General features: G+C 41.3%; 106 protein-coding genes (1 of these 106 running past the window's edge). 92 read left to right on the plus strand and 14 right to left on the minus strand.

From position 1 onward, the window contains the following. Positions 1-287: 287 nt before the first annotated feature. The 6 genes from rpmH to mnmE all read left to right on the plus strand — a co-directional run bounded on the left by rpmH (position 288) and on the right by mnmE (position 4,817). Entirely contained in the window at positions 288-422 is a 135-nt protein-coding gene (rpmH, locus tag AB1401_06000) for a 50S ribosomal protein L34 (GenBank protein ID MEW6615002.1), read from the plus strand. 55 nt (positions 423-477) lie between these two features. After that, entirely contained in the window at positions 478-810 is a 333-nt protein-coding gene (gene rnpA, locus AB1401_06005) for a ribonuclease P protein component (protein ID MEW6615003.1), read from the plus strand. A gap of 84 nt (positions 811-894) precedes the next feature. Then, positions 895-1,122, plus strand: a complete 228-nt coding sequence (gene yidD, locus AB1401_06010) for a membrane protein insertion efficiency factor YidD (GenBank protein MEW6615004.1) — start codon at positions 895-897, stop codon at positions 1,120-1,122. A gap of 21 nt (positions 1,123-1,143) precedes the next feature. Continuing rightward, positions 1,144-2,769, plus strand: a complete 1,626-nt coding sequence (gene yidC / locus AB1401_06015) for a membrane protein insertase YidC (protein MEW6615005.1) — start codon at positions 1,144-1,146, stop codon at positions 2,767-2,769. A gap of 16 nt (positions 2,770-2,785) precedes the next feature. Continuing rightward, positions 2,786-3,424: an RNA-binding cell elongation regulator Jag/EloR gene (gene jag, locus AB1401_06020; GenBank protein ID MEW6615006.1), complete on the plus strand. Its 639-nt coding sequence runs from the start codon at positions 2,786-2,788 to the stop codon at positions 3,422-3,424. Between the two features lie 13 nt (positions 3,425-3,437). After that, entirely contained in the window at positions 3,438-4,817 is a 1,380-nt protein-coding gene (mnmE, locus tag AB1401_06025) for a tRNA uridine-5-carboxymethylaminomethyl(34) synthesis GTPase MnmE (GenBank protein MEW6615007.1), read from the plus strand. A 62-nt stretch (positions 4,818-4,879) separates the two neighbouring features. Here the strand turns inward: mnmE and radC are convergent, their stop codons facing one another. Further along, positions 4,880-5,626, minus strand: a complete 747-nt coding sequence (gene radC, locus AB1401_06030; GenBank protein ID MEW6615008.1) for a DNA repair protein RadC — start codon at positions 5,624-5,626, stop codon at positions 4,880-4,882. 220 nt (positions 5,627-5,846) lie between these two features. Between radC and AB1401_06035 the strand changes: the two genes are divergently transcribed. The 21 genes from AB1401_06035 to hemL all read left to right on the plus strand — a co-directional run bounded on the left by AB1401_06035 (position 5,847) and on the right by hemL (position 30,362). Beyond that, positions 5,847-6,539: a HEPN domain-containing protein gene (locus AB1401_06035; protein ID MEW6615009.1), complete on the plus strand. Its 693-nt coding sequence runs from the start codon at positions 5,847-5,849 to the stop codon at positions 6,537-6,539. Between the two features lie 188 nt (positions 6,540-6,727). Continuing rightward, on the plus strand, positions 6,728-8,041 hold the full coding sequence (locus AB1401_06040; GenBank protein MEW6615010.1) for a PIN domain-containing protein: 1,314 nt from the start codon (positions 6,728-6,730) through the stop codon (positions 8,039-8,041). Positions 8,042-8,107: 66 nt separating this feature from the next. Continuing rightward, on the plus strand, positions 8,108-8,632 hold the full coding sequence (locus AB1401_06045) for a DUF2939 domain-containing protein (GenBank protein MEW6615011.1): 525 nt from the start codon (positions 8,108-8,110) through the stop codon (positions 8,630-8,632). A gap of 22 nt (positions 8,633-8,654) precedes the next feature. Next, positions 8,655-9,089 carry a hypothetical protein gene (locus AB1401_06050; GenBank protein ID MEW6615012.1) on the plus strand — a complete coding sequence of 145 codons (435 nt, stop codon included), beginning with the start codon at positions 8,655-8,657 and terminating at the stop codon, positions 9,087-9,089. Between the two features lie 387 nt (positions 9,090-9,476). Beyond that, entirely contained in the window at positions 9,477-10,403 is a 927-nt protein-coding gene (locus tag AB1401_06055) for a GIY-YIG nuclease family protein (GenBank protein ID MEW6615013.1), read from the plus strand. Positions 10,404-10,688: 285 nt separating this feature from the next. Continuing rightward, positions 10,689-11,327 carry a hypothetical protein gene (locus AB1401_06060; protein MEW6615014.1) on the plus strand — a complete coding sequence of 213 codons (639 nt, stop codon included), beginning with the start codon at positions 10,689-10,691 and terminating at the stop codon, positions 11,325-11,327. A 286-nt stretch (positions 11,328-11,613) separates the two neighbouring features. Further along, positions 11,614-12,297 (plus strand): hypothetical protein, encoded by a 684-nt coding sequence (locus tag AB1401_06065; protein ID MEW6615015.1) that lies wholly within the window; start codon positions 11,614-11,616, stop codon positions 12,295-12,297. A 210-nt stretch (positions 12,298-12,507) separates the two neighbouring features. After that, positions 12,508-12,759: an AbrB/MazE/SpoVT family DNA-binding domain-containing protein gene (locus tag AB1401_06070; GenBank protein MEW6615016.1), complete on the plus strand. Its 252-nt coding sequence runs from the start codon at positions 12,508-12,510 to the stop codon at positions 12,757-12,759. Then, the gene (locus AB1401_06075; protein MEW6615017.1) at positions 12,753-13,088 is read left to right on the plus strand and encodes a type II toxin-antitoxin system PemK/MazF family toxin; all 336 of its coding nucleotides are present in this window, start codon (positions 12,753-12,755) and stop codon (positions 13,086-13,088) included. The genes AB1401_06070 and AB1401_06075 overlap by 7 nt, the downstream gene beginning before the upstream one ends. A 46-nt stretch (positions 13,089-13,134) precedes the next feature. Next, positions 13,135-13,683, plus strand: a complete 549-nt coding sequence (gene sigZ, locus AB1401_06080) for an RNA polymerase sigma factor SigZ (protein MEW6615018.1) — start codon at positions 13,135-13,137, stop codon at positions 13,681-13,683. Between the two features lie 88 nt (positions 13,684-13,771). Further along, entirely contained in the window at positions 13,772-14,578 is an 807-nt protein-coding gene (locus AB1401_06085) for an arsenite methyltransferase (GenBank protein MEW6615019.1), read from the plus strand. Positions 14,579-14,879: 301 nt separating this feature from the next. Further along, a complete protein-coding gene (gene rsmG, locus AB1401_06090; GenBank protein ID MEW6615020.1) occupies positions 14,880-15,536 on the plus strand; it encodes a 16S rRNA (guanine(527)-N(7))-methyltransferase RsmG in 657 nt (218 codons plus the stop codon). A gap of 435 nt (positions 15,537-15,971) precedes the next feature. Continuing rightward, the gene (locus AB1401_06095; protein ID MEW6615021.1) at positions 15,972-16,733 is read left to right on the plus strand and encodes an AAA family ATPase; all 762 of its coding nucleotides are present in this window, start codon (positions 15,972-15,974) and stop codon (positions 16,731-16,733) included. Between the two features lie 184 nt (positions 16,734-16,917). Next, positions 16,918-17,769, plus strand: a complete 852-nt coding sequence (locus AB1401_06100; protein ID MEW6615022.1) for a ParB/RepB/Spo0J family partition protein — start codon at positions 16,918-16,920, stop codon at positions 17,767-17,769. Between the two features lie 226 nt (positions 17,770-17,995). After that, on the plus strand, positions 17,996-20,407 hold the full coding sequence (gyrB, locus tag AB1401_06105; GenBank protein ID MEW6615023.1) for a DNA topoisomerase (ATP-hydrolyzing) subunit B: 2,412 nt from the start codon (positions 17,996-17,998) through the stop codon (positions 20,405-20,407). Positions 20,408-20,490: 83 nt separating this feature from the next. After that, positions 20,491-22,923: a DNA gyrase subunit A gene (gyrA, locus tag AB1401_06110; protein MEW6615024.1), complete on the plus strand. Its 2,433-nt coding sequence runs from the start codon at positions 20,491-20,493 to the stop codon at positions 22,921-22,923. A 21-nt stretch (positions 22,924-22,944) separates the two neighbouring features. Next, entirely contained in the window at positions 22,945-23,964 is a 1,020-nt protein-coding gene (locus AB1401_06115; protein ID MEW6615025.1) for an NAD(P)H-dependent glycerol-3-phosphate dehydrogenase, read from the plus strand. A 42-nt stretch (positions 23,965-24,006) separates the two neighbouring features. Beyond that, positions 24,007-28,227 (plus strand): acyl-CoA dehydratase activase, encoded by a 4,221-nt coding sequence (locus AB1401_06120; protein MEW6615026.1) that lies wholly within the window; start codon positions 24,007-24,009, stop codon positions 28,225-28,227. Between the two features lie 19 nt (positions 28,228-28,246). After that, positions 28,247-28,714, plus strand: coding sequence for a siroheme decarboxylase subunit beta (ahbB, locus tag AB1401_06125; GenBank protein MEW6615027.1), 468 nt, complete (start codon positions 28,247-28,249; stop codon positions 28,712-28,714). Between the two features lie 7 nt (positions 28,715-28,721). Further along, the gene (locus tag AB1401_06130; GenBank protein MEW6615028.1) at positions 28,722-29,006 is read left to right on the plus strand and encodes a hypothetical protein; all 285 of its coding nucleotides are present in this window, start codon (positions 28,722-28,724) and stop codon (positions 29,004-29,006) included. Between the two features lie 66 nt (positions 29,007-29,072). Continuing rightward, the gene (gene hemL / locus AB1401_06135) at positions 29,073-30,362 is read left to right on the plus strand and encodes a glutamate-1-semialdehyde 2,1-aminomutase (GenBank protein ID MEW6615029.1); all 1,290 of its coding nucleotides are present in this window, start codon (positions 29,073-29,075) and stop codon (positions 30,360-30,362) included. On the opposite strand, the gene AB1401_06140 is transcribed toward hemL, so the two are convergent. Continuing rightward, complete coding sequence (locus tag AB1401_06140) at positions 30,349-31,149, minus strand: enoyl-CoA hydratase/isomerase family protein (GenBank protein MEW6615030.1); 801 nt, start codon at positions 31,147-31,149, stop codon at positions 30,349-30,351. The genes hemL and AB1401_06140 overlap by 14 nt on opposite strands. A 285-nt stretch (positions 31,150-31,434) precedes the next feature. Continuing rightward, the gene (locus AB1401_06145; protein MEW6615031.1) at positions 31,435-31,650 is read right to left on the minus strand and encodes a hypothetical protein; all 216 of its coding nucleotides are present in this window, start codon (positions 31,648-31,650) and stop codon (positions 31,435-31,437) included. A 406-nt stretch (positions 31,651-32,056) separates the two neighbouring features. On the opposite strand from AB1401_06145, the gene AB1401_06150 reads away from it, so the two are divergent. From AB1401_06150 to purE, 27 genes are all read left to right on the plus strand, one after another. Further along, positions 32,057-32,875 carry an HAD-IIB family hydrolase gene (locus AB1401_06150; protein ID MEW6615032.1) on the plus strand — a complete coding sequence of 273 codons (819 nt, stop codon included), beginning with the start codon at positions 32,057-32,059 and terminating at the stop codon, positions 32,873-32,875. Between the two features lie 17 nt (positions 32,876-32,892). Further along, entirely contained in the window at positions 32,893-34,176 is a 1,284-nt protein-coding gene (eno, locus tag AB1401_06155) for a phosphopyruvate hydratase (GenBank protein MEW6615033.1), read from the plus strand. A gap of 40 nt (positions 34,177-34,216) precedes the next feature. Further along, positions 34,217-35,062, plus strand: a complete 846-nt coding sequence (gene rsmI / locus AB1401_06160) for a 16S rRNA (cytidine(1402)-2'-O)-methyltransferase (GenBank protein MEW6615034.1) — start codon at positions 34,217-34,219, stop codon at positions 35,060-35,062. A gap of 43 nt (positions 35,063-35,105) precedes the next feature. After that, positions 35,106-36,188: a type IV pilus twitching motility protein PilT gene (locus AB1401_06165; GenBank protein ID MEW6615035.1), complete on the plus strand. Its 1,083-nt coding sequence runs from the start codon at positions 35,106-35,108 to the stop codon at positions 36,186-36,188. A 62-nt stretch (positions 36,189-36,250) separates the two neighbouring features. Then, positions 36,251-37,435: a PilT/PilU family type 4a pilus ATPase gene (locus tag AB1401_06170; protein ID MEW6615036.1), complete on the plus strand. Its 1,185-nt coding sequence runs from the start codon at positions 36,251-36,253 to the stop codon at positions 37,433-37,435. An 11-nt stretch (positions 37,436-37,446) separates the two neighbouring features. Further along, a complete protein-coding gene (locus AB1401_06175; protein MEW6615037.1) occupies positions 37,447-38,052 on the plus strand; it encodes a response regulator in 606 nt (201 codons plus the stop codon). A 28-nt stretch (positions 38,053-38,080) separates the two neighbouring features. Beyond that, the gene (locus AB1401_06180; GenBank protein ID MEW6615038.1) at positions 38,081-39,511 is read left to right on the plus strand and encodes an aminopeptidase; all 1,431 of its coding nucleotides are present in this window, start codon (positions 38,081-38,083) and stop codon (positions 39,509-39,511) included. A gap of 4 nt (positions 39,512-39,515) precedes the next feature. After that, positions 39,516-39,719: a DUF6485 family protein gene (locus AB1401_06185; GenBank protein MEW6615039.1), complete on the plus strand. Its 204-nt coding sequence runs from the start codon at positions 39,516-39,518 to the stop codon at positions 39,717-39,719. Between the two features lie 127 nt (positions 39,720-39,846). Continuing rightward, positions 39,847-39,996 (plus strand): DUF1778 domain-containing protein, encoded by a 150-nt coding sequence (locus AB1401_06190; GenBank protein MEW6615040.1) that lies wholly within the window; start codon positions 39,847-39,849, stop codon positions 39,994-39,996. After that, positions 39,950-40,114, plus strand: a complete 165-nt coding sequence (locus AB1401_06195; protein MEW6615041.1) for a PIN domain-containing protein — start codon at positions 39,950-39,952, stop codon at positions 40,112-40,114. The genes AB1401_06190 and AB1401_06195 overlap by 47 nt, the downstream gene beginning before the upstream one ends. Before the next feature lie 109 nt (positions 40,115-40,223). Next, on the plus strand, positions 40,224-40,421 hold the full coding sequence (locus AB1401_06200) for a hypothetical protein (protein MEW6615042.1): 198 nt from the start codon (positions 40,224-40,226) through the stop codon (positions 40,419-40,421). A 72-nt stretch (positions 40,422-40,493) separates the two neighbouring features. Then, entirely contained in the window at positions 40,494-41,222 is a 729-nt protein-coding gene (locus AB1401_06205; GenBank protein ID MEW6615043.1) for an HNH endonuclease signature motif containing protein, read from the plus strand. Positions 41,223-41,384: 162 nt separating this feature from the next. Then, on the plus strand, positions 41,385-43,226 hold the full coding sequence (locus tag AB1401_06210) for an AAA family ATPase (protein ID MEW6615044.1): 1,842 nt from the start codon (positions 41,385-41,387) through the stop codon (positions 43,224-43,226). Position 43,227: 1 nt separating this feature from the next. Further along, the gene (locus tag AB1401_06215) at positions 43,228-44,895 is read left to right on the plus strand and encodes a DUF2357 domain-containing protein (GenBank protein MEW6615045.1); all 1,668 of its coding nucleotides are present in this window, start codon (positions 43,228-43,230) and stop codon (positions 44,893-44,895) included. 154 nt (positions 44,896-45,049) lie between these two features. Next, positions 45,050-45,568 (plus strand): DUF1016 N-terminal domain-containing protein, encoded by a 519-nt coding sequence (locus AB1401_06220; protein MEW6615046.1) that lies wholly within the window; start codon positions 45,050-45,052, stop codon positions 45,566-45,568. 25 nt (positions 45,569-45,593) lie between these two features. Continuing rightward, the gene (locus tag AB1401_06225) at positions 45,594-45,893 is read left to right on the plus strand and encodes an MTH1187 family thiamine-binding protein (GenBank protein ID MEW6615047.1); all 300 of its coding nucleotides are present in this window, start codon (positions 45,594-45,596) and stop codon (positions 45,891-45,893) included. A gap of 15 nt (positions 45,894-45,908) precedes the next feature. Next, positions 45,909-46,046 (plus strand): hypothetical protein, encoded by a 138-nt coding sequence (locus AB1401_06230; protein ID MEW6615048.1) that lies wholly within the window; start codon positions 45,909-45,911, stop codon positions 46,044-46,046. Continuing rightward, entirely contained in the window at positions 46,024-47,037 is a 1,014-nt protein-coding gene (amrS, locus tag AB1401_06235) for an AmmeMemoRadiSam system radical SAM enzyme (protein ID MEW6615049.1), read from the plus strand. The genes AB1401_06230 and amrS overlap by 23 nt, the downstream gene beginning before the upstream one ends. A gap of 107 nt (positions 47,038-47,144) precedes the next feature. Next, the gene (locus AB1401_06240) at positions 47,145-47,849 is read left to right on the plus strand and encodes a metal-dependent hydrolase (protein ID MEW6615050.1); all 705 of its coding nucleotides are present in this window, start codon (positions 47,145-47,147) and stop codon (positions 47,847-47,849) included. A gap of 149 nt (positions 47,850-47,998) precedes the next feature. After that, entirely contained in the window at positions 47,999-49,159 is a 1,161-nt protein-coding gene (alr, locus tag AB1401_06245) for an alanine racemase (GenBank protein MEW6615051.1), read from the plus strand. After that, complete coding sequence (locus AB1401_06250) at positions 49,152-49,922, plus strand: ABC transporter permease (GenBank protein ID MEW6615052.1); 771 nt, start codon at positions 49,152-49,154, stop codon at positions 49,920-49,922. Before alr ends, AB1401_06250 begins: the two co-directional genes overlap by 8 nt. A gap of 204 nt (positions 49,923-50,126) precedes the next feature. After that, positions 50,127-50,876, plus strand: a complete 750-nt coding sequence (locus AB1401_06255) for an ABC transporter ATP-binding protein (protein ID MEW6615053.1) — start codon at positions 50,127-50,129, stop codon at positions 50,874-50,876. A gap of 18 nt (positions 50,877-50,894) precedes the next feature. After that, positions 50,895-51,944, plus strand: coding sequence for an MlaD family protein (locus tag AB1401_06260; GenBank protein MEW6615054.1), 1,050 nt, complete (start codon positions 50,895-50,897; stop codon positions 51,942-51,944). 23 nt (positions 51,945-51,967) lie between these two features. Further along, complete coding sequence (locus tag AB1401_06265) at positions 51,968-53,467, plus strand: hypothetical protein (GenBank protein MEW6615055.1); 1,500 nt, start codon at positions 51,968-51,970, stop codon at positions 53,465-53,467. Positions 53,468-53,704: 237 nt separating this feature from the next. Next, positions 53,705-55,267 carry a bifunctional phosphoribosylaminoimidazolecarboxamide formyltransferase/IMP cyclohydrolase gene (gene purH / locus AB1401_06270; protein ID MEW6615056.1) on the plus strand — a complete coding sequence of 521 codons (1,563 nt, stop codon included), beginning with the start codon at positions 53,705-53,707 and terminating at the stop codon, positions 55,265-55,267. A 19-nt stretch (positions 55,268-55,286) separates the two neighbouring features. After that, the gene (gene purD, locus AB1401_06275) at positions 55,287-56,561 is read left to right on the plus strand and encodes a phosphoribosylamine--glycine ligase (GenBank protein ID MEW6615057.1); all 1,275 of its coding nucleotides are present in this window, start codon (positions 55,287-55,289) and stop codon (positions 56,559-56,561) included. A gap of 31 nt (positions 56,562-56,592) precedes the next feature. Continuing rightward, positions 56,593-57,114: a 5-(carboxyamino)imidazole ribonucleotide mutase gene (gene purE / locus AB1401_06280; protein MEW6615058.1), complete on the plus strand. Its 522-nt coding sequence runs from the start codon at positions 56,593-56,595 to the stop codon at positions 57,112-57,114. Between the two features lie 35 nt (positions 57,115-57,149). Here purE and AB1401_06285 read toward each other — a convergent pair whose 3' ends face one another. After that, the gene (locus AB1401_06285; GenBank protein MEW6615059.1) at positions 57,150-57,980 is read right to left on the minus strand and encodes a RodZ domain-containing protein; all 831 of its coding nucleotides are present in this window, start codon (positions 57,978-57,980) and stop codon (positions 57,150-57,152) included. Between the two features lie 367 nt (positions 57,981-58,347). On the opposite strand from AB1401_06285, the gene AB1401_06290 reads away from it, so the two are divergent. The 18 genes from AB1401_06290 to gatA all read left to right on the plus strand — a co-directional run bounded on the left by AB1401_06290 (position 58,348) and on the right by gatA (position 77,622). Continuing rightward, positions 58,348-59,388 carry a rod shape-determining protein gene (locus AB1401_06290; protein MEW6615060.1) on the plus strand — a complete coding sequence of 347 codons (1,041 nt, stop codon included), beginning with the start codon at positions 58,348-58,350 and terminating at the stop codon, positions 59,386-59,388. A gap of 25 nt (positions 59,389-59,413) precedes the next feature. After that, on the plus strand, positions 59,414-60,247 hold the full coding sequence (gene mreC / locus AB1401_06295) for a rod shape-determining protein MreC (GenBank protein MEW6615061.1): 834 nt from the start codon (positions 59,414-59,416) through the stop codon (positions 60,245-60,247). Between the two features lie 140 nt (positions 60,248-60,387). Beyond that, on the plus strand, positions 60,388-60,879 hold the full coding sequence (gene mreD, locus AB1401_06300; GenBank protein MEW6615062.1) for a rod shape-determining protein MreD: 492 nt from the start codon (positions 60,388-60,390) through the stop codon (positions 60,877-60,879). Positions 60,880-60,968: 89 nt separating this feature from the next. Next, complete coding sequence (mrdA, locus tag AB1401_06305; GenBank protein ID MEW6615063.1) at positions 60,969-62,807, plus strand: penicillin-binding protein 2; 1,839 nt, start codon at positions 60,969-60,971, stop codon at positions 62,805-62,807. 15 nt (positions 62,808-62,822) lie between these two features. After that, entirely contained in the window at positions 62,823-63,926 is a 1,104-nt protein-coding gene (gene rodA, locus AB1401_06310; protein ID MEW6615064.1) for a rod shape-determining protein RodA, read from the plus strand. Between the two features lie 144 nt (positions 63,927-64,070). Continuing rightward, positions 64,071-65,396 (plus strand): chromosomal replication initiator protein DnaA, encoded by a 1,326-nt coding sequence (gene dnaA / locus AB1401_06315; protein MEW6615065.1) that lies wholly within the window; start codon positions 64,071-64,073, stop codon positions 65,394-65,396. Between the two features lie 152 nt (positions 65,397-65,548). Further along, positions 65,549-66,670 carry a DNA polymerase III subunit beta gene (gene dnaN / locus AB1401_06320; GenBank protein MEW6615066.1) on the plus strand — a complete coding sequence of 374 codons (1,122 nt, stop codon included), beginning with the start codon at positions 65,549-65,551 and terminating at the stop codon, positions 66,668-66,670. 62 nt (positions 66,671-66,732) lie between these two features. Continuing rightward, positions 66,733-67,212: an ATP synthase F0 subunit B gene (locus AB1401_06325; protein ID MEW6615067.1), complete on the plus strand. Its 480-nt coding sequence runs from the start codon at positions 66,733-66,735 to the stop codon at positions 67,210-67,212. Then, entirely contained in the window at positions 67,212-67,706 is a 495-nt protein-coding gene (locus tag AB1401_06330; GenBank protein ID MEW6615068.1) for an ATP synthase F0 subunit B, read from the plus strand. The genes AB1401_06325 and AB1401_06330 overlap by 1 nt, the downstream gene beginning before the upstream one ends. Then, on the plus strand, positions 67,703-68,254 hold the full coding sequence (atpH, locus tag AB1401_06335) for an ATP synthase F1 subunit delta (protein MEW6615069.1): 552 nt from the start codon (positions 67,703-67,705) through the stop codon (positions 68,252-68,254). The genes AB1401_06330 and atpH overlap by 4 nt, the downstream gene beginning before the upstream one ends. Then, a complete protein-coding gene (gene atpA, locus AB1401_06340; GenBank protein ID MEW6615070.1) occupies positions 68,255-69,763 on the plus strand; it encodes a F0F1 ATP synthase subunit alpha in 1,509 nt (502 codons plus the stop codon). Positions 69,764-69,777: 14 nt separating this feature from the next. Continuing rightward, positions 69,778-70,641, plus strand: coding sequence for an ATP synthase F1 subunit gamma (gene atpG / locus AB1401_06345; GenBank protein ID MEW6615071.1), 864 nt, complete (start codon positions 69,778-69,780; stop codon positions 70,639-70,641). A gap of 32 nt (positions 70,642-70,673) precedes the next feature. Continuing rightward, the gene (gene atpD / locus AB1401_06350; protein ID MEW6615072.1) at positions 70,674-72,086 is read left to right on the plus strand and encodes a F0F1 ATP synthase subunit beta; all 1,413 of its coding nucleotides are present in this window, start codon (positions 70,674-70,676) and stop codon (positions 72,084-72,086) included. Positions 72,087-72,107: 21 nt separating this feature from the next. After that, entirely contained in the window at positions 72,108-72,518 is a 411-nt protein-coding gene (locus AB1401_06355; GenBank protein MEW6615073.1) for a F0F1 ATP synthase subunit epsilon, read from the plus strand. A gap of 100 nt (positions 72,519-72,618) precedes the next feature. Continuing rightward, complete coding sequence (gene glmU / locus AB1401_06360; protein MEW6615074.1) at positions 72,619-73,974, plus strand: bifunctional UDP-N-acetylglucosamine diphosphorylase/glucosamine-1-phosphate N-acetyltransferase GlmU; 1,356 nt, start codon at positions 72,619-72,621, stop codon at positions 73,972-73,974. 15 nt (positions 73,975-73,989) lie between these two features. Continuing rightward, a complete protein-coding gene (gene glmS / locus AB1401_06365) occupies positions 73,990-75,819 on the plus strand; it encodes a glutamine--fructose-6-phosphate transaminase (isomerizing) (protein ID MEW6615075.1) in 1,830 nt (609 codons plus the stop codon). A 22-nt stretch (positions 75,820-75,841) separates the two neighbouring features. Continuing rightward, entirely contained in the window at positions 75,842-76,129 is a 288-nt protein-coding gene (gatC, locus tag AB1401_06370; protein MEW6615076.1) for an Asp-tRNA(Asn)/Glu-tRNA(Gln) amidotransferase subunit GatC, read from the plus strand. A 17-nt stretch (positions 76,130-76,146) separates the two neighbouring features. Next, on the plus strand, positions 76,147-77,622 hold the full coding sequence (gene gatA / locus AB1401_06375) for an Asp-tRNA(Asn)/Glu-tRNA(Gln) amidotransferase subunit GatA (protein ID MEW6615077.1): 1,476 nt from the start codon (positions 76,147-76,149) through the stop codon (positions 77,620-77,622). Positions 77,623-77,769: 147 nt separating this feature from the next. On the opposite strand, the gene AB1401_06380 is transcribed toward gatA, so the two are convergent. After that, complete coding sequence (locus tag AB1401_06380; GenBank protein MEW6615078.1) at positions 77,770-79,086, minus strand: M23 family metallopeptidase; 1,317 nt, start codon at positions 79,084-79,086, stop codon at positions 77,770-77,772. Between the two features lie 23 nt (positions 79,087-79,109). After that, positions 79,110-80,150: a mechanosensitive ion channel family protein gene (locus AB1401_06385; protein ID MEW6615079.1), complete on the minus strand. Its 1,041-nt coding sequence runs from the start codon at positions 80,148-80,150 to the stop codon at positions 79,110-79,112. 223 nt (positions 80,151-80,373) lie between these two features. On the opposite strand from AB1401_06385, the gene AB1401_06390 reads away from it, so the two are divergent. The 13 genes from AB1401_06390 to AB1401_06450 all read left to right on the plus strand — a co-directional run bounded on the left by AB1401_06390 (position 80,374) and on the right by AB1401_06450 (position 95,948). Beyond that, on the plus strand, positions 80,374-80,712 hold the full coding sequence (locus tag AB1401_06390; GenBank protein ID MEW6615080.1) for a zinc ribbon domain-containing protein: 339 nt from the start codon (positions 80,374-80,376) through the stop codon (positions 80,710-80,712). Between the two features lie 124 nt (positions 80,713-80,836). After that, complete coding sequence (gene murJ / locus AB1401_06395; protein MEW6615081.1) at positions 80,837-82,420, plus strand: murein biosynthesis integral membrane protein MurJ; 1,584 nt, start codon at positions 80,837-80,839, stop codon at positions 82,418-82,420. After that, positions 82,417-82,956 (plus strand): methylated-DNA--[protein]-cysteine S-methyltransferase, encoded by a 540-nt coding sequence (locus AB1401_06400; protein MEW6615082.1) that lies wholly within the window; start codon positions 82,417-82,419, stop codon positions 82,954-82,956. The genes murJ and AB1401_06400 overlap by 4 nt, the downstream gene beginning before the upstream one ends. A 39-nt stretch (positions 82,957-82,995) precedes the next feature. Next, positions 82,996-83,931 carry a tyrosine recombinase XerC gene (gene xerC, locus AB1401_06405; protein ID MEW6615083.1) on the plus strand — a complete coding sequence of 312 codons (936 nt, stop codon included), beginning with the start codon at positions 82,996-82,998 and terminating at the stop codon, positions 83,929-83,931. A gap of 128 nt (positions 83,932-84,059) precedes the next feature. After that, positions 84,060-84,587 (plus strand): ATP-dependent protease subunit HslV, encoded by a 528-nt coding sequence (gene hslV, locus AB1401_06410; GenBank protein MEW6615084.1) that lies wholly within the window; start codon positions 84,060-84,062, stop codon positions 84,585-84,587. A 214-nt stretch (positions 84,588-84,801) separates the two neighbouring features. Further along, positions 84,802-86,163 carry an ATP-dependent protease ATPase subunit HslU gene (hslU, locus tag AB1401_06415; protein ID MEW6615085.1) on the plus strand — a complete coding sequence of 454 codons (1,362 nt, stop codon included), beginning with the start codon at positions 84,802-84,804 and terminating at the stop codon, positions 86,161-86,163. 26 nt (positions 86,164-86,189) lie between these two features. Continuing rightward, positions 86,190-87,071, plus strand: coding sequence for an acetylglutamate kinase (gene argB, locus AB1401_06420; GenBank protein ID MEW6615086.1), 882 nt, complete (start codon positions 86,190-86,192; stop codon positions 87,069-87,071). A gap of 18 nt (positions 87,072-87,089) precedes the next feature. Continuing rightward, positions 87,090-87,755 (plus strand): nitroreductase family protein, encoded by a 666-nt coding sequence (locus AB1401_06425; protein MEW6615087.1) that lies wholly within the window; start codon positions 87,090-87,092, stop codon positions 87,753-87,755. Between the two features lie 173 nt (positions 87,756-87,928). After that, on the plus strand, positions 87,929-91,312 hold the full coding sequence (locus AB1401_06430; protein MEW6615088.1) for a helicase-related protein: 3,384 nt from the start codon (positions 87,929-87,931) through the stop codon (positions 91,310-91,312). A 270-nt stretch (positions 91,313-91,582) separates the two neighbouring features. Further along, positions 91,583-94,954 carry a DNA methyltransferase gene (locus tag AB1401_06435; GenBank protein MEW6615089.1) on the plus strand — a complete coding sequence of 1,124 codons (3,372 nt, stop codon included), beginning with the start codon at positions 91,583-91,585 and terminating at the stop codon, positions 94,952-94,954. An 81-nt stretch (positions 94,955-95,035) separates the two neighbouring features. Then, on the plus strand, positions 95,036-95,317 hold the full coding sequence (locus AB1401_06440; protein MEW6615090.1) for a hypothetical protein: 282 nt from the start codon (positions 95,036-95,038) through the stop codon (positions 95,315-95,317). Further along, positions 95,317-95,526, plus strand: a complete 210-nt coding sequence (locus AB1401_06445; protein MEW6615091.1) for a DUF2283 domain-containing protein — start codon at positions 95,317-95,319, stop codon at positions 95,524-95,526. The genes AB1401_06440 and AB1401_06445 overlap by 1 nt, the downstream gene beginning before the upstream one ends. A gap of 257 nt (positions 95,527-95,783) precedes the next feature. Beyond that, complete coding sequence (locus AB1401_06450) at positions 95,784-95,948, plus strand: hypothetical protein (protein MEW6615092.1); 165 nt, start codon at positions 95,784-95,786, stop codon at positions 95,946-95,948. 83 nt (positions 95,949-96,031) lie between these two features. Here AB1401_06450 and thiL read toward each other — a convergent pair whose 3' ends face one another. The 3 genes from thiL to AB1401_06465 all read right to left on the minus strand — a co-directional run bounded on the left by thiL (position 96,032) and on the right by AB1401_06465 (position 101,416). Then, positions 96,032-97,042, minus strand: a complete 1,011-nt coding sequence (gene thiL, locus AB1401_06455) for a thiamine-phosphate kinase (protein ID MEW6615093.1) — start codon at positions 97,040-97,042, stop codon at positions 96,032-96,034. Next, the gene (lon, locus tag AB1401_06460; GenBank protein ID MEW6615094.1) at positions 96,990-99,392 is read right to left on the minus strand and encodes an endopeptidase La; all 2,403 of its coding nucleotides are present in this window, start codon (positions 99,390-99,392) and stop codon (positions 96,990-96,992) included. Before lon ends, thiL begins: the two co-directional genes overlap by 53 nt. A gap of 122 nt (positions 99,393-99,514) precedes the next feature. Continuing rightward, positions 99,515-101,416, minus strand: coding sequence for an ATP-dependent DNA helicase (locus tag AB1401_06465; protein MEW6615095.1), 1,902 nt, complete (start codon positions 101,414-101,416; stop codon positions 99,515-99,517). Between the two features lie 123 nt (positions 101,417-101,539). Between AB1401_06465 and AB1401_06470 the strand changes: the two genes are divergently transcribed. After that, the gene (locus AB1401_06470; protein ID MEW6615096.1) at positions 101,540-101,953 is read left to right on the plus strand and encodes a single-stranded DNA-binding protein; all 414 of its coding nucleotides are present in this window, start codon (positions 101,540-101,542) and stop codon (positions 101,951-101,953) included. 155 nt (positions 101,954-102,108) lie between these two features. Further along, positions 102,109-104,760: an alanine--tRNA ligase gene (gene alaS / locus AB1401_06475; protein MEW6615097.1), complete on the plus strand. Its 2,652-nt coding sequence runs from the start codon at positions 102,109-102,111 to the stop codon at positions 104,758-104,760. On the opposite strand, the gene AB1401_06480 is transcribed toward alaS, so the two are convergent. After that, a complete protein-coding gene (locus AB1401_06480) occupies positions 104,753-105,511 on the minus strand; it encodes an outer membrane protein assembly factor BamD (GenBank protein ID MEW6615098.1) in 759 nt (252 codons plus the stop codon). The two genes, alaS and AB1401_06480, sit on opposite strands and share 8 nt — an antisense overlap. Before the next feature lie 500 nt (positions 105,512-106,011). Here AB1401_06480 and AB1401_06485 point away from each other — a divergent pair, with 500 nt between their 5' ends. The 5 genes from AB1401_06485 (at position 106,012) to AB1401_06505 (ending at position 113,123) form a co-directional block, all read left to right on the plus strand. Beyond that, positions 106,012-106,899 carry an acyltransferase gene (locus AB1401_06485; protein ID MEW6615099.1) on the plus strand — a complete coding sequence of 296 codons (888 nt, stop codon included), beginning with the start codon at positions 106,012-106,014 and terminating at the stop codon, positions 106,897-106,899. A 232-nt stretch (positions 106,900-107,131) separates the two neighbouring features. Next, entirely contained in the window at positions 107,132-107,704 is a 573-nt protein-coding gene (locus AB1401_06490) for a DUF4390 domain-containing protein (protein MEW6615100.1), read from the plus strand. Between the two features lie 84 nt (positions 107,705-107,788). Further along, positions 107,789-110,020: an ATP-binding protein gene (locus AB1401_06495; GenBank protein MEW6615101.1), complete on the plus strand. Its 2,232-nt coding sequence runs from the start codon at positions 107,789-107,791 to the stop codon at positions 110,018-110,020. A gap of 24 nt (positions 110,021-110,044) precedes the next feature. After that, on the plus strand, positions 110,045-111,406 hold the full coding sequence (locus tag AB1401_06500) for a sigma-54 dependent transcriptional regulator (GenBank protein MEW6615102.1): 1,362 nt from the start codon (positions 110,045-110,047) through the stop codon (positions 111,404-111,406). A 55-nt stretch (positions 111,407-111,461) separates the two neighbouring features. After that, entirely contained in the window at positions 111,462-113,123 is a 1,662-nt protein-coding gene (locus AB1401_06505) for a methylmalonyl-CoA mutase family protein (GenBank protein ID MEW6615103.1), read from the plus strand. A gap of 18 nt (positions 113,124-113,141) precedes the next feature. Here AB1401_06505 and AB1401_06510 read toward each other — a convergent pair whose 3' ends face one another. The 4 genes from AB1401_06510 to AB1401_06525 all read right to left on the minus strand — a co-directional run. Continuing rightward, the gene (locus AB1401_06510; GenBank protein MEW6615104.1) at positions 113,142-113,933 is read right to left on the minus strand and encodes an alpha/beta fold hydrolase; all 792 of its coding nucleotides are present in this window, start codon (positions 113,931-113,933) and stop codon (positions 113,142-113,144) included. A gap of 120 nt (positions 113,934-114,053) precedes the next feature. Continuing rightward, positions 114,054-114,452, minus strand: coding sequence for a PA2779 family protein (locus AB1401_06515; GenBank protein MEW6615105.1), 399 nt, complete (start codon positions 114,450-114,452; stop codon positions 114,054-114,056). Then, complete coding sequence (locus AB1401_06520; protein ID MEW6615106.1) at positions 114,449-114,988, minus strand: tetratricopeptide repeat protein; 540 nt, start codon at positions 114,986-114,988, stop codon at positions 114,449-114,451. The genes AB1401_06515 and AB1401_06520 overlap by 4 nt, the downstream gene beginning before the upstream one ends. Before the next feature lie 330 nt (positions 114,989-115,318). Next, positions 115,319-115,343, minus strand: the 3' portion of a protein-coding gene (locus tag AB1401_06525) for an OmpA family protein (protein MEW6615107.1). It continues 1,319 nt past the right edge of the window; only the last 25 of its 1,344 coding nucleotides appear in the window; its start codon lies beyond the right edge, outside the window; its stop codon occupies positions 115,319-115,321.

Below are 115,343 nucleotides of genomic sequence, written 5' to 3' on the forward strand. Positions count from 1 at the left end.
TTCAAATCGCATCTTCCGAACCTCCTGTAATATCTCTGTCCGTCCCATACGTCACCTCCACTGGTGACCATTGTAAACCGGACAGATTATGTGCTACAATACAGGACAGTTTATTTGTTTCTGACATCAACAGACAAAAAACTTGACAAATAACAGAATTATGATTTAGTATCATCTTTAATTTCTCGGCTTTCGAGGAATTTATTTTTTAGATTGCCGAAAAGGGAATTTTTCAATGTGAACTAGTTATATACAATCAGGGAAACATAGAGAAGGAATCGATTCAAATGAAGAGGACATTTCAACCCAGTAATCTAAAGAGAAAAAAAACCCATGGGTTTTTGTGTAGGATGAGAACCAAAGCAGGAAGGGCAGTAATAAAACGCAGAAGGGCAAAGGGAAGACAAAGACTATCCGTTTAACCAGAGGCTTGCCAGATAAGCTATCTTCTTTAAATAAAGAGTGCTCATTGTTAAAATGTCAGGATTTTCCTTACGGAAAGATGAAAGGATTTTAAAGGGGCATCATTTTAAGGAAGTGCTGACAAAGGGAGAAAAAATTCAAACTGGCAATTTTATCGTAATATTTAACCCTAATAATGCGGGCAAAAACCGTCTGGGTATTACAGTTAGCAAAAAGGTAGGGAATGCGGTTAAAAGAAACAGGGTCAAACGCTTAGTCAGGGAATTTTTTAGACTCAATAAAACCCAAATCCCATGTTGTCACGATATAGTATTTATTGCGAAGAAAGGGGCAACTTCCCTGAATTACCTTACACTATATGAGGAATTGAAAGGATTTCTGGAATAACGTCAAGTAGTTGGGGTACTAATTAAGGATTACGATTCACTGAGGTTATGGGTTTTACCCTAAATACTTTTTAAAACCTCTGTAATGATAAAAAAATCTATAATAGCAGTCATCAGGTGTTATCAGAAATTCTTATCTCCCCTAAAATTTCCCTCTTGTCGATTTAGTCCAACCTGCTCTTCTTATGCAATTCAGGCATTAGAGATCCATGGGTTGTTTAAGGGTTTAGGATTGTCTATTCTGAGGACGTTGAAATGCCATCCCTTTCATCCTGGAGGTTACGACCCTGTGGCTAAAAGCGATGGCAAATAGAATCCTGTATGGAGTTTGTTAATGGAAAAGAGAGCCCTCATAGCTGTAGTTTTATCTTTATTGGTCCTTTTTTTATACCAGTACCTTGTAGACAAAGACAAAAAAATGCCGGCAAACAAGGAAGTTCAACAAACAAAGGTTACGGAACCGAAAAAAGAAGGATTAGAAGGTATGGCAAGGGAAGAAAGGATTCTCCCTGAAACAGGGAGTAAAACGCCCCTTGTTAAAGTTCAGAAAAGTACACAAAAAGAGGAAAAAGAGATAACAGTAACAACGGACTTATACACAGCTATCTTTACCACTCGTGGTGCTAAACTGAAGAGCTGGAAACTGGAAAAATATAAAGATAAGATTGGAAAAGACGCTCAAAGTATAGACCTGGTGGCAGGCGGGAAATCGGAGGATTATCCGCTAGGCTTAGAGTTCTCTAAAACCGATTTGTATGACATCAGAGAGGCTTTATTCGAAGTGAATAAGGACTCTCTATCATTGAAAGAAAGAGGGAAACAGGGTTCCGTTTCTTTCTCCTGGACTTCTGCAGAAGGTATAGAACTTATTAAAACGTTTACCTTTTCTGCAGGTAAGTATCTAGTTGGCTTAGACGTAAACATTACGAATCTCTCTGATAAAGACACTAAAGAAGATTCTGTTCTCAGCTGGAAGACCAAACTTGACCCCTCAAAAAAAGTAGATAGTTATAGTTTTTCAGGCCCGGTAGCCCTGGTAGATGGAAACTTAGAAGAAGTAAAGATAAAAAAATTGGATGAAGATAAGGCATACTCTGGAACAATTAAATGGGCTGGTTACGAAGATAAGTACTTTATTTCTTCAATAATTCCTAAAGAACCCCGGAAAACAAAACTGAGGATGTCTAAGCCCTCTGAAGACGTTGTATCCGTTGATATTATTGAACCAATAGAACTCCAGCATGGAGGGAAAATGTCGTACAGCTACTACCTGTATCTAGGTCCTAAAGACCTTGACATACTGAAATCCGTTGGGGCTGATTTACAAAAATCCCTTGACTTTGGATGGTTCGACATTATTGCAAAACCTCTGTTGATCTTCTTAAAATATATAAATAAAGGCACCCATAACTTTGGACTGGCAATTATTGTTTTGACCATAGTTATAAAAATCCTCTTTTTCCCTCTGACTCATACCAGTTATAAGTCTATGAAAGATATGCAGAAGGTTCAACCCTTGATGCTTAAATTAAAGAAGAAGTACAAAGACGATAAAGAAAAATTAAACAAAGAGATAATGGCACTATATCGATCCCATAAGGTCAACCCATTGGGTGGATGTCTCCCTATGATTTTACAGATTCCTGTCTTTTTTGCTTTGTACAAAGCCTTATTGGGATCTATTGAGCTGAGACATGCCCCTTTTATCTTCTGGATTAATGATCTATCTGCAAAGGATCCTTATTACATTACCCCTATTATAATGGGGGCATCAATGTTTATACAGCAAAAGATGACGCCTACAGTTGGAGACCCAACTCAGGCAAAAATAATGTTACTGATGCCTATTATATTCACCATTATGTTCCTTAATTTTCCATCTGGGCTCGTCATTTACTGGCTGGTAAATAATGTGTTATCTATTGGCCAGCAGTTCTATATTAACAAGTATACGGCATAATCCAAGGAGGTACATCATGGTTTTTATTGAAACAGATGGTAAAACAGTTGAAGAGGCGATTGAAAAGGCTTGTCAGGAATTTAATCTCCCTGAAGAGAGATTGAATATAGAAATTATTTCGGGTGGTACCAGTGGTTTATTTGGCCTTGTGGGAATAAAAAAGGCAAAGATTAAGGCCAGTTTAAAAAAGGTTGAATGTATAAACAAACTTGAGAACGCAAAGAAGACACTTGAGGACATCCTCGCCAGATTAAAGGTAGATGCCACTGTTAATGCCGAAGAACTTGGTGATAAAATACTTCTCAATATCAACGGAGATGGCAGTGGTCTGCTCATTGGCAGGAGAGGCCAGACGTTAGATGCTTTACAGCACATTGTTGACAAGATAGTCAACCGCTCCTCAGGAGACAGAAAGTGGATTATCATCGATACTGAAGGTTATAGGGAAAGAAGGGCAGAATCCTTAAAAAACTTAGCCCTAAAATTGGGTGAAAAGGTCAAAAGGCTTGGAAAGCCTGTTTATATAACCCCATTAAATGCTCATGACCGCAGGGTCATCCACCTGACCCTCCAGGGCGATGCCAAACTTATAACAAAGAGCAAGGGTGATGGGCACCTGAGAAAGGTGGTTATCTCCAACAAAAAAGGTCTATAACTTTAAATAGATAATGATTGATGAAGATACAATAGCAGCCATAGCCACCCCATTTGGTACAGGTGGGATTGGAATCATTAAGATTAGCGGGCCTAAATCTTTTGAGATTGCAAAAAAAATTTTCAGGAGAAAGGCACAATCTTCCGAATTAAAACCCTACCATTTACACTATGGCGAGGTAATAGACACTCAAGACGACTCGGTAATAGATGAAGCCTTGCTGTCATTTATGCAAAAACCGACATCCTATACCAGAGAGGATGTGGTTGAGATAAACTGTCATAGTGGCTTTCTTGTTTTACAAAAAATCCTTGAAATCGTGTTAAAAGAAGGGGGCAGACTGGCAGAGCCAGGAGAATTCACAAAAAGAGCCTTTATCAACGGGAGAATTGACTTATCACAGGCTGAAGGAGTAGTTGACATAGTCAATTCCCAAACAAATGCCAGCCTTAGGGTAGCCACCCAACAACTAAAAGGTGTTTTATCAAAGGAGATAATTAAGCTAAAAGAAGACTTGATAAATGTGTTGACTTATATTGAAGCCTCTATCGATTTCCCGGAAGAAGACATCAACATAATCCCTCCTCATGAAGTGCTGAACAAGATCAAAGTATTGATGGACAATATCAGGAGATTAATAGATAGCTATGAAGAAGGAAGGTTTTATAGAGAAGGTATCTCAGCCATTATTATTGGAAAACCTAATGTAGGAAAATCAAGTTTGCTTAATGCCTTGCTCAAAGAAAAGCGGGCTATTGTCACCTCCATACCTGGAACAACCAGGGATATTATCGAAGAGGCAATCAGTGTTGAAGGATTCCCCTTGAAGATTATAGATACAGCAGGGATAGGAGATGCTAAAGATATTATTGAAGAAGAAGGAATCAGATTAGCCAAAGAAAAGTTGACATCCGCTGACCTGGTAATCCTGGTAATAGACATTAGCCAGGAAATGGACCAAGGTAACTTTGGCATGGTTGCAGAACTGATGGGTAAGAAAGTCATAATTGCATTGAATAAGATTGATTTAGTACCGGAGAGCTTCATTAGCAGAGCTAAGAATGAGTTAAAGAATTATTCCGTGACGCCCATCTCTGCTTTATATTCTCAAGGAATAGAAGAATTAAAAGAGGCGGTATTTTCTGCTATTATCCAGCATAAATTAGACACCCCCCCATCGGTATTCATCACTAACATAAGGCATAAAATAGCTCTGGAAAAGGCTCTGGAAAATCTGGCACATGCCGGAGAAAGCCTAATTAAAGAAATGTCCCCGGAATTTACGGCATTAGATATACAGCTTTCACTAAAATGTTTGGGCGAAATCGTTGGTGAGACCACGTCTGAGGATATTCTGGACAGGATTTTTTCAGAATTCTGTATTGGAAAATAGACTATTATACTTACCTGTTTCTGAGACCTTGCATAACCTATCGAGAGATTTCTCTCTTTCTCTTATTTCATAAATAGCCCTTTTTCCTTAAATGAGATGTATCCGGCAGAACCTATTATCAGGTGATCGAGCGGTGTCAGGTCAACAGCATGGCAGGCTTTAACCAGTCTTTCATTCAATGACAAATCGTGCTTGCTAGGCTTTAAACTCCCTGAAGGATGATTGTGAACGAAGATGAGCCCGGAGGCATTCAATTCAAAGGCTTTTTTGATTATCTCCCTGGGATAGACAGCGGATTGATCGACAGTGCCCTTGAACAAATCCTCGGCAGCCAGGACCATATTGGCGCTATTCAGATAAATAACCTTGAAAACCTCTTCTTTTAGATTTGACATCGATAAAGAAAGGTATTCAAGCACATCCTCAGGTCCGTTAATAACAGCCTTACCAATGATCTCTTCTTTCAATTGCCGCTTTGCAATCTCAGTAGCTGCAAGCAACTGCGCAATCTTGGCGGTCCCTAAACCTTTAATTTCTTCCAGTGCCTTTCTATTGGCATGCAGTAACCCCCCAAGGCCACCAAACTGTTCAAGAAGTTCTCTTCCCAGCGAGACCGCATCCTTTCCCTTTATGCCTGTACGGAGTAATATAGCTACCAATCCGGCATCGGATACATATTCAGTGCCTTTCTCCAATAATAGCTCCCGAGGTCTCTCTGACCTTGGCCAATTCTTTATTCCATCAGTTTTCTTAGTTTTATCCAGCTTATTAAGCAAATTACCCTTGACATACTCTCCTTTATTCCCCATAATTTCCTCAACCTGTTAAAAGATTTGGTTCTTCTCCCAGAACCCTTGAACCCTTGATGCCTTGAATCCTTTTCATCGACCAACTCTTTGGGAGATGAAACATAAGTATATTGATATCGCAGAAAACGTCAATACAGAATTTATTTTACAATACCAGTTTATATTAGAAGATGCGGACATTTTCTCGCTTAATAAATTGTTAGCATAACAGAAGGAAAATATGCCAAGCAAAGCATACAAAGCCTTTAATAAGAACGCGAGTGATATCCAGCGGCTCTTAGATGTCCACGAAGAACAAAGTGGAACCTCTCCGGGTCGGCGATATAGACTCGAGGTTTTGAATAAGAGCGCCATCGTTCTCATAACTTCCTTCTGGGAGGCATACTGCGAGGACTTGGCCGCTGAAGGCCTTGAGCACATTGTGACACACTCCACGTCCTCCGCTTCTTTGCCAAAGGAAATAAAGCAGGTTGTCGCCAAAGAGCTCAGGAAAGATGCGAATGAATTGGCTGTTTGGTCTCTTTGCGGGGACGGCTGGAAACAAATCCTCCGTTCTAACCTCCAACGCTTACGAGATCAACGAAACAAGAAATTGAACACACCAAAGACCGAAAATATAGATGAGTTGTTCTATAACGCTTTAGGTATACCTCATGTCTCGTCGTCATGGCGATGGGCAAAGAAAATGACCGCGAACAGAGCCCGCGAGAAACTCGATAAGTATGTAACCTTGCGGGGAGAGATTGCACACAGAGGAAAGGCAGCAAAAGCTGTAACAAAGGCCCAGGTCCAAGATTACTTTGAGTTTATCAAAAAGCTGGCTTCAAAAACAGGTGGCACTGTCAATACGCATGTGGGCAAGATTACCGGCAAACATCTATGGCCAATTCTAAGGCGTAGAATCGTTTCATAGAAATGCTAACAAAATTATCAAGCCTACGCCGGGGAAACCTGTTTTCTCTTCTTCTCGTTCTTTGGCCCGCGCGGCTGATGATAAGTGTTGAGCCTATAGAAAAAGTCTAAACTGATCGGGAAACTAAATTTACGTATAAGGACTTTTTTACAGACTAGTTATAAGGTTCAAGTAATCAAGGGAATGTAATGGATTCAAAATTTAAATATGTTTTCCTTGATGCGATGATTTTTTTGCATTTTAAACCTGTTGAGCAAATTGATTGGCCTAGCTTACTCAACAGCATGCCAGTTCGGTTAACTCTCACCCGTATTACCATTAGAGAGCTAGATAAGCACAAATCAGTACATCCATCTCCTAAAATTAAGGATCGAGCGAGAAGAACTTTGAAAAAGATTGAAGCTTTTTTGAAGTCACCAGATATGCCAATAAGGGAAGGCGTTGAAATAACTTTTTATGACGAAATGCCGTCACTAGATTACCCTTCCTATGGTCTAAATCCTGATTGGTCCGATGACATTCTTATCGCCACAATTCTTTCTTATGCGCAAAAATGGGACAGAAATAGTATCGTTTTAGTAACAGACGACACCGGTATGAGGATTAAAGCCAACTCTCTTGATATTGAAACATTTGAACTGCCAGACGATCTTCGTCTCCCAATTGAACCTGACCCTTTGGTTGAAGAGAACCGGAAGCTTAGAGAGAAGCTTACAATACTGAGCGCAACTTTGCCGGAATTGCATCTCTATTTTGACAATGGAGAATCCTTTAAGAAATTTGAATTCGACACCGAGGGGTATGAAACAGTTGAGAAACGAATATCTCGGATAACTGCTGAAGTAGAAAAAGAGAGAAAGAAAAGGGAATATACCCCAAATGTATTGCTTCATGTTTCTAGCATGCATTCTCCAACTCAGCAAGAGATGGAGCGTTTCAAAAGAGACCTGAACGAATATTTGAAACAGTACGAATCCTACCTAAACGATCTTAGTGATTGGAAGCTTTCCAAGTCTAAGATATTCGCAATAGAATTTAATGTTGTTAATGAAGGTAATGCACCTGCTGAAGATATTGATATTCTAATTTACTTTCCTGACGGCTTCTTGATTCGGAAGGAGGATGATTTGCCAGCAATACCAAAACCACCGAAGGAACCAATTCCGCCGAAATCAACTCTTGAATTAATTCAAAGCCGTTTCGATATTATTAAAAATTTTAGCTTACCTTCATATGATCAATCCATCCTTTCATCACTTTCTAGAAATGTCCCGAGAAACGTCTCTGGTCCCAAGATAAAGCGAACTGAAAGCTATAAGGTTGAATACCACATAAGTCGACTAAAACATGGGTTTTCTATAAAACTTGATGCCGTATATTTAGACTTTTCTGAATCCGTTGGAATTAAATCTTTCGAGGCTAAATATTGGATCAACGCAGGGAACATGCCAGAAAGTGCAGAAGGCAGCCTGCATGTAATATTTGAATCCAAAATCTTATAACCACAGGTTGGAAAAGGGTGCGAGACTTCACTCGTACTCCTCAGCCTAGCCCTTAGGAGGGATGGAATGAAAAAAATTAGCATTATAGGTGGTTTTCTCATCGTTGTCGCTATTGTTGGATTTCTTTACGTAAAAGGGACACCACAGTACTCTCTCTACCAGTTTAGAAATGCTGTAGAAAACCATGATGCCGATACTGCAATTAAGTATTTTGATGTGGATAGCATTGTCGATAATTTAATGACAGATTTTATGAAAGAAGAGGAAGCCAAGAAGCCTAAAAATGGATGGGAAGCAATGGGACAAAATTTTGCAAGAGGACTTATGGTGTTGATGTTGCCACGGATGAAAGAAGCAATGAAAGGACAATTGAAAACTGCGATAACTACACCATCTGATGATAAAACTGCTGTCAAAGACATCAAAAAGGGGAGCATCTCAGATTTTGAGATAAAAACTGAAGGCAAAATGGCGATTGTTTCCCGTAAGGATGATCCCAAAGTGAAGTTTAAAATGGTGAAGACGCCTGAGGGTTACTGGAAAATAGTTCAACTAATGATGCCCGAAACACTGCAACACGTACAGAAATGAAAATAAACATACCGAGGAGAAGATGATAAAACTCTATAATCTGAGCTGCTTCATCGCCATTATTTTTTTGTTCGTCCTGTTCAGTTCCGCTATTGCAAAAGAGCAAAATAAGGGAGTTGCGGTTGAAATTACGCAACAACAAAGCTCAATTAACACAGGCAAAAAATTTATAACTCTTGGATTTAAGGGCATTCATTTGGGAATGAAACGGGATGAAGTTAAAGAAGTTGTTAGTTCCGGCAACGGATGGAGTTTCCGATACGGTTCCGATGTCTCTGACGAGTACGTATTTTTGAACTCAGAAACTCTTGTTGGCTGCAAAGATCAAGGTGAAACTGAAGAATGTTATAGGATCGACACGGTAGCACTCCGGTTTTTTGAGGATCATGTTATTCAAATAAGTCTTGATAGCCCGGAGTATACCGCGACTGACATAGATTATTATGTCAAGGGGTGAGAGCGTTTCAGCTTACAAATACTAAAAAAGAAATTTAGAAACCCTTCGAAGACTAATCTCAGCATAGATAGATTCAATATATTTTCGGTACAGAGCGGTTATTCAGTGCAACGTTATGAATGGAACAGGAAGGACTAGACGATTATACTTGCTATAGATTCAAATTATTTCAAGTATTATGCAAAAATTCGATACATCAATAGGAAAGCAAGGATCTGGAAGATCTGGGGTCAGGTCTTGAATTATGAGTTTTATTCAAATATTCATTGCATTACAGTGAAGACAGTTGTGAAAAATGAACGCTTGTAGGTCGCGCAATCTGATAATTCAAGACTTGACCCCATTTGGACTTAGATTATTATTGTCTGCAATTAAAAGGACGAAAATATGAAAGTACCTCTCAAAAAAGCGATTAATTCTTTATCTTGGTATAACTGTCAAACAGAATGTTGGCCCGTAACATTTAAGGATAATGAAATAATTAATTATCAAATAAAAGTATTGTCGTTTGAGAGAATTAACTTAACAGAAGTAGATGGCTCAGACAAAATCAGTCTGAATTTAGAAAATGGCATCTTATGGATATTACGGGTTGAGGTCGTAAATTTGTGGAAAAAAACAATATCCTCATTTCCAATTTACGACTCTGTAATATTAATTGATAAGGACGGTTCAGAATATAAGCCTATAACTGATGACCATTTGACGAATGAATCTCACTCCAACTATGCCATGTCATCAGGATTAAATCTTCTTAATGGGAGTTCTGGCTATCGCTGTGGAGAATTAATTCCGAAAGTTCCATTGAAAGGTGCGCTTGCGTTTCTTTTACCTATGACTGAAAATGACAGGTTTTATTTATCAGTTGAAGGGGGAAAGATTTGGGAAAGAAAAGAAACCGAAGAAAAGAATTCATTGCAAGGTTGGATTTATGCGTTGACCAATCCATCTTTACCACAAAACTTTCTCAAAATTGGCATGACGACACGTACCCTTGAAGAAAGACTAAAAGAACTTTCATCTAACACTGGTGTCCCAACTCCGTTCCGTGTTGTTTTTGAAGCAGAGGTCTCGGATTGTAAACAGGTGGAAATGATAATTCATCACAACTTAGCGAAATATCGCCATAGTTCTAGTAAAGAATTCTTTGATTTACCACAGAACGAGGCAATCCCAATTTTGGCCAGAATATGTTCACAATTCCCAATAAAACCTTCACCATCGCCTGAAGAAATAGCAAAAGAAAAAAGAGTAAATGAAATAGAGGCTGAAATTGAACGACTAAAAGAAGAACTGGAAATTTTGAAAGGATGAGCGGTCATACTTAGGGACGTTGTTTCTAATTAATAAATTACTTGGCAGGCAGTCGGTTTTTATATAGAACCGTATCATGCTGCGACAAGCTACGGGCAGGTGGGCGTGAATACATCGCGGGTATTACAAAGGCAATCGAGAGGGTTGAACAACGTTATGGCTATAAATATCATGAATAGAAACAACGTCCCCAAAGGTTTCCTTTATATCAAGGCTAATCTGCTTGTCGATCATTGGTTAGATTTATAAAAATCTATTGAAGACCAATATAGGATTTCAACAGCTATGAATACACTTGAAAAACTAAAGAAGAAAAGATTTCTATTTATGAATCGGTTATATGAGATTAGTGGTGGAGATCGTCACAAAGTTTTCGATGAATGGAAAGATATTTGTGAGGTGCGTAATTTTTCAGAAAGTGAATGTGAAACAATTTCACAATATCTAGAGGGGGAGGGTCTTATTAAATGGGTAGCACAGGGCGGTGCCATCTCAATTACACATAGAGGGGTTATGGAGGTAGAAGAAGCTTTAACTGAGCCGGAACAATCTACCAATTATTTTCCACCTGTAATTAACATTATTAATGTTCACCATATGGAAGGTTCACAAATTCAACAAGGTTCTTATCAAAGCACTCAATCTGTAAGTTTTTCTCATGAAACACAAAAAAGTCTTCAGGAATTCATTGAGTTACTAAAAGAGAAGTTACCAAATATCCAAATTGCACAAGATGATCGTTCGGAGATTCAGGCCGATATATCAACAATAGAAGCACAAATAAATTCTATCCGCCCGAAGCCAAGTATAATAAAGGAGAGTCTAAGTTCAATTCAGCGTGTTCTCGAAAGCACAACAGCAGGAATCATTGCAGGAGAATTGTTAAAATACTTACCTGCGTTATTTGCAGCTCTTCAAGTCTAACACTTATAAGACCTCCCCTTGTCAAGAGAAAAAAGGACCCTGATCGGAAAATATAAATAAAAAATAATACGTAGGAACGTCCATTTGTAAATTAGTTTACAATTTTTGGAATAGCAAGAATAGCACAATTTTTAATAGCAAGGGGGTAGATGCTTCGACCGTAAAAGCCGGGGCCGAAAAAGAAACATGGTTGAATTGAGTATTGTGGCCCCATAACCTCCATAACCTTTTCCCCAAAACCTTCAATTACTGAAACTGGCACAAAAACGACAATAGGAGGTAACAGATGCAAGCTACTCGTAACATAGTCATGACGACCGTTCTTATTGCAATGATCTTTCCGACATATGCATTCGGCCAATCCGCGAAAGAGGCAATTCTTGCTCTGAAAAAGCTTCAGGTAAAAGTTCAAACTGGCATAACTTATAAGGAATACTCACCCGCAGTTGCTGAGGCGAAGTTTCCCGTTATTGTTTTTCTTGAAAGCCCGGAGGGAAAGCTAGACACTGCATTGTCTGCATATCTTTCAAAAGCTGTACGGCACTATGATAATGCAATTTCAGTCTGGGGAATCAAATTTTCCAGCAGGAGAGTCGAAAGCCGTATTTACGCTGATAAAAATCGAGAGTTATTCGAAGCAGTAATTAGAATGTACCCAGATTCCCCTGTAAATGTGACTGGGTACACAAAGCAGAGCTATATAGACATCGGGGAAATGTTGTCTTTCATTTGGACGAAAGCCTCTATTGAACTCGAAAAGGCATCAGGGTTATTGGCACAAGTGGAATCTAATGCCAAGGCTTTGAAGCTAGAAGGCCAATTATTACAAAAGGAAAACGAGCAGTTGAAGGCAGAGATTACTGTAATGAGAACTGAAATTGAACGATTGAAGGTCGAAAACAAGAAACTGCAACAAGAAGTTGATACTCTTAAGAGTAAGCCGACTTCTCAAAAGAAGGCAAAACAATGATTTTGACAAGCCAGCTAAACAATACTTGGGGGCGTTGTTTCTAATTAATAAATTACTTTGCTGAAATTCTGGGGAATTCTGGGGACACAATACTTAATTATTAACAAGGGAGATTCGGCCTCTAACGTTATTACAGTAAACCAATTTTCAAATTGACATTCTCCCATTACGGATATACAATGTATATTATACGTGTAAGGAGGCATAAATATGCAAGATAATATGGAGTTACAAATTGGGAAATGGGGGAATTCGCTTGGTATTCGACTTCCAAAGCATGTATTAGAATCACTCCATCTGGGTGTAAAAGATCGGGTCAGTTGCTCATTAGAGGATGGAAAATTGATTTTAAAGCCTTTGTCTCACCAAAAGAAATACACATTAGAAGCGTTGCTCGCCCAAGTGCAAGAACCCGGTGTAGAAGTTTCATGGGGTAAACCTGAAGGAGAGGAAGTTTGGTAGACTATACCCCAAAACGCGGAGATTTTATTCGCCTTAATTTTGATCCACAAGCTGGACATGAACAAAAGGGAAGCAGACCAGCTTTAGTCGTAAGTCATAGCGCTTTTAATGAAAAAATGGGGTTCGTTTTTGTTTGTCCCATCAGCAACACAAAACGTAAAAATCCATTTTATGTAGCCATACCCAAAGGTAAAAAAGTTACAGGGATGATCATGGCAGATCAGTTGCGTTCGCTTGATTACGGAGCTAGAAATGCGGCCTACATTAGCAAATGTCCAGAAGAACTACTACATGAAGTCTTAATGCGTATAGACCCTATAATGTTCTAACTTACATGTATTGTAGTCGCCGCATTAGGGCGCATGAGACCCATTAATGAACACATCAGAAAAAGTCTGGCAAGAATATCATTCAAGGCTGCGTGCGTTTATTAAGAGCAGAATTATAGATGACGCGGCGACCGATGACACTCTTCAGAACGTATTTCTGAAAATGCATGCCGGATTGGATTCCCTGAAGGATGAGACAAAGCTGCAAAGCTGGCTCTACCAAATTGCAAGAAACGCTATCATCGACTATTTCAGGTCGCAGAAGCCCACCGTAGATATTCCTGAGTGGCTCCCGCAACCCGAAACCGATCCCAGCGAAAAGGTCACACAAGAGTTGTCGGAATGCCTGCAACCCATGATACAATTGCTGCCCGAGAACTATCGGGAGGCGGTCATTCTCTCCGAATTAAGAGGATTGACGCAGAAGGAAGTTGCCAAATTGCAGGGCATTTCCCTTTCCGGAGCCAAATCCCGAATACAACGGGGGCGTACCCTTTTGAAAAACATGCTGGCAGAGTGCTGTCGTTTTGAGTTCGATCATAGTGGACGGCTCTGTGATTATAAACGAAAAGGTAAGGCTTGTGATACCTGTTGACCATCGGATACAGATCGTTTGCGTCTTTTTTGATCTTTTTCCGTCTATAGGGTGAGCGTTGCTCATTAACCCCATAGAGGAGGTTTAAATGGACAAGCAAAAGAATGACGAGATTCGCAGTGCGGTTCGGGAGAATTACGGAAAGGTTGCTGCATCAGGGCGGGCTGGTTGCGGCTGCTCTACCTCATCCTGTTGTGTAACACCCAATGATGTGACGTCAGCGGATATTTCGCTTGGCTTGGGTTACTCTTGCGAGGATGTGACCGCTGTGCCGGAAGGAGCAAACTTGGGACTTGGGTGTGGCAATCCGCAGGCCATCGCCTCCTTGCAACCCGGCGAAACGGTGCTCGACCTGGGTAGCGGCGGAGGATTCGACTGTTTCCTGGCGGTGCGGGCCGTTGGGGATAAGGGACTTGTCATCGGTGTTGACATGACGCCGGAGATGATCACCAAATCCCGCCGGAACGCGGAGAAAGCCAGCCTCTGGAACGTCGATTTTCGGCTGGGAGAGCTGGAAAACCTTCCGGTTGCCGATGGAATTATTGATGTCATCATTTCGAATTGCGTAATCAACCTTTCTCCCGAGAAAGAAAGGGTTTTCAGCGAGGCTTTCCGAGTATTGAAACCGGGTGGACGATTGGCGATTTCCGATGTTGTTGCAACCGCTGAACTGCCAGAGGACATTAAAAAAGATATGGCATTCCACACCGGATGTATAGCGGGTGCATCTTCTGTCGAAGAACTCCAATCTATGTTGCAACGAACCGGTTTCGAGAACATTCAGATCAAACCAAAAGAGGAAAGCAGGACATTTATCCGTAACTGGATGCCTGGAAGCAAGATCGAGGACTATGTGCTTTCGGCAACTATTGAGGGAGTGAAACCCCGGGTCTGACAGGCAGGCGTTTAGCTTTTACACAAGAAGATTGCGGTAGCCCGATATAAAGATTCATATACCCAGAGAAAGCTCATCCCCATCTTTCTTGAAAAACAAATCCCACCAAGAGGACAAAATCGCTAAAATGAAACTTACATGCCTCAAAGAGACACAAAGAATAAGTAAAATGTCTTTGCGAGGAGATCGCCATAGGCGAACAGCCCCTACAACAGCACACTTAAGTGTGCTGTTGTTAAGAATGGGATTGCTTAATCCGCCTCTGGCGGATTCGCAATGACAGGAATAGGTACATTTTCAAGTGAAAGAATCTATAGAGGGAATCCTTTATAAAGGGGCAAATGCAATAAATGTCTCTTTGACCCCCAGGGAGATTGAACTATTTAAAACTTACCTGATGGAGCTAAAGAGGTGGAGTTCTAAAATAAATATTACCGCCATACACGATGACATAGAAATTGTGGTCAAACATTTCATTGACTCTCTTTCCCCGTTGAACTATATACCCCAAAACTCCTCCTTGCTGGACATTGGTTCAGGAGGGGGGTTCCCAGGTATACCTTTGAAGATTGCAAATCCGTCTTTATCTGTTACTTTGCTCGATTCTACCCTGAAGAAGGTAAACTTCCAAAAACAAATAATAAGACTACTACAACTGAATAATATTAAAGCAGTGCATGGAAGGGCCGAAGATAAAAGCTCCTACAGAAAAACGGATTCACCTTTTGACGTGGTTATTTCAAGGGCATTTTCAGGTTTAGGGAAATTTTTAGCTATAGGAGAACCCTATTTAAAGAGAGACGGGCTCCTGATAGCTATGCGTGGAAGGGGGGCAAAAAGAGAACTGGCTGTAAATGAAGAGGTGTTGACATGTCTGAGGCTAAAGCTTGTTAACATAGTTGAATTTAACTTGCCGTACTTAAATGAAAAGAGAAAGCTTATCGTACTTACTAAATAGTTCATCCTGAAAAATTCCCTTTTCCGCTCTCTGGTGCAGGTTTTTTGACCCATCTATGACTTGCTCCAGGCATTTTCAGGAACTCTCCGCCTTTAGCGGATCAAACACCTGAAAATGCTTATCTTCCGCTTTATCAAGATGGGTACCCCAAAAATCCTGCTCATGTTTGCTCCAAAAGAAATTTTTCATTTTTCAGGGTGGACTAAATACTCTATTGAAGACTCACCTGTCTGCTAAGAATATAATCTTCCAGTATATAATTTCCCTACATTTTTATAGCGTTTCAGCCACTTTAGAAAAGGCATTCAGGTGATCTCTAAAAAGCAAAAAGTTCCACGTGAAACATCCGATTTCCCCTTTTCAAAGGATACATTCTGTGTTATTATTCAATAAAATCCTTCTTTTCCCCTTAAATAAATAAGAAATATCATCTAAATGAGAAAAATTATCTGTATAGCCAATCAAAAAGGTGGAGTCGGCAAAACCACTACAGCCGTTAACCTGGCTGCTTCTCTTGCTGTGGCTGAAAAGCAGACTCTTTTGGTCGATATAGACCCTCAAGGAAACGCTTCTAGCGGGGTCGGTCTTAACAAAGATGAGATTAAAGAGAATATCTATCATGCCCTTATGGAAGATAAGGATGTTGAGGATGTCATAAAAAAGACAGAATTGACTTTCCTCGATGTATTACCCTCAAATATTGATCTTACAGGAGCTGAGATCGAACTGGTCAACCTCCCTTCAAGGGAGTTAAGACTCTGTAAGATCATTCAAAAAATAGAAAATAGGTACGATTATATTCTCATTGACTGCCCTCCGTCCCTGGGTTTGCTGACTCTCAATTCTCTTGCGGCGGCTGACTCGATACTAATGCCTGTTCAGTGTGAATACTATGCCCTGGAAGGCTTAAGCAGGCTTTTGAGGACGGTGCAGCTGGTTAAAAAACGTTTAAATCCCAGGCTGGAAATCGAAGGATTCCTATTGACTATGTTTGATAACCGGAATAATCTCTCTCAACAGGTTGCCGAAGAAGTAAGAACACACTTCAAGAATAAGGTCTTTAATGTCATTATACCAAGAAATGTAAAGTTGGCTGAATGCCCAAGTTTTGGTAAACCAATTTTAATCTATGATATAAACTGTAAGGGGGCAAGGAGCTATTTACAATTGGCAGAAGAAATTATGATGGCTTTGTAAAAAGTCCATCTGCTGCGTTGTGCTGCATCCTTCGTTATTGCGGCGTACCCCTAAGTAGGGGCACGGTGACCGTGCCCCTACTTCTCAGGATTTGCACACCTTGCATCTGGAGCTTTTTACTTTGCCATCCCAATTTTGACTTTTTACGAGTTCATCAAATTATGAATAACGGAAGGACGAAGTAGTGACAAAGAGAAAGGTACTAGGGAAGGGATTGGGGGCATTGATCCCGGACATTAACCAGTATGATGACAAAAACAACTATGTTTACTGCAATGTGGAAGACATTCAACCCAATAAATTTCAGCCAAGAAAAGGATTTGATGAAGACAGGATAGAAGACCTCGTTGTCTCGATAAAAGAGAAGGGAATTATTCAGCCCTTAATCGTCAGAGATATTGGAGATGGTTATGAGTTGATTGCGGGAGAAAGAAGATGGCGGGCTGCCAAAATCGCTGGTATCACAGAAGTTCCTGTAATTGTAAAGAAGGCTTCCGATACTGAAGTCCTGGAACTTTCTTTGATTGAGAATATCCAAAGGGAAGACCTGAATGCCCTGGAAGAGGCGGAAGCATACAAACGACTCACAGAGGAATTTACCCTGTCTCAAGAAGAGATTGCAAAAAGGGTTGGGAAGAATAGGTCTACAATTACCAACTACCTTCGTTTATTAAAACTTCCCCCGGAGATAAGGGATGGTCTGTCAAGAGATGTTGTCACAATGGGACATGCAAGGGCATTCCTGAGCCTGGGAACCCCGGCTAAGCAGAGAGAGGCTTACAGACAAGTTTTAAAGAGGGGGCTTTCCGTCAGGCAGACAGAGAGCATGGTCAGGGAATTGAAAAAGGAGAAAAAAAATAAACCACTAAAAAGAGACAAGGATATCCATTTAGACTCCATTAAAAATGAGCTTATAAAGCGATTTGGGACGCAGGTAAAGATAGTTGCCAGAAAAGGGGGAAGGGGAAAGATAGAAATCGAGTTTTATTCCCTGGATGACCTGGACAGGATTATAGAAACATTAAAGGGACGGTAACCCCATAATTACCAAACTCTAACTTCAGTGTAGGTTCCTTGACACAAGCCATGAGCAACAATCCGCTCAGGGCTTTCCGGAGTTTAATTCAAGGTTTTTATACCATATGTAGTATTTTAATTTACTTTTACTACATTATGTTGTAAACTAGAAAATGTTAAAAAATAGTTCGTCCTGAAAAATGCCTGCCTGTGGGCAGACAGGAAAAATTTCGATTGGAGCAAAAATGAGCAGTGCTTATAACGCTGATAAAATTAAAGTCTTGCAGGGGCTTGAAGCAGTCAAAAAGAGGCCCGCAATGTATATCGGGTCAACAGGTATCAGAGGACTCCATCATTTGGTCTATGAAGTGATTGATAATAGCATTGACGAAGCATTGGCTGGGCATTGCAACAGAATAGATACTATTATACACATAGATAACAGCTTTACTGTTGAAGATAACGGCAGAGGTATCCCTGTGGACTTGCATAAGACGGAAGGGAAACCGGCGGCAGAGGTCGTAATGACCACACTACACTCAGGGGGCAAATTTGACCACGAAAGTTATAAAGTGTCCGGGGGGTTACACGGAGTCGGGATTTCTGTGGTAAATGCCCTCTCGGAGCATTTAGAGCTGGAAATCAGACGTGACGGTAAAGTTTATCATCAGCTTTATGAAAGGGGTAACCCCCAGACAAATCTAGAAGTCATAGGAAAAACCAAACGAAGGGGAACCAAGATTACCTTCAAACCGGATGATCAGATATTTGAAGACATTGATTTCAATTTTGATACCCTGTCCCAAAGATTTCGTGAACTCTCCTTTCTGAACAAAGGTATCCTTATCACCATTGAGGATGAACGGTCAGAGAAGAAACACGAGTTTCATTACAAGGGAGGCGTTGTATCCTTTGTTGAACACCTGAGTAAGAATAAGACTGTAATACACCCTAAGCCCATATATTTTGAAGGGGAGAAAGAGGACATCTCCATAGAGATTGCCCTTCAGTACAATCAGGGCTATACTGAAAACATATTTTCCTTTGCAAACACAATTAACACTTATGAAGGGGGGACCCATCTCAGTGGATTTAAATCGGCCATTACCCGTACAGTTAATTCTTACGCCATCAATAACCAGTTAATGAAGGACCTCAAGGAGAGCCTTAGCGGTGAGGATATCAGGGAGGGGTTAACCGCAGTTATTAGTATCAAACTCCCGTCTCCCCAGTTTGAAGGCCAAACCAAAACAAAACTGGGTAACAGTGAGATTAAAGGAGTGGTAGAGGGCTTTCTCAACGAGAAGTTAGGGACCTATTTCGAAGAAAATCCTGCTGTTGCCAGAAAAATCGTGTCAAAGGCCATTGATGCAGCCAGGGCTCGAGAGGCAGCCAAAAAAGCCAAAGAGCTGGTCAGGAGAAAAAGTGCCCTTGAGGTCAGTTCATTACCAGGCAAATTGGCTGATTGTCAGGAAAAGGACCCTGGCAGAAGTGAGTTGTATTTAGTTGAGGGCGAATCTGCAGGAGGATCTGCAAAGCAAGGAAGGGACAGAAGAAACCAGGCAATTTTACCCCTGCGGGGAAAGATACTGAACGTGGAAAAAGCCAGGTTCGACAAGATGTTGGAAAGTCAAGAGATAAAAACTCTTATTACCGCCCTGGGGACAGGCGTAGGTAAAGAGGATTTTAACCTGGACAAACTTCGTTACCATAACATCATCATCATGACGGATGCCGATGTAGACGGATCTCATATCCGAACATTGCTCTTGACCTTTTTTTACCGCCAAATGCCCGATCTTATAGAAAAGGGGTACCTCTATATAGCCCAACCCCCTTTATTCAAGGTCAAAAAAGGGAAGCAGCACAGGTACATAAAGGACGAGGTCTCCATGGAGAACTACCTGTTGGAGTCTGGCGTGGAGAATGTAAGACTGGTCACAAATGAAACACCAGGATCCATCTCAGGCAGTCGATTGACAGGTTTAATGAAAAAGGTAATTAGATATAAAAAGATTCTAGAAAAGGTTGAGAAAAAAAGAAAAGATGGAAGTATTATTAATGTCTTGGTTCAGGATCATACTTTTACGAAAGAAACCCTGAACGACCAGAAGAGACTGGCAAGTATAATAGAAGACATTAAGGCTCAAATCAGCGTATTACAGTCAGAGGCTCCACGGATTGAATTTGAATTATCGGAGGATATAGAACATAACTGTTTTAAAGCCAACTGTACCTCCTGGAAAAATGGGGCTCCTAAGGAAACCATTATAGACTTCAGCCTTTTGAATTCCCCGGAATTTGAAGAACTTCGAAAGTTGTCCAAAAGCTTTGGAATTACCAACAAACCACCCCTAATCATTGAAGACAATGGAAGCAGGTTTGAGGCAAATAACTTGGAAGAAGTACTCCGATATATACTCTCAGTTGCAAAAAGGGGCTATGAGATACAGAGATATAAGGGTTTGGGTGAGATGAACCCGGATCAGCTATGGGAAACCACAATGAACCCTGAAACAAGAACTTTACTGCAGGTGAAGACGGAAGATGCTATTGTGGCAGATGACATATTTACTATTTTGATGGGAGACCAGGTTGAACCCAGGAGGGAATTCATCTATAAACATGCCCTGGATGTCAGGAATTTGGATATATAAGTTTTAATTTTATATATAATATCCCCCCTATCTCGCTGAAAGCTGACGGCTGAGCGCTTATCATAAAAACCCTTGAGGAGCATATGCATTTACAACAGCAGAAGATACCTGTAAACATCGAAGATGAAATGAAAAAATCCTATATGGATTATGCAATGAGCGTCATTGTAGGCAGGGCACTGCCCGACGTGAGAGACGGATTAAAACCCGTACATCGAAGAATTCTCTATGCTATGAATGAGATGGGTAATGATTGGAATAAGCCGTATAAGAAATCCGCCAGGATTGTCGGTGATGTTATTGGAAAGTATCATCCCCATGGTGATGCAGCTGTGTATGATACTATAGTCCGTATGGCCCAGGATTTTTCAATGCGATATCCTTTGATTGATGGGCAGGGGAATTTTGGTTCCGTAGATGGAGATCCGCCAGCAGCCATGAGATATACAGAGATAAGGATGACCCGACTGGCATCAGAACTTCTGGCGGATATTGAGAAAGAGACCGTTGATTTTGTCCCAAATTATGACAATTCCCTTACGGAGCCCACAGTCCTTCCAGCAAAACTGCCAGATTTGTTGATTAATGGTTCTTCTGGAATTGCTGTTGGAATGGCCACAAATATACCGCCTCACAACCTGGTAGAAGTGATAGATGGAATTATTGCCATGATAGAGGACCCGGATATTAGCATCTATGACTTAATGAGGCTGGTTTCAGGACCTGATTTCCCTACCGCCGGATTCATTTGTGGCAAAAATGGCATAAAAGAAGCCTATAAAACCGGAAAGGGAATAATACATATAAGGGCCAGGGCAATTATTGAAAGAAATAAGGACAGCGGTAAGGAAAGTATCGTAATTTCAGAGCTTCCTTACCAGGTTAATAAAGCAAGGCTGATTGAAAGCATAGCTGAGCTGTCAAGAAAAAAGAAGATAGAAGGAATCTCCGAACTTAGAGATGAATCAGATAGGGAGGGAATACGGATAGTTATTGAATTAAAGAGGGATGAAATTTCGAAGGTTATCCTTAATCAACTCTATCAATACACCCAAATGCAGATTAGCTTTGGCATAATAATCCTGGCCATAGTTGGAGGACAACCAAGGCTTTTAAATTTAAAAGAGGTCTTATACCATTTTTTAAACCATCGGAAAGAGATCGTCATAAGAAGGACTTCTTTTGAATTAAAGAAAGCAGAGAACAAGGCCCATATCCTTGAGGGGTTAAGGGTTGCACTGGAAAACCTGGACAAAGTCATAGCCCTTATCAAGTCCTCCGCTAACCCAAAGGTCGCCAAGGAATGCCTTATGGATAGATTTTCTTTGTCTGATATTCAGGCTCAGGCAATCCTGGATATGAGGTTACAAAGACTCACTGCACTGGAACAGGAAAAAATCATAGAAGACTATATGGAGGTTCTGAAGCTAATAGAAAAATACAGACAGATCCTGGCAAATGAAAGACTGGTTTTGGATATCATTATAGAAGAGCTAACGGTATTAAAGCAGATGTATGGTGATGAGAGGCAAACAGAGATTATAGAAGAGGATACCGAAATTAGTCTGGAAGACATGATCGTTGAGGAAGACATGGTGGTAACCATTACCCATACTGGCTATATAAAGAGAAACTCCATATCTCTTTATCGAAGTCAAAGGCGTGGTGGAAAAGGTAAGATAGGGATAACCACTAACGATACAGATTTTGTTGAACATCTGTTCGTTGCTTCGACCAGAGAATTTATGCTTTTTTTTACAGATAAAGGTAAGGTCTTTTGGCTAAAGGTCTATGAGATTCCCCAGGCGGGGAGGGTATCCCGTGGTAAGGCTATTGTAAATCTGCTGAACCTGAGTTCTGATGAAAATATCTCTGCAATCCTGCCTGTACGAGAATTTAAAGACAACAAATTTGTTACCATGGTAACAAGGAATGGGATTATAAAGAAGACCCCTCTCGTTGCTTATAGCCACCCCCGTGCCAACGGGATAATCGCTATAAATATTGATGAAGGAGATCGGCTAATCTCTGTAAGGCTGACCGATGGAACACAGGATATCTTCCTCTGTACTAAATCAGGAAAATCTATAAGATTTAAAGAGTCTCAGGTCAGGAGCATGGGAAGGGTAGTCAGAGGCGTCAAGGGCATCAAACTGAACAAGGATGATGTGCTCGTTGGCATGGAAATCATAAACAATGATACTACCATTCTTGCCGTCACTGAAAATGGTTTTGGAAAAAGGACAAAGGGTTCAGAGTACAAAGCTCAAAGGAGAGGTGGTTCAGGTGTAATTACAATAAAAGCTACCCTAAGGAATGGACCTGTCGTTGGTATAAAACAGGTAACCGACCAGGACGATTTAATGCTTATTACTAATGGAGGAAAGATTATCAGAATTAGTGCTAAAGACATTTCGATTATAGGAAGAAACACTCAGGGGGTAACGTTGATTGATGTAGACAAGGAAGAAAAAGTTGTTGGCGTAGCCAGATTAGCTGATAATGAGCAAGGATAAACAGAATAAAAAAAGGAAACAATGAAAAAAGAGATTGGAGTAATAGGGGCTGGGAGCTGGGGAACTGCCCTTGCAAACCTTGTTGCAGAAAAAGGATACAGAGTTACCCTATGGGTTTTTGAACCAGATCTTTGTGAGATATTGAGAAGAGAAAGAGAGAACCCAGTTTACCTCCCAAAGTTCAGATTGTCCAAGAATATTAAACCCACTACCTCTTTTTCTGAGGTCTGTCTGAATAAAGACATACTTGTATCGGTTACCCCCTCCCATGTAGTGCGAGGTGTTATTTCTCAAACCCTTCCATACCTCTCTGATAAATCAATCATAGTTAGTGCATCTAAGGGAATTGAGAATGATTCTTTGATGACCATGTCCCATGTGCTTAAAGAGGTCCTACCTGTCAAGCTACATAAAGCTATGGTCTATCTGTCTGGGCCCAGCTTTGCTAAGGAGGTCATTCAAAAAACCCCGACAGCTGTAGCGGTTGCCTCAGAAAACATGGAAGCAGCTGGAATTGTGCAGAGAGTCTTTGCAACATCTTACTTCAGGGTTTACACAAATTCTGATGTTATTGGAGTAGAATTGGGCGGGGCAGTAAAAAATGTTATTGCCATTGCTGCTGGAGTATCTGATGGACTGGGGTTTGGATATAACACTCGAGCTGCCTTAATTACCCGTGGGTTAGCGGAGATTACCCGCTTGGGTGTTAAAATGGGGGCAAATCCCTCTACCTTTTCAGGACTTACCGGTTTAGGAGACCTTGTCCTGACCTGTACCAGTGATCTAAGCAGGAATAGGTCAGTGGGGCTCAGGTTGGGAAGAGGTGTCAAACTGAAGGAAATATTGAATGAGATGAAGATGGTGGCTGAAGGTGTAAAGACTACCAAGGCTGTCTATCACATTGCCAGAAAGCTGGGCGTAGAGATGCCTATCACAGAGCAAATCTATCGTTTGCTTTACGAAGATAAGCCTGCCAAGGATGTTGTGACTGAACTTATGACCAGGGATCTAAAATGTGAATTGGATTCTTACAATAACTAATTTGGATTTAGCGTTTACTAATTTATAATGAGGGACTGGGGTATGGCTAAATCGAATCATATCTATTTAGGTATTGATATAGGTTCAGTGAGTGTCAATACCGTAGTAATGAATAAAAACAGGGATATTCTGGAGGAGCACTACACCAGAACGATGGGGCAACCTTTAAAAACAGTGGGAAAGGTTCTTACAAAAGTTCTTTCCTGCATCGAAAAGGATCAAATAGTGGCTGCTTCCCTCACAGGCACAGCAGGTAAGCTGGTAGCAGAACTCATAGGGGCAAACTTTGTCAATGAGATTATCGCCCAGAGTAAATCTGTAGAGTACCTTTATCCCCGAGTAAAAACAATTGTTGAGATTGGAGGAGAAGATTCTAAACTCATCTTACTTGACTATGATAAGCACCGGAAGGGGACAAGGATCGCAGATTTCGCCATGAATACAATATGCGCCGCTGGTACCGGATCCTTTCTGGACCAACAAGCCCATAGGTTAGGTTTAAGCATTGAAGAGTTTAGCAAATTGGCGCTAAAATCAGAGAATCCTCCCAGGATTGCCGGAAGGTGTAGTGTATTCGCTAAAACCGACATGATTCACTTACAGCAGGGAGCTGCTCCAGACTTCGATATCGTTGCGGGTCTGTGTTATGCTATGGCAAGGAACTTCAAAAGCAATATTGGAAAAGGCAAAAACTTTACCCGCCCTGTCTCATTTCAGGGGGGAGTGGCAGCCAATGTAGGCATGAGAAAGGCATTCTTTGATGTCTTGGAATTAGAGAAAGCGGAGTTTATCATTCCAAGGCATTTTGCATCAATGGGTGCCATCGGCTCTGTGATTGCTACTATGGAAGGCCCGGCTAAACAAATCCCATTTCTGGGTTTAGAAAGGCTTCAGAATTACCTGGAAACCCATCAGGAAAAAAGTATTGGATTACGTCCTCTTACCCTTTCAGAGGAAAGTAAAAAGGGAATGGCAGAGATTACAACCAAACCTTGCGCCTCGAAAAAAGAGGATAAGGTAGATGCTTTTCTGGGTATAGACGTAGGATCAATTAGCACAAACGTGGTGATTATAGATAGAAACAAGAATCTTCTGTCCAAGAGATACCTGATGACCGCTGGTAGACCTATAGAGGCAATAAGACAGGGACTAATGGAAGTTGGAGAAGAAATAGGTGATTGTGTAACTATACGAGGTGTGGGAACTACAGGTTCAGGAAGGTATTTGACAGGGGATTTCGTTGGGGCTGATATCGTAAGGAATGAGATAACCGCCCAAGCTACAGCATCTATTAATATTGATCCAGATGTTGATACAATATTCGAAATTGGTGGCCAGGATTCAAAGTATATTAGCATAGAAAACAGTACCATAGTTGATTTTGAAATGAATAAAGTCTGCGCAGCGGGCACCGGATCCTTTTTGGAGGAACAGGCAGAAAAATTGGGAATCTCCATCAGGGAGGAGTTTGGAAACATGGCTTTAAGTGCTCCATCTCCTGTTTCCCTTGGTGAGAGGTGTACTGTATTTATGGAGTCCGATCTTGTTCACCACCAACAGAGAGGTGCCAGTAAGGAAAATTTAGTTGCAGGGTTAAGCTATTCAATAGCTATAAATTATCTGAATAAGGTAGTAGGAGATAGAAAGGTAGGAGAAAAAATCTTCTTCCAGGGAGCAACGGCATTTAACCGGGGGATAGTGGCCGCCTTTGAAAATATTCTTGGCAAATCCATTAAGGTCCCTTTGAACAACGAGGTTACAGGAGCCATAGGTGTTGCCATTCTGGCTATGGAAGAGAATAAGAATAAGGAAAGTAAATTCAAGGGTTTTGATCTAAGTGATAAAAGTTATGACCTCTCTTCCTTCGAATGTAAGGGGTGCCCGAACATGTGTGAGATAAGAAAGCTCTCCGTCAAAGGAGAGAGCCCCCTTTTTTACGGGAGCAGGTGTGAAAAATATGAAGTGAATAAAGAAAAGAAAGAGAAATTTGACTTGCCAGATCTCTTTGCCGAGAGAGAAGATCTGCTCCTAAATATCCACAAAAAGAATGATGGATTGGATGATACTTCTCCAGTTATAGGCATACCCAGGATACTATTCTTCCATGAGCTGCTTCCTCTATGGAAGACCTTCTTTAATGAGCTGGGATTCGGGGTAGTATTTACTGAAAAAAGCAATAAAAAAATCATCCATCAAGGGGTTGAAAGCGTTGTAGCCGAAACATGTTTTCCAATCAAGGTCTCCCATGGACATATACTGGAGCTAATAGAAAAGGGCATAAAGAGGATATTCCTGCCAAGCATTATTAATATGAAACGAATACATCCAGATATTGAACAAAGTTACAACTGTCCTTATGTCCAGGCATTTCCCTATACTGTGAAATCCGCTATCAACTTTGAAAAACACGATGTACAGGTTCTCCAACCCATAATAAACCTTGGAATAGGGAGGAGTGGATTAGAGAAACCTTTGGTAAAGATGGCAAAGGAGCTAAAGATACCATCTAAGAAGGTCAAGATGGCTATCTCCAAGGCATTAGATGTTCAGAACAATTTCTATTCTGCCCTGCAGGCCAGAGGAACTGAGATTCTGGCCAATCTCAAAGAAGAACAGAAGGCAATAGTCATTGTAAGTCGGCCATACAACGGATGTGATTCCGGCATCAACATGGACTTACCCAAGAAACTGAGAGATTTGGGCGTTCTTGCAATCCCCCTTGATTTCCTGCCCTTAGAAGATAGTGACCTGGCAAAGGCAGCGGGACATATGTACTGGAAGTATGGACAGAGGTTTTTGACCGCTGCCCATATAATAAGGAATAATCCAAATCTATACGCCCTGTATATCACCAATTTTGCCTGCGGGCCAGACTCCTTTATATTACATTTCTTCAGGGATAAATTAAAAGGAAAACCATACCTTCAGATAGAGGTAGACGAACACAGTGCAGATGTTGGAGCTATTACCCGTTTAGAGGCATTCCTTGATACTCTGAAGAACGTTACCGGGAAAACAAAAGTTGAAAAAAGGGAAAAGACCACCCATACCCAAAGGAAACAAAACAAGAAAAGAAATATTTACATTCCCTATATGTCTGATCATGCCCTTGTCCTCTCTGCCGCCTTTGAAGCATGTGGCGTACCTTCGGTAGTAATACCGGAATCCGATGAAGAAACCCTGGAGTTGGGAAGAAAATTAACCTCTGGCAAAGAATGTTATCCCTGTATACTGACTACAGGCAACATGGTAAGGCTATTAAAAGACCCTGATTTTAATCGTCAAAGCTCTGCTTTCTTTATGCCATCTGCTAACGGGCCGTGCCGTTTTGGACAGTATCATCGTTTTCACCGCTTGATCCTTGATGAGCTGGGATATGAAGATGTGCCCATATATGCCCTCAATCAAGATGAAACCATTTATCAGGAATTGCAAACTATCGGGAAGAAGCTTATTGGGCTGGCATGGCAGGGCATAATAGCTGTTGATATTCTCGAGAAAAGGCTCAGGGTTACAAGACCATACGAGAAAAATCCGGGGGAAACAGAAGGTGTCTATCGTCATTTCATACAAAAAATCTCTGACGTTATAAGAAAAGAAGGGGACATCTTTGAAACCCTGAAGGAAGCGCGGGCAGAGTTTGACTGGATAGAGTTAAATAATCCAGAAAAAAGACCTGTAATTGGGATAGTGGGAGAGATTTATATCCGTTCAAACAATTTCAGTAATGAAAATATCGCCTTAAAGATTGAAAGTCTTGGTGGAGAGGTATGGCTTCCCCCCATCTCCGAATGGGTATTCTATACTAATTTCACATCAAAGAGGAGGAGCCTTGGTAATAAGAATTATAGGGGTTTCCTTAGCACCTGCCTGACAGAACTCTTTCAAAAACGCGTCGAACACAGATTAGAAGCGGCTTTTGACGGCTCGATAAAGAACCTCAGAGAACCGAGCACAAAGCAAATATTAAAATGGGCAGGACCCTATATTGATTCCTCTTTTGAGGGGGAAGCAGTCTTAAGTATAGGAAAGGCAGTGGACTTTTATAAAAAGGGGGTAAGTGGTATTGTAAATGTAATGCCCTTTACCTGTATGCCCGGCACCATCGTTAGCGCTATACTCAAGCGATATCGAGATAACCATAACTATATCCCTGTCCTTACTATGGCATATGATGGGCAAGAAAATACCAGTACCCAGACAAGACTAGAAGCGTTCATGTATCAGGTTCACCAGTATCAGGAACAGATGGGAAAAAAATAGCCGACAAGGTGGACTATTTATGTCCTTGACCGACCTGGATAAAAAGATAATTAGGGAGATTCAAAAGGACTTACCCATAACCCCACGCCCTTACCTGGACATTGCTGAGAAGCTCGGCATACCAGAAGAAAATCTGCTAAAAAAGGTCCAGGAGTTAATAGATAAAGGCTATATAAGACGCTTTGGTGCCACCCTCAGGCACAGAAAAGTAGGCATTAATGCTAATGCCATGGCAGTCTGGGCAGTTCCGGATAAGGATGTGGAAAGAGTAGGAAAGATAATGGCATCCTTTAAGGAGGTAACCCACTGTTATGAAAGACACACTATACCAGAATGGAATGGCAACCTTTTTACCATGATTCATGCAAAAACAAGAGAAGGGTGTCTAAAAATAGTGAAGGGGTTATCAGAGAAAACAGGGGTCAAAGATTACGAACTTCTATTTAGCACTGAGGAGTTCAAGAAAACGAGCATGGAATATTTTTGATAAATTAATGAACATGCAATCTAGAAAGGTGTTGGAATCTCTTGAGGATCTTGCTGAAAGGCTTGGTATTGAAATCGTCTATGAAAAACTGGGAGATGAAGAGGTTTCCGTCAGAGGAGGTATATGTAAAGTCCAAGAAACCTATAAGATATTTATAGACCGTTCTGAACCAATGGAAAGCCGAATAAAAATCCTGTCCCGAGCACTCTCCACTTTCGACACACAGAATATTTATCTCCTTCCTTTTATCAGAGAGGTTCTGGAAAATGCTGAGAAAAAAGAGTATAGCTGATATGGAAGGGGGAAAGTCCCCGTTTTGTAACCTTGTTCTCTAGGATAGTTTGTTAAAGGAGATACTGTGAATACAAAAACCTCTGAATATCTTTTTAAAGAAGCCCAGAGATACATACCAGGCGGGGTAAATAGCCCTGTCAGGGCATACAAGGCTGTAGACGGCAGCCCCCTCTTTATAGAGAAGGCTAAAGGGTCTAAGATCTACGATGCGGATGGCAACGAGTATATAGACTATGTAGGATCCTGGGGGCCAATGATTGTAGGGCACGCCCATCCTAATGTTATCTCTGCTTTAAAAAAGGCTATGGAGAACGGCACCAGCTTTGGTGCACCTACCGGTCTGGAGGTAGAACTAGCAAGAATGATAGTAGATGCCGTACCATCTATCGAATTGGTTCGGATGGTGAGTTCTGGTACCGAAGCTACCATGAGTGCCATTAGACTGGCCAGAGGATACACCAACAGGGATAAAATAATCAAGTTTGAAGGGTGCTATCACGGTCATGTTGACAGTCTTCTGGTTAAAGCAGGATCAGGGGCCACTACCCTAGGCATTCCGGACAGTCCTGGTGTTCCATGGGATTTTGCAAAAAATACCCTGACCCTTACCTTCAATGATTTAGAACCTGTCAAAGAAGTAACAGAAAAAGATGGAGAAAATATAGCAGCCATAATAGTGGAACCTATCCCGGGGAATATGGGGGTTATACAGCCTAAAGCGGGGTTTTTGGAAGGACTCCGAAAACTCTGTGATCAACACGGTATAGTCCTGATATTCGACGAAGTCATTACCGGATTCAGGGTCTCTTTTGGGGGCGCCCAGGAGCTATACAGTGTTTTCCCGGATTTAACCTGTTTGGGAAAGATTGTAGGCGGCGGATTGCCTGTAGGAGCCTTTGGTGGCAAAAAGGAGATTATGGAGAAGATATCCCCCTTGGGGCCAGTCTATCAGGCTGGAACCCTATCTGGCAACCCCCTTGCTATGACAGCAGGGGTTGAGACCTTAAAGATACTCTCTCAGGAGGGGGTATATGAAATCTTAGATGAGAAGGCCAAGATACTGACAGGAGGAATAGAAAATGCCGCAAAAAAAATGGGTATACCTGTCTTCTCCACCAGGATAGGGTCCATGTCCACCCTCTTTTTTTCCGACAGAGAGGTAACAGATTACTCTTCTGCCAAGACAAGTGATACTAAAAGATTCGCACGATATTTCTCAGCAATGCTTGAACAAGGGATTTACCTGGCACCTTCACAGTTCGAAGCGTCCTTCGTGTCCTTGGCACATACTGATGAGGATATAGAGAAGACTATAGAGGTTGCCAGGAAATGCCTATCCTTTATTTCCCCTTAAAGACCGGTTTTCTCTTCTCTAACCATGAGGTAACAGCCTCTTTATGGTCCTCAGTATGACATAACTGATACTGTAGCCTCGATATATAATCCAGGGAAGATTCAAGGGTCATCTTTAAGGACTCGTTGATTGCCTTTTTAATGGTCCCTATGGCCACTGGGCCGTTTGCAAGCTTTTTTGCTAATTCTTCAGCAGCAGGTATCAATTCCTTTGGTGGCACAACTTTCTCAACCAAGCCTATCTTCTCTGCCTGGGCTGCATCTATGATGTCTCCGGTAAGACAAATCAGTTTTGCCCACCCCAATCCAACCAGCCTAGGCAACATATAGATTCCCAGCTCCGGAGTTATACCCATTCTAACGAAAAACTCTGCCATCTTTGCATCCTCTGCAGCAATCCTTATGTCACACGAGAGGGCGAGGTCAAGACCAGCTCCTACTGCATATCCGTTTATGGCAGCTATTACAGGTTTTTCCACATCAATTATCCCCCGGTACATCTCGTCTGCCACACTAAAATACTTATGGTACTCTGTAACACCCATTTCTCTTAATGGGTTTATATCCTTTACCACATCACCGCCAGCACTAAAGGACTGGCCGGCTCCCGTAATAATTAATGCTCTTACTGTATCATCATCCTTTACTTCAGCCCAGGCTGCTATAAAGTCATGTATAAGTTCTGGGCTCAAGGCATTTAGCTTTTCTGGCCGGTTCAAGATTACCTTGGCAAAACCCTCTTTTCTGACTATCTTAACTGTTCCAAATTCTTTTTCCTGAACTTCCATAATGGCATCTCCTTTTCTATTTATTTAGAATCTACCCTTTTTTAGTTATAATTAATAGGCGATATGAAGTCAACACTCTTTTTCTTCCACCTGCTTCAAGAACCCAAAAAAAAAGGGCACCGCCTCTCTTTCTCAAAAGAGATAACCCGATACCCTTCATTCCCCTCCCTGATGAGAGGGAAAGAGGGGGTATTGCCCCCCCCTCTTCACCATTTAAGAATCCTCTGAGGGTTTACCTCAAAGAGCTTCCTGTTCCAGTGATATAACACTTAGAACATATAGCATTTATTTCCCTTTCTCTGCTGGAGCAGGAGCCTGTTCTGCTGGAGCAGGAGCCTGTTCTGCTGGAGCAGGGGCCTGTTCTGCTGGAGCAGGAGCTGGAGTCACTTGTTCCGTTGGTGCCCCCGCTTCCTCGGCCGGTTTTCCCTTGCATCCAATAGTAGATACTGTCAGGCCAAGGACAAAGAAAAAGCAAACCAAAAGATAACCTAATTTCCTCATCGTTTTCACCTCCATTCATAGTTAATTTTTTAGGTCATTCCTTAACCATAGTTTAAAGCATCTAGTTCCCTGACCTTTTGGCTTTATAAGTAGTATAAAGTCAAATATGTTGTAAGCGTTTAAAGTTCTTGTCACGATGTTATATAAATGTTTAATTTGTTAAATTAGAATAAAAATCTTATATTGTCAAGTTTTTTCTATAAATTTTTCATTTAAAAATTAAAACAACTCCTTATCTTTCACGTCACCTGACATTAATATCTCGATAAACTGGGCTCTCACTTACCTTTCAGTTTGACTTATTACAGATTGTTCTGTTAAGATAAAAATATATACAACGGTTAATTACAGAACCCCGTGAACAGCTTTTGATCTGGACAAGATGACGAACCAACCGAAATAAGTTATGAATAAGGCAAATCTTATAATCTTTACGGATCTGGATGGCACGCTGCTGGACCATAATACATATTCCTTCGATGCAGCAAGAGAAGCCCTCGATCTGGTGAGGGAAGCCCATATCCCTCTTATCCTGTGCAGCAGCAAAACGAGGGCAGAGATCGAGATATGGAGGGAAAGGCTGGACAATAATGACCCCTTTATAAGTGAAAATGGTGGTGCTATTTTTATCTCTAATAATTTGGGGCCCGTTAAAAATAAACATATTGAAAGGGACGGGTATCGTGTCATTAAGCTAGGAATACATTACCCGAAATTAATAGTGCAATTTAAAACTTTAAAAAATAGATTTGGAAATAGAATCAGGGGTTTTTCTGAAATGGATCTGGACGAGGTAATAAATTTAACAGGGCTCTCCCAGAGAGAGGCAGTCCTGGCAAAGCAGCGAGAATATACAGAGCCCTTTGTCTTTGATGGTGATGAAAACGAGGAAAGAGAATTAAATAAAAGCATAAAAAATCTGAATTTGAATCTTACGAAAGGTGGACGATTTTTCTATCTATTGGGAGACAACAATAAAGGAAAGGCTGTAAATATTATTGCCGAAATGTATAAAGAAGCTCACACTGAATTAAAAACTGTAGCGCTTGGTGACAGCTTTAATGATCTGCCCATGCTGCAAGCGGCAGATATACCTGTTTTAGTCCAGAAACCAGGGGGCGTATATGACAGGCAAATAGATTTGCCAAACCTTAGCCGTGCCCCCGGAGCAGGACCCATTGGATGGAATAAGGCTTTATTGATTATTTTATCAGAGATGATATAAAGGGGGGGAAACTATTTATGAGTAAAATAGCGGATATTCATGCCAGACAGATCCTTGATTCTAGGGGGAACCCAACCGTAGAGGTAGATGTGATCCTCGAAAGTGGCGTTATGGGAAGGGCATGTGTTCCTTCCGGCGCATCTACAGGAGAAAGGGAAGCTATTGAACTCCGGGATGGAAACAAAAAAGAGTTTCTAGGCAAAGGGGTCAGCAAGGCGGTTAATAATGTGAATAAAACAATTCGTTCTGAGGTTATTGGGTTGGATGCCATAAATCAGAAACTCATAGACCGAAGGCTTATCGAACTGGACGGCACTGAAAATAAGAAGACGCTCGGTGCCAATGCAATTCTGGGCGTCTCCCTGGCGGTAGCCAAGGCAGCCGCTGCACTACTCTGTCTCCCCTTATATCAATATCTTGGGGGAGTAAATGCTAAAGTTTTGCCTGTACCTATGATGAATATCCTAAATGGTGGGGCACACGCCGACAACAATGTAGATATCCAAGAATTTATGATAATGCCTCTTGGGGCAGAGTCATTCAGCCACGCCTTAAAGATGGGAGTAGAGATATTCCACAATCTTAAGACTACCCTCAAGGGCAAAGGGTACAACACTGCGGTGGGAGACGAAGGAGGGTTTGCGCCAAACCTTAACTCTAACGAAGAGGCTATAGAGGTGATTCTGGAAAGTATCGGAAAGGCTGGGTATAAAGCTGGAAAAGATGTATACATAGCTCTGGATTCTGCTGCCAGTTCTTTTTACAAAGATGGTAAATACATACTGGGAGCTGAAAAAGAACCTGAGAAGTCATCAGAGGATATGGTAAGTTTTTACACAGCTTTGGTTGAAAAATACCCGATAATATCCATTGAAGACGGTCTGGCTGAAAACGACTGGGATGGATGGAGGCTTCTTACAGAACGCCTTGGGAACAGAATACAGATTGTAGGCGACGATATATTTGTAACCAACACAAAGATATTTAAAAAAGGCATCGAGAAGGGCATTGCAAATTCAATCCTGATAAAGGTGAATCAGATAGGAACCTTAACAGAAACAATGGATGCTATTGAAATGGCAAAGAGGGCACGGTATACTGCCATTGTCTCTCACAGGTCTGGCGAGACTGAGGATACAACCATTGCAGATCTGGTAGTTGCCTGTAATACCGGGCAGATCAAGACAGGATCGGTCTCAAGAACAGATAGAGTAGCCAAGTACAACCAGTTAATCAGGATAGAGGAGGAACTGGGGCAAGAGGCTGTATTTAGCGGTAAAGAGGTTTTATACAACCTTTAAAATCATGGACGAGAATACCCCTTCCATATCTAAAGGAACATTGTACATCGTTGCTACCCCCATAGGCAATCTGGAGGATATTACCCTTAGGGCTTTGCGTACCCTAAAGGAAGTTGATCTCATTGCCGCTGAAGATACAAGAAGGACAAGGATTCTGCTTAGCCATTACAGTATTAAAACTCCTTTAACCAGCTATTATGAATACAATAAACTCATTAAAGGTAAAAAACTCATAGACAGGCTGGAGATCGGAGAGAATATAGCTCTTGTCTCAGATGCCGGCACTCCTGGTATTTCGGATCCTGGTTATCACCTCATTAAACTCGCCCTCCAAGGCTCAATTCCTGTCATCCCTATTCCAGGAGTATCAGCTCTGATTGCTGCACTTAGCGTCTCAGGGCTCTCTACAGACAGTTTTGTATTCCAGGGCTTTCTGCCGAACAAAATCACGGCAAGAAAGAGGTTTATTGAAAAGATAGTAGGAGAAAAAAGGACTCTTGTCTTCTATGAATCACCTAACAGGTTACGGGCTACCCTCCAGGACTTGCTGGAGATATGCGGCAATAGGGAAATCGTTGTTACCAGGGAACTGACCAAGGTCTTTGAAGAGGTGATAAGAGGGGAAATAACCCATGTCTTAACCGCTTTAAAGGGACGGCAAATTAAGGGAGAAATTACCCTGTTGGTATCGGGAAAGAAGGACACTAGCAGTGTAAACGATATCCCGACATCTAAACTCTTAGAGGATTATCAAAAGAGATATGATTTACCTATGAAGGACTTGATCAAGATGATTTCAGATGAGAAGGGCATCTCAAAAAGGGAAGTCTATCAGGAAAGTCTGAAACTGAAAAAGGAAAAAACTGTTTGCGTAACAGACAACTAACCATTATAATTAACCATTATACTTTTATTTATAGGGGGATAAAATGGCAAAGATAGATGCCTTTTTTAAGCTGATGAATGAACAGGGGGCTTCTGATTTACATATGGTATCCGGCTCCCAGCCCATACTCCGTATCAGAGGCGATATGGAAAGGGTAAAATATAAGTTGCTTGAGAATGATGAGCTAAAGGCTATGCTTTATGAAATAGCTCCTGAAGAGAAGGTAAAGCTCTTCGAAGAAACAGGAGATGTAGACTTCGGGTATGAAATTCCCGGTTTGGCTCGATATAGGGCCAATTTCTTCCAGCAAAAATACGGAATCGGGGCCGTTTTCAGAGAAATCCCTAGTGAGGTATTAACAGCAGAACAACTCGGTCTTCCACCTGTAATTACCAAGCTTGCCTTGCTTCCTAAAGGCCTGGTTTTGGTAACAGGGCCAACAGGAAGCGGTAAATCCACAACGCTGGCTGCCATAATAGACTATGCAAACAAAAACAGAAAAGACCATATTATTACCGTGGAGGATCCCATTGAATTTGTCCATAAAAGCCAGAGTTGCATAGTAAATCACAGGGAAGTAGGATCTCATACAAAATCATTTTCAGCGGCTTTGAGAGGGGCGTTACGAGAAGACCCCGATATAATCCTGGTGGGGGAAATGAGGGATCTGGAAACTATAGCGCTGGCGATAGAGGCTGCCGCTACCGGACATCTGGTATTCGGCACCCTTCATACTACCAGTGCTGCTAAAACAGTTGACAGGGTTATAGAGGTTTTCCCGGCTAATCAGCAAGACCAGATCAGGTCTACTTTAGCAGACGGGATTAAGGCTGTAATAGCTCAGACCTTATTCAAGAGGATAGACAAAAAGGGAAGATGTGCTGCCCTTGAAATACTCATCTGTACCGCAGCCGTTCGTAATCTAATCAGGGAAGGAAAAACTTTTCAGATACCCTCTGCAATTCAAACAGGCAAGAAATATGGTATGCAGACCCTGGACGATGCCATTATGCAATATTTGCAAAAAGGATGGATATCCCCTGACGAGGCATACAACAAATGCATTGACAAGACTAAATTTCTACCCTTATTGAAAACCACCCCTGATGATTTCACAGATGTCTGATATGATAGAGAATCCAGGGACAAAACTTAAACCCTAAAACTTTGGAGATTGGGAGAAACGTTATGAGAAAACCTGAGATTGACCGTATACTGGACACCATGTTACAAACCCATGGCAATGTCTCTGATTTAAATTTTACTCCAGACAAACCCCTTCAGGTGGAATCATCCGGACAACTGGTTCCTGTTCCAATGAATCCACCCATAGATAAACTGACTCCCTTTCAAACAGAGATATTCGCCCTAAATCTCATTAACCAGGACCGACGTCTTCTCCATACCCTATTAAAAGAGGGGTCCTGTGACTCGTCCTATTATTTAGCAGGAAAAGCCAGATTCCGGGTAAATATATTTTCCCAGAGAGCCTCCTACTCAATAGTAATGAGAAAACTGGAGACTAAAATCCCTACTATACAAGGGCTGGGTGTTCCAGAAATCTTTTCCAAGATAGCCCAGGAGAAAAACGGTCTCATCCTCGTGACAGGTGCAACAGGCAGCGGAAAGACTACCTCTCTGGCTGCTATGCTTAACAACATGAATGAATCGAAATCTATCCACATAATTACCCTGGAGGACCCCGTGGAATTTGTACATCCCCACAAACAGGCTACCTTTAACCAGAGGGAGTTGGGCGGCGACTTTGATTCATTTGCCAGTGGCCTGAGGGCAGCCCTTCGTCAGGCGCCCAAAGTCATTCTGGTTGGTGAAATGAGGGACAGAGAAACGGTAGAAATAGGGTTAAGTGCAGCGGAAACAGGACATCTGGTTATGAGTACTCTTCATACGGTAGATGCCGGGCAGACAATCAACAGGATTATCGGTATGTTCGAACAGGAAGAGGAAAAACAGACCAGGATCCGTCTGGCAGATACTATAAGATGGATAGTATGCCAGAGGCTCTTACCCAAAGTTGGTGGCGGTAGAGTAGCCGTATTCGAGATTATGGGCACGAATCTCAGGGTCAAGGAGTCTATTTTGAATGGAGAGTCGGAAGGGAAAACCTTCTATGATATAATTTCAGATGGTGATGCTTATGGTATGCAGACCTTTGACGCAGATATTATCAAAAAATACGAGGCAGGTCTGATCACGGAGGAAACAGCCATGGCATACGCTTCGAAAAAGGCAATAGTCGGGAGAGGAATGGACATGATAAAGAGTGCAAAAGGGGAGAAGACTACCGACATCGAAGGGTTAGATATAGATGAAGACTATGGCAAAGAAGACCCTTATAGGAAAAAACACTAAGGAGGGAATAAATGGAGATTTTCTGTGAAACGTGCAAAACTAAGTTAAAGATTCCGGATGAAAAGTTACCTAAAGATAAGTTAGTAAACATCCCATGTCCTAAATGTAATGGCAATATCTCCGTTGACACCAGAGCACTACCAGAGGAGACTTCCGATGAAACGGCGGTTGAATTCCATGAAGAGGGTGAAAAAATGGCTTTAATCTGTGATGATAATCAATCTAACCAAGAAATACTGATATCTGCATTGAAAGAGCTGGGATACAGGGCGAGTGTGGGAAAAGATCCTAAAGATGTGCTGGAGAAGATGAGGTTTACCCATTATGATGTCATAGTTCTCGATGAAGAGTTCGGTGGAGGGACACCGTCTGAGAACCCTGTCTTAAGTCATATCCAGCCCATGCCTATAGTTACCAGAAGAAATACCTTTTTTGCACTAATTGGGAAACAATACACCACCCTTAATAATATGATGGCATTTTCAAAGAGTGCAAACCTGGTTATCAACCAGAAAGATTTGCCTCAAATAAAGAATATACTCAGAAAATCTATTTCCGATAACGATAAATTTTACAAGGTCTTTAAGGAAACACTGAGGGCTTTAGGAAAAGGATAGAAGTTTAGCATAAGGAGAGGAGAATAGGATGCCAGAGCAGGACGAAAAACCTGAGATTAAAGAGATAAAAGAAAAACTGGTGCTGAAGAGGGACATTGTCTGGGACAGACTGGATAGCAAAGAAAAAGAGGATGTATTTCTCTTCTCAGAAGGATATAAAAAATTTCTTGATAGTGCCAAGACAGAACGGCAGGCGGTTAAGGAGATCGTCAAATTTGCAGAAGAAAAGGGGTTTAAAAGTGTTGGAAAACCTCCAGGAAAGGCAAAAAAGATCTATAGTGTGTTCCAGAACAAAACCGTAGCAATGAGTATTCTGGGAAAAAAACCGATAGAAAAGGGCATAAGGATAATTGCTTCCCACATAGATTCGCCTCGCCTGGATTTAAAGCAAAATCCCCTGTATGAAGATGTTGATCTTGCCCTTCTTAAAACCCATTATTATGGGGGAATAAAAAAATATCAGTGGGTCTCACGCCCATTGTCCTTGCATGGTAAGATAATCAAAAAAGATGGGAGCGAGATGGATTTAAGCCTGGGAGAAAAAGAGACTGAACCGATATTTACCATAGTTGACCTAGCTCCCCACCTTGCCCATAAGGCTCAATACGAAAAGAAACTGGAAGATGCAGTTATTGGTGAAAAACTAAATATACTTGCTGGAAGCATACCCTTCCCTGATAAGGATACCAAGGACAGGATAAAGCTCCAGGTTCTTAAATACCTCAATGATAATTTTGGCTTAATCGAAGAGGATTTCATCAGCGCTGAACTGGAACTGGTACCATCTGAAAAGGCAAGGGACATAGGATGGGATAGGAGCCTTATAGGTTCTTACGGGCAGGATGACAGGTCATGCGCATATACCAGCATGCGGGCAATAGGAGACATAAATAACCCAAAAGAGACTGTTTTAGTCCTGTTCCTTGATAAGGAAGAGATAGGCAGCGAGGGAAATACAGGGGCGAAATCCAGATTTTTAGAGGCTGTAGTTTCCGACCTTTTATCCTCTGGAGGCGTAAAGCCGGATGAGGGGGCAATAAGAAAGACCCTGATGAATTCCAGGGCTATTTCAGCCGACGTTAATGGCGCACTTGATCCGGATTATCAGGATGTTCATGAAAAAAGGAACGCCGCAAAACTGGGGTATGGAATCTGTATTACAAAGTTTACTGGGTCCAGAGGAAAATCCGGTTCCAGTGATGCCAGCGCAGAATATGTAGGATGGCTCAGGCAGGCATTTAACCGTAACAATATTATCTGGCAGACCGGCGAACTGGGTAAGGTGGACGAGGGTGGCGGGGGAACTATAGCCAAATATCTTGCAAGCTACGGAATGGATATAGTGGACTGCGGAGTAGCTTTGCTAGGCATGCATTCGCCCTTTGAGGTATCCAGCAAAGCTGATATTTATATGACCTATAAGGGATACAGAGTATTCCTTAGTGAAAATAGGGGGTAACAGTATGGAATGTCATAATACAGCGGCTAATCTGGAGCGCTGTAATTGTACCTACGAGCCCTGCGATAACAAAGGGAGGTGTTGTGAGTGTTTAGCATACCACTGGAAGATGAAACAATTACCGGCTTGCCTTTTTCCTCCTGAAGTTGAAAAGACATACGATCGTTCTCTCAGGCGGTTTATTAATATCTATAAAGACAAGATATGAAGGGGAAGATTAAAATCCTCGACGACTTCAAAAAAAAACAGCTACCGATTTTTTCTGTTAACCATTGATACCATAACTATTTCGAGATACATATTTATTATAATGCCATAGGAGGAGGGTGGTGTATATGCCTTTAAGCTTAAGAATACCACCGAAAAAAGAAGAGATGATTACAAAAGCTGCCATAAAAGCGGGTAAGACAAAATCGGCATATATCCTAGATGCAGTGGATGAAAAACCCCACACTATTCTTATCATTACAAAAAAAGGGGGCTAAAATACCGATCAATGATGTATGGATTGCGGCATCCTGCATGGAAGTAGGGGGAACGCTCCTTACAAGAGACAGACATTTCGAGGTTGTAGAACAAATAGCGACGGTTATCCTGGGATAGGAGGATGTTCCTCTATCCTGTATAAACAACCATCAGTTAAGGATAGGCCAAGGTATAGGAATTTTATCAGAGAATAAGGGTTTACTGAAAAACAAAGGGAAATACAAAGATGATCAGACTCCTGACGGAAGAAATAATTCTAAATCTGATAGAAGATGTTTATGCTTCATCAGAATCGGAGGAAATGAAGCAGGCTCAACTGGCAGTTTTGCATCATTGTTTAGATTGCCTCGAAAAAGGAGAGATGTTAACCATTGATTCCGAAGAGAGAATAAAACTTCATGAAACAGGGCTGAGACTCCATTGATTGCATCCAAGGAATTTTGGGACAGTGACATGGATTCTCAGAAATAAAGATTATACTGTTATAGGATATTGTATGACAAGCAAAAGGAATAAGGATCAAGATAGGGAAGAGACCCAGAAGTTAATCCTTAATCCAAACCGTTCTGAATACTCTGGAGGTTCGAACTGGCTTGGGCATGGAAAAAACGATGGTGAATGCGCTGTTATTGATTATAGGTTGTTAGATGGTGCCACTATGAATGAATTGAAAAATCTACGTGGTGCAATATATGAGCATTTGTCCCATTTGAAAAGAGAACACGGATTGCCATATGAAAAAGTTGTTGATAAGTACCGATTCAAACGAGATATTCTAATAGGGCCGCAGGATGCTCTTACTGATCTGGAAGAACACAAATCAGAGTATGAGAATGCCACAGAAAAAGAAGCAATAATACAGGCAAGGATAGGACAGGGCAAGTTCAGGGAAAATCTACTAAAGCGGTGGCAGTCCTGTTCAGTCACAGGCTGCCAAGAAGTTAAGGTGCTTCGAGCATCGCATATTAAACCTTGGCGCGACTGCACCAATGAGGAAAGGTTAGATATAGATAACGGGCTTCTACTAGCACCCAATATAGACGCGCTTTTTGATGTTGGATTGATCAGCTTTGACGATAAAGGTTCTATTTTGTTTTCCCCGAGATTAACTGCCGAGGACAAGAAACGTCTCTCTGTTAACCATGGCTTGCGACTCAAGAAGGTATATCCTGGCAGTATCAAGTATCTGGCAGAGCATAGGAAACTGCATCAATATCCCCCTTAAGCCTCTTGAACTAGAAGGTTTGCAGCCTTCAGCCATTGGTAAGAGCCTACATTATGGAATTCGGGAAGTATAAAAGATCAATCGAGAAGAGAATCATTCGCAAAGAATCTCCCTATCTGGTGCAGACATAATGAGGGATGAAAATAATGAGGATGAAAAAAGATGAATGAGAGCAGAAGGAATGCAGCACCCCCTTGGCCGACCGATAATAACTGGGAGAGTATCGTTAAAAATCATAACAAAGTGGTAGATGCCAGCGTATACTCCACCAATGCCGAGACTCGGAATGGGTCAGAGAGCATTACTTTGGTTATGGTCTGTGCAGTGGCTGGGATGCCCATCCCTATCAATTACCGACTGGACACCGAGAGAGCCAAAAAGGTAGCTGATCACCCAAACTGGGTTAAAAAGCGCTTGGCAGCATATCGCACGGGAGTTGACAGCAAGGTAGTAAGAGCCATTAAAGACTTTGCGGATATATTAAATGTAGATTTCCAAACCGTCATTGACGGCTTGGACAAAGCATTGGAGTTAGGAAGAGTTGCAGGTAATATTGATAAACCTACTGAAGAAACTCGAAAAATAAACAACTTTTCAAATAAATACATCCCAAATTTTAACGATTTTAAATTAGCATATAGAACTATTGCAAAACTTGGTCAAGAAGTTTCCCTTGATGCTGTTCTGGATCAAATCGAAATCAGCATCAAAGAAACTACTCACATTTTAAAAGAAAATTGGCGTATTATCACGGAAGAAAATATAAAAAAAATATGGTCTGCAGAATCGAGGAGTGAAAAAAAAATGACAGATATGCAAGTGGATTGGGCAAAACGAACCGTGAAAATGTGGGGTAGCATGGAAAATCTTTATGACTATTACGAAGCCCAAGGCTATTTCTTCTCCAGGGAAATACTAACCCGCTACTTTCTTTCTCTGAAAATCAAACCCTTTGTCATCCTTACTGGCATTTCCGGAACAGGGAAGACGAAGATCGCCCAGATTTTTGCGGAATACCTGTGCCAGGACGAGACGCCGGAGGAACGAGAAAAGCGTATCGCTTTTGTTCCAGTACGACCCGATTGGATGGATAACAAAGGGCTGCTTGGCTATTACAATCTCCTGGCTGAAGAATACCACGACACACCGGTCCTGCGCCTTCTACTCGAGGCGAAAGAGCATCCTGACAAACCTTATTTTATCATCCTCGATGAGATGAACCTGGCAAAGGTGGAACAGTATTTTTCCGATTTTCTAAGTATCATGGAGAGCCGCACTTCCGATAAACCTCAGGGGGAGGCGATTCATCTTCATTCCATAAAGGAGGCTAAGACGCAAGATGGATATCCAATTCCATCGAAGTTTCATATCCCACCTAATGTTTATTTTACGGGAACCGTCAATGTCGATGAATCCACCTATATGTTCAGCCCGAAGGTCCTGGACCGGGCGAATGTGATTGAATTCAACGAAGTTGATCTGGAAAATTATGAAAAAGGAATCATTGCATCGGACCGGTTTGCACTGAAGGAACAAGATGTACGGCAAAGGCTGCTTCCTGTTGCAAGCGAAACGCCATTCTGTTCCAAGACCGATTACATGGGCATCCTGAAAACGGCGCCCGAGACCAAAGATCATCTTTTGAAAATATCGGGTATTCTCCATCCCGACAACCTCCATTTCGGTTACCGTGTCGTCAACGAGATCAGCCGCTATATCCGTACTGCCTCTGAAATGGTGCAGGATTTCAATCTTGAAGAAGCCTTGGATATCCAGATCCTCCAGAAGATCCTTCCAAAATTCCACGGCACCCAGGCAAAGCTGGAAGAGCCGCTATGGAAGTTCCTTGCCATTTGCCAGGGCAAGGGGAGCGTACCCGATGAATTCTATCTGGAGAAAGCGGCAGCGTATGATGAAGGTGCATCTTTTCCCCGATCTGCCAAAAAACTGGCGCGAATGATTCAGAATCTGAAAGTCCAGGGTTACACAAGCTTTATTGAGTGATATGACTGTTCTTCACTATTCACCCAAAATCCTTATGGCTATTGCCGATGCTCTCGAGTTCCCGTCGTCGGAAGAGGAAGCCTCATCTTTTATCTGTGACGAGGCTGCACCCCTGACACTTGAGGAATGGAAGACCTATTTTGTTAAGTTTTATGGAGAGCAAGTCCCTGACTTTTTCCCACAATCCGGCGTCTATACCCAGCGGCCATTTCCCGGGCATCTCTTCGAGATCAATTTTCGCGATTGCGTCGGCCTGACACGCATCGGACCTGTTCCTGTCCGCGTGGAAAGCAGAAAAATCAGCGAAACAGCTTATGAGGCAATGTTAGACTATATCGCTGAAAAATACGCCAACCTTGTCTTCAGTTTTGCCACACCTCTCGGGCAAAGTTACCGGAAAGATAAAGCAGGGCACGATATAGCCTATGTGGAATATCTGTTTCTCAAGAAATATCTGCTGGACGGCTCTCCAAATCTGGATGCCATTGCCGCATTGATCCTGTCAAATCCCCATCACAGACTTTACAGGGAATTCCGGAATAATTCCATAGACGCAGTTACCCATTTCGATCCTGCAATGCTGGTAAATATGTTCTCTTCCCCCGAAAGATTCGCCATCCTGAAACATGGGCATCCCCTTCTTGCTACAAGTTGCGGTCGCACCATATTCCACAGGACAGGTCAACGGTTATACCCTACTGAAGCAATTGAGGAACGAAAACATCACACAGTGGACACCAACGAAAACCGATTCGTAAAGTATTTTCTGGGGTCGGTTCAACATAGACTGGTTAGCTTAAAAAAGGCAATGAAGGGGACAACAGGCGGTTATCTCAATCCTGATATAGAGGATCATTTAGAACAGATGGAAAGGAAGACCGGTCATTTCCTGGCTGACCCCATGTGGCATGATGTGGGCACAATGCATCTCATCCCGGCAAATTCCCAGGTGTTGCAGCGCCGGGAAGGTTATCGTCAGTTGTTTCGTCTGTATTCTCTAATGCAGCTTGTCTCTCGTTGTGATTTTGATACTCACGACTTCAGAAATCTTTTAGAAACAAAGGACACGCCAACCCTGTTTGAGTACTGGTCTTTCTTTATCGTCAAAGACATCCTCGACAACACAAGAAAACCCCTATCCTGCAAAACGGTGGTATCGGATGCACCTCTGGAACAACGGGTCAATCCGGGAATTTGCATCCAGTATGAAGGCGGCGTCTCATTATGGTTTAACAGGACCTGTGCCGGGTCTGCCGGTATGCAGCCAAGTGAGAAACTGGATAGACATTATTTTGCCCATGAGAGTTATTCCCATACATTCCGGCCGGACATTATCGTCTCCAAGGAGGATAGTATCCTCATTCTCGACGCAAAGTATAAAGGCGAGCGGGGCGGATTCTACGGCGAAGCCAGTGACGGAACTATTCAATCATGGAAGGATGAGGACATCGACAAGATGCATACCTACAGGGAAGCAATCCAGAATGTCATAGGCGCTTATATTCTCTATCCAGGAGAAAAAGCGATTGTTTACCCAACTCACGATGCGGTAGAAACATATGAAGGTGTCGGGGCTTTGCCATTAAAGCCTGAAGCAGGAGCACGCCCTGTTGAAAGACATTTAGAGTATATTAAGCGGGTAATTCACGATTTTATAAAAGAAACTTAAACTGTTATATCGGTCATTAGGCATTTACAAATTGAAATAGACACAGGTAGAAGGAGGATCACATGGCAATAGTTGAGGTAAGCATTGTCCCCATTGCTGTCTCTAATACCAGCCTTGGTGAATATGTGGCAAATGCCTTAAAGGATTTTAGGAAATGACCAAAGCAATTAAGAAAGAACCCTATTCAACCCTCATCACCGACCTCGCCTCTCTTATTGAGCAGGGGCGCAAGGTTGCGGTACAGTACGTAAATACCGCTCTGGTTAGTACTTATTGGCTAATGGGCAGAAGGATTGTAGAGTATGAACAGAAGGGGAAAGAACGAGCGGAATATGGTGAGGCTCTCCTAAAGAAATTGTCTATTGATTTGACTCATCGGTTCGGTAAGGGTTGGGGATTAACTAATTTGAAAACCTTCCGCCAGTTTTACCTTACCTATTCGGGTGTTATTCAAAAAAGTCATACAGTGTGTGACCAATCGATTTCTGCATTAACCGATGAAAAAAGCCACACAGTGTGTGGCGAATTGCAGCCAGTTCCCCAGACAGGACATGAAATTTCCGAGACACTGGTTCGGGAATTACCTCTATCTTGGTCTAACTACCGTTTGCTTATTCGTCTTGATGAACCATTCAAACGAGAATTCTATGAGGCGGAGTGCATAAGAATTTAGAAAAGCTGAGGAAAAGGAGAGTCAGATGGCAATAGTTGAGGTAAGTATAGTGCCTATTGGTGTACCGAATACCAGCCTTAGTGAATATGTGGCAAATGCCCTAAAGGTACTTAAAAATTCTGGACTTAAATACGATTTGACCTCCATGGGCACCATCATCGAAGGAGAGCTTGAGAGGATTCTCAGCATAATCAGAGAGATGCACGAAACCCCTTTTAAAAAGGGCGTTATGCGTGTGGTTACAACAGTAAAAATCGACGACAGAAGGGATAAACCCGCTACCTCCGAAACAAAGGTGGAATCTGTAGTTAAGAAGATGGGATGAGCAGGGGAAGAATCAATGAAACCCGCGAGCGACCCCTTCAGCAGCACACTTAAGTGTGCTGTTAAAAAGGATGGGATTGCTTTGCCTGCCTGTGGCGGGCTCGTAATGACAGGAATAGGTGTATTTTCAAATGAAAGAAGCGATGTTGTATGATAAATTAAGAGACGGAAAGGTTAAGTGCAACCTGTGCAATCATAGATGCGCCATTGCTCCCTTAAAGAGGGGGGTATGTGGTGTGCGGGAGAACAGGGAAGGGATTCTCTATTCTCTTGTCTACAATAAGGCTATTTCAAGAAACATAGACCCTATAGAAAAGAAGCCTATCTTTCATCTCTTTCCCGGCTCGAAATCCTTCTCAGTAGCCACCGCAGGATGTAATTTCAAGTGTCTACACTGTCAGAATTCGGATATTTCCCAGATGCCCATAGATCAGGACCGAATTCTTGGCAGAGATTTTTTGCCCAAAGAGATCGTCTCTGAAGCCTTACAACACAAATGTAAAAGCATCTCATATACTTATACAGAACCCACCATATTCTTTGAATACGCTTACGATACTGCTGAGTTGGCTCATAAACAGGGGATAAAAAATGTGTTTGTTACCAATGGTTATATGACCAAAGAGGCGCTTCATACTATAAGACCATATCTGGATGCAGCGAATGTGGACCTTAAGGCATTTTCTGATGATTTCTATAAAGAGATTTGTGGTGCCAAACTGAACTCTGTGCTCGATTCCATAAGGACGTTGAAGGAGATGAGGGTTTGGATCGAGATTACCACCCTGATAATACCCACATTGAACGACGGTGAAGAGGAGCTTAAGGGTATTGCAGAATTTATCAGGGAAGTAGGGGAAGACATACCCTGGCATGTAAGTGCCTTCCATCCTACCTATAGGTTGCTTGACCGACCAAGAACATCTGCAAAAATGCTTCACAGGGCAAGGGAGATAGGCATGGAGGTTGGCTTAAGGTATGTCTATTGTGGTAACATTCCTGGAGATGAAGGGGAAAATACCTATTGTTATAACTGCAAGAAATTGCTGATACAAAGATATGGATACCAGATATTACAGAACAGAGTTAAGGATGGTCTCTGTCCGGATTGTGGGGTAAAGGTCGATGGAATTGGTTTTGGATAAGGATAGCTTACTATGGTTGGAGAGTATAAATTGAAAGGGAGTGTCGCCTAAAAGTATCTGGTTGATATAGAAGGATTATTTAATAAAATTAACAAGGAGGGACAAAAATGGCAAATACTATTATTAAATGGTTGAGTCATGCTTTTTTTTCCATCACAACATCCAGGGGCAAAGTAATCTTAATAGATCCATGGGTAGACGGTAATCCATTGTGCCCTGTCAAGCTCGATGATATAACCAGGGCTGATCTTATTCTGGTTACCCATGACCATTTTGACCACTGTGGAAATGCGGCAGACATCTCTAAAAAAACCGGCGGGGTAGTGATAGGGCAGCCTGAGACGGTTGGAAGGCTAAAAACAGGGCTTTCTTTACCCGAGGGGAATGTAATATTTGGTGGCTTTGGAATGAATATAGGCGGGAGTGCGACTATAGACGGCATCTCCGTTACCATGACCCAAGCATTTCATTCATCTGAAACTGGTTCCCCATGTGGGTACATCATTAAATTGGAAAACGGGCTTACCATTTACCACGCAGGAGATACCGGTATCTTTGCAAGCATGAAGACTCTGGGAGATATCTATACTATTGATATAGCCCTGCTTCCTATAGGCAGCTGCTTCACCATGGATCCTATTCAGGCTGCTGCTGCCTTGAAACTCCTAAGACCCAGAAGAGTGATACCTATGCATTACAAGACCTTTCCTATCCTGGAGCAAGATGCCAGCAGGTTCGTTGATCTCGCAAAGAAGGAAGCACCTGCTGTTGAGTTAATAGTCCTTGAGCCTGGAGAGGAATACGTTATCTGAGAAGACAGGGGGGCTTTAAAGCCCCCCTTTTAAGATCAAGTAAGGGGAAAACACCTTGACACAAACCGATTAATCAGATATTTTTACGCCATTACTTGCTGCTGGCAGGTGGTTAAAGCCAGAATAACAATTAATAAGGAAGAAAGTTGATGTCTCATCGCCCTACAATTGCCGAAATCGATCTTGATGCCATAAAGTTCAACTATGAACAACTACGGAAAAAAGTTGGCAAAGAGACGAAGATGCTGGCTGTGGTTAAGGCAGATGGATATGGACATGGCGCCACATTTATATCGAAAGAGCTCCAGATGCTAGGGGTAGACCTGCTTGGTGTGGCTATATGTGAAGAGGGTATATCCTTGAGAAAGGCAGGGATAAAGAAACCGATTGTTATACTGAACGGCGTCTTCAAAGGGCAGGTTAAGGAAACCGTTAAATACAATCTCACTCCGGTTATCTTCGATTCAAATACTGCCCAAAGATTGTCTGATGAAGGTAAAAGGGTAAATAAACGGGTTAAGGTTCATGTGAAGATTGATACTGGCATGGGAAGGGTTGGGATTTTACCCAAAGACATAACGCCATTTTTTACTAAATTAAAGGACATGCCAAATCTAGAGGTTGAAGGGGTACTATCTCATTTATCGACTGCCGATGGAGATAGCCCGGAAGATCGAGATTTTATCTCTTTACAACTTCAGAGATTTGAAGAATGCATCAGAGAAATAGATATGCTCGGTTTCTATCCTCCTTTAAGGCACATCGCCAACAGTGCCGCGAGTGTCGATTTGCCGCCTTCCTTTTGCAACGTATTGCGACCTGGTTTAATGCTCTACGGGGCACACCCTTCTTCCAGGTTTGCCGAAAAGATCCAATTGAAACCTGTTATGAGCTTAAAGACAGAGATCATGCAAATAAAGAATATCCCTCCGGGATATAGTATCAGCTATAAAAGGACTTTTGTGACTCAACGGGATTCGGTTATAGCTACTTTACCTGTCGGCTATGCAGATGGTTATAGCAGGCTCTTGTCCAACAGAGGGACAGCATTGATTGGAGGGGAAAAGGCGCTGGTGGTTGGAACTGTGTGTATGGATATAACAATGGTCGATGTGACTAATATCCAAAACGTAAACGTGGGGGATGAGGCAGTCTTGATGGGGAGACAGGGAAATCATGAAATTTCTGCTGATGAGATAGCTGAAAAGATGGGGACTATCTCTTATGAGGTCTTTTGTGGGGTAAGCAAGCGTGTCCCCAGGATTTATATAAAAGGCAGAAAGATTATCGGGAAGAAAACTTATGTTTAAGTTCTTTGATTTTTTGGGTTCTATGGTAATACACTTTATTGAAGAGGGCGGAAGAATAATGCTTCTCTTCATAAAGACACTCATGTGGACATTTCGCCCACCTCTAAACCCCAAAAACATTCTGCAACAGATGGAAGAAGTGGGGGTTAATTCCATTCCGGTGGTGCTTATAATGTCAATCTTTACTGGAATGGTCTTGGCTCTGCAGAGTTATACAGGATTTCGAAGGTTCAATGCCGAGGCATTCGTAGGTACAGTAGTTGCTCTGTCAATGGTTAGAGAACTTGGACCTGTGCTTTCTGGCTTAATGGTCTCGGGTAGAGTTGGGGCAGCTATGGCTGCCGAACTTGGTACTATGCAGGTTACAGAACAGATTGATGCCCTTTACACTCTCGCGACCAATCCCATCAAGTTTCTCATAGTCCCCAGATTCTTAGCCGCTCTCTTTGTAATGCCTTTATTGGTTATCTTATCTGATATAATTGGGATTTTAGGGGGTTATCTCGTCAGTGTAGTTATGCTGGGTACCAATTCTACAATCTACATAAAAAGGACATGGGACTATATGGAACTGGATGATATATACACCGGTTTGTTAAAGGCCTGTGTCTTTGGAATAATAATCGCTACTATAAGTTGCTATCAAGGTTTTTATACCCGGGGCGGGGCTGAGGGGGTTGGTAAAGCCACAACCAGGGCGGTGGTGCTTTCCTCCTTAATAATCCTGATATCCAACTACTTCATTACTGCCCTGATGTTCTGAAAATAGGGAGTAAGTCAAACCTGAAATGAGAGCTTTGAAAAACTTCTGCTATGTCATTTCGGCTCCCTCGCTTGTCATTCCGAATCCGCCTCTGGCGGATGAGGAATCTTGTTATTTGAGTAGATTTTCAAAGCTCTTCTGAAAGGAGCTAGTAAGCAGGCTGAAATGTCAAAAGAAGACCAACAGGGCTCTAAGCCAGACAATATGATTGTGGTTAGAAACCTCTACAAATCCTTTGGGAAGAACCACGTGCTTCAGGGATTAAATCTGGAAGTGAAGCGCGGTGAGGATATTGTAGTAATCGGCGGAAGTGGTACGGGAAAGAGTGTGTTGATCAAATGTATAATTGGTCTAATCAAACCCGATAAAGGGACCATAGTTGTGGATGGCGAAGATACATCTTCCTTCAATGAGGCGAAGCTCAATGAAATGAGGAAGAAGTTTGGTATGCTCTTTCAGTTCGGTGCCCTATTTGACTCAATGCCGGTATGGGAGAATGTGGGTTTTGGGTTAAAACAGCATACCAACCTTAAGGATGATGAGATACGGGGTATAGTTGCCGAAAAGCTTAACCTGGTTGGATTAAATGGTATTGAGGAGCTAATGCCCTCTGAGCTCAGTGGCGGAATGAAAAAGAGGGTTAGTTTAGCCAGGGCAATAGCAATGGAGCCCGAAATCCTCCTCTACGACGAACCGACTACCGGGTTAGACCCTATAATGGCCGATGTAATCAATGAACTGATTATCCAGTTGAGGGAGAAGCTGAAGGTTACATCTATAGCCATCACCCATGATATGGTAAGTGCTTACAAAATAGGTGACAGGATCGCAATGCTCTATAAGGGCAAGATCATAGAAATAGGTACCCCTGGTGAAATAAGAAACTCAAAGAACGAGATAGTGCAGCAGTTTATTCAAGGAAAGTCAGAAGGACCAATAACCAGAGGGGAGTAAAGAATAGGAGGGTTTGTTATGAAGAAGATGTCCACTGAAATAAAGGTAGGTGTGTTCGTGGTACTGGGAATACTTGTCCTTGCCTACATGACTGTAAATATAGAGAAGATAAGGATTGGCAGGGCGGTGGGATATAGAGTGTATACAAAGCTGGACTCTGCCTCAGGGTTGGTTAAGAATTCACCTGTCAGGATTGCAGGCGTTGAAGTAGGCAGGGTAGAAAACATTGCCCTCGATGCTGGAAAGGCAAAGGTGACCTTACGTCTCCCCTTTCAGGTAACCCTGCCCGTTGATTCTCTGGTTTATGTGAAATCAGAGGGACTCTTAGGCGAAAAGTATATCGAGATTCAACCAGGTTCGTCTAAAGATGTATTTGCCCGGCAAAATGCTGAAATCAGGCAGGGGGCATCTCAGGTAGACATGGATCAGATATTTGCTCAAGTAAACTCTGTTGCCACAGATATTAAAGGAGTAACTGCCTCATTAAACAGGGTATTAGGGGGGCAAGAAGGCGAACAGACCTTGAGAAAGACCTTTGAAAATATTAAAGAGGTAACCAATGAGTTGAATATAACAGTGAAGCAAAATAGAGAAAAATTTAGTACTATTATGAATAATTTTGAAAAACTCAGCGGTAACCTGGTCGGGGTATCTGCCAAGGCTGGAGATGCCTTTAACACTATAGACAGGGTCGCAAAGAAGATCGACAATGGGGAGGGAACCCTGGGTAAACTGGTGGCGGATAAAACTCTATATGACCAGTCCAAAGGTGCCATGGCAAGCCTTAACAATATAGTCAAAAAGATTGAAAAGGGGGAGGGAACTCTGGGTAAACTGGTGGCGGATAAAACTCTATATGACCAGTCCAAAGGTGCCATGACAAGCCTTAACAATATAGCCAAAAAGGTTGAAAAGGGGGAGGGAACCCTGGGCAAATTGACTACTGACGAGACCCTTTATACTGAGACAAAGAGTGCCCTAAAGAAGGTTAATAAGGCTGCCGGAGGGTTACAGGAGCAAACTCCTATAACTGTGTTGGGGACTGTTTTAGGTACTGTTTTGAAATAGGAGAAGATACTTAAGGAGACAGGATGAAGAGAACTATTGTCTTTATAATTACCCTTTTTCTCTTGATTCTTGCCTCCGGATGTGCCACTTCTCTTACAAACAACCGCAGATTGAATATGGAACCTTTATTCAATTATGACAGGGACACAGAGACAGAAGCATCTGAATTGGATGCTCTTGGTCCCCTTTTTACCTTTCAGTCTAAACCGAAGGAAAAAGAATACGGGTTTAGGCCCTTTTTTTATGTGAGGAAAAACGAAGATGACCATTTTAAGGAGGTAGAGTTCCTATACCCGCTTGGCAGGTACAGAAAAACAGACAAAGAAAGGGTTTCTCAGTTTGTTCCCTTTTTTTCTTCTCACAAGGATCTAACCGAAGACTCCAAGAAGCCCTCTGATTTCGGGTTCTTCCCTGTCTTCTGGGGAAAAGATGAGGAAGATAAGAGCTATTGGGGGGTTTTCCCTATATACGGACGGCTAAACCACAGGTTTGGAAAGGATCAGATCCGCTTCGTTCTCTGGCCTGTGTATTCTGATTCTAAAGAGGACGATTCATGGACATATAACGTCCTTTGGCCAATCTTTTCTTATACCACAGGGGAAGGCAAAAGGGGGTTTAGAGTATGGCCTCTTTACGGACATGAAGAAAAAACGGGTGAATATTCAAAGAATTTCGCATTATGGCCTATATTCTTCTTTCAAAAAACTGACATGGATACTGACAACCCCCAAAGGTTTACGGCAGTTTTCCCGCTGTTTGCAGATACCAGCTCACCACAAAAGGACTCAAGGACATTTCTTTGGCCTTTTTTCAACTATACCAATGACAAAGCGAATAATTATAAACAATGGGATATGCCCTGGCCAATCTTCCATTACAGCAAAGGAAAAGAAATTAAAAGCTTTAGATTGTTTCCCCTTTATGGATACAAGACAAGACCTGATTCAAAGACCCGTTTCTTTCTATGGCCATTATACACATATGACAAAGAAATTCTTGAAGACCACGAGGACACAACTTATAGATTCCTGTTAATCAATAAATATCAAAGAATGGTATGGAAAGGGAATCTTAAGGACGCAAAATCCGTAAGAATATGGCCTATATTCTATTATAATAGAAAACAAGATGGCTCTGTTAAATTCTCCTTCCCGGAGATTATCCCCTTAGAGGATGAGGGATTTGAAAGAAACTGGGCACCACTTTTCAGGCTTTACCAATATAAGGGAGATGCCGAGGGTAATATGGAATCAAAATTCTTCTGGGGGCTTTACAGACACAAAAAGATGGATTCAAAAGAGTTTTTTGAGCTATCTTTTCTATTATCATATGAAAAAGAGAAAAATAGAATGTGCTTTTCTGTGTTAAAGGGGCTTTTTGAATACCAACAGGAAAACGGTGTGAATTCTATCAGGCTCCTTTATCTTCCTCGTTTAATAAAATGGGAATCCGGCGAAGAGACCCAGAATCAGCCGGTCTTGCCAGCCTCAAGAAGATTGGGAGAGAGCTGGGTTTATGACTAAATAGTTCACCCTGAAAAACGAGAAGTTTCCTTTGGAGCGAACATGAGCAGGATTTTTGGGGTACCCATCTTGACGAAGCGGAAGATAAGTCAGCCTTTGGCGGATTTGACCCGCCAGAGGCGGGGAGTTCCTGAAAATGCCTGAAGCAAGTCTAGGATGGGTCAAAAAACCTGCGCGGGAGAGCGGAAAAGGGAATTCTTCAGAGTGGACTAAATACAGATGAAAGGACTGAAAAATATGCCAAAGATTAAAAGGGCGTTGATAAGTGTCTCAGACAAAGAAGGGATTGGACAATTCGCCATGGGGCTAAATGGCATGGGAGTCGAAATACTATCTACAGGGGGGACAGCCTCTCTGCTGAAAGGGAATGGACTGCCCATAATATCTGTGTCTGATTATACCGGATTCCCGGAAATGTTAGATGGAAGGGTTAAAACCCTTCACCCAAAGATACACGGGGGGCTTCTCGGGCAGAGAAGCAATAAAGAACATTTGGACAAGATGAAAGAGCACGGGATTGAACCCATTGACATGGTAATAGTTAACCTCTATCCCTTCGAGGAAACAATAGCTAAAGAGGGATGTACCCTTTCCGAGGCTATTGAGAATATCGACATTGGGGGGCCTACCATGCTACGTTCTGCTGCCAAGAACTACACTGATGTTACTGTTATAGTTGATCCAGCAGACTACGACAGAGTGTTAAAAGAAATGAAAGAGAATGACGGGGTTGTATCGTTGGATACAAATTTCCGGTTGGCCAAAAAGGTTTTTCAGCTAACGGCAAGATACGACGGTGCCATTTCAAACTACCTGGGAAGCCTGGACAACAAAGAAAAAAGACATGGGTTCCCGGAGACTCTTACCTTACAATTCGGGAAGAGCCAGGGATTGCGCTATGGTGAAAACCCCCATCAAGAGGCTGCGTTTTACACAGAAAGAAGCATTAAAGAGCCATGTGTATCCAATGCTTCCCAGCTTCAGGGAAAAGAACTCTCCTTCAATAATATCATTGACCTGGATGCTGCCTTAGAGACAGTGAAAGAATTTCAGGAGATAGCGGCTGTAATCATTAAGCACACCAATCCCTGCGGCGTAGCAACATCTGAAAAATCCTTAGTAAATGCCTATTGCAAGGCAAGGGATTGTGACTTTACATCTGCCTTTGGGGGAATCGTCGGTCTTAACCGAAAGGTTGATATCAAGACAGCAGGCGAGATTACTGCCACATTTATTGAGGCAATCATAGCACCAGGATACGATGAGGATGCACTGGAAATATTAAAAGAGAAAAAAGACCTGAGGGTTCTCCTTGTTCCCAGCCTTGAAGGATACATTCAGGAAGGATACGACCTGAAAAAGGTTGTGGGGGGGCTTCTGGTACAGGATAGAGACCTGGGCATGGTAGACTTCAAATCTTTGAAGGTAGTCACTAAGAGAAACCCCGCAGAAGATGAACTTAAGGCTATGAGTTTTGCATGGAAGGTCTGTAAACATGTCAAATCCAATGCCATCGTATATTCCACCTCGGATCAGGTTGTTGGGATTGGTGCAGGACAGATGAGTAGGGTGGATTCTTCCAAGCTAGCTGTAATGAAGGCAATTTTACCCACAGAGGGAACTGTTTTGGCTTCAGATGCCATGTTCCCTTTTCGAGACGGTGTAGATGCTGCTGCGGAAGCAGGGGTAACAGCCATTATACAGCCCGGAGGCTCTATAAGGGATGAAGAGATAATCCAGGCAGCCAACGAACACAATATCGCCATGGTATTTACCATGATGAGGCATTTCAGGCATTAGTAAATCCTAAGGAAATGAAATGAAAATACTGGTAGTTGGATCCGGAGGCAGGGAACACGCTTTGGTCTGGAAGATCAACCAAAGTCCCAGAGTATCAAAGATATACTGTGCTCCCGGCAACGGAGGGATAAGCAAGCTTGCAGAGTGTGTTGACATTCAGGCTACAGATGTTCATTCTCTTTTAAAATTCGCAAAACAAGAAGAGGTCGGACTTACTGTTGTTGGTCCGGAGTTACCCTTAACCATGGGCATAGTCGATGAATTTGAGAAAGAAGGCCTCCGGATATTTGGCGCCAGTAAAAAATCGGCAGAGATTGAAGAGAGCAAGGCATTTGCCAAGGATCTGATGAAGAAATACGGGATACCCACAGCAGAATACCGCACATTCACCTCTAGAGACGAAGCAGTAGACTATATAAGAGAAAAAGGGGCCCCTCTTGTAATCAAGGCCGATGGACTGGCAGCGGGAAAGGGGGTTATCCCTGCCAAAACCATTGAAGAGGCTGTAGATGCCGTAGATCTTATTATAGTCAAAAAGGCATTCGGTGAGGCAGGCAAAAGGGTAGTAGTTGAGGATTTTTTAAGTGGTGAAGAGGCATCTTTTCTGGTCTTTACCGATGGTAAATATGTGATTCCCCTGCCATCTTCCCAGGATCATAAACCAATATTTGATGAAGATAAGGGACCAAATACAGGTGGCATGGGAGCTTACTCCCCTGTCCCTATCGTAACAGAGAGTTTACATAAACAGATAATGAAAGAAATAATTCAACCGACCATAAGTGGTATGGCTTCAGAAGGAAGGAAATATAAAGGGGTCTTATATGCAGGATTGATGATTACGAATGGCTGGGCAAAGGTTTTGGAGTTCAACGCCAGATTTGGTGACCCTGAAACACAACCCTTGCTTATGAGGATGAAGAGCGATATAATTCCTGTTTTGGAGGCCACCATAGATGGAAATCTCCCTAAGATAAAGGTTGAATGGGATGAGAGGGCTGCTGTTTGTGTGGTTATGACATCTGGGGGGTACCCGGGAAGTTATCAAAAAGGCTTTGACATCACTGGGTTAGAAGAGATATCAAAGATACCAGGTGTCGAAGTGTTTCATGCGGGAACGGTTATAAAAGATGGAAAGATAATTTCAGATGGCGGAAGGGTTCTGGGGGTAACTGCGTTAGAATATGGGATTAAAGATGCCATTGGTTTAGCTTACAGGGCAGTTAAGAATATTCACTGGGAAGGTGTGTATTATCGGCAGGATATTGGCAGGAAGGCTTTAAATTGTAAATAACGCAGCAAAAAGGAGGAAAAAATCTGGTGCGATGAAAGAAGATATGAGGGGGAAAAATCCGTTGGTTTCCATTGTTCTGGGCAGTGATTCCGATTTGCCTATTATGGAGGAAGCCAGAAAGGTTTTGGAAAATCTGGGCATAGAGTATGAGCTGACCATTTCTTCTGCCCATCGTTCTCCAGAGAGGACGGTGAAATACGCTAAATCTGCTATCAAAAAAGGGGTTGAGGTGATTATAGCCGCTGCTGGCGGGGCTGCACACTTAGCAGGGGTAATTGCTGCAGAGACGGTCTTACCGGTAATTGGTGTCCCTATTGATTCATCTTCTCTAAAGGGTTTAGACGCACTGCTCTCGACAGCCCAGATGCCCGGAGGTGTGCCTGTTGCTACCATGGCTATTGGAAAAGCAGGAGCAAAGAATGCAGCAATCCTCGCTGCTCAGATATTGGGTGTGAAGTACTCTAAAATTAGAGACGAGTTGAAGAGGTATAAAAGAGAACTGGCATTTGAAGTGGAAAAGAAGGCACAAAAGCTAGAAAACCAGGTAAGATAAAATCTCCTCTTTGCTAAGGGTTTTTTCAGTGTGAACTACCTAATCTTCTCATTGGGCAGAGTTATAGACACTACTTGCCCTGAATTTCCGAGCTTACCCAGGGCTTTTCCGTTATAGAAAAGATCAATTCCTCCAGCGTTCCCGATGAATAATTTGAGTGTATGAAGGGCATTCCATGTTAATTTTTCCCCTGGCTTCAGGATAACTTCAAAAGGCGGTTTATCATCGATTTGAACCCTTAACCAGGTTGTTTCAGAAGTTTTTGCCAGGAGGGTTTTTTCTCCCTCTTTTTGAGATTCGGCCTTTTTCTTCTCTGATATTAATGGTTCTCTCCCATCGGACAATGAGATAGTTGATCCAGGTTCTTTCGGCGGTTTATCCGCTGTTACCACCCTCTCCGCTGTCTCTTCGGGCAAAGGGAGCTGAACCATCGTTTCTTCAGGTGGCACAGGAGGTACCAGCGATGGTTTAGAAATAACATCTGTACGGGTTTTAATCTCCTCTTTTTTGTCGAGGTAAAGATAAAAAAACAGAAAAACAATTAAGATTATTGCTAATGGAGAAATGATAAGTAATCGTTTGGACAAAGGGGGTTTTTCTGGGGGGGGAGCAATCTCTTTGACCTTTTTCAGGTTATTTAAATAACTCTTATATTGCAGAACGACCTCGTCCTTATCCAATCCCACATAACTTGCATATGCCTTTAAGAATCCTATGACAAAAACTTCCGCAGGCAACTTGTCTGTGTCATCACTCTCTATAGCCTCCAGGAAGACCTTTCTTATCCTCGTAGCTGCTGAAATCTCTTCAAGGGAAACAGACCTTGATTCTCTCTTTTTCCTGAGATATTCTCCAAAAGAGTCCATGTTGCTCCAAATAATATCTGTTTATAAACTGCCCGGAGGCAATCTTTGTTTGACCAACTGTTTTTTAACACATATTAAAAATTCTTGCAATAAAAAGATTTTGATACAAATTTGAACATATCTCTCCTTCGGTGCAGACTTGTAGGGGTTCGATTTATCGAACCCGCAATGACGGGCGTCATAAATGCCGCCCCTACAAATACGTGAAAAGGAAATTCCTATACAACAAATTAATTTATCGCTTGATATAAGACATATTATCTGATATATTCCCACCCCATTATTAACTTACCTTAAATTCGATTTAATTCTTTCTCTTCCTGTGAGAAGAATTGTTGAATTTCCTAAAATTAGAAGGGAGAATTAGATGCTTTTCGACTCTATTTTGGGTTTGTTTTCCAATGATTTGGCTATTGATCTGGGCACAGCAAATACCCTTGTATACGTCAAAGGTAAAGGTATTGTCTTGAGCGAGCCATCAGTGGTTGCTGTCCGCAGTAATTATCCAGAAGGTATTAAAAAGGTTTTAGCAGTAGGGATGGAGGCAAAAAAAATGTTGGGGAGAACCCCCGGAAGCATCGTTGCCATTCGTCCAATGAAAGATGGTGTTATCGCTGACTTTGAGATTACAGAGGCAATGCTTAGATACTTTATAACAAAGATTCATAACCGCCGTGCGCTGGTAAGGCCTAGAATCATTATATGTGTTCCGTCTGGTATTACGCAGGTTGAAAAACGCGCTGTCAGAGAAACCGCTGAGTCTGCTGGTGCCAGAGAGGTCTACCTAATAGAGGAACCAATGGCAGCTGCGATCGGAGCAGGGTTGCCCGTTAGTGAACCTGCAGGAAATATGATTGTTGACATAGGAGGGGGGACCACCGAAGTTGCTGTAATTTCTTTGTCTGGCATTGTTTACAGTCAGTCCGTCCGCGTTGCTGGTGATAAGATGGATGATGCCATAGTTCAATATGTTAAAAGGAAGTACAATCTTTTAATAGGGGAAAGAACTGCCGAGTTAGTGAAGGTTACAATAGGTACGGCTTATCCCGACAAAGAGATAAAGACCATGGAAGTAAAGGGCAGAGATTTAGTAGACGGTATCCCTAAAATTTTGCAGATCGATTCCGAAGAGATTAGAAGCTCACTGGCGGAGCCTATCAATACCATAATCGAGGCTGTCAGAATAGCCCTTGAGAGAACCCCTCCAGAATTAGCCGCCGATATTGTAGACAAGGGGATTGTTTTGATCGGGGGAGGTGCTTTATTAAAAAACTTGGACATGCTTTTAAAAGAAGAAACCGGGCTTCCAATAATACGTGCCGATGATCCTCTGTCTGCTGTAGTTCTGGGCGCTGGAAAGGCTTTAGATGAGCTGCCTCTTTTAAAGGAGATAATGATCCGATCTTAGCATAAAAAATTTAATAAGGGGAACGATGCTTTCTATCTTCAGGAGATACCGAGTAATAGTAATCGCTGTCTCTCTTTGTATAGTTTCCATACTCCTTATCTCCCTAAATATTAAAGAAAGGAAGAAGCCCCATCTTTTTCAAAAGATTATTTTCGAGGTCTCTTCACCTTTTCAAAAGACAATTCAGTCAACTGTAGGGGGTGTAAAAACCCTGTGGGGCAATTATATCTTCCTTGTAAACCTTAAAAAAGAAAATACCGCTTTAAGCAAAACCATTAATGCCTTGAAAGAAGAGAACCTTCGTTTAAGGGAAGCGGCTATTGCCAACATGCGGTTAAGAAAACTCCTCCTCTTTAAAGATGAGTTCAGGAGCCCGATGGTTCCTGCAGAGGTAATTAGTGAGGATCCTTCCAGTTGGTTTAAAACCATCATTCTCGATAAGGGCAGCAAGGATGGTATTGAAAAAAAGATGGCGGTAGTAACCTCGGAGGGAATGGTTGGGCGTGTCATAGGGGTTTACAGGTCTGTCTCCAAGGTTCTGTTGTCAACAGATCACAGCAGCGCTATTGATGTTATGGTACAAAGGACCAGAGCTAAAGGAATCCTTGAAGGAATGGTAAATCAGACATGTCAGTTAAAGTATGTCTCTCGTGCCGATGATGTAAGAATAGGAGATGATATTATATCTTCTGGTTTAGGCGGAATATTCCCAAAAGGGCTGCTTCTAGGAAGGGTGAGCAAAATAAAAAAGGAAGGTTCTGGGTTGTTCCAATATATTGAGGTGACTCCCAGTGTAGACTTTACTAAACTTGAAGAGGTCTTCATAGTAGTCGGAGATAAATCCGCATTGACGAAATAAGTCAAAGTGGTTTTCTTTTCTTTATTACTCTCGAATCCTGGAATCCTCGAACCCTTGCGGCGCAAAAGATTAAAATGAAGTTTTCGCCTAAGGGCTAGGGTCCTTCTTCCATTCCCTAATGGGAATAATAAAGGTTAGGTATGGGGGGGTTTTTTGGCTTCTTATTGTTAGGAATAGTTTTTTTAAGCTTACAAACTACAATTTTGAACTTTTCCCCCCATATTCCCGTTAAGCCGGACCTTATTATAATAATGGTAGCCTATCTCGGGATATTTCAGGGGCCAGTGAGAGGTATATTTCTTGCTGCCATCTTGGGCTATCTTACGGATACTCTTTCTGGGGGAATAACAGGGTTGTTCACCTTTCTAAGGATTCTAACTTTCGTTCTAACAAAACTGGCATGTGAAAATCTTTATCTCAAAAGTGCCCTTTCTCAAACAATACTAATAATAATGCTGAGTATTATTGATGGAATCCTCTTGCTTTTAACCCTGTATGTATTCAGCTCTGTTGAGAATCTATGGATTTTTGTCGCAAGGGTTCTTCCTATTCAAGCTATCTTAACTGGTATATTCGGCCCGCTGATATTCTTAATATTGAACAAAACAGGATTATTGTTTGAGCCTCGATGAATAGCATGTTCTTTGAAGTCTCTATTTTGCCCATCTTTTATCCATCAAAGGGAAGAGAAAAAAGGTTCACCTTATAACTACAATCAGCAATGTTACTGTATGATAAAGACAATAAAAAAGAATTCGAAAAAAGGCTGTTTTTTTCTATTGTGTTCGCAATAGTTGCCTTTGTTATCATCCTCTCTAGACTATGGCACCTACAAATACTCCAAGGAAAAAAATTTAAAAGCCTTTCTGAAAATAACCGAATAAGAATTGTTAAAATACCCGCCCCAAGAGGGATTATATTCGACCGAAAGGGTAGGGTTCTGGTAGAGAACTACCCTTCCTTTGATCTATCCATAATACCCGAGGATGTTAATGGCCTAGAAAGGACAATAAAAGAACTAAGTGGCTTATTAAACGTAAAGGCTGAATTGTTTGAGGCGAAGTTAAAAGAGTCTCAGGGCAACCCTCCATTTAAGCCTATAAAGGTAAAAACGAACCTTGATTATAGAGAGGTGGCTATTGTTGAAACAAACAAACTGGATCTCCCTGGAATAACAATTGAAATAGAGCCCAAGCGTCTTTACATATTTGGCAAATTAGCAGCTCATCTTATTGGATACATGGGGAAAATCAGCGAGTCTCAATTGAAAACAAGGGTTTCGTCTGGATATAACATGGTGGACTTAATAGGAAAATACGGTATAGAGCATGATTATGAACCCGTTTTAAGGGGAAGTAACGGAGGAGCTCAGGTTGAAGTTGACGCTGTTGGGAGAAAAGTAAGGGTTTTACGTGAACTGGAACCAACTCCTGGTGAAAACATATTCTTAACTGTTGAATTAGACATTCAAAAACTTGCAGAAAAAGCTCTCTCTGATATGATAGGTACTGTTATAGTAATGGACCCAAATACTGGGGATATTCTTGCATTGGCTAGCAGTCCTTCCTTCAATCCAAATATGTTCTCTCCAGGAATCTCTTCGAAAGATTGGGAGGCTCTCGTAACTAATCCTTATAATCCGTTAGCAAACAAGGCTATTCAAGGACAATATCCGCCAGGTTCCGTATACAAGATTATTACCGCCATAGCAGGTCTTGAGGAGAAAGTTATTACGCCAGAAACCATCTTTTACTGTGACGGCTCCTACAGATTCGGCAGGCGACCATACAGGTGCTGGCAAAAGAAAGGACACGGGAGGGTTAATCTCCACCGGGCATTGGTGGAGTCTTGTGATGTTTACTTTTACCAGGTGGGACAAAGACTGGGAGTGGACAGAATAGCATATTATTCCTCTTTGTTTGGTCTTGGCAAACCAACTAGTATTTCTCGCACAAACGAAAAACGGGGGCTGATCCCAACACGCTTATGGAAATTAGAAACTCTAAAATCTCCCTGGCGAGAAAGCGAAACCTTGTCTACAGCAATTGGACAGGGTTTTGTTCTGGTTACACCCCTTCAAATCTTAAATTTAATATCCTCCATAGCTAACGGAGGCGTACTGTATCGCCCACAGATAGTAAAAAAAATCGGGTCCCCGGGAGGAAACATTATCAAGGAATTCTTTCCCGAAAAGATGAAAAAAATTCACGTTGCTGACAACAGTATTAATTTAATAAAAGATGCTCTTTGGGGAGTGGTTAATGAACGCCTCGGCACTGGATGGAGGGCCAGAATAGAAGGGGCTAATGTTGCGGGAAAGACAGGAACCGCCCAAGTAGTAGGATTGCCAACGGGGGTGGATGAGTTAAAAAAATTTGTTCCTTTTGAGCACAGAGACCATGCCTGGTTTGCCGCTTTTGCCCCAAAAGACAGACCCAAAATGGCTATTGTGGTGCTACTGGAACATGGAGGGCATGGGGGTAATAAGGCTGCACAAATTGCCGGGGACATTATAAAAGGAGCCCTTAAAATTCTAAATGACGACGATTCCTCTTTTTAAGGTAAAAAATTCTTTATGAAATTTGATCGAAGGTTAGTCTTAAATTTTGACTGGTTTCTTCTTTTTATAACGATACTTATTGCTACTATTGGAGTAGTTAACATCTATAGTGCAACTTTTGCCGTAAAAGAACCTGATGGAATGCCTGTCTATCTAAAACAGATATGCTGGATTCTTGTGGGAATCTTTGCAATGTTTCTCTCTTTCTGTGTAGATTACCGTTTGTTGGAACGCTCTGCCTATCCTTTGTTTGTAGTGGCTGTCTTATTGCTAATCTTGGTAATTCCTTTTGGCAAAAGTGTTGCCGGATCAAGAAGATGGCTTCAACTTGGGGTTTTTTCACTACAACCGTCGGAGTTTCTTAAAATCGCTCTAATATTTATACTATCAAAGTACTTTAATAAATATCATGGTTATAGCCCGGGGGCAATTCGTGGTTTTCTTGTTCCCTTTCTTATTCTGGCATTACCGGTTATCCTTGTTCTTCTTCAACCAGATTTAGGAACAGCTCTTATTATTATATTGATCTTTCTATCTCTCTTATTGTTCAATGGAATAAAGATAAAAAATATTCTAATAATGTCCTCGGTTTTTTTAGCAGGGCTTCCTCTGTTTTGGCACTGTTTAAAAAATTATCAAAAAATGAGAATATTAACCTTTATTAATCCGGATCTCGATCCCCTAGGTTCTGGCTATCATATAATTCAATCAAAGATTGCTATAGGTTCCGGGGCATTTTGGGGAAAGGGATTTTTAAAAGGAACCCAAAGCCAGTTACTTTTCCTTCCTGAACAACATACTGATTTTGTTTTCTCGGTTTTTGCAGAAGAATGGGGGTTTGTCGGGGCTCTTATTGTAGTGTTTCTATATTTACTTGTTGTGCTTTGGGGCTTACGAATAGCTGCTCATTCAAGAGAGGATTTTTGTGCCTTTTTGACCTTTGGCATAGCCTCTATGTTCTTCTGGCAGATATTCATTAATATAGGCATGTCTGTGGGTATTATACCCGTTGTTGGCGTTCCATTACCTCTTATGAGTTATGGAGGGTCATCTACTATATCATTTCTGCTTGGGATTGGTATACTTATCAATATTAGTACAAGAAGATTCTTGTTTTAATTCGTCTATATAAAAAGCCTTTAGTAAAATTTTAAATAATTAATTCTTGATAAATGAATTCCTTTTGTTTATTATACCAATATCGTGTTTTAAAATCTATTAACAGGTGTTGATAAACCTGTGGAAAAATAGGTTTTTATTTTTATGGATATTTGGCAGGGCGTATTAGAAACAATAGAAAAAATTGTTGATCCCCGTACTTTTGAAAATTGGTTTATGCCCATCAAATTAATTTCCATGAATCAGGAAACCATAGAAATAGAAGTACCAAATAAATTCTTTAAGGATTGGTTTTCTGAAAACTACCTGCCCCTTATAAAAAATGCTGTATTCACTTTTACTAATAGAGAATACATCTTCAAGTTTTCTTGCTCTAAGCAAAAAAAGGGGGCTCGTCCCCATAATTATAATAAGTCTATAGCAACAAAGATATCCCCCCTCCTGCGCGGCTCGTCAATAGGAGATCCGCTAAACCAAAACTATTCATTTGAAAACTTTGTGGTTGGGAACAGCAATCAATTTGCTCATGCTGCCTCTCTTGCTGTAGCAACTAATCCAGCAAGGGCGTATAATCCTCTTTTTATTTATGGAGGAGTCGGTCTTGGAAAAACTCATTTGTTAAATGCTATAGGGAATTTTATAACAAATAAATCTATACAAATATGCTATGTAAGTTCAGAAAATTTTATGAATGAGTTGATTAATTCTATCCGATATGATAGGATGGCAACTTTTAGGGAAAAATTTAGGGGCATAGAGGTTTTGCTTATTGACGACATTCAGTTTATAGCAGGGAAAGAAAGAACGCAGGAAGAGTTTTTTCATACCTTTAACTCTCTCTATGAATCTCAAAAACAAATAGTTGTAACAAGCGATAAGTTTCCAAAAGAAATTCCATATTTAGAAGAACGGCTTCGTTCTAGATTCGAGTGGGGGCTTATTGCTGATATACAACCACCAGAAACAGAGACAAAGATTGCAATTTTAAAAAATAAGGCGTACTACAATAATATACCGCTTCCTGATGATGTAGCTTTTTTTCTTGCAGAAAACATAAAGTCTAACATTAGAGAACTAGAGGGGTCCCTTATAAGAATAGGTGCCTTTGCTTCTCTAACTGAAAGTGAAATAAATTTAAACATTGCAAAGGAGGTTTTAAAAGAAATAATTTCAAACAAGAACAAAGAAGTCAGTATTGATGCTATACAAAAAGCAGTTGCTTACTTTTTTAAGATCAGGGTCTCTGATTTAAATTCTAATAAAAAACTAAAGATATTTACACTACCAAGACAAATAGCAATGTATTTATCAAGAAAACTCACCAATCTTTCTTTTCCCGAGATTGGGATCTCTTTTGGAGGAAAAGATCATTCAACAGTAATTTATTCTGTAAATAAAATAGGTAAACAGATCGAGTCTGATAGCTTAATAAAAGAAGCTGTTAATTCTATTAAAGCTAAAATAGAGTAATTGTATTTCTACAACAGCGAATAATTTTTTCCTTTTATTATCAACAAAAAAAATAATGTAATTCCTGGCTGTTAGCTTTCTTATTAACAAACCCACAGTAACTACTACTATTACTGTTATATAGTTAAAGTAGTAATAATAGGGTATTAAAAATGGAACTCATAATCAAAAGAGAAGATTTATTAAAGGTTCTTTTAAAAACTCAAGGCATTATCGAAAAAAGAAATGTAATGTCTATATTAGAAAATGTTCTGATGGATGTGAAAACAGATAGGGTGGATTACTCTGCAACAAATCTGGAAATTGGAATATATGGTAGTTGTGAAATTGAGGGAATAAAAGAAGGAAAGATGGTGCTGTTAGCTAAAAAGACCCTCGAAATAGTTAGGGAACTGCCAGAAGAAAAGGTGTCTTTAAAATTAAAAGAATCTTCTCAAGGAGGAGGGAGTATAGAGATTGTTTGCGGGAAATTTGTATTTAATCTTACTAGTATGGACCCCAAAGAATTTCCTTCTTTGCCGACATACGAAGATGTTAATTTATTTCCTGTAGATATTGAGAAGGTTAGGGAGATGATTAAAAAGACAATATTTGCCGCTTCATTAGATGAAAAAAGGCACAATCTGAATGGGGTGTTCTTTGAAAAGGATGAAAGAATAATTAGGATGGTTGCAACAGATGGACATAGACTTTCTATGATAGAAAAAGAAGAAGAGGAGACAGCAGATTTCAGATTAGACAAAGGAATTATATTTCCGAGAAAGGGACTCAATGAGCTTAAGAGGATATTAGAAGATGATAAGGAAAATAAAAAGGTATATATTGGAATAAAAGAAAATAATTGCGTTTTTAAGATAGGCCGGCTATCTATGATAATGAGATTGCTGGAGGGAGAATTCCCTGATTATAGGATGTTAATACCTAAGGATAACGACAAAAAGTTTGTAGTTAACAAAAGCAGATTTATAAATTCCTTAAGAAGGGTATCGCTGGTTTCTGAAGAAAGATTGAAACCAGTTAAGTTTTATATTTCTACAGGAAAGATAGAATTGAGAGCAAGCAATGCGGATTATGGAGAGGCATATGAGGAAATGGAATTAGACTATGGAGGTCCGGATTTAATGATGGCTTTTAATGCAGGTTATTTTATCGAAGCCCTGAATATTTTAGATGGAGATGACGCATTAATAGAGTTAAAAGATGCTTTAAGCCCGGCCGTATTAAAAACGAATGATAGTAGCCATATAAGCATAATAATGCCAATGAGGGCATAAAAAGATTTGGGGGGTTAAAATATAGGACGTATATATGTAAATATGATAATGGCAAGAAAATAATGATAGAAAAGATAAAAGACACTGAGACATATAGAGGGGAGGCAGTTAAATTGATAAGTTTAAATTATACACTATTTATTCAGATTATAGTTTTTCTTACAGTTTTGTGGATATTAACCAGATTTCTTTTTAAACCGGTTATTAATATTTTAGATGAAAGGTTAGAAAAGACAGAGGGCTTAAATAAAAAGGGAAAGGAAATAGAAGAAGAGGCTAAAAAGAAAAAAGAGGAGTATGAACAGAGACTTAAGGATGTGAGACGCAGGGCGCTGGAAATAAGAGATGGTTTGAAAAAAGATGGAGTAGAGGAAGAAAAAAATATACTAAAGGCCGTTACAAAAGAGGCAAAAGACAGTATAGAAGAGAAGAAGGGGGGGATATATAGAGATATAGACCGGGTAAAAAGCGAGCTGGAGAAACGAATGGAAGAAAATTCCCGAGATATAGCAGAAAAGGTTTTTGGAAGGAGAATAGAGTAATGGATAAAGAGATATGGAGTTTAATATGGAAAATTGCGAACTTTACAATTTTGGTTGTACTTCTTTATAAACTTCTGGCCAATCGGGTAAAGACCTTTTTTGAAAATAGAAGAATGAGTATAGAAAATGCTATAAAAGAAGCAGAGAAAATAAAGAATGAAGCGGAAAAGAAGTATGAAGAATTAAAAGAAAAGCTGCAAAATATAGACAAAGAGGCAGAAAAGATTACGGAGCTTTTTAGAAAGGAAGGGTTGGCCGAAAAAGAGAGGATAATAGAGAATGCAAAAAAAGAGGCAGAGAAGATAAAAAAGCAGGCCGTCCAAACAATAGAGCAGGAAGCAATAAAGGCAAGATTGATGATTAGAAAAGAGTTTGCAGAATTAATGGTTAAAATGGCAGCCGACCTGATAAGTAAAAAGCAAAACGACAACGATAATGAGAGAATTGTAAAAGAATACATAGAAAACATAGAAAAGGTGGTAGAATTAAATTGATAAGCACTAGCATTACAAGACGATATGCGGAAGCCCTAATCAGTATTGGAGTAGAGGAAGACAGTTGTGAAAAATTCGAGTCCGAACTCACAAAAATAAATAATACTCTAGATGAAAATATTGAATTAAGAAATGTTATATATAGCTCCGTATATCCAATTAAAGACAGAAAAGGGATATTGAAGGAAATTATTAAACGACAGGAAGTTTCAAAAAACGTTGAGAACTTTTTGAATCTTCTAATAGACAAGAAAAGAATAGAGTTTCTCCCTCATATCTTAAAGAGGTATAGGGAAATACTTGACCAGATTGTTGGCAGAGTTAGGGCTAAAGTCATTGTAGCAAAAGATATGCCAGAAGATCTGATTTCTAAGCTGAAAGAATCCCTGGAAAGATATTCTGGCAAGGAAGTATTGTTAGAAATACAAGAGGATCCAGCCATTATAGGTGGTGTAATAACGAAATTGGGGAATGTTATCTTTGATGGCAGCATTATGACACAGCTTGAAAAAGTGAAAAAATCAATAGTAAGGGGGGAAGAGGGTTAAATGCAGATTAGAGCGGAGGAGATAAGTGAAATAATCAAAAAACAGATAAAGGAATACGACAGAGAAATAGATGTTAGCGAAACTGGCACTGTGCTCTCGGTAGGGGATGGAATTGCCAGAATATATGGTTTGGAGAATGCTATGGCAGGGGAACTAATAGAGTTTCCGGGAGAAATCTATGGCATGGTTTTAAATCTAGAAGAGGATAATGTTGGAGTAGCCATACTTGGGGAGGACATACATATTAAAGAGGGAGATACAGTAAAAAGGACAAACAGGATAACAGAGGTGCCCGTAGGTGAAGAACTTGTGGGAAGGGTAGTGAGTGCCATTGGTCAGCCTTTGGACGGCAAAGGGTCTATTGAAACCAAAGAATTCCGGTCTGTAGAGGCAAAGGCACCCGGCGTTGTTTCCAGAACCCCGGTTAAGGAACCCTTACAAACAGGCCTTAAGGCTATTGATTCTATGATACCCATTGGCAGGGGGCAAAGAGAGCTCATTATTGGTGATAGACAGACAGGCAAGACAGCCGTGCTAATTGATACTATTATAAACCAGAAAGAGACCGATGTCTTTTGTATCTATGTTGCGATAGGACAAAAAAAGTCAACCATAGCCAGGGTTGTCGACACATTGGATAAGTTTGGAGCCATGGAGTATACAACTGTAGTTTCTGCAGCAGCATCCGATCCTGCCCCATTACAATTTATAGCCCCGTATGCAGGTTGTGCCATGGGAGAGTATTTTAGGGATAACGGGAAACACGCCCTGGTTATATATGATGACCTGTCAAAACACGCAGTTGCCTATAGGCAGATGTCGCTTCTTTTAAGGCGCCCCCCTGGAAGAGAGGCATATCCTGGAGACATATTCTATTTACACTCAAGGTTGCTGGAGAGAGCCGCAAAGATGAATGAAAAATTAGGAAGCGGTTCCCTGACAGCTCTGCCTGTTATTGAAACCCAGGCAGGGGACGTTTCTGCTTACATTCCGACGAATGTTATTTCTATTACAGATGGTCAGATATACCTCGAGCCCGATCTCTTTTATGCAGGGATAAGACCTGCGATTAACGTGGGATTGTCCGTCTCAAGGGTTGGTGGGAATGCCCAGAATAAAGCAATGAAGCAGGTTGCCGGAAGCTTGAGGCTGGATTTAGCTCAATATCGTGAACTGGCAGCATTTGCTCAATTTGGAAGCGATTTGGATAAGGCGACACAAGCCCAGTTGGCGAGAGGAAGCAGGTTGACGGAGCTGCTGAAGCAGGGGCAGTATAAACCAATTCCCGTGGAAAAACAGATACTGATTATTTATGCTGGCACAAAAGGGGTTGTTGATGAATATCCCGAGCATGTTCTGGGAAAATATGAAGAGCAGCTTTTCAAGTTCTTCGATGAAAAGCATGGAGATATTTTGGCAGAGATAAAAGAGAAAAGGGAACTTGATAGTGCGCTTGATGACAGGACAATGAAAGCACTGACCGAATTTAAAGGAATATTTACCCCTTGAGAGGTTGAGTTGATATGGCAACATTAAGAGATATAAGAAGAAGGATAGGCAGTGTTAAGAATACACAGACAATAACTCGGGCTATGCAGATGGTTGCTGCAGCCAAATTGAGACGGGCACAGGATAGCGCGTTAAAAGCCCGACCCTATGCAGAAAAGATGGGGGAGGTATTAAGCAGCTTGGCTCTGAGGACGCGAGGAGAAGCCCACCCACTCCTTGAAAGAAGGGAGTCAAAGAGGGTTAGAATTATAGTAATTACGGCAGAACGGGGGCTTTGCGGGGCATTTAACAATAATGTGCTCTCTAAGGCAGAAGGTATTATAAAAGAGAACAAAGAGAGGTCTTTAGAGACATCGCTGGTAGTGATTGGCATAAAGGGAAGGGATTACTTTAAAAGGAGAAAATATAATAGACATCAAGAGTACACAAATGTCCTCGGTGATTTAAAATACAGCCTTGCTTCTAATATTGGAAGGGACATTGTAGAATCCTACGGGGACAGAGAAGTCGACGAGATCAGTTTGGTCTATACAAAATTTCGCTCCACTATGAGACAAGAGGTAGTCGCAGAAACCCTTTTACCAATTAAGCCTATGGAAATAGAACCAGGGGAATCGGTTATAGATTATATCTATGAACCCGACGAAGAGAGGATACTGAAAGAGATACTTCCACGATACATTGAGGTTCAGATATTCAAGGCATTGTTGGAATCAGTGGCAAGTGAATACGCAGCAAGGATGATGGCTATGGAGGCGGCAACTAAAAATGCCGGCGAATTGATTAACAGCCTTACCTTATCCTACAATAAAGCAAGGCAGGCAACTATTACAAAAGAGATGATGGATATTGTAGGTGGATCGGAAGCATTAAAATAAGTTAGAGTTATAAGGAGGAGGAAAAGAGGAAGATGGAAACGAAGGGAAACGTTGTACAGATTATTGGTCCGGTAGTTGATATAAGGTTTAGAGAGGAAAGTCTTCCCCCTATATACGGTGCAATAGAGCTAACAAACCCGGCCATAAGCGATAAACCAGGTAACCTTATTGTAGAGGTAGCACAACACGTGGGAGACAACACAGTAAGGTGTATCGCCATGGATACAACCGATGGTTTGACTAGAGGAATGGAGGCTGTGTATAGGGGTAATCAGATTACTATGCCTGTGGGAAAGGAGACTTTAGGCAGAGTGATAAATGTAATCGGGGAGCCTGTGGATGAAATGGGGCCTATCGGTGAAAAGAAGAGATATCCTATACATCGTCCTGCCCCTTCTCTTCTTGATCAAGACACCTCTGTTGTGCCATTCGAGACAGGGATTAAAGTAATCGACCTGTTAGAGCCATACCCCCGAGGAGGAAAGGTAGGATTATTTGGAGGTGCAGGGGTTGGGAAAACCGTTATAATCATGGAATTAATTCACAACATTGCCAGAGAACATGGTGGTTTCTCTGTATTTGGTGGGGTTGGAGAGCGGACCAGAGAAGGTAACGATCTATGGTTGGAGATGAAGGAATCGAAGGTTATAGACAAGACCGCGCTTATTTATGGCCAAATGACTGAAACCCCTGGAGCCAGGGCAAGGGTGGGCCTTTCTGCACTAACCGCTGCTGAATACTTCAGAGACGAAGAAGGACTGGACGTCCTGCTATTCATAGACAATATCTTTAGATTTACACAGGCAGGTTCGGAGGTTTCTGCCTTACTGGGACGCATGCCATCGGCTGTGGGCTATCAACCTACTCTGGCAACCGATTTAGGAGAGCTGGAAGAGAGGATTACATCAACGAAGAACGGCTCGATTACCTCAGTTCAGGCAGTATATGTTCCTGCAGACGATCTCACCGATCCGGCGCCGGCAACTACCTTTGCTCACCTGGATGCGACATCTGTTTTGTCTCGGCAGATCGCAGAGCTGGGAATATATCCTGCTGTTGATCCCCTTGATTCCACATCTAGAATCCTTGATCCCCAGATACTGGGAGAGGAGCATTATAGGGTAGCCAGGGAGGTTCAATCAATTCTTCAACGGTATAAAAATCTTCAGGATATTATTGCTATCCTTGGAATGGAAGAGCTTTCAGAAGAAGATAAGCTCATAGTGTCGAGGGCCAGGAAGATTCAGAGGTTTCTATCTCAGCCATTCTTTGTAGCTGCAGAATTTACTGGTACAAAAGGGGTGTATGTAAAATTAGAGGATACTATAAAGGGCTTTAAAGAGATAGTAGAAGGAAAGCATGATGATCTTCCGGAGCAGGCATTCTATATGGTAGGTACCATAGAGGACGTACTTCAAAAAGCAGAGCGGTTGATGGCTGCATAACGAATTGAGGGAGAAATATCTGTGGAAGGGAAAATTCTTTTGGATATAGTTACACCAGAAAGGTCTGTAATAACGGAGGAGGTTAATGAAGTAACCGCCCCTGGGGAAGAGGGCGAATTCGGGGTTCTTCCCGGACACACCCCCTTTATTACAACATTGAAAATTGGAGAAATTAGATACCGGAAAAATGGAAACCCAAGCTATCTTGCAGTGAACTGGGGTTTTGCAGAAGTGACAGCCAATAGAGTTTATATCCTGGTTGAGACTGCTGAAAAAGCTGAGCAGATAGATTTAAAAAGGGCTGAAGCAGCCAGAGCCAGAGCAGAAGAGAGAATTAAAAAGGCAGGCAAGGAAGAAATAGACCATGCAAGAGCCCAGGCGGCTTTGAGCAGGGCACTAGCGAGGATCCAGGTTGCTTCAAGGGCGAGATAAGCCTGAGGCTATATCCCTTAAAGGGGGACGGGTTTAAAAACCCTGTCCCTTTTTTATTTTGGTAAGTAGCAAGGGGAATTTTTTTCAGAGAAGGATTGGTGTGAGAGAAATAGTCACAGTAATTCTGGCTGCTGGTAAGGGCACAAGGATGAAGTCCAATCTTGTGAAGGTACTTCATCCATTGATGGGTGAGCCCATGTTGTCCTTCCCTATAGAGGTGGCCAGAAAGATAAATTCTAAGGATATTATACTGGTAACAGGGTATCAGGCAGAGCTTATAAGGGAGCGGTTTAAAGAGGAAGGTCTGACTTTTGTCGAACAGAAAGAGCAACTAGGTACAGGGCATGCTGTTTTGTGTACAAAGGACACCCTGAAGGATTTTAAAGGAGACATATTAATACTATGTGGCGATGTGCCCCTAATTAAGGAAGGTACCGTCAGAGCATTGATAGCCGTTCACCGGAAAGAAAATTCTAAGATTACCGTTTTAACAACGAATCTCCCGAGTCCTGAGGGTTATGGAAGAATAATAAGAGGTAATGACCGCGAGATTTTAAGGATTGTGGAAGAAAAAGATGCTACTGATGTGGAGAAAGAAATGAAGGAAGTCAACACGGGGATATACTGTGCAAAAGCCAGCTATTTATTTCGTGCTCTGCAAATGGTTGGCAGAGAAAATAGGCAGTATGAGTATTATTTGACCGATGTCGTAGCGATAGCCACAGAGGTTGAAGAGAAGGCAAAGGGCTTTTTAGCAGAGGACTCTTTTGAGGTTATGGGGATAAACAATAGAGAAGAACTGGCAAAGGCGAACGAGGTCATTAGAAAAGGTATTCTCTATAAACTAATGATGGAGGGGGTAAGTATTATAGATCCCCGGACGACATTCATAGAAAGGAACGTCAGGATAGGAAGAGACACGGTGATTTATCCCAATTGCTATATACAAGGCAACTCACAAATAGGGAGAGAATGTACAATCGAACCCGGATCCATGATTACCAATTCTATAATTGGTGATAATGTGACCATAAAGACCTGTTGTGTTATCAGTGATAGTAAGATAGCCAATAGAGTTGTAATTGGCCCTTTTGCCCATTTGAGACCCGATACAGAGTTAGAGGACAGAGTTAAGATAGGAAATTTTGTGGAGGTTAAGAAGTCAAGGATTGGAGAAGGGAGCAAGGCAGCTCACCTCAGCTATTTAGGAGATGCCATACTGGGTAAGGGGGTAAATGTTGGGGCAGGGACCATTACATGTAACTACGATGGATTCAAAAAACATCAGACAATCATAGAAGACAATGTATTTATAGGGAGTGATACCCAATTTATAGCACCCGTTAAGATTGGTGAAGGGGCATACATCGGAGCAGGGTCAACTATCACAGAGGATGTCCCCTCGGGCAACTTGGCATTAGGCCGGGCAAAACAGGTGACCAAGAAGAGGAAGTAAAATAGAGACATAATTATGTGCGGCATAATTGGCTACATAGGAAAGAGGAAGAGCACACCTATCCTGTTAGAGGGACTTAAGAGACTTGAGTACAGGGGATACGACTCGGCAGGAATCGCTGTTTTTGATAATGGTGGCATTGAAGTGCGCCGTTGTAAGGGAAAAATAAAAAATCTGGAGGATTCTATAAGAAACGAGGTTTTTTGTGGAAGCGTTGGCATAGGGCATACACGGTGGGCAACCCATGGTAGACCATCTGAGGAAAATGCCCACCCCCATAAAGCCGGCGGGGTGGCAGTTGTACATAATGGAATAATAGAGAACTATGTTGAGTTGAAAGAGATATTGATCTCCGAAGGATGTAAGTTTCAATCCGAGACAGATACTGAGATTATATCCCATCTCATAGACAGGTTTATTGCTTCAGGGCAAGACATTGAGTCTGCCGTTAGAAAGGCTATGAAAAAGCTGAAGGGGTCATATGCCATAGCGGTTCTCTATGAGAAAGAACCAAGAAAGCTTATTGCTGCTAAAAAGGAAAGCCCACTAGTGATAGGGTTAGGAGAGGATGAATTCTTTGTGGCGTCTGACATCCCTGCAATTCTGAACCACACAAGAAGGGTAATCTTCTTAGATGACAATGAGATGGCAGTTCTATCGGACAATGGGGCAAGGATAATTTCTCTTGAAGGCAAGGAGATTAACAGGGAGCCCAAAAAGATTCTCTGGGACCCTGTTATGGCGGAAAAAGAAGGCTATAAGCACTTTATGCTAAAGGAGATATTTGAACAGCCCCGGTCTATAACCGATACTATAAGAGGGAGGATTTTCAAGGGCAGAGGTGAGGTTTCCCTGGAAGAGATGAATATCTCTCCTGGAGAATTGGGCAAGATAAACCGCATACTCCTGATTGCCTGCGGTACATCTTTCCATGCTGCCCTGGTAGGGGAATTTATGATTGAGGAATTTTGTCGGATTCCTGTTGAAGTAGACCTAGGGTCGGAGTTTCGCTATCGAGATCCAATAATAGATGAGGCAACACTCTCGATCTTTATTTCCCAATCCGGGGAGACAGCAGACACTCTGGCGGCATTAAGAGAGACTAAGAGAAAAGGGGGAAGAACCCTCTCAATCTGTAATGTGTTGGATAGCAGCATCGTTCGTGAATCCCACGGGGTAATATATACCCATGCCGGGCCAGAGATAGGCGTAGCATCTACCAAAGCATTTACTACTCAACTGGCGGCACTTTATCTTCTGACTCTTTATCTGGCCAAAATCAAGAAGAGTACCACTGCGAGAAGAACAAAGAATATTCTGGGAGAGCTAGCCAAGATCCCCCATAATATTGAAGATATTCTGGAACGGGAAGGGGAGATCAAGGAGATAGCCAAGAAGTATTTCCGTTGCCAAAATTTTCTATACTTAGGAAGGGGGATAAATTATCCTCTTGCTTTAGAAGGGGCATTGAAGCTAAAGGAGATTTCGTATATCCATGCAGAAGGTTACCCGGCAGGTGAAATGAAGCACGGCCCCATCGCACTAATCGACAATGATATGCCCGTGGTGGTCCTGGTATCAAACGATATATCTTATGAAAAGATTGTAGGCAACATTGAAGAGGTAAAGGCGAGGCGGGGGAAAATAATAGCAATAGCAAGCATATCCCGCAGGGAGATTGCAAAGAAGGTCGACGATGTGTTTTTTATTCCTCAAACAATACCATCCTTAAGCCCCATTTTGTTTGCTATCCCCCTCCAGCTTTTGGCATATCATATTGCAGTGCTGAGGGGAACAGACGTTGATCAGCCCAGAAACCTGGCAAAAAGCGTGACAGTGGAGTAAGGTTTTAAGATAGGACAAGGGTATGAAGATAACCAAGGAAGAGGTTGATAAGGTAGCAAGATTGGCACGTCTGGGATTCACAGAGGAGGAAAAGGAAAAGTTTGCCAGCCAACTTAACACTATACTCGTTTATTTTGACAAGTTAAGAGAATTGGATACAAGAGGAGTTGAAGCTACCTCCCATGCCAGCACCATAAGCAATGTATTCAGGGATGATAAGGTTGAATCGTCCATCTCGAAAGAAGAGTCCCTGATGAATGCCCCTGATGGTAAGAGAGGCTGCTTCAGGGTTCCCAGGATTATAGAGTGAATGAGGACTGAGCAGATATGGAATTGTATAGGTTGACTATACACGAATTACAAGAGATGTTGGGAAAAGGGGAAGTTACTTCAAAGGAGATAACAGAGTCTGTATTCAGAAGAATAGAGGATGTTGAAGGAAAAACAAGGGCATTTATCACGATAATGAAGGAGCAGGGATTGAGGCAAGCAGAAATTGCCGACATGAGAATCAAAGAAGGTAAGCCGAGCAGACTGACGGGTATTCCTCTGGCGATAAAGGACAACATGTGTATAAAAGGGATAAAGACTACCTGTGGTTCAAAGATACTGGAGAATTACATACCTCCATATAATGGGAGTGTAATTGAGAGATTAAAGGAACACCTGCCGGTTTTTATTGGCAAGACCAATATGGATGAGTTTGCTATGGGGTCGTCTACGGAAACATCGTACTTTGGTGCAACCCGCAATCCCTGGGATCTGGAAAGAATACCGGGGGGGTCCAGCGGCGGTTCTGCAAGCGCGGTTGCTGCAGATGAGAGTATTGCAGCCCTGGGGTCTGATACCGGAGGGTCCATCAGGCAGCCAGCAGCATGCTGTGGCATAGTTGGTCTAAAGCCAACTTACGGGCGGGTGTCCCGTTTTGGACTGGTGGCATTTGCCTCTTCCCTGGACCAGATTGGTCCTATGACAAAGGACGTCAGAGATTGTAGTATCCTGTTGTCCGTTATAAGTGGTCATGATAAATTGGATTCCACCTCTATAAACGTTGAGGTGTCTGATTATGAAAAGAGCCTTGGGAGAGATATAAAGGGGGTAAAGATAGGCATTCCCAAGGAGTATTTTATAGAAAGGATTGCCCCTGATGTAGACAAGTCTTTATGGAGTGCGGTAAAAGAGATGGAGAAGCTGGGGGCAACTTACAAAGAGGTCTCCCTGCCCCATAGTGAGCACGCAGTAGCGGTCTATTATCTGATTGCACCGGCAGAGGCGAGTTCTAATCTTGCCCGTTATGACGGTGTAAAATACGGATATAGAGTTCAGGGGGCTAAAGGATTAATGGAGATGTATACACAGACCAGATCTCAGGGATTTGGTCAAGAGGTTAAACGGAGAATCATGCTCGGCACCTATGCACTTTCTGCAGGGTATTACGATGCCTATTATAAAAAAGCGTCGCAGGTTAGAACCCTTATAAAGAGGGACTTTGATGAAGCATTTAAAGAGTGCGATGTGCTGCTCACTCCTACCGCGCCGACTCCTGCCTTCAAGATTGGAGAAAAGACAGATGATCCCTTGCAGATGTACCTTTCCGATATATTTACAATCCCGGCAAATCTAGCTGGCATTCCTGGCATATCCATCCCCTGTGGTTTTAGCAGAGAGGGATTGCCTATAGGATTACAGCTTTTGGGAAGACATTTTGATGAAGAAAGACTTCTGCAGGTGGCATATGCCTTCGAACAGCATACCGATTATCATTTAAAAAAGCCGGTTATTGGGTCTGTGAACAAAAGATAAAAACCTGAGTCAAAATCAGTCGAATAGAGAATACACTTCCAATAGAGACAAAGAAGAACAGGATGCCAGATAGAAGACAGGTAGGGGTATGCTTTTTTGAAGGAGGGTCTGACAAAGCAACAGAGTGTGTAATTACCAGAGATTCATTTAATTGGATGAAGCAGGCTGAAGTTTAGCAGTTATATTGTCTTTAATCCAATGAGAATCCCACCATTCTTTGGGATTAACAAAAGTACCTTGGACCAGCATACTAAAGTGGAGATGGTCTCCTCCGGCGAGTCCAGTAGTACCTGTATTACCAATAACATCCCCTTTCTGCACTTCTACCCCGGGTTTTACCTTGAAACTACTGAGATGGGAATACAGACTAAAGATGCCCTGGCCGTGGTCTATAATTACGGTATTCCCATAAATCCCTAAATAATCAGCAAATACTATTATCCCATTATTAGCTGCCTTCACCGGGAATTGTTCCAATGCAGCGATGTCTACCCCAAGATGCACCTGTTTATCAATTTCTCTACCCTGATAGTAGTAAGTCCTATTCTCGGCAAATTGTGCTTTAGGCGAACCTTCGGTCCTCAAAAATGGCCCCCCGTCCCATAATCTCTTAGGATTTGATTTGCTGCAGACAGCCTTTATTTTTCTGTCGCATTCTTTACGCAACCAGCCATTTACCTTCAAATATATATCAAGGTTCTCCCCCCGAAGGTTATCATATCTGGCACTGAATTCTGGCATCTTTTGATTTAGAAAACTATCTGAGATATCCATTTTGGCTTCTATAAATTTTTTACTGATAATCAAGTGGGGGAAGGATATTTTAGTTGTGTTCCCGGCGCTATCCTGAGCCATAAGCATAATTGGGAGTGGATTAACGGCATCCCAGGGGAGGGCAAAGTAAGCTACATGCGCCCCGTCAGGGGTAACGGGATAGCCGCCAAAGAAAAGGTCTCCTACCAGGATGCCACTCTTTAGGGCATCTTTGGAAACACTGTAGAGCACTAAACAACTGCCTCCCACGTTTATATTATGATTCAAGCTAGTAAGACCTATTTGTGGTGGAAGGGTATCAACGACAACCTCCTTTTCCAATCGGGACTCATTTTTAAACAGGAAACTATTACGGGCTGAAATTATTAGAGTTGCCTTTCCATCTTTTAATCCCAATACAAGAGGTTTTATAGAGAGTTTTATATCCTGTTTATGTTCTCCCTTCGTGGGAAAGTCAAGGTTTGAAATTTTTTTCTCGCTATCCCCCTGTTTTATTGATACCTGAACATACACTATTTTGCTCTTCTGGTCCTCTACCGAAAACCCAAGTTCCTGGTTTTGGCCAAGGAACCCTATATCTTTCCCGAAGATTATTTTTGGTGGAGTAAGGTCTCCTTTAATTACAACCCATATCCCTATCAACACAAATACCAAAATTAATGCTGTAAGAAAAAAGAATCTTTTAGACATTTACCCTATATCCTCCTGCCGCCTTACGGTTTTGTCTCTTTCATATGAACCGTTCTAATTGGAAATGGAATTTCAATACCCTCTTTCTTATATCGTTTGTGTAATTTCTTCACTAATTCATGTGTCAGGATGTATTGGTCAATAAATTCCCTGCCACGCATTATTACAGTAAAGTTTATGCTGAAGTCGGCAAAGGTATGGTAACGAATAAAAGGCTCAAAAGACAGCTCATTCCCCACAATGTCTTCCATTACCTCTTTTGCCACTTCGATTGTTACTTTTTCCACGTGTTCAAGATCACTATCGTAGCTTACCCCAACCTGAACACGCACTGAAAGTTCTCTCTCTGGAAGATTGTAATTTGTGGTAATAGCGGATGCCAGTTTAGAATTTGGAACAATTATGATGTTGTTGGGAAGGGCCTTTAAGGTTGTATTTCGCCAGTTAATGTCTACTACATAACCTTCGTTTCCTGTATCAAGCTTTATGTAATCCCCTGCCTTTACCTGTCTTGAGGCGATAATATAAAATCCGGAGAACAGATTGGAGAGAGTATCCTGAAGCGCCAAAGCAATGGCAATCCCCCCGACTCCCAGGGCAGTAATTATGGGGGTAATGGAGATGCCGAGGGTCTGTAGAATAATTAAGCCCCCCACAATAAAAATCAGTATCCTTGCCACGTTCGTAAAGATCGATGTCGATATTAATGCCCCCTCTGTTTTATTGGTGTATATCTTTACTACACCGACCGCTATTTTTGCCAATACCCATGTTATAGAGAAAATAACAACAATCAGCAGGACTTTCTGAAACATATTTGAAAGTTTTGCGGACAGCGGGATGCTGGGGAGGGCTGAATATATCCCGGCAATAAGGAACCAAAGCAATATCATACCCTTAAGAGGTTCTATTACAACATTATATCCTTCCCACTTTGTTTTATGGGCTAGTTTGATAATCCTTGAAAAGATTATTTTTTGTAAGATTACCCCTGCAAGCACCCAACCCAAAATAATGCTTATGGGGATAATAAACGATGAAATCTTTGAAAACTCAAAGGACATATAAAACCCCGACCTAGCGCACCTTCGGTGCGAACCTGTAAGGGTTCGATAAATCGAACCCGCAAAGACGGGCATCATAAATGCCGTCCTTACAAGGAGGCTACCAAATATTTAAGAGATGTCAAGAAAAAAGTCCGCCATTAGGCGGATTAAATTTCTTGACAATAAACCTAAATTACTGTAGTTTTACCGTTTATACAACCAAGTTCAGGGGAGGATGTGTATGCCGATATACGAGTACCAGTGTAATCAATGTCAGAGGGTGATGAGTTTTTTGATATTGAAGATTTCAGAGGCATCTACACTGAAATGCAAGGGTTGTGGAAGCAAGGAATTGAACCGACTGTTGTCCCGAGTTGCGTACCACAAATCAGAAAGTGACAGGATGGCAGAGTTCAGCACTAGCAAGCCCCGGGGAGAGGAATTCTATAAGGATTCCCGCAATGTTGGTCTATGGGCAAAGAAGAGGGCCCAAGAATTGGGGGCAGATCTTGGGCCAGAGTTTGATGAAGTGGTAGACAGGGCCCGGACAGGTAAGATACTGGAAGACTACGACCTATAAGGTTAATGAAGAAGCCTTTTTTATTACCGGCAGGTGAAGGTTGGGGAATGTTGATCTCAAAAGCGCCCTTAGCCTTTAGGATGCCGGTTTTTTTGTATAGGAGAGGTATAAAAAATAATAGTGTATGTCTGAAAATAAAGGTATCGCAAAAGCAGCGGGAGTGGTCGGAGCATCTACCTTCTTGAGCAGGATTTTAGGCTTCATCAGGGATATGGTGGTTGCCAGATATTTTGGCGCAGGGTTATCTGCCGATGCCTTTTTTGTGGCTTTTCGAATACCTAACCTGCTCAGGAGGCTGCTTGCCGAAGGAGCATTAACTGTCTCTTTTGTTCCTGTTTTTACCGAATACTTAACCAAAAAGTCCAAAAGGGATGCCCTTGAACTGGCAAATATATCCTTTACTGTTCTTTCAATGATCCTCGTAGTTATATCAATAATGGGCGTAATCCTTTCTCCTCTGATCATAAGAATTATAGCCCCAGGGTTTATTCACACCCCTGAAAAGTTGGAACTAACCATTTTTCTTAATCGCATAATGTTCCCTTACATATTTTTTATCGGTCTTACTGCCCTCTGTATGGGGGTACTAAATTCCCTAAGGCATTTTGCCGCCCCTGCCCTATCCCCGGTTTTACTCAATATCTCTATGATAATTACAGTCCTGTGCTTTTCCCGGTATTTTGATCCGCCGGTATTCAGCCTGGCTGTTGGGGTCATTATTGGAGGGGGCCTACAGCTTATCTTCCAGGTTCCATTTTTAAGAGGCAAGGGGGTGAGGTTAAGGATAAACTTCAACTTTTCTCACCCTGCCGTAAAAAGGATTGGCATTCTCATGCTCCCTGCTGTCTTTGGGGTAGCGGTATATCAGTTTAATATCTTTGTTAGTACCCTTATTGCCTCCTTCCTCCCCGAAGGCAGCATATCATATCTTTATTATGCTGACAGGCTCATTGAATTTCCACTTGGGATATTTGCCGTAGCTGTGGGAACAGCCGTTTTGCCTGCCATGTCCCGGCACGCAGCCATGAAAAACTACGATGAGCTAAAGGGTTCCCTTTCCTTTGCTTTAAGGTTAGTGCTGTTTTTGACTATTCCCGCAATGGTTGGACTGATAGTCCTCAGGGTCCCCATCATTAGCATCCTTTTCCAGAGGGGAGAATTCGACTACCAGACTACTCTTTTGACTGCAAACGCCCTTCTCTATTATTCCCTTGGTCTGTGGGCAATTGCCGGGGGAAGAATTGTTGTCCCAACATTCTATTCTCTCCAGGATACGAGGACGCCTGTAAAGATCGCAATACTCACCCTTTTTGCTGACATCATCCTCAGCATTATTTTAGCCTTTCCTTTAGGGTTGAAACACGGAGGGATAGCCCTTGCCATGTCTATTTCTTCTACCATAAATATAGCGCTGTTGCTGATGGTCCTCAGGAAAAGACTGGGTAGTATAGGGGCAAGGAAAATACTTTTATCGGTATTAAAGGTTTCTGTCTCTTCAACAGCAATGGGGATTGTGGTCTATCTCTTTTGTTTCAGGATACCGTGGGATATGGTTTTGGGTATTAAAGAAAAAATCTTCACCCTAAGTGGTAGCATAATAATAGGGGCTGCCGTCTTTTTCTTATGTTCATATCTTCTTAAGTGTCAGGAATCCTATGCTTTTATTAAGATAATAAAAGAGAGAATAAGGAGGGACAGAAAGATATGAGTAAAACGGTTTATTCTGCATTCGATACAAATTTTGGCTGGTGCGGTATTGTTGGAAAAGAAGGAAGGCTTTTAGAGATACTCCCCTTCTTACCTACAGAAGAAAGCGTCTATTCGCGTATGATTTCAAAATACACAGGTATCGCTCTTTGTTCAGATTGTCTTAAGGAGACTAAAGAGGCTATCGAGAGGTACCTTGCAGGGGAGATGGTGGATTTTGAATTTTCTTTGGATCTTTCTAGTTATACTGAATTCCAGAGAGAGGTTTGGGAGATAACAAAATCCATTCCTTATGGAGAGGTACGAACCTATGGGTGGGTAGGTAAAGAGTTGGGTAATTCCATGTCTTCTAGGGCAGTGGGGGCCGCACTTGCCAAAAATCCATTGCCGATAGTTGTGCCATGTCATCGGGTTATAAGATGCAATGGTGATTTAGGTGGATATTCAGCGGATGGTGGCATAGAGATTAAGGCTAAATTATTAAAGATGGAAGGACATAAATTTGACTCTAAGGGAAGACTATATATTTCTTATTGATTGCTTGACCAAAGGGCTTAGATTAGTTATATTATACGAATGGAAAGTTTAATCAAAAATTTCTCACTGTATCTGCAAATAGAGAAGAACGTATCAGAGAATACCTGCCGGAATTACATGAGCGATCTGAGGCAGTTTTTAAACTTCTTAAAAACCCAAAGGCTCTGTATGGGTAAGGGCAATAAGAAGATAGGTGTAACAAAGATAGACCATATTGTTATAAGAGCCTATTTAATGGAGTTGTATGGCAAAAATAAAAAGACTTCCATTGCAAGAAAACTCGCCTCCCTTCGGACATTCTTCAAATTCTTGATTAAGGAAGAAATACTCTCAATGAATCCAGCTGCTATGGTTACCACCCCTAAACAGGAAAAACATATCCCTGCTTTTTTGTCTGTTGATGAGATGTTCAGACTGGTTGAAAAACCTGTTAAATCATCCATCTTAGAATGTAGAGACAGGGCAATATTGGAGGTTTTGTACTCATGTGGTATTAGAGTAAGCGAGTTGGTGGGGCTGAATATTGATGATCTGGACTTTAGTTTGGGTATTATTAAGGTAAGAGGGAAAGGGAGAAAAGAGAGGATTGTTCCCATCGGGGGAAAGGCAATAGAAGCCCTGAAGAATTACCTTGAACATGTAAGTGAGCTGGAAGGAAAGCTCCCTGAAAGGTACTCTCAGGGAGAATTGGTAAGCCCTGTTTTCCTGAATTTCAGGGGTGAAAGGTTAAGCTCCAGAAGTGTTGCCAGGATAGTTAAAAAGTACGTCTTTCAATGCGGTATAATGAGAGATATCAGTCCGCACTCTATACGCCATAGCTTTGCCACTCATCTTTTAGATGCAGGAGCTGATTTGCGGGCAATTCAGGAGCTTTTAGGGCATAAGAGCCTGGGAACGACCCAAAAATATACCCATATAAGTATTGACAAATTAATGGAGGTCTATGACAAGGCACACCCCAGAAGTAAACTTTAGGAGAGGCGATGTGCCTCTTCCACAGGTTTTGGACATTTGGGAATTTCAACAGCGCGTTCAACAGCGGGCTTAAGCCCGCTGTTATGGTGCGCTGTTGGCAATACCGTGAACAATAGAAGGATGTAGTTATGTTTAAAGGGACTACCATTTTGTGTGTCAGGCATAAAGGGAAGATTGCCCTTGGTGGTGATGGGCAGGTAACCCTTAACGATACCATTATGAAACATGGTGCAAGGAAGGTTAGGCGTTTATACAACGATAATGTCCTTGCCGGCTTTGCCGGAACAACTGCGGATGCCTTTACCCTGTTTGAGAAGTTTGAGGGTAAACTGGAACAGTATCATGGCAATCTGACCAGGGCAGCTGTGGAGCTGGCGAAAGATTGGCGGACAGACAAGATACTCCGCAGATTGGAAGCTCTACTGATTGTGGCTGACAAGGAGCATACCCTGATTATATCGGGTAACGGGGATGTTATTGAGCCCGATGAAGGGGCAATTGCTATAGGTTCAGGGGGAGCATATGCCTTAGCTTCTGCAAAGGCTCTCATAAAGCATTCTGATCTGGATGTAAAGAGTATAGTCGAAGAGTCCATGAGAATTGCAGCAGGCATCTGTGTTTACACCAATGACAGGATATTTATAGAAGAATTGTAACCGGAAGACAACTTATATTGAACGTCTTTAAATAAGTAGACATTCAACCGAAATGTCATTCCGAGCGAAGCGAGGAATCTCATAAAGATTGCCACGTCGTTCGCCTGTGGCGAACTCCTCGCAATGACTACCTTCTGATGTTATTTACTATGGTAGAATGGTTCCAAAATGACATGTTAGACGAAAGATTAATTAGTTGCTTTGAGGAGGATTGATGTCAATTTTCAAGCCTAGAGAGATTGTTGCAGAACTGGATAAATATATAATAGGACAGAAAAATGCAAAGAGGGCGGTAGCTATTGCATTAAGAAACAGATGGAGGAGACAACAGGTCCCGGAGGATCTTAAAGATGAAATTGCCCCCAAAAATATTATTATGATTGGACCTACAGGGGTCGGTAAAACAGAGATAGCCAGAAGGCTTGCTAAGCTTGCCCAGTCACCCTTCCTGAAGATCGAGGCGTCCAAATTTACAGAAGTCGGATATGTTGGGAGAGATGTAGAGTCTATGATTCGCGACCTTACAGAACTGGCAGTTAATATGGTAAAAGGTGAAGAAGCAGAAAAGGTTCGCAGCAAGGCCAGGGAGATTGCGGAGGAGAGGGTTTTAGACCTATTACTGCCTTACCAAACGGGAATGAGAGGCGTTGGTGAGAAATTAACAAACGGGACAGATATTGAAGCTAAAAGTAATCAAATAGGCACCAGGGAAAAGCTAAGGGAGTTACTGCGAAAAGGGAAGCTGGATGAAAGAATTGTAGATCTAGAAGTAACTCACAGGAATATTCCTGTCATAGAGGTCTTCTCTGCATACGGCATGGAAGAGATGGATATAAACCTTAAGGATGTATTCAGCAACCTCTTTCCTGAAAAGACAAAGAAGAGAAAGCTTAAAGTCCCCGATGCGGTAAGCATCCTCTTCCAGGAAGAAGAGCAAAAGTTAATAGATATGGACAATGTCAGTAAGCTTGCTAAAAAGAGGGTGGAGCAATCAGGTATAATCTTCATAGATGAGATTGATAAAATTGCCGGAAGAGAATCAGGCCATGGCCCTGACGTATCCAGAGAAGGGGTTCAGAGAGATATTTTGCCCATTGTTGAGGGAACAACAGTAACGACCAAGTATGGAATGGTAAAAACTGATCACATACTGTTCATTGCTGCGGGGGCGTTCCATATTTCAAAACCTTCCGATCTTATTCCGGAGCTTCAGGGAAGATTCCCGATAAGGGTGGAATTGGATTCTCTTGGCAAAGAGGAGTTTATCAGGATTCTGACAGAGCCTCAAAATGCCCTGATAAAACAGTACACTGCCTTACTGAAGACCGAAGATATAAACATGATTTTTAAAGATGATGCCATTGGTGAGATTGCCGAAATCGCCAGCTTAGTTAACGAGAGAACAGAGAATATTGGTGCCAGAAGACTGTACACGATTATGGAAAAACTATTGGATGATATCTCCTTCGACGCCCCAGATTTAAATGATAAAGACATTGTTATAGATACTGACTATGTTAAAGGAAAATTGTTAGATTTTGTTAAAGATGAAGACCTGAGCAGATATATCCTTTAAGGTTTTCAGTCTGAAGAGAACTGGTTATGGAAAAATTGATAGACAAGGCAGAGGTGTTAATAGAGGCACTCCCGTATATCCGAAGGTTTTATAATAAGACAATAGTTATAAAGTACGGTGGTCATGCAATGGTTGATAACGACCTGAAAGTTAATTTTGCCCTCGACGTCATCCTGATGAAGTATGTTGGTTTTAACCCGGTCATCGTTCACGGGGGAGGCCCACAGATCGGCAAGGTTCTTGAAAAGATGGGCAAACCCTCAACATTTATCGATGGTATGAGGGTTACCGATCTGGAGACAATGGATGTAGTAGAGATGGTGTTGGTAGGAAAGATAAACAAGGAGATAGTAGGACTGATTAATCATCACGGTGGTCAGGCAGTGGGGCTAAGCGGAAAGGATGGTCAGCTGATTAAAGCCAAAAAGCTTGATATAATAAAGCAAAAGGACGGTACAGATGCCCCTGAGATTATAGATATAGGGATGGTCGGGGAGGTGGAATCCATTAACCCCAATGTTATTGAAGCTCTGGACAGGAACAAATTTATCCCCGTTATTGCACCTGTAGGTATAGGCAGCCAGGGAGAAACCTACAATATTAATGCTGACCTTGTAGCAGGGAAAATAGCCTCTGCTTTAAGGGCAGAAAAACTGGTATTGCTTACCGATGTAGAAGGCCTGCTGGATGAAAACAAAAGGTTAATTTCAACTATAGATTCAAAGAAGGTCAGAAAATATATCAAGGACAGTATAATCTCAGAAGGTATGATACCAAAGGTAACCTGCTGTCTGGATGCTCTGACAGAAGGGGTTGTAAAAACCCATATTATAGATGGCAGGGTAAAACATGCACTTCTTCTTGAGGTGTTTACCGACGTAGGTGTAGGGACAGAGATAGTTATGTAGAAAGTGGGGAGGATAAAGATGGAACTTAAAGACGCCATAAGGAAAAGGCAGAGCATTAGAGCATTTAAACCCAATCCCGTCCCAAGAGATATCCTGGTCAAGATAATGGAAGATGCCATTTTGGCCCCATCTTGGGGAAACACTCAGCCATGGGAGTTTACGATAGTTGGGGGTGATACGGCAAAGAGGCTTGCTGAAGAATTATCTAATAACCACGTGAATAAGGTTCCTTACAACCCGGATATTGGGATGCCTGAACAGTGGCCAGATTCTAATATGAATAGATACAGAGAGGTAGGTAAAGGGCTTTTTGAGGCCCTGTCGATAGAGAGAGAAGACAAGATAAAAAGGGATCAACACTACGTAAATATGTTCAGGTTCTTTGGTGCCCCAAACGTGATCTACATATATATCGATAAAGAACTGGGAACCTATTCGGTCCTTGACGTTGGGATAATTACCCAGAACATCTCGTTACTTGCAACTGATTATAGCCTTGGGACCTGTATCGAGGCCGCCGCAGCGAGATATCCTGACATAGTTAGGAAACACCTGAATATCCCCAATTCTAAAAAGATTGTTCTTGGGATAGCCATTGGTTACCCCGACTGGGACTCTCCGTATAACAAGTTCAGAAGCAGCAAAGAAAATCTGGATGCCCTTGTGAAATGGGTTGATGTGTAATGCCAATTCAGACACTGGACTCCAGACGCTAGAGACCAAACTGATCTTCCCTCCTTTTAGTGGTTACATCGAAGAGCTTAAAGATGTTTGCATGCCTATACAACACCATCACCCCCTATCAACGACACCTCAGGGTTTTATACGATTCGAAAAAAGACTCTTGAAGGATATGCATGAAAAACTTTATTACAAACAACAGCGAAACTAATCTAAGAAAACGCTTGATAGAATTGATTAAGAAAAGCGATGAATTAAAATTTTTGGTAGGGTTTTTCTATTTTTCCGGAATAAGAGAGTTATATGAGGGTTTAAAAGAAAAACCAGATATAACCATCAAGGTTTTAGTAGGGTTAAATGTCGATAAAACAAATTTCGGGCTTCTCGAATTTGCTGACCAGGATAAGCAGTTATCAGATGAAGAAAGAAGTTATAAATTTTTACAATCAGTTAAAAAATCGATTAATTCAGAAGATTTTGATACACAGGAATTTTATCAGCAGGTGAGATTTTTTATTAAACTCATAAGCGATGGCAAACTAATCATTCGGAAGACATATAACCCGAATCACGCGAAAATTTATTTGTTTAAATTAGAAGAAGGCCAAGTCAAAAGGAACTTATTTATTACCGGAAGCAGTAATTTGACAAAAGCCGGAATCACAACCCAGGAGGAGTTTAATGTTGAGATAAGCGACTTTGGCTTTGATGATGCAGAAGAATATTTTGATAGATTATGGGATGAGGCAGTAAAGATAACCGAAGATGATGTCACTAAAAGGAAATTAATAGAGACAGTTGAAAAAGAGACCCTTGTTAAAGATATTACGCCCTTTGAGGCTTTTGTTTTAGTCCTTAAAACCTATCTTGACTCATTTGAACAAAAAGAGGTTGGGCAGTCGCTGATTAAAATATTAGAAGAAAACGGCTACACTACTTATCAATATCAGATTGACGCAGTAAAACAGGCGCTTGCAATTATAGAGAAAAACAACGGGGTTATCATTGCTGATGTTGTTGGTTTGGGCAAGACAATCATTGCCTGTGCCGTAGCAAGAGAATTAAAAAAACGTGGTGTTGTCATTTGTCCGCCAGGCATTGTAGGTGATAAGAACAAGAACTCCGGATGGATGAAATACACCGAAGAATTTCGGCTATATGATTGGGAAGTCAGGTCGCTCGGTGATTTAGAGAATATAGCCGATTTTGTGTATAAGGCAAGAGACATTGAAGTAGTGATTATAGACGAGGCGCATCGTTTCAGAAATCAGGACATAAAGAACTATGAATATTTAAAAAACATCTGCCGCAATAAAATTGTTATTTTGCTCACCGCTACACCATTTAATAACAGGCCCGGCGATATCCTGTCTTTACTAAAGCTCTTTATTACCCCAAAGAAATCGTCAATAACTTTAGAAAATAATCTTGTTGATAGATTCAGGGTTTTCAAAGGAACCTTTGATAGACTTGCTTACATAAGAAAGTATCATAGCTCTCCAAACGAATACAAAAGGAGAAAAGCAGAAGATTACTATAAGGGTCTTTTTGAAGAAGCATCTATAAATCTGTATAAAGTAAAACAGAGAGCACATTATCTTGCCAGACAAATCAGAGATGTGATAGAGCCTGTTACTATCCGGCGCAACCGCCTTGACCTGCAAAACAATCCTTTTTACAAAGATGAAGTCAAAAACCTCTCTAAGGTTAAAGACCCAAATGAATGGTTTTTTGAATTAACCAAAAAGCAGTCAGAATTTTACGACCAGATTGTCAGCCATTATTTTGGCGACCCTGATGAAGGCGGGCAATTCAATGGCGCAATCTATCGGCCATTTGAATACGAAGTTGAGCGTGAAAAAGTTATTGGTGAGAAACTAACTGAGAGAGAAAATTTTCAGTTTATCCAACAGCGCAACCTGTATGACTTTATGCGGAGGTTGATAGTCAAACGTTTTGAGAGTTCTTTCGGGTCCTTTGAACAGAGTATTAAGAACTTTAAAGAAATTACTGAGATTGCCCTTCAGTTTATCAATAAAACCCAGAAGTATATCCTTGACCGCTCTCTTTTATACAAAATTTATGATTTGGATCTAGACCAGATTGAAGAATACCTGAAAGATTATTCTGAAAAGATAAGAAATGGAGATTACCCTAAAAACCATAAGATTTATGATTTGAATAAATTGAAATACAAAGACGATTTCCTTGCCCACATAAACGCAGATTTGACTCTTTTTGATAATATTTTGAAAGAACTATCAGCCTTAAATTTGGTTAAAAACGACCCAAAGGCTGAATGCCTGTTGAAAAATATCAAGGATGTATTAAAACAAAAGCCCAAAAAGGGTGAGCCTAAGAGAAAAATTATAATCTTTTCTGAATATCTTGATACAGTCAGATATCTTGAGCCAATTTTGAAAAAACAGTTCTGCGAAAGATTGCTGGTAATAGGCGGAGACCTGTCGTCATCAAAGATAATGAATATAAATAAGAATTTTGATGCCTCATATGGCAGACGGGAAGATGAATATGATATCCTCCTTGCCTCTGACAGAATCTCCGAGGGCTTTAACTTAAACCGTGCCGGCATGGTGATTAATTATGACATCCCATGGAACCCTGTCAGGGTAATCCAGCGCGTGGGCCGCATAAACCGTATCAGCAAAAAGGTCTTTGACGAGCTTTATATAGTGAATTTCTTTCCTACGGAAAAAGGTGCAGAGCTTGTAAAATCACGGGAGATTGCCAGCAATAAGATGTTTTTAATTCATAACACCCTCGGTGAAGACGCAAAGATATTTGATATTGACGAAGAGCCGACCCCTTCAGGATTGTATGAGAGAATACAACAAAACCCGGACAATTTGGAACAGGAAGGCTTTTATACCAAAATGCTGACAAAATATCTGGAAATCAAAAGAGGAAATCCAGCACTTATTAAAGATTTAAAGAATTATCCGTCTCGTATAAAGGTTGCCAAAAAATATGGTGAAAATGAGCTTTTAGTCTTTCTTAAAAAAGGAAAACTATATATTCATAGCGTTAAATATAATGCTGAGAAAGACAACTGCCTGTCTGCAGTGCCTACGGCACAGGCGGGGATATATCAGCCAACCTTTGAGGAAGTCTTTGATAAAATCGTTTGTGATAAAGATGAAGAAAAACTTCCTTTAAGCAATGTGTTCTGGGATTGCTATGAAAAGGTAAAGAAATTCAGGGAACATCGTACCGTGCCTGTGAGTGAGCAAAGTCTGGAACAGAAGGCGTTGAATAATCTCAACACATTCATAAAAAATCCATGGGAAGAATTGTTGCCGTACATGGATTTTTTAAGAACCCTGCGCGAGGACATAATTGATTACGGCACACTCTCTGACTACACCCTGCGTCGCATCGCCAATCTTCTAAATTCAAATGATAACAATCGTAAAAAAGCAATTATCGAAATATCAGCCCTGAAAGATGAGATTGGAGAAGACTATCTCCAAAAAGAGAAGGACAAGCAGAAAGATTTATCTAAAGAAATAATTATTGCAATAGAAAATCAGAAAATATAAATCTGCTAGAATGCTTTGGTATCTGTGGCAGAAAAAATTAAATTTCAAAATCTACAACAAACCCCCTATCATTGCAGACTATTGACATAATTGCCGAAATGGAGCAATATCCAATTTAGTTAAACTAAAATGGAGGTTATTCCAGAATGAAAATATTCGATAGAATCCTTAATATCAAACTCCCACCCAAACAATCTGCTTTCTTATGGGGCGCAAGAAAGACAGGGAAGAATGCCTGATTAAGGTTTATCCTTATCATTGAGGAGTTACATGCCAGAATTGTATAACAATGCAAGAAAAATATTATATGACATAATTGAAGATTTTAGCCCCGATAAATTTATTCGCTTTTTCCGTGAGAAAAGCCGTGCCTTCACTCCAAGAGAAGAAGAGTTGTTCCAATATGACGATGATAATTTCAGGAACGGTGTAAATCTTGGTGAAATTCAGTTTGCACAGGATGAGAAGATGCTTGTCTGTGCATTCGAGGCAAGCCAGCCACTTTCAGAACGAAGCGGCAAGAAGGCGCAGTATGAGAAGGGAAAGAAAATCCTTAAAGAAAGTCAGTCAGAAGCGGGCATTTTTATCTTCTATGACCCCCGGGGTAATTTCCGTTTTTCTCTGATTTATGCCAATTATCTTGGAACCCGCAGAGACTGGAGCGCCTTTCGACGGTTTACTTATTTTGTAAACCCGGAATTTACCAACAAAACCTTTCTACAAAGAATTGGAGGTGAAGATAACGATGATAGTTTTTCGTCTTTAGAAAAAATCAAAGACGTGTTTTCTGTAGAGAAAGTTACTAATAAGTTCTTTGACGATTTTAGAGTAATTTTTGAGCGGACCAAACATGAATTTGAGAAACAAAATAAAAATACAGTTTGCCTTTGGCTAAAGGACAGATATACAGATGAAGAATATAAAGAACAGATAAATAGATTTGTTTATACTTTTCTGGGTAGGATTGTTTTTGTGTATTTCTTACAGCGTAAAGGTTGGATAGAAAATCAAGTTAATTATATTAGAAAAACGCTTGAGAATAATAGCAATACAAGTCTTTACTTAAGTTTTTTCCAGCCTTTATTTTTTGATGTCTTTGCCAAGAAAGAAAGCGAACGGCCAGCAGAAATAAAAAAACAGTATAAAGATACCCCTTATCTTAATGGCGGTCTTTTTGAAAGAAGTGAACTAGAAAACAATTTACAAGAAAAAGGCATTTTTATTTTTTTTGATGATAAGTTTATCCGAGATATTATTCTAAATTTCTTTGAAAATTATAACTTTACCATAGATGAAAATTCACCGGATGACCAAGAAGTTTCAATTGATCCAGAAATGTTGGGCAAGGTTTTTGAGAATACCCTAGCTGAAGAAGAACGAGGCAAAAAAGGGACTTTTTACACGCCAAGAGAAGTTGTTCACTTTATGGTAAAGGATTCTTTGTGGCAGTTTTTGCAAAATGAAACAAAAATTAACAAAGAAAAACTCCATCAGTTAATTTACGATAAAGAAGAAATAGAACCTCTTACCCTAAAAAAAGAAGAAATTAGATTGCTTGATGACAAATTGGAGCATATTAAAGTTCTGGATCCCGCAGTCGGCTCCGCGGCTTTCCCGGTAGAGATGATGCAGGTTTTGGTTAATTTACGGAAACGGCTTAATGTAAATGTCGGCAAAAATATAAATGAAGTGTCGCTCAAAAAACATTTTATAAAAGAAAATCTTTATGGCGTGGATATTGACCCTGGCGCTATTGAAATTGCCAAGCTTCGTTTGTGGCTGGCATTGATAGTAGATTATGAAAAATCCGAAGCCGAACCGCTCCCTAATTTGGATTTTCAATTCCGCGTTGGCAACTCGTTACAAGAAAAAATTGATGATATTGATATTTTCCAAGAAGAAATGGTTGGCCAATATGGTTTATTTAAGAGCGAGTCAGAATATGAAAAAATGAAGGATAGAATGATTGCTATAAAAGATAAATTTTACCTTTCAGATAATGAAAATGAAAAAAAGAGATTAAAAAAACAGTTTGATAATTTGGAACATGAATTAATTCAAGCAGTTTTAAAAAATTATGGCAATCAGTTTAAATCTCAAATTGATAATGTTGATACTTTAGTAAAGGGGCAAAGGAAAGTAAAAGTTCAAAAGGAAATTGAGAAAACATTAAAAATAATCGCGAAATTGGAACAAAAAATTAAAGACGGCACTTATAAATTATTCAAACCTGATTTTCATTTTTCCGAAGTATTTGATCGTAAAGATAACAATAATAATAAAATCGGCGGTTTTGATATTGTTATCGGTAATCCGCCCTATGGTGTTAAAGTAGAAAATGATATTAAAGAATGGCACGGTCTTGGAAGCAAAGACAGTTATGGTATTTTTATTTCAACGGCACTAAAAAGATTTCTCAAGCCGGGTGGGATTTTATCTTTTATCGTTTCTGATACTTGGTTAACGATTAAAACCCATAAACCATTGCGGGAGCAGGTATTGGGAAAGCAATTACATAAAATAATTCGTGTACACCAGGATTGTTTTGAGGCGACTGTCAATGCCTGCATAATGAGCGTGACGAACAGATCAGATAACGACAGCAAATTGATAACAGCTGATTTTACAAATATTTCAACCCGAAAAGAAATAGAAGAATTACGGGAAAAACTTTATCATTTAGATGATTTTATCGGTCAATCCACGTCCAAGCTAGCCGTATATGAATATAATCAAGGATTGATTAAAACCAATTCTAATCTGCCGATTTTTGTCGGCAGCCCAAAATTGTTTCAGTTTATGTCTTACCCTCATGGAGTATCTTCTCTATATCCCAATTTTGCGGATGTAAAAAAGGGTATAGATACAGGGGAAAACGATTATTTTTTGTATCAGAATCCTGTGGCCAGAGGTAACTACAGACCGGTTCCGCAGGAAAGAATCCTTAATGAATATGAGATATCTCTACTTACAATTGATGAACGACTTCACGGAATAGATCCCCAAAAACATAAAGGGAAATACATTATTCCATATGACAAAGGGGGAGAATCTGACACTGATGAGGGTTGGTTGCCGAATTATTTTGTTCCAACAGATTATTTTATAGACTGGTCGCGAGTATCTGTCAAAGAATTAAGAAGCAGAACACAGCGAGATTCAGGAAAAAATAAGGCATCTATCAGAAATGAAGACTCTTGGTTTAAAAAAGGAATTACCTTTTCTTTGACTGGACAATATGCTCCTACTGTTAGATTAAACTCTACTGCGTTATTTGATAACAATGGGTCAACCATCTTTCCAAATGAAGAATTGAAAACACATTTATTATTGGGGTTGCTTGCATCAAAGTTAATGAAATATTTTTTTAAGAATTTTATTGATCATACCGTGCACGCACAAGTTAATGATTTTAAAGGTTTGCCAATAGTAATTAGTTTTAATCCTGCGGTTGATAAACTTGTTCGCCAAATTTTTGTAAAACAAAAACAAAATCCCCGCTATGATTATATGAGCAACGAGCAGAAAGAAATTGATAAATTGGTTTATGAAATGTACGGCTTGAACGCCGAAGATATTCGCGAAGTGGAAACTTGGTATGCCCGCCGATATCCAAAATTGGCGAGATTTTGCGAAGTGTAAAAAACAGATTGACCAGATGGTCTATAACCTCTATGAGCTGACAGAAGATGAGATAAAGATTGTGGAGGGGAAGGGGTAACAATGCAAATTAAATATTCAAAGCACATTGAGGCAAGGATTGTCATGAGAAAGATTGAATACAGCCTGCCAAAAGAAATCTTCAAAAATGCAGAAGAGCGATTCATAGATGCAGAAACAGGGCATACAATAGCTGTTAAGAAGGCAGTATTATATGGAAAAGAAAGAGATATAATGGTAGCATATAGATATGAAGATATAGATGTTAAGCTATTAACTATACATCCCTTAAAAGAAGGACAAAAAGAAAACCGAGTTAAATCAGGAAGATGGAGGAAAATCTAATGGACGATTTCAAGGTTTTTTATGATGAAGAAGAGGATATCCTTTACCTTGCAAAAGAAGGTGAGGAAGCCGAAGTTGTAGAAGTATCTCCGGGTGTGAATATGGAACTTGACAGTAACGGTAATCTTATGGGTATTGAACTCTTCAAAGCCTCTCATATGTTTAAAAATGTTCTTAAACCAATGGAGAAGAAACTTCAATTTGCATAACTGCTGCCCCCAAATCCTCACTGCCCAAAAGAAAGACCCCAATACCTACACATCGGCACTGGAAAGGCAGATTGACTAGATGGTCTATAACCTCTATGGGCTGACAGAAGATGAGATAAAGATTGTGGAGGGGAAAAGATGAAATATAACCCTGATATTCTGACATTCACCACCACCGTTCTATACGATTAAAAGGATATGATTATTCAAAGGCAGGGGCATATTTTGTAACGATATGCACACAAAACAGGGAATGTTTGTTAGGCGATGCAGTAGATGGTGAAATGAGATTGAACGAAATGGGTAAAAGAATAATGGCATGTTGGCAGGGAATACCTGAACATTTTAGAGATGTTGAAATTGAGGAATTTATTGTAATGCCAAATCATGTTCATGGGATTATTGTTATAAATCATATGTAGGGGCGCAATTTATTGCGCCCGATAGAACAGATACGTCATTACAGGGGAATCAGGACGTGATGAATCAGGGAGATGGATGAAGTTTACAAAAAATGATCGAAGCCTTTTTTTTCAACTGTGTATCTCTTCCCACTATCATCTAAAACCGTAATCCCTTCCTCTGGTTCTACAATCTCTCCAATATGGGTAACCTTAGTCTTAAATCTGTTTTTCATCCTGTTAAATAAGTTAATATTACCCTTATCAACGGTGAATAAAAGCTCATAGTCCTCTCCGCCACCGAGGGCTAAATCTATTGGTCTGTCGGTAAATTCACGGGAGACCTTTTGAAAGGCTTCCGAAGCAGGGAGTTTTTCCAACCAGATTTTTGCCCCCACTTTGCTTTGTTCACAGATATGCCCAAGGTCAGAGATAAGACCGTCGCTAATATCAATCATGGCCGAGGCAATGCGGTTCTCTGCAATCAACCTGCCTTCGGCTACCCTGGGAGTGGGGTTACAGTGCCTTTCCACTAAATCCTTAAATCTTTCCTCAATCCTGGATAGTTCTTTTCTATTCATGAGAATTTCAAACCCCAGAGCCGAATCTCCCAGCGTCCCCGTTACAAATACTTGATCTCCAACATGGGCATTATCACGATAGATTACATTGCCAGGAAAGGCTTCTCCCAGTAAAGTAATGTTAATGTTGAGCTTTTCTGGAGAAAAAGAGGTGTCGCCACCAACGACATGAGTTTGGAAGGAATTAGCGGTCTCCTTAATGCCATCTGCAAATTCATCGATAAATTCTACAGATATCTTTGGGGGAATGGCAAGGGAGACCAAGAAGAACTTTGGGGTTCCTCCCATAGCAGCGATATCACTAATATTAACTGCCAGGGACTTCTTTCCTAAATTATATGCAGATATAAACCTCAGGTCAAAATGAACATCTTCAATAAGGGAATCACTGGTGGAGAGCAGTAATCTTCCTTTTTGAATCTCAATAGCACAGGCATCATCGCCTATACCTTTAATGATATCTTGATGGGGGAAAGCGAGCTTAGTTTTTATTCTCTCTATCAGCCCGAATTCTCCCACCTCTTTGATTTCCAACTCTACTTCCCTTTAGAAGCGCTGCCTCTAGCACGTCATCCATCTTTTTAGCGAAAACAAAAGTAATCTTCTTTTTTATGTAGTTAGGGATATCATCCAGGTCTTTCCTGTTTCTCTCAGGAATAATTACAGTCCCAATCTTTGCCCGCAATGCAGCTAAAGTCTTCTCTTTCAACCCTCCAATTGGAAGCACTCTTCCTCTCAGGGTTATTTCACCTGTCATAGCTATATCCTTATTGACAGGGGTTTTTGAAAGGGCAGAGATTAAGGCAGTAGCCATAGTTACCCCTGCTGATGGACCGTCTTTGGGGATAGCCCCTGCCGGAATATGGATATGGGCATCCTGTTTTTTGTAGAAATCTTCGTCTAATTTCAACTCCTTTGCCTTTGAACGGGCATAGCTCAGGGCAGCCTGTGCAGATTCTTTCATTACATCTCCCAGTTGTCCGGTAAGGATTAAGTCCCCTTTCCCTTTCATGGTGGATGCTTCTATGTGCAAGATTTCCCCGCCTGCCTGTGTCCAGGCAAGGCCAGTCGCAACTCCAGCCTCACTTATTGCTTGCTCCTCTTCAGGCAGGTACACAGGTGTGCCCAGGTATTTGTGCAGGTTTCCTCTATTAACCCTGGAAACCCCTTTTTTCCCTTCAGCGATCCTTCGGGCTACTTTTCTACATATACTCGCAATCTCCCGTTCAAGGTTTCTAAGTCCGGCTTCTTGAGTATAGTGGGAAATTATCTGTAATATAGCTTCATTCGACATCTTCATATCTTTTTCTGTAATTCCGTTTTCTTCTAACTGTAGAGGGAGTAAAAACTTTAGCGCTATCTTTAACTTTTCTTCTTCTGTGTATCCTGAGAGAGTAATGACCTCCATTCGGTCTTTCAAGGCAGGGATGATTGGGTCTACGAGATTTGCAGTGGTAATAAACATAACATTTGAAAGATCAAAAGGGACATTCAGATAGTGGTCACTAAAAGCAAAGTTCTGCTCGGGATCCAAAACTTCTAAAAGGGCGGCAGAAGGGTCTCCCCGGAAATCTGCCCCCACTTTATCTATTTCATCCATCATGAAAACCGGATTATTTGATCCTGCTTGTTTGATGCTCTGAATTATCCGCCCTGGCAGTGCTCCTACATAGGTTCTTCTGTGTCCTCTAATCTCTGCTTCGTCTCTAACACCACCAAGGGATATCCTTGTAAACTTACGCCCTAAAGCCCTGGCAATGGATTTGCCCAACGATGTTTTTCCCACTCCTGGTGGGCCAACAAAGCAAAGGATAGGGCCTTTCTTCTTTTTGCTCAGCTTGCGGACACCCAGGTATTCCAGTATCCTTTCTTTAACCTTTTCTAAATTATAATGATCCTCATCCAGTACTTTTTTAGCAGCCTTTATATCGAGGTTGTCTTCGGTAATTATCTTCCAGGGAAGCTCTACCAGCCAATCAAGATAGGTTCTAACTATAGATGCCTCTGCTGCATCAGGGTGCATCTGTTCCAGCCTGTCCATCTGTTTGTTGGCTTCTTTCTCAACCTCTTTAGGCATCTTTGCCTTTTTGATCTTCTTCTTGAAGTCTATTATTTCTTTTGTCCTTTCATCTACATCTCCCAGTTCATTCTTGATTGCCCGAAGCTGTTCCCTCAGGAAGTAATCTCGCTGTGTCTTGGTCATTTCTTCTTTAGCCTGGGACTGTATCTTTGCCTGCATGCTTGAGAGCTCTACTTCTTTGCTTAAAAGCTCATTAACCTTTATGAGGCGATCAATAGGGTTAAAAATCTCCAGGACCTGCTGAGCTTCCTCAATCTTCAAATTCAGGTTTGAAGCCACCAGATCTGCCAGTCTTCCCGGGTCTTCAATATTATTAAGGATCATTACAACATCTGAAGACAACAAGCCTCTTAAAGAAAGTACCTTCTCACTGTGTTCCTTAACACTTCGCATCAGGGCTTCTGCCTCCAGGGGCAGTTCAGGCATAATCGGTTCCTTGATCGTATCGATATTCACCATGTAACAAGGTTTCTGTTGTATGTACTCAATTATACGCCCTCTCATTAAACCCTGAACCAGAATCTTTACCCTTCCGTCAGGGAGTTTTAGCATTCTCATAACCGTAGCCACCGTTCCCACAGAATAGATACTCTCGGGTTTCGGATCTTCAACCGTCGGGTCCTTCTGAGTAGCTAAGAATATCAAACGGTTTTTTGATAATGCCTCATCAACGGCCTTGATGGACCCTTCTCTACCTACAAACAATGGTACAATCATGTATGAAAATATGACGACGTCTCTGACAGGCAATAAGGGCAGGGTATCCGGAATCTCAACATCTTCTCTCTTTATATCATAATCCATGCTTCTCTCCGTTTAATCTCAGGGTATATGGGAATTGTCTGAAAAATCTGACGTACAGCAACTTGTATAGTAACCGGGCGCAACTTTCACCTATATATAATGATACTATCGGCAAAGTCAAGCTAATTGAAAAATTTTTTGATGTCATCTAAATTGTTTGTTATGGGACAATTGGGCAAATTATTGATAAATATTTCTCCGTACTCCCTTGTTAATATACGATTATCCAATATAGAAATAACCCCTCTGTCTTTTTTGTTTCTAATTAACCTGCCTATTCCCTGTTTCAATGTTATAATGGCCGATGGTAATTGATAATCAAGAAAGGGGGACCCTCCACTTCTTATGATATTTTCGATTCTGGCTTCAACTACGGGTTCCGAAGGGGAGGCGAAGGGTAACCTATCAATAATAACACAGCTCAGTGCCTCACCCTGAACATCCACCCCTTCCCAGAAACTATGGGTGGCTAATAATACAGAGTTGACGTCTCTTTTAAATTCCATAAGCAAATGAGACTTTGGCTTTTCCCCCTGGAGTAAAAGCAAAAAGTCCAGTCGTTCCCTTAACCTTTCATAGACCTCTTTCATGTTCTTATAACTTGTAAATAAAACAAATGCCCTTCCGGAGCTGATAGTCAGTATCTTTTCAATCTCCTCAGATATAGCATCAACAAATTTGGATGTATTCGGGTCAGGTATCCCTTTCGGCAGATAGAGAATAGCCTGTCTTTCATAATCGAAGTGGGAACTCAGGGATAATTCGTTGATATCCCCATGAAGCCCCAGGCGATTTTTAAAGTAACTAAAACTCTTATTGGTAGAAATCGTAGCAGAGGTGAAAATGATACATTTGAGGTTGCTGAACAGTCGGGTATTCAGCTCATAGGATACGTCAATGGGTGATGCATGGAGAAATATGCCCTTCCCTCTGTTTTCACACCAATAGACATACAGGGGGCTTTGAAGGGTAACAATAAAGGTTAATTGGTCTTTTATGTCTGATACCCTTTTGCTGCAAGCCCTGATTTCATCGGTTTTGTTCTCCAGACTGTTAAGCCTGGCAGAGATCAGATCCAGGCTATTTAAAATCTCGCCAAACTGCTTTAAGGTATTGTCATTAAGAATATCTTCCTTCAATCGGTATCTCGTTACAGTGCTTCCGAAGCTGTTAAAGAATTTCTCTTGTCTCTGCATTAAAGAATCCAGTCTTTGATTTATCCCTTTATCATTGATTTTACCCAATCCCAGCTTTCTCTGAATATCTCTGATCAGCTCTGCAAATCTAAAATTACTTATCATTATACCAAAGTAATTGGTAACCACATCTTCCAGTTGATGTGCCTCATCGAAGATTACTGCATCGTAGCCGGGTATTATTTCTCCAAAGCCGGACTTCTTTACCGCTAAATCTGCAAAGAAGAGATGGTGGTTTACGATAATAATGTCAGCAGCAGCAGCATGTTGTCGCATACGGGTAATAAAACAGGTGTCGAAAGTTTCACACTTTTGTCCTAAGCAAAGGTCACTCTTTGAACAGATATCATCCCAGAGGGGATAATCATCAGGCAGATTGTCAATTTCTGAGCGGTCTCCCGTCTCCGTGGTTGTTGCCCATTTTTTGATCTCTTCATGATGAGACAAATCTCCATCGAATCTCAGAAAGGGCTGGGCAGTGTATTGCCTGAAACGCCTCAGACAGAGATAGTTATTCCTTCCTTTCATATAGATAGCATTGAAATCAACAGGAAGGATCTCTTTTAAGAGAGGGATGTCTTTGAAATAGATTTGCTCCTGGAGGTTCTTTGTCCCAGAAGAGACAATAATCTTTTTGCCGCTTAAAATAGCAGGGATAAGGTACGCAATAGTCTTGCCAATCCCTGTTTCCGCTTCAACAAGCAGGTATTTATTGTTTTTTAAGGCATCGTTGGTAGCCTCAGACATCCTTATCTGCTCCGGACGGGACTCATAATTCGCTAACTTTTTAGAGAGGATACCCCAGGGCTCTAAGATTGAAACCGTCATTTATTATGCCTGACCTTTAATAAAATCTTTGGAATTTAGAGATAATTATGCTACAAATAATCCTAATTGAATTCTTACCTTTGTCAAGTTTTTTCCATTTTAGGCAGGAGTAGGGAGGGAGCCATGTCAGTAAACAAGGTAATACTAATTGGAAGATTGGGAGCCGACCCGGAAGTAAGATATACCAGCGACGGGACGGCTGTAGCTACTTTCCGCATAGCCACCACTAAGAGATGGTCCAATCAACAGGGGGAAAAGGAAGAGAAAACGGAGTGGCACCGTATCGTAGCATGGAGAAGACTGGGAGAGATATGCGGGGAATACCTGTCAAAAGGCAAGCAGGTTTATATTGAAGGCGAGTTGCAGACCCGTTCATGGGAAGATAAAGACGGCAACAAGAGATGGGCAACCGAAGTTGTTGCTTCCAACATGCAGATGTTAGGAAGCCCTGCTGACCAGGATAGAACCAGGAAGGATTTTGAGGGGAGTCCTAAACAGGATGCGGGTTTTGATACTGAGGATGATATACCTTTTTAAGTTGATCTGTTGACTGTTCACCGACGCAGTATTGTTAATTTTTTGGAATTAAAGCGGTACATTTAGTTAAATTTTGCAATAATTTTAATAATTGCCTGCCTTTGTGTTTTCTATCTGATGGTGTTCGCACATACGAAGGCATTTGTGAATTGGTAATGACTGGCAGTGAAATAAGACAAAGATTTTTGAAGTACTTTGAGAAAAAGGGACATGCGATAGTCGGCAGCTCCTCATTGATCCCCAAACAGGACCCGACCCTGCTCTTTACCAACGCGGGTATGGTTCAGTTTAAAGGGGTGTTTTTGGGGGAAGAGAAGATGGAATACCCCCGGGCAGTAACATCTCAAAAATGTGTTCGTGCAGGAGGCAAACACAATGATCTGGAAAACGTAGGAGTAACCGCCCGCCATCATACCTTCTTTGAAATGTTAGGCAACTTTTCTTTTGGTGATTATTTTAAGGAAGAGGCCATTGATATGAGCTGGGAGTTCCTGACCGGGGAATTGGGTCTTCCTCATGATGAGATGTGGATTACCGTGTTTAAGGATGATGATGAGGCTTCTGATATCTGGAGAGCTAGGGTTGGGGTACCAGATAGTAAGATTGTCAGGATGGGAGAAGAAGATAACTTCTGGGCAATGGGAGAGACGGGCCCCTGTGGTCCTTGTTCAGAGATCCTGATAGACCAGGGAGAGGGTGTGGGATGTGGAAAATCCACCTGTAAGGTGGGGTGTGATTGTGATAGATTCTTGGAGCTATGGAATTTAGTATTCATGCAATTTGACCGCAACTCAGAGGGAATATTGACTCCTCTTCCCAAGCCCAGCATTGATACAGGTATGGGACTGGAGAGGATAAGTGCTGTTGTTCAGGGGGTAAAGACCAACTATGACACCGACCTGTTTAAGGCATTGATTGGCATTGTGGAAGGACTTTCTGGCAGAAAATATGGTGACAACGAGAGGGATGATATTTCCATAAAGGTTATAGTAGATCATAGCCGGGCTATAACCTTCCTCATAGGGGACGGGGTACTACCTTCCAATGAGGGCAGAGGATATGTTCTCAGGCGTATTATGAGGAGGGCTGCCCGTCATGGGAAGCTGCTTGGTCTGGATAAACCCTTCTTGTATAAGGTCTCAGGTACTGTGGTGGATGTTATGAGGGAGGCTTATCCTGAACTTGCAGATGCAAGGAATTACATAGCCAAACTCACCCATAATGAAGAAGAACATTTCTCCCAAACCCTGAATAGCGGTCTTGCTATATTGAATGAAGAAATGGAAAGGTTAAGAGGCAGTGAGGAGAAACAAATTCCAGGCCATTTGCTTTTTAAACTCTACGATACTTACGGATTCCCGGCAGATCTGGCATATGAGGCGGCGAAGGATGCAGGATTTGTCCTAGATGAAAAAGGCTTTCAAAGTGCCATGAATGAACAGAGGCAAAGGGCAAAAGAATCCTGGAAGGGATCGGGAGAAGAAGAGATTTCTGAGATATATAAAAAGCTTGTCAAGAATAAGATTGAATCTTCCTTCTCCGGCTATGAAAGCAAAGGCTTCGACATATCAGGCTCCGTGTTGGCCATTATTAAGGATGGCAGGGAAGTGGAATCCGCCTATGAGGGGGATTATATTGAAGTTGTGACAAAACACACCCCTTTTTATGGGGAATCAGGGGGACAGATTGGGGATACCGGGGCAATCATAAACGATGTCCTTTTTTTTGAAGTAGAGGATACTTTGAGGCCCCTGCCAAATTTAATTGTTCATAGAGGTAAAATCAAAAAGGGTTCCGTTAAGAAGGATGACAGGGTATCTTTTAATCTTAATAAAGATAGGCGACAAAAGATTGCCCTCAATCACACAGCGACCCACCTACTCCACACTGCCTTACGGGAGGTAATGGGAGACCATGTGAAACAGTCAGGATCTCTTGTCGCTCCCGAAAGGCTTCGATTTGACTTTACTCACTTCTCTCAACTAACTAAGAGAGAGCTTCTTAGGATAGAGGAACTTGTCAACCAAAAGATTAGGGAAAACGTAGAGGTTGAAACCCATGTGATGCCAGTAACGAAGGCTTTAGAGAGCGGGGCTATAGCCCTTTTCGGGGAGAAATACAGCGGTGAGGTAAGGGTTGTAAACATACATGGTTATAGCAAAGAGCTCTGCGGGGGTACCCATACAAGGCGCACAGGGGATATTGGTATTTTTAAGATAATCAATGAGTCCGGTGTTGCCGCTGGTGTGAGGAGAATAGAAGCATTAACAGGTGAGGAGGCATTAGGGCATATAAACAAGGAAGAAGATACATTAAAAGAAGTCGGATTAATCCTGAAAGTCAGGAAAGATGAGATAATCGACAAATTAGAGAAGCTGCTCCGGCATAACAAAAATCTGGAGAAGGAAATAGAGTCTCTTCAAGGCAGATTCGCAAGCAGGCAATCAGAAGACCTGTTAGATCTGGTTAAGGATGTTGAAGGGATTAGGGTATTGTCTGCAAAGGTAAATATAGATAACCCAAAAGGCTTAAGGGAGTTGGCTGATAAATTGAAATGTCGGTTGAAATCAGGAATCATCCTCCTTGCCGGGCAAAAGGATAAAGATGTCATGTTAGTTCTTGTGGTTACAAAGGATATTACCAATAGATTTGATGCAGGCAGCATAATGAAAGAGATTGCCAAAATGGTTGGTGGTAGTGGTGGTGGTAGACCAGATATGGCTCAGGCCGGGGGAAACAAACTAAAAGGTCTCGATAAAGCACTGGGGAGTATTTATGAGATAGTTAAGAAAACTGTTTCTACCTGAGCTTTGCCAAAAGCTTCTTGGCTTTACTGTAATGCTCACTATTGGGGTAGTTTTCTACCAGATGAGTAAGCGCAGTTTTTGCTTTTTCTTTCTCCTCTAAGGACAGATAGGACTCTCCAATATAGAAGTATACCTTGTCTTTAATGCTGGATTTAGGAAAATTTTCCAAAATTCCATTGAGCCTGTAGAGGGCTGATTTGTACTTCTTTCTTTTAAAATAGAGATGCCCCACATAAAACTCACGCTGTGCCAACTTCTCTTTACATATTTCCAGTTCCTTCTGAGCTGAGCTTGCATAAGTGGTGGAAGGGTACCTGGAGATAAGATATTCAAATTGTTTGACAGCGTTTTCAGTGAATGTCTGATCCCTGTCTATGGGTAGAGTCTGTTTAAAATAAGACATGCCAGTCTGATATATGACGTAAGGGATAACGGGATTGGTGGGATGAAGTTTTCTGAAATCTTCATAATGAGCTATTGCCTCACCGTATTCCTTTTCGTGATAATAGGAGTCAGCTATCCTCAGCTCTGCTACAATGGAATATTTACTTAAAGGGTAATTGTCTCTCAGTTCCTCAAATGCCTCCCGTGCTTTTCTGTATTTTTCCTCTTGATAGTAAGTAAAAGCTTGATTAAACAACCCCTCAACGGTATTAACTTTCCTTTCTTTTGTCCAAAAACAGCTGGTTATCGATAATGATAGGGATAAGAACACGAACAAAAGGAGCCGTTTTCCAATTAATGCCTTCATGAATCTCCCTTCCTCCACCCAGTCTTTAGTCTGTCAATTAATCCAATGGGGTTTTATTGTATATATAGTTTGTTTGTAATAAAGTCAATACTAATTAAAGTTCATCCTGAAAAGTGAAAAAATTCCATTTGAAGCGAGCATCTGCCTGTGCTTTACCTGCCTGCTGCACCGGCGGGGCAGGCACACTCACAGGTAAACAAAGTTTTTTATTCAAGGCTCAATGGATGGTTATGGGGGTATTAAGTTTGCAACTAATCGAAAATACAGGCAAATTAATTTATTGAAATTTTAACTGCCGCCAGATTCTGATTGACAAAAATATTTATAGGTTTAGAATTTCTACAAAATATAAACGCAGTTTAATTGTCGTTATGCAGAAAATAAATGTCTGCCCTTCTAAAGAGGGAAAAGGACTCTGATCGGAAAACTAATTCTCTGCCAAAGGGCTTTTTCTACGGGCTCGTTAAGTATTAATCAATGTTGAAGGAGAGAAAGAGATAATGCTGAGTTTCTTGCCAGGTTTAGTTCGTGGGGTTTTGTCGATCTTAATGTATTTTATCAATACGGTTTTGGTTCCGATTCAGCTGGTTCCGCTAGCGCTTTTAAAACTGATTGTGCCTATCAATGCCTGGCGTAAGCTCTGTAACAGAATGCTGAACGGCATTGCCGGCAATTGGGTTTCTTTAAACAAGCTCAATCTACGGCTCATGAATAAAATTAACTGGGATGTAAGCGGTGTTGAAGACCTGAAACCCAATGAATGGTATCTTGTTGTAGCCAATCATCAGTCGTGGGTTGATATCCTCATTTTGCAAAATATATTTCACCGCAAGATCCCGTTCCTGAAATTCTTTGCGAAGAAACAAATGATCTGGGTACCGCTTGTCGGACTTGCCTGCTGGGCATTGGATTTCCCATTCATGAGACGTTATTCTGAGGACTACCTTCAAAAGCGCCCACATCTAAGGGGCAAGGATATGGAAATAACCCGGAGAGCCTGCGAAAAGTTCAAAACGATCCCTGTGTCCGTTATGAACTTTCTGGAAGGGACTCGCTTCACGGCAGAAAAACATCGAAAACAACAATCGCCGTATACCAACCTGTTAAAACCCAGGGCTGGAGGCATTGCTTTTGTGCTTGCTGCCATGGGGGAGCAGCTGCATCGCATCTTAGATGTAACCATCGTGTATCCACAAAATACTAAGAGCCTCTGGGCATTTCTCTGCGGCAAAGTCGATGAAATTAAAGTAAGGGTTCAATCATTCCCAATTCGTAAAGAAACAATAGGGGATTATTCCCAAGACATGGAATTCCGCAAACTATTCCAGAACTGGCTAAATACATTTTGGGCTGAAAAAGACAAATGTATAAACGCCTTGCTTCATTAGCCTCTGAATCATGTCCTGAAATTGCCGCCCGTCGAGGCTTTCCACAGAAGAAAGAAAAAGATGCCTCAAATTCTATATGCCGAAATATCTCAAGTATGATTGTAGCTATTCCGCGAGGTTTTTGGAGTACCAAATTTAACCTTGCTTTTTCACTGATTTTAGGCTATAAAAGATGCCAATAAGAAGGCTTGTTTGGTTTCAAAAACCTTAATAATACCAATGAGATATCTTGATGAAACCCTGTCGTTCTGCTCAAGCGTGTGTAGTCATTATACTACTGATCATTCTTTTTCTCCCAGCGAATGCCCTTTGTAAAAAAGCAAGAATTAAAGATGTAATTGTAACTAACACACCTAAGGACCTTCTGATCTATTTCTCTGTGGAAGGCTGTTTTACCAAAAAAATGGAAGAGGCAATCCTCAATGGTATCTCAACTACCTTTACGTTTTTTATTGATTTATATCACCCTCGTAGTTTCTGGTTTGATAAAACCCTTGCAACGATTACTGTTAGACACACTATTGTTTATAATAACCTTAGGAATGAATTCATAGTTACTCTCAATTCAAAAGATAAAAAAGAGTTAATTTTAAAAGACTTTTTAGAAGCCAAAAAGGCAATGGCAGAGGTGGATGGGATTACTGTTATACCTATGAGTTCTTTAAAAAAGAACAATAAATATTATGTGAGGATAAAGGCAAAACTGGACACTATAAGACTTCCATTTTTTCTCGATTATGTGTTATTCTTTGTTTCTCTGTGGGACTTTGAGACCGACTGGTATACTGAGTCGTTTATTTATTGAGAAATAATGTAACTATTCAGGTTCAAAGTTCCAAGATTCACGGCTCAAGGTTAGAGAGTGATGAAATAAACCTAGGGTGAGCAAATGGTAAATAGAGATTCTTCAAGGATTAACATTCAGGAATTGAAAAGGCGAAAACGCGAACGTTATATAATTTTGTTTACAACCGTTCTGGTTATCTTCCTTACATTTCTGGGAATATACTCATCAAAAATAAGCAATCAACTTCCCATTGCCAATAATATATTGGTCTTCGGGTTAATAAATATAAATGTGATTTTGCTGCTCCTTATAGCTTTTCTGGTTGTAAGGAACATTGTAAAACTGGTTTTCGAAAGAAAGAAAAACATACTCGGTTCGAAACTGCGCACCAAATTTGTTGTAGCCTTCGTTAGTCTGTCTATCGTCCCAACTGTTCTATTGTTTTTTGTGGCAGCCGGGTTCATAACCAACAGCATTGAAAACTGGTTTAGTATTCAAGTTGAAAACTCTCTTCAAGAGTCTCTTACAGTCGCGCAGGCATATTATCAGAATTCTGGGAATAACGCCGTATATTATGCAAAACAGATAAGTCAGGGTATAGCAGAAAATAGACTTTTAGCCCGGGGAGAACAGGAGTCTCTGGGGAGGTTTATCAAATCCAAACTGGGTCAATACAACCTGGGAGCAATAGAGGTGTTTTCAGACAAAAAAGAAGGGTTGGCAAAGGCAGTTAATAATGAAATACCTTTTGAAAATTTCCCTATGGAAGACTCAAAACTGGTACAGGAAGGATTGAAAGGAGAGAGTACTACCAAGATTCAATCAGCAGGTAAGGGGGAACTGATCAGAGGGGTAGTCCCTGTCTATCTTGCAGGGAAAGATGAAAAACCTGTCGGAGTGGTAATAGTAAATTATTTTGTGCCTCTGAGCCTGGTTGCTAAAATGGCAGAGATATCTTCAACCTTTGCAGAATATAAACAGCTTAAAATGCTAAAAAATCCTATCAAGACAAGTTACTTTATAACCCTCTCAATAGTTACTCTACTTATAATATTTTCAGCTATATGGTTTGGTTTTTACCTGGCAAAAGAGATTACAGTGCCAGTCCAAAAATTAGCAAATGGGATACACGAGGTTGCGAATGGGAATCTGGACCTGCATATAGAAGCTGGCACCGATGATGAGATTGGAAGTTTAATGAACTCGTTTAACAAGATGACGCTTGATCTCAAGGCCAGTAAATCAATGCTTGAAGAAGCAAATATTGGATTGAAAAACACCAATATAGAACTTGATCAACGTAGAATATACATGGAGATACTATTAAAAAATGTAGGCGCTGGTGTTATTTCTATTGACAAGGAAGACAGGGTTAGTACCATAAACAAATCGGCAGAAAAGATGTTTGGAATAAAGGCTGAACGTGCAATAAACAGACCATATAATGAGGTGTTTGCTTCCGAATATCTGAATGAGGTGAAAAAACTGTTGGAAGAGGTAACTGGCTCTATCGGCGGGACTATTAAGAGACAGATAAGATTGTCTTTGCCAGAGGAAACCTTGACTTTACTGATAAGTGTTGCTGTGCTAAAAGATGAGGATAGAAACTATATGGGGTTGGTGGTGGTCTTTGATGATTTGACCCGACTACAAAAAGCACAAAGAGCAGAAGCATGGCGGGAGGTGGCTCGGCGCATAGCCCATGAGATTAAGAATCCCCTTACCCCTATAAAACTCTCTGCCCAGCGATTAAGGAAAAGGTATTTAAATAAATTTTCTGAGAATGGTAAGGTTTTTGATGAATGCACAAAGACAATAATTGACCAAGTGGAAGACTTAAAAGGCTTGGTAAATGAGTTTTCGAATTTTGCCCGCTTGCCCTCAACCAACCTTTACCCAAATGATATAAATAAGATAATTAAAGATACCCTGGTTCTGTATCAGGAAGCCCATAGTAATATAAAATTTGAATTTAAAGAGGGTAAGCATGTTCCGATCTTTGATATGGACAGAGAACAGATTAGAAGAGTAATAATTAACCTACTGGATAATTCTGTTGATTCTATTGAAAAAAAGGGAACGGTTGTCATAGAGACATTTTATGATGATGCCCTTCAGGTAGCCAGGATAGAAATTGCTGATACCGGTTGTGGAATTCCTCAAGAGGAAAAGTCAAGACTATTTGAACCTTATTTTTCTACAAAGAAGTCAGGAACTGGATTAGGTTTATCGATAGTCAATACGATAGTTTCTGACCATAACGGGTATATAAGGGTAAAAGAAAACTACCCTAAGGGATCAAGGTTTATAGTTGAGTTGCCAATTAGGGTTTAAAAAAAGGATATGGACAAGCTTACCATGAAAAAGAGTATCTTGATAGTTGACGATGAAGAAGGTATAAGGAAATCTTTAAGCGGGATATTAAAAGACGAGGGTTTCAATGTGTCTCTGGCTAGCGATGGAATGGAGGCTATCCAGAAGGTTGATAAGGAGAGGCCTGATTTAGCGCTTCTCGACATCTGGATGCCTGGACTTGATGGTATCGAGGTTTTGAAAAGGATAAAAGCAATGTCTCCGAAGCTGGTGGTTATTATGATTTCAGGACACGGTACGATAGAGACGGCAGTTAAGGCGACAAAACTAGGGGCATATGACTTTATTGAGAAACCACTATCCCTGGAGAAAGTCGTCTTAACAATAAACCATGCCCTCAGTTTCCAGCGATTGGAAAAGGAAAATGAGATTCTGCGCGAGAAGATTCACAAGGGGTATGAAATAATAGGCAACAGTGAAGCGATTACAAAACTAAAACAGCAGATTGCAGTAGCTGCCCCAACCAATGGGTGGATTTTAATATCAGGAGAAAATGGAACAGGAAAGGAATTGGTAGCCCGTTCAATCCACAGGAAGAGTCTCAGGGCCGATAATCCATTTGTTGAAGTAAACTGTGCTGCAATTCCGGAAGAATTGATTGAAAGCGAGTTGTTTGGCCACGAAAAAGGTGCCTTCACAGGGGCGTCTTTTCAAAAGAAGGGTAAGTTCGACCTGGCCAATGGAGGCACTATCTTTCTGGATGAGATAGCTGATATGAGTTTGAAAACTCAGGCAAAGATACTGAGGATTCTCCAGGAACAGAAGTTTGAACGGGTAGGTGGAACTAAGAGCATCAGCATAGATGTTAGGGTAATCGCTGCTACCAATAAGGATTTAAAGAAAGAGATGGATACTGGAACCTTTAGGGAAGACCTCTATTATAGGTTGAATGTTATTCCCCTCGAGGTTCCTCCTCTTAGGGAAAGAAGGGAAGATATACCCCTGTTGGTATCGCAATTTTTCAGGGAGTTTTGTACAGAGAATGGGAAAGAGCCAAAAGAGATTTCAAAGGAAGCTTTAGATATACTGATAGGGTATGACTGGCCCGGTAATGTTCGGGAATTAAAAAATGTTATTGAGAGGCTAGTGATTATGACCCCCGGGATAGTAATCGTGGCAGAAGACATCCCAGCTTCGATAACAGGAGAGTTAAGGACAGAGGGGAAGGATTTGCTTTTTCAGCATAAGTCCTTGAAGGTTGCAAGGGATGAATTTGAAAGACTATTTATTAAAGAAAAGCTGAAGAGCTTTGGTGATAATGTGTCCGAAACAGCCCATGCTATAGGTATTGAAAGAACCCACCTGCACAGAAAAATCAAAAGCCTGGGCATAGAGATGGAAAGATAGCATAAAGTTGTTCTGCAGACCCCGCTAGAAAAAATGAAGGATTGGAGGACCTAAAATGGATTCTGGACATTCAGATTTAAGAAAAGAACTTGGCATATGGAATGCTGAAGTAGAGAAGACTATCAGTAAATCTCCGGAAAGGAAGGGAAAATTTGAGAGTACTTCTGGTATTGAACTTAAAAGAATCTTTACCCCTCTTGACATAGAGGATATAAATTACATTAATGATATAGGGTTCCCTGGCGGATATCCATTCACAAGAGGGGTTCAGCCTACAATGTACCGTGGAAGATTCTGGACCATGAGGCAGTATGCAGGATTTGGCACTGCAGAGGATACAAATAAACGTTATAAGTATTTACTGGAGCAAGGCCAAACCGGGTTAAGTGTTGCCTTTGACTTACCCACCCAAATAGGTTATGACTCAGATCACCCGTTGAGTTTAGGTGAAGTGGGCAAATGTGGCGTTGCGATTGACTCTTTGGCAGATATGGAGACCCTGTTTGATGGGATTCCCCTGGATAAGGTGAGTACCTCCATGACTATCAACTCTACGGCGGCTGTTCTGCTGGCTATGTACATAGGAGTAGCTGAGAAACAGGGTGTAGCTTTAGACAAACTAAACGGTACTATCCAAAATGATATTCTAAAGGAGTACGTAGCCAGAGGGACATATATATATCCACCAAAAGAGTCGATGAGGATAATTACAGACATATTTGCATTTTGTAAAAATACTGTGCCGCGTTGGAACACCATTAGTATCAGCGGTTACCATATCAGGGAAGCCGGGTCTTCAGCGGTTCAAGAAGTTGCCTTTACGTTAGCAAATGGTATAACTTATGTAGAAGCGGCTATTCAGGCTGGCCTCAACGTGGACGATTTTGCTTCTCGCCTGTCCTTCTTCTTCAATTCCCACAACAATATCATTGAAGAAGTAGCTAAGTTCAGGGCAGCAAGGAAGCTATGGGCAAAGATAATGAAGGAGAGGTTTAAGGCTAAGAAAGATAAATCATGCACTCTAAGATTTCACACCCAGACAGCCGGTTGCACCCTTACTGCTCAGCAACCAATCAATAATATAGTCAGGGTTGCATTTCAGGCATTAGCCGCTGTTTTAGGAGGAACCCAATCTCTTCATACCAATTCCTTCGACGAGGCACTGGCATTACCATCTGAAGACGCAGTTCGGACTGCCCTTCGAACCCAGCAGATTATTGCCTATGAGAGCGGTGTAGCTGATATAGTGGATTGTCTGGCTGGTTCTTATGCCGTTGAATCGTTAACAGAAACTATTGAGAAAAAAGCCTCAGAATATATTGAGAAGATAGATTCCATTGGTGGGGCAATAAAGGCGATAGAAGCAGGATATATGCAAAAAGAGATAAGCGATAGCGCCTATCATTATCAGATGGATGTAGAAAAGAAAGAGAGTATAATTGTTGGATTAAATCAATTCGTAATAGAAGATAAAGCGCCAACCAATCTCTTAAGGGTTAATCCAGAGGTGGGAAGGATACAACAGGAGAAATTAGAGAAAGTAAAGACCAGCAGGGACAACACAATAGTTAATAAAACACTCAAAGACTTAGAAGATGCCGCAAAGGGGGAAGAAAATTTAATGCCAATCATACTGGATGCTGTGAGGAACTATGCCACCCTGGGTGAAATTGCGGATATTTTCAGGGGTGTTTTTGGTGAATATCGTGAGGCATAATAATAGACAGGCACTTGCTCAAAGGGATTTCCGTTTGGGCAATAGCCTGTTAACTTTTTTTAACCATTCAAGGGCACCATTGATTGCTCTTTCATCTGTTCTAATTCTGTGAATAGCCCCTTCAATTATTGATATATCTTTGGGGTCTTTGGCTTTTTCATAGAGCCTTTTTGCATGGCTTATATCAAGCAGTTCGTCATCAGTTCCATGGATTATAAGCACATGCCTGGGGGAAATCCTGCCAACCCATTTTAGGGGGCTGATCTCATTAAAACCAGTTAGCCATTCCTTAACAGAGGGGGGATAATCTTTATCACGTATTATCCCAACTTCCCTAGCTTGGTTTAAGAACAATAGGGCATCTTCTGGTTTTGAGATAAATCTGAAGTCTGACGGACATGCGCATGTTACTAAAGAGAAAATCCGCGGATCATGAGCAGTCACATAAACAGCGACTGCTGCACCCCCACTGAACCCCATTAATGATACATGTTTTTTGTTTACCCCAGGATGATCAAAGAATAAATCTATCATAGAAGTTAAGTCTCGGGTCCAGCCAAGGATGTCAAAATTACCATCGCTTTCGCCCGTACCTCTGAAATTAAAGATTAGGGAAGCAAAGCCCTCCATACAGAATCTTTCTGCAAGGAGTTGATAACCTCTGTCTGTTGGATCCTTGATCCGTCCAGGGATGCCATGACACAGGCAAATAGCTGGATAGTGTGTCTTTTGGTTGGCTTTGGGAAGATAAACCTCTCCCCTTATACGCAGGCCGTCCACAATCCGGCAAACTTTCTCTTTGATCATCATGTTGTACCTTCCATTTTCCGTTCGATATGATTTTCGTTTAGCCCAATAATTCTGTCGATTCACGGTAAGCCACTTCCGACGGTCTCATTTTCCCCTCCCGTATTGGCACTTATCGTTCTTCTACTTTATTATAACCTTATGTCCTGTCAAGTGCAATAATATGACAACCAGTATAGCTATCACAAGAATTGCAATCACCACACCGAGACCATCACCACCGACCTTCAGATCATCAAGCTGAAGGGCAAGCTTATGTATCTGATAGTCACTGAGCTGCGAGAGCCTGTTACTAATTTCATCCTGTGTGAAGCCCAATTTTTCAAGTCTTTCCTTTATTATCTTTGTTTCCAAAACCTTCTGTACACCCTCCATATCTGAGGCTCTAGCAGCCTTTGTAATGACCACTGCCTCTGAGGAAGCAAAAGAAGCCTCAACCCTGGGAACAATACCAATAATAAACATGGCAAAAACAAGATACCATACGACCTGCTTCATGAATGGCATTCTCATCATTCTCATTTTTCTATTATCCTTTCATCGTTTAGTTTTTTTAGTTCTTCTATTCTTTTTAACGTATCCCTGTAAATATTATCTCTTGAGGGATTGATATCCATAGCCTTCAAAACAAGTCTTTCAGCCTCCTCGAGATTCTCTTTCTTCGTGTAGTAAAGCCAGGCCAGATTATTATAGGCATCAGCGTTTTGGATGTCTTTTCTGATTGCTTCACGATAATTTTTCTCTGCCTTATAAAGTTCTCCCTTCTGAAAATAGACATTTCCGAGATAGAGATATGCTAGGGGCAGTTTTTTTGCTGCCAGCTTGTATTCCTTTATCGCGGGATCAAGTTCACCTTTCTTCTCATAGGCAACTCCTAGAGTTAGGTGTTCCTCCGGCGCAAGTGGATCATCGAGCACGATGATTCTTGGTAGGCTGCAACCGGGAAAAACTATAAAATAGCAGGCAGCAAACAACAGGGAGACAAATACATAATTTCTGTGGCTTACGGTGCTTGTTTTGGCTTTATCAGTAACGCCCAAAAATCTGTCCTTTCCCATAATTTCAGAAAATCTTCTTCTCGGATAAATTTATGCCAGTTCCTCCCTGAATTGACGATTACACAATTTTCATTATAGCCTACTATTACCATAAAATGGTTCTGTTAGTACACCCAAAATCCGTAATCCACAAGGACTATGACCGGATACCCCAGATCAATATTCTCTTTAATAGATTTGATGTTACCCTTGGACTGGACAACATCCAGCTTGTTTTTCATAAGAAGCTGGGAAAAAGGGGGCACACCCTCCGGTAAGCCCCCCTCCCATTAAGATCGAACAGATTTGCGTGGATCAATTGAGTTCCTACTGATTATCCGGGAATCTCCCTTATTTCTTGATTACTAGTATAGTA

The sequence above is a fragment of the Thermodesulfobacteriota bacterium genome (assembly GCA_040757775.1).
Lineage (GTDB): Bacteria > Desulfobacterota > UBA8473 > UBA8473 > UBA8473 > UBA8473.

Coding starts and splice junctions, on each gene's coding strand:
- rpmH (MEW6615002.1), top strand. CDS start 288: ATGAAGAGGACATTTCAACCCAGTAATCTAAAGAGAAAAAAAACCCAT.
- rnpA (MEW6615003.1), top strand. CDS start 478: ATGTCAGGATTTTCCTTACGGAAAGATGAAAGGATTTTAAAGGGGCAT.
- yidD (MEW6615004.1), top strand. CDS start 895: ATGATAAAAAAATCTATAATAGCAGTCATCAGGTGTTATCAGAAATTC.
- yidC (MEW6615005.1), top strand. CDS start 1,144: ATGGAAAAGAGAGCCCTCATAGCTGTAGTTTTATCTTTATTGGTCCTT.
- jag (MEW6615006.1), top strand. CDS start 2,786: ATGGTTTTTATTGAAACAGATGGTAAAACAGTTGAAGAGGCGATTGAA.
- mnmE (MEW6615007.1), top strand. CDS start 3,438: ATGATTGATGAAGATACAATAGCAGCCATAGCCACCCCATTTGGTACA.
- radC (MEW6615008.1), bottom strand. CDS start 5,626: ATGGGGAATAAAGGAGAGTATGTCAAGGGTAATTTGCTTAATAAGCTG.
- AB1401_06035 (MEW6615009.1), top strand. CDS start 5,847: ATGCCAAGCAAAGCATACAAAGCCTTTAATAAGAACGCGAGTGATATC.
- AB1401_06040 (MEW6615010.1), top strand. CDS start 6,728: ATGGATTCAAAATTTAAATATGTTTTCCTTGATGCGATGATTTTTTTG.
- AB1401_06045 (MEW6615011.1), top strand. CDS start 8,108: ATGAAAAAAATTAGCATTATAGGTGGTTTTCTCATCGTTGTCGCTATT.
- AB1401_06050 (MEW6615012.1), top strand. CDS start 8,655: ATGATAAAACTCTATAATCTGAGCTGCTTCATCGCCATTATTTTTTTG.
- AB1401_06055 (MEW6615013.1), top strand. CDS start 9,477: ATGAAAGTACCTCTCAAAAAAGCGATTAATTCTTTATCTTGGTATAAC.
- AB1401_06060 (MEW6615014.1), top strand. CDS start 10,689: ATGAATACACTTGAAAAACTAAAGAAGAAAAGATTTCTATTTATGAAT.
- AB1401_06065 (MEW6615015.1), top strand. CDS start 11,614: ATGCAAGCTACTCGTAACATAGTCATGACGACCGTTCTTATTGCAATG.
- AB1401_06070 (MEW6615016.1), top strand. CDS start 12,508: ATGCAAGATAATATGGAGTTACAAATTGGGAAATGGGGGAATTCGCTT.
- sigZ (MEW6615018.1), top strand. CDS start 13,135: ATGAACACATCAGAAAAAGTCTGGCAAGAATATCATTCAAGGCTGCGT.
- AB1401_06085 (MEW6615019.1), top strand. CDS start 13,772: ATGGACAAGCAAAAGAATGACGAGATTCGCAGTGCGGTTCGGGAGAAT.
- AB1401_06095 (MEW6615021.1), top strand. CDS start 15,972: ATGAGAAAAATTATCTGTATAGCCAATCAAAAAGGTGGAGTCGGCAAA.
- gyrB (MEW6615023.1), top strand. CDS start 17,996: ATGAGCAGTGCTTATAACGCTGATAAAATTAAAGTCTTGCAGGGGCTT.
- gyrA (MEW6615024.1), top strand. CDS start 20,491: ATGCATTTACAACAGCAGAAGATACCTGTAAACATCGAAGATGAAATG.
- AB1401_06115 (MEW6615025.1), top strand. CDS start 22,945: ATGAAAAAAGAGATTGGAGTAATAGGGGCTGGGAGCTGGGGAACTGCC.
- AB1401_06120 (MEW6615026.1), top strand. CDS start 24,007: ATGGCTAAATCGAATCATATCTATTTAGGTATTGATATAGGTTCAGTG.
- ahbB (MEW6615027.1), top strand. CDS start 28,247: ATGTCCTTGACCGACCTGGATAAAAAGATAATTAGGGAGATTCAAAAG.
- AB1401_06130 (MEW6615028.1), top strand. CDS start 28,722: ATGAACATGCAATCTAGAAAGGTGTTGGAATCTCTTGAGGATCTTGCT.
- AB1401_06140 (MEW6615030.1), bottom strand. CDS start 31,149: ATGGAAGTTCAGGAAAAAGAATTTGGAACAGTTAAGATAGTCAGAAAA.
- AB1401_06145 (MEW6615031.1), bottom strand. CDS start 31,650: ATGAGGAAATTAGGTTATCTTTTGGTTTGCTTTTTCTTTGTCCTTGGC.
- AB1401_06150 (MEW6615032.1), top strand. CDS start 32,057: ATGAATAAGGCAAATCTTATAATCTTTACGGATCTGGATGGCACGCTG.
- eno (MEW6615033.1), top strand. CDS start 32,893: ATGAGTAAAATAGCGGATATTCATGCCAGACAGATCCTTGATTCTAGG.
- AB1401_06165 (MEW6615035.1), top strand. CDS start 35,106: ATGGCAAAGATAGATGCCTTTTTTAAGCTGATGAATGAACAGGGGGCT.
- AB1401_06170 (MEW6615036.1), top strand. CDS start 36,251: ATGAGAAAACCTGAGATTGACCGTATACTGGACACCATGTTACAAACC.
- AB1401_06175 (MEW6615037.1), top strand. CDS start 37,447: ATGGAGATTTTCTGTGAAACGTGCAAAACTAAGTTAAAGATTCCGGAT.
- AB1401_06180 (MEW6615038.1), top strand. CDS start 38,081: ATGCCAGAGCAGGACGAAAAACCTGAGATTAAAGAGATAAAAGAAAAA.
- AB1401_06185 (MEW6615039.1), top strand. CDS start 39,516: ATGGAATGTCATAATACAGCGGCTAATCTGGAGCGCTGTAATTGTACC.
- AB1401_06190 (MEW6615040.1), top strand. CDS start 39,847: ATGCCTTTAAGCTTAAGAATACCACCGAAAAAAGAAGAGATGATTACA.
- AB1401_06195 (MEW6615041.1), top strand. CDS start 39,950: ATGAAAAACCCCACACTATTCTTATCATTACAAAAAAAGGGGGCTAAA.
- AB1401_06200 (MEW6615042.1), top strand. CDS start 40,224: ATGATCAGACTCCTGACGGAAGAAATAATTCTAAATCTGATAGAAGAT.
- AB1401_06205 (MEW6615043.1), top strand. CDS start 40,494: ATGACAAGCAAAAGGAATAAGGATCAAGATAGGGAAGAGACCCAGAAG.
- AB1401_06210 (MEW6615044.1), top strand. CDS start 41,385: ATGAATGAGAGCAGAAGGAATGCAGCACCCCCTTGGCCGACCGATAAT.
- AB1401_06215 (MEW6615045.1), top strand. CDS start 43,228: ATGACTGTTCTTCACTATTCACCCAAAATCCTTATGGCTATTGCCGAT.
- AB1401_06220 (MEW6615046.1), top strand. CDS start 45,050: ATGACCAAAGCAATTAAGAAAGAACCCTATTCAACCCTCATCACCGAC.
- AB1401_06225 (MEW6615047.1), top strand. CDS start 45,594: ATGGCAATAGTTGAGGTAAGTATAGTGCCTATTGGTGTACCGAATACC.
- AB1401_06230 (MEW6615048.1), top strand. CDS start 45,909: ATGAAACCCGCGAGCGACCCCTTCAGCAGCACACTTAAGTGTGCTGTT.
- amrS (MEW6615049.1), top strand. CDS start 46,024: ATGAAAGAAGCGATGTTGTATGATAAATTAAGAGACGGAAAGGTTAAG.
- AB1401_06240 (MEW6615050.1), top strand. CDS start 47,145: ATGGCAAATACTATTATTAAATGGTTGAGTCATGCTTTTTTTTCCATC.
- alr (MEW6615051.1), top strand. CDS start 47,999: ATGTCTCATCGCCCTACAATTGCCGAAATCGATCTTGATGCCATAAAG.
- AB1401_06250 (MEW6615052.1), top strand. CDS start 49,152: ATGTTTAAGTTCTTTGATTTTTTGGGTTCTATGGTAATACACTTTATT.
- AB1401_06255 (MEW6615053.1), top strand. CDS start 50,127: ATGATTGTGGTTAGAAACCTCTACAAATCCTTTGGGAAGAACCACGTG.
- AB1401_06260 (MEW6615054.1), top strand. CDS start 50,895: ATGAAGAAGATGTCCACTGAAATAAAGGTAGGTGTGTTCGTGGTACTG.
- AB1401_06265 (MEW6615055.1), top strand. CDS start 51,968: ATGAAGAGAACTATTGTCTTTATAATTACCCTTTTTCTCTTGATTCTT.
- purH (MEW6615056.1), top strand. CDS start 53,705: ATGCCAAAGATTAAAAGGGCGTTGATAAGTGTCTCAGACAAAGAAGGG.
- purD (MEW6615057.1), top strand. CDS start 55,287: ATGAAAATACTGGTAGTTGGATCCGGAGGCAGGGAACACGCTTTGGTC.
- purE (MEW6615058.1), top strand. CDS start 56,593: ATGAAAGAAGATATGAGGGGGAAAAATCCGTTGGTTTCCATTGTTCTG.
- AB1401_06285 (MEW6615059.1), bottom strand. CDS start 57,980: ATGGACTCTTTTGGAGAATATCTCAGGAAAAAGAGAGAATCAAGGTCT.
- AB1401_06290 (MEW6615060.1), top strand. CDS start 58,348: ATGCTTTTCGACTCTATTTTGGGTTTGTTTTCCAATGATTTGGCTATT.
- mreC (MEW6615061.1), top strand. CDS start 59,414: ATGCTTTCTATCTTCAGGAGATACCGAGTAATAGTAATCGCTGTCTCT.
- mreD (MEW6615062.1), top strand. CDS start 60,388: ATGGGGGGGTTTTTTGGCTTCTTATTGTTAGGAATAGTTTTTTTAAGC.
- mrdA (MEW6615063.1), top strand. CDS start 60,969: ATGTTACTGTATGATAAAGACAATAAAAAAGAATTCGAAAAAAGGCTG.
- rodA (MEW6615064.1), top strand. CDS start 62,823: ATGAAATTTGATCGAAGGTTAGTCTTAAATTTTGACTGGTTTCTTCTT.
- dnaA (MEW6615065.1), top strand. CDS start 64,071: ATGGATATTTGGCAGGGCGTATTAGAAACAATAGAAAAAATTGTTGAT.
- dnaN (MEW6615066.1), top strand. CDS start 65,549: ATGGAACTCATAATCAAAAGAGAAGATTTATTAAAGGTTCTTTTAAAA.
- AB1401_06325 (MEW6615067.1), top strand. CDS start 66,733: ATGATAGAAAAGATAAAAGACACTGAGACATATAGAGGGGAGGCAGTT.
- AB1401_06330 (MEW6615068.1), top strand. CDS start 67,212: ATGGATAAAGAGATATGGAGTTTAATATGGAAAATTGCGAACTTTACA.
- atpA (MEW6615070.1), top strand. CDS start 68,255: ATGCAGATTAGAGCGGAGGAGATAAGTGAAATAATCAAAAAACAGATA.
- atpG (MEW6615071.1), top strand. CDS start 69,778: ATGGCAACATTAAGAGATATAAGAAGAAGGATAGGCAGTGTTAAGAAT.
- atpD (MEW6615072.1), top strand. CDS start 70,674: ATGGAAACGAAGGGAAACGTTGTACAGATTATTGGTCCGGTAGTTGAT.
- glmS (MEW6615075.1), top strand. CDS start 73,990: ATGTGCGGCATAATTGGCTACATAGGAAAGAGGAAGAGCACACCTATC.
- gatC (MEW6615076.1), top strand. CDS start 75,842: ATGAAGATAACCAAGGAAGAGGTTGATAAGGTAGCAAGATTGGCACGT.
- gatA (MEW6615077.1), top strand. CDS start 76,147: ATGGAATTGTATAGGTTGACTATACACGAATTACAAGAGATGTTGGGA.
- AB1401_06380 (MEW6615078.1), bottom strand. CDS start 79,086: ATGTCTAAAAGATTCTTTTTTCTTACAGCATTAATTTTGGTATTTGTG.
- AB1401_06385 (MEW6615079.1), bottom strand. CDS start 80,150: ATGTCCTTTGAGTTTTCAAAGATTTCATCGTTTATTATCCCCATAAGC.
- AB1401_06390 (MEW6615080.1), top strand. CDS start 80,374: ATGCCGATATACGAGTACCAGTGTAATCAATGTCAGAGGGTGATGAGT.
- murJ (MEW6615081.1), top strand. CDS start 80,837: ATGTCTGAAAATAAAGGTATCGCAAAAGCAGCGGGAGTGGTCGGAGCA.
- AB1401_06400 (MEW6615082.1), top strand. CDS start 82,417: ATGAGTAAAACGGTTTATTCTGCATTCGATACAAATTTTGGCTGGTGC.
- xerC (MEW6615083.1), top strand. CDS start 82,996: ATGGAAAGTTTAATCAAAAATTTCTCACTGTATCTGCAAATAGAGAAG.
- hslV (MEW6615084.1), top strand. CDS start 84,060: ATGTTTAAAGGGACTACCATTTTGTGTGTCAGGCATAAAGGGAAGATT.
- hslU (MEW6615085.1), top strand. CDS start 84,802: ATGTCAATTTTCAAGCCTAGAGAGATTGTTGCAGAACTGGATAAATAT.
- argB (MEW6615086.1), top strand. CDS start 86,190: ATGGAAAAATTGATAGACAAGGCAGAGGTGTTAATAGAGGCACTCCCG.
- AB1401_06425 (MEW6615087.1), top strand. CDS start 87,090: ATGGAACTTAAAGACGCCATAAGGAAAAGGCAGAGCATTAGAGCATTT.
- AB1401_06430 (MEW6615088.1), top strand. CDS start 87,929: ATGAAAAACTTTATTACAAACAACAGCGAAACTAATCTAAGAAAACGC.
- AB1401_06435 (MEW6615089.1), top strand. CDS start 91,583: ATGCCAGAATTGTATAACAATGCAAGAAAAATATTATATGACATAATT.
- AB1401_06440 (MEW6615090.1), top strand. CDS start 95,036: ATGCAAATTAAATATTCAAAGCACATTGAGGCAAGGATTGTCATGAGA.
- AB1401_06445 (MEW6615091.1), top strand. CDS start 95,317: ATGGACGATTTCAAGGTTTTTTATGATGAAGAAGAGGATATCCTTTAC.
- lon (MEW6615094.1), bottom strand. CDS start 99,392: ATGGATTATGATATAAAGAGAGAAGATGTTGAGATTCCGGATACCCTG.
- AB1401_06465 (MEW6615095.1), bottom strand. CDS start 101,416: ATGACGGTTTCAATCTTAGAGCCCTGGGGTATCCTCTCTAAAAAGTTA.
- AB1401_06470 (MEW6615096.1), top strand. CDS start 101,540: ATGTCAGTAAACAAGGTAATACTAATTGGAAGATTGGGAGCCGACCCG.
- alaS (MEW6615097.1), top strand. CDS start 102,109: ATGACTGGCAGTGAAATAAGACAAAGATTTTTGAAGTACTTTGAGAAA.
- AB1401_06480 (MEW6615098.1), bottom strand. CDS start 105,511: ATGAAGGCATTAATTGGAAAACGGCTCCTTTTGTTCGTGTTCTTATCC.
- AB1401_06485 (MEW6615099.1), top strand. CDS start 106,012: ATGCTGAGTTTCTTGCCAGGTTTAGTTCGTGGGGTTTTGTCGATCTTA.
- AB1401_06490 (MEW6615100.1), top strand. CDS start 107,132: ATGAAACCCTGTCGTTCTGCTCAAGCGTGTGTAGTCATTATACTACTG.
- AB1401_06495 (MEW6615101.1), top strand. CDS start 107,789: ATGGTAAATAGAGATTCTTCAAGGATTAACATTCAGGAATTGAAAAGG.
- AB1401_06500 (MEW6615102.1), top strand. CDS start 110,045: ATGAAAAAGAGTATCTTGATAGTTGACGATGAAGAAGGTATAAGGAAA.
- AB1401_06505 (MEW6615103.1), top strand. CDS start 111,462: ATGGATTCTGGACATTCAGATTTAAGAAAAGAACTTGGCATATGGAAT.
- AB1401_06510 (MEW6615104.1), bottom strand. CDS start 113,933: ATGATGATCAAAGAGAAAGTTTGCCGGATTGTGGACGGCCTGCGTATA.
- AB1401_06515 (MEW6615105.1), bottom strand. CDS start 114,452: ATGAGAATGATGAGAATGCCATTCATGAAGCAGGTCGTATGGTATCTT.
- AB1401_06520 (MEW6615106.1), bottom strand. CDS start 114,988: ATGGGAAAGGACAGATTTTTGGGCGTTACTGATAAAGCCAAAACAAGC.